Origin of the sequence: Nakamurella antarctica (genome assembly GCF_003860405.1) — a bacterium.
GTDB classification, from domain to species: domain Bacteria; phylum Actinomycetota; class Actinomycetes; order Mycobacteriales; family Nakamurellaceae; genus Nakamurella; species Nakamurella antarctica.
In genome coordinates, this window is sequence record NZ_CP034170.1 from 1,322,973 (window position 1) to 1,438,315 (window position 115,343).

At 61.4% G+C, this 115,343-nt stretch carries 110 protein-coding genes, 1 other RNA gene and 2 riboswitches (2 of these 113 cut by a window edge); of the genes, 81 read left to right on the forward strand and 30 right to left on the reverse strand.

Going from position 1 to position 115,343, the window contains the following annotated elements:
* Together hisS and EH165_RS05830 are read left to right on the forward strand one after the other, a co-directional pair.
* Positions 1-213, forward strand: partial view of a histidine--tRNA ligase gene (hisS, locus tag EH165_RS05825; protein ID WP_124798431.1) — the final stretch only. It extends 1,053 nt beyond the left edge of the window; 213 of the gene's 1,266 nt are visible here — the last part of the coding sequence; its start codon lies beyond the left edge, outside the window; its stop codon occupies positions 211-213.
* Between the two features lie 259 nt (positions 214-472).
* Positions 473-1,243 (forward strand): putative glycolipid-binding domain-containing protein, encoded by a 771-nt coding sequence (locus tag EH165_RS05830; protein ID WP_124798433.1) that lies wholly within the window; start codon positions 473-475, stop codon positions 1,241-1,243.
* 27 nt (positions 1,244-1,270) lie between these two features.
* Here EH165_RS05830 and EH165_RS05835 read toward each other — a convergent pair whose 3' ends face one another.
* Both EH165_RS05835 and EH165_RS05840 read right to left on the reverse strand, forming a co-directional pair.
* On the reverse strand, positions 1,271-1,990 hold the full coding sequence (locus EH165_RS05835; protein ID WP_124798435.1) for a hypothetical protein: 720 nt from the start codon (positions 1,988-1,990) through the stop codon (positions 1,271-1,273).
* A gap of 135 nt (positions 1,991-2,125) precedes the next feature.
* Entirely contained in the window at positions 2,126-4,267 is a 2,142-nt protein-coding gene (locus tag EH165_RS05840; RefSeq protein WP_124798437.1) for a DEAD/DEAH box helicase, read from the reverse strand.
* A 299-nt stretch (positions 4,268-4,566) separates the two neighbouring features.
* Between EH165_RS05840 and aspS the strand changes: the two genes are divergently transcribed.
* The 3 genes from aspS (at position 4,567) to EH165_RS05855 (ending at position 9,009) form a co-directional block, all read left to right on the forward strand.
* Positions 4,567-6,357, forward strand: a complete 1,791-nt coding sequence (gene aspS / locus EH165_RS05845; protein WP_124798439.1) for an aspartate--tRNA ligase — start codon at positions 4,567-4,569, stop codon at positions 6,355-6,357.
* A 117-nt stretch (positions 6,358-6,474) separates the two neighbouring features.
* On the forward strand, positions 6,475-7,368 hold the full coding sequence (gene mmsB, locus EH165_RS05850) for a 3-hydroxyisobutyrate dehydrogenase (protein ID WP_124798441.1): 894 nt from the start codon (positions 6,475-6,477) through the stop codon (positions 7,366-7,368).
* A gap of 147 nt (positions 7,369-7,515) precedes the next feature.
* A complete protein-coding gene (locus EH165_RS05855; protein ID WP_124798443.1) occupies positions 7,516-9,009 on the forward strand; it encodes an aldehyde dehydrogenase family protein in 1,494 nt (497 codons plus the stop codon).
* A 97-nt stretch (positions 9,010-9,106) separates the two neighbouring features.
* Here the strand turns inward: EH165_RS05855 and EH165_RS05860 are convergent, their stop codons facing one another.
* The 3 genes from EH165_RS05860 to EH165_RS05870 form a co-directional block, all read right to left on the reverse strand.
* Complete coding sequence (locus EH165_RS05860; protein WP_124798444.1) at positions 9,107-10,081, reverse strand: hypothetical protein; 975 nt, start codon at positions 10,079-10,081, stop codon at positions 9,107-9,109.
* Complete coding sequence (locus EH165_RS05865; RefSeq protein ID WP_124798446.1) at positions 10,075-10,788, reverse strand: hypothetical protein; 714 nt, start codon at positions 10,786-10,788, stop codon at positions 10,075-10,077. Before EH165_RS05865 ends, EH165_RS05860 begins: the two co-directional genes overlap by 7 nt.
* Before the next feature lie 295 nt (positions 10,789-11,083).
* The gene (locus tag EH165_RS05870; RefSeq protein WP_124798448.1) at positions 11,084-12,046 is read right to left on the reverse strand and encodes a hypothetical protein; all 963 of its coding nucleotides are present in this window, start codon (positions 12,044-12,046) and stop codon (positions 11,084-11,086) included.
* A 347-nt stretch (positions 12,047-12,393) separates the two neighbouring features.
* Between EH165_RS05870 and EH165_RS05875 the strand changes: the two genes are divergently transcribed.
* The 4 genes from EH165_RS05875 (at position 12,394) to EH165_RS05890 (ending at position 16,337) form a co-directional block, all read left to right on the forward strand.
* Positions 12,394-12,696: a hypothetical protein gene (locus EH165_RS05875; protein WP_124798450.1), complete on the forward strand. Its 303-nt coding sequence runs from the start codon at positions 12,394-12,396 to the stop codon at positions 12,694-12,696.
* Positions 12,697-13,147: 451 nt separating this feature from the next.
* A complete protein-coding gene (locus EH165_RS05880; protein ID WP_124798452.1) occupies positions 13,148-13,903 on the forward strand; it encodes a hypothetical protein in 756 nt (251 codons plus the stop codon).
* Positions 13,900-14,802: a hypothetical protein gene (locus tag EH165_RS05885; protein ID WP_124798453.1), complete on the forward strand. Its 903-nt coding sequence runs from the start codon at positions 13,900-13,902 to the stop codon at positions 14,800-14,802. The genes EH165_RS05880 and EH165_RS05885 overlap by 4 nt, the downstream gene beginning before the upstream one ends.
* 185 nt (positions 14,803-14,987) lie before the next feature.
* A complete protein-coding gene (locus EH165_RS05890; protein ID WP_124800336.1) occupies positions 14,988-16,337 on the forward strand; it encodes a replication-associated recombination protein A in 1,350 nt (449 codons plus the stop codon).
* Between the two features lie 186 nt (positions 16,338-16,523).
* Here EH165_RS05890 and EH165_RS05895 read toward each other — a convergent pair whose 3' ends face one another.
* Entirely contained in the window at positions 16,524-18,332 is a 1,809-nt protein-coding gene (locus EH165_RS05895; protein ID WP_124798455.1) for a glycoside hydrolase family 13 protein, read from the reverse strand.
* Positions 18,333-18,453: 121 nt separating this feature from the next.
* Here EH165_RS05895 and EH165_RS05900 point away from each other — a divergent pair, with 121 nt between their 5' ends.
* From EH165_RS05900 to EH165_RS05935, 8 genes are all read left to right on the forward strand, one after another.
* Complete coding sequence (locus tag EH165_RS05900; protein WP_124798457.1) at positions 18,454-19,014, forward strand: GNAT family N-acetyltransferase; 561 nt, start codon at positions 18,454-18,456, stop codon at positions 19,012-19,014.
* 100 nt (positions 19,015-19,114) lie between these two features.
* Entirely contained in the window at positions 19,115-19,513 is a 399-nt protein-coding gene (locus EH165_RS05905; protein WP_124798459.1) for a DUF948 domain-containing protein, read from the forward strand.
* Positions 19,510-19,836: a hypothetical protein gene (locus EH165_RS05910; protein WP_124798460.1), complete on the forward strand. Its 327-nt coding sequence runs from the start codon at positions 19,510-19,512 to the stop codon at positions 19,834-19,836. Before EH165_RS05905 ends, EH165_RS05910 begins: the two co-directional genes overlap by 4 nt.
* A gap of 62 nt (positions 19,837-19,898) precedes the next feature.
* On the forward strand, positions 19,899-22,571 hold the full coding sequence (gene alaS / locus EH165_RS05915) for an alanine--tRNA ligase (RefSeq protein WP_124798462.1): 2,673 nt from the start codon (positions 19,899-19,901) through the stop codon (positions 22,569-22,571).
* 50 nt (positions 22,572-22,621) lie between these two features.
* The gene (gene ruvX, locus EH165_RS05920; RefSeq protein WP_124800337.1) at positions 22,622-23,092 is read left to right on the forward strand and encodes a Holliday junction resolvase RuvX; all 471 of its coding nucleotides are present in this window, start codon (positions 22,622-22,624) and stop codon (positions 23,090-23,092) included.
* On the forward strand, positions 23,089-24,432 hold the full coding sequence (gene mltG, locus EH165_RS05925) for an endolytic transglycosylase MltG (RefSeq protein ID WP_164479133.1): 1,344 nt from the start codon (positions 23,089-23,091) through the stop codon (positions 24,430-24,432). The genes ruvX and mltG overlap by 4 nt, the downstream gene beginning before the upstream one ends.
* Positions 24,377-25,264, forward strand: a complete 888-nt coding sequence (locus tag EH165_RS05930; RefSeq protein ID WP_124798466.1) for a shikimate dehydrogenase — start codon at positions 24,377-24,379, stop codon at positions 25,262-25,264. Before mltG ends, EH165_RS05930 begins: the two co-directional genes overlap by 56 nt.
* An 8-nt stretch (positions 25,265-25,272) precedes the next feature.
* Positions 25,273-25,962 carry a prepilin peptidase gene (locus tag EH165_RS05935; protein WP_124798468.1) on the forward strand — a complete coding sequence of 230 codons (690 nt, stop codon included), beginning with the start codon at positions 25,273-25,275 and terminating at the stop codon, positions 25,960-25,962.
* On the opposite strand, the gene EH165_RS05940 is transcribed toward EH165_RS05935, so the two are convergent.
* Positions 25,959-26,663, reverse strand: a complete 705-nt coding sequence (locus EH165_RS05940; protein WP_124798470.1) for an HAD family hydrolase — start codon at positions 26,661-26,663, stop codon at positions 25,959-25,961. The two genes, EH165_RS05935 and EH165_RS05940, sit on opposite strands and share 4 nt — an antisense overlap.
* 72 nt (positions 26,664-26,735) lie before the next feature.
* Between EH165_RS05940 and EH165_RS05945 the strand changes: the two genes are divergently transcribed.
* Positions 26,736-27,341, forward strand: a complete 606-nt coding sequence (locus EH165_RS05945; protein ID WP_124798472.1) for a hypothetical protein — start codon at positions 26,736-26,738, stop codon at positions 27,339-27,341.
* 7 nt (positions 27,342-27,348) lie between these two features.
* Here the strand turns inward: EH165_RS05945 and EH165_RS05950 are convergent, their stop codons facing one another.
* From EH165_RS05950 to EH165_RS05965, 4 genes are read right to left on the reverse strand one after another with little or no spacing between them, the layout of a single operon-like run.
* Entirely contained in the window at positions 27,349-28,260 is a 912-nt protein-coding gene (locus tag EH165_RS05950) for an LLM class flavin-dependent oxidoreductase (RefSeq protein ID WP_124798474.1), read from the reverse strand.
* Complete coding sequence (gene def / locus EH165_RS05955; protein WP_422392118.1) at positions 28,260-28,883, reverse strand: peptide deformylase; 624 nt, start codon at positions 28,881-28,883, stop codon at positions 28,260-28,262. The genes EH165_RS05950 and def overlap by 1 nt, the downstream gene beginning before the upstream one ends.
* A gap of 46 nt (positions 28,884-28,929) precedes the next feature.
* The gene (locus EH165_RS05960; protein WP_124798475.1) at positions 28,930-29,874 is read right to left on the reverse strand and encodes an SURF1 family cytochrome oxidase biogenesis protein; all 945 of its coding nucleotides are present in this window, start codon (positions 29,872-29,874) and stop codon (positions 28,930-28,932) included.
* Positions 29,871-30,407: a low molecular weight protein-tyrosine-phosphatase gene (locus EH165_RS05965; RefSeq protein ID WP_124800339.1), complete on the reverse strand. Its 537-nt coding sequence runs from the start codon at positions 30,405-30,407 to the stop codon at positions 29,871-29,873. The genes EH165_RS05960 and EH165_RS05965 overlap by 4 nt, the downstream gene beginning before the upstream one ends.
* Before the next feature lie 160 nt (positions 30,408-30,567).
* Between EH165_RS05965 and EH165_RS05970 the strand changes: the two genes are divergently transcribed.
* The 4 genes from EH165_RS05970 (at position 30,568) to rnpB (ending at position 33,376) form a co-directional block, all read left to right on the forward strand.
* Positions 30,568-31,410 carry a Nif3-like dinuclear metal center hexameric protein gene (locus tag EH165_RS05970; protein WP_124798476.1) on the forward strand — a complete coding sequence of 281 codons (843 nt, stop codon included), beginning with the start codon at positions 30,568-30,570 and terminating at the stop codon, positions 31,408-31,410.
* 110 nt (positions 31,411-31,520) lie between these two features.
* Entirely contained in the window at positions 31,521-32,252 is a 732-nt protein-coding gene (locus EH165_RS05975; RefSeq protein WP_124798477.1) for a zinc ribbon domain-containing protein, read from the forward strand.
* Positions 32,225-32,896, forward strand: coding sequence for a histidine phosphatase family protein (locus EH165_RS05980; protein ID WP_124798478.1), 672 nt, complete (start codon positions 32,225-32,227; stop codon positions 32,894-32,896). Before EH165_RS05975 ends, EH165_RS05980 begins: the two co-directional genes overlap by 28 nt.
* 70 nt (positions 32,897-32,966) lie before the next feature.
* Positions 32,967-33,376, forward strand: an RNA gene (gene rnpB / locus EH165_RS05985) — RNase P RNA component class A.
* A 24-nt stretch (positions 33,377-33,400) separates the two neighbouring features.
* Here the strand turns inward: rnpB and EH165_RS15375 are convergent.
* Positions 33,401-33,565 (reverse strand): hypothetical protein, encoded by a 165-nt coding sequence (locus EH165_RS15375; RefSeq protein ID WP_164479134.1) that lies wholly within the window; start codon positions 33,563-33,565, stop codon positions 33,401-33,403.
* 186 nt (positions 33,566-33,751) lie between these two features.
* Between EH165_RS15375 and EH165_RS05990 the strand changes: the two genes are divergently transcribed.
* The 4 genes from EH165_RS05990 (at position 33,752) to EH165_RS06005 (ending at position 37,707) form a co-directional block, all read left to right on the forward strand.
* Positions 33,752-34,132 carry a hypothetical protein gene (locus tag EH165_RS05990; protein ID WP_124798479.1) on the forward strand — a complete coding sequence of 127 codons (381 nt, stop codon included), beginning with the start codon at positions 33,752-33,754 and terminating at the stop codon, positions 34,130-34,132.
* Between the two features lie 61 nt (positions 34,133-34,193).
* Complete coding sequence (locus EH165_RS05995; protein ID WP_124798480.1) at positions 34,194-35,621, forward strand: RNB domain-containing ribonuclease; 1,428 nt, start codon at positions 34,194-34,196, stop codon at positions 35,619-35,621.
* 51 nt (positions 35,622-35,672) lie between these two features.
* Positions 35,673-35,870: a hypothetical protein gene (locus EH165_RS06000; RefSeq protein WP_124798482.1), complete on the forward strand. Its 198-nt coding sequence runs from the start codon at positions 35,673-35,675 to the stop codon at positions 35,868-35,870.
* Positions 35,871-35,928: 58 nt separating this feature from the next.
* A complete protein-coding gene (locus EH165_RS06005) occupies positions 35,929-37,707 on the forward strand; it encodes an alpha/beta hydrolase (protein ID WP_206426131.1) in 1,779 nt (592 codons plus the stop codon).
* A gap of 18 nt (positions 37,708-37,725) precedes the next feature.
* On the opposite strand, the gene EH165_RS06010 is transcribed toward EH165_RS06005, so the two are convergent.
* The 3 genes from EH165_RS06010 to EH165_RS06020 form a co-directional block, all read right to left on the reverse strand.
* Positions 37,726-38,970 carry an ATP-grasp domain-containing protein gene (locus EH165_RS06010; protein ID WP_124798484.1) on the reverse strand — a complete coding sequence of 415 codons (1,245 nt, stop codon included), beginning with the start codon at positions 38,968-38,970 and terminating at the stop codon, positions 37,726-37,728.
* An 80-nt stretch (positions 38,971-39,050) separates the two neighbouring features.
* Positions 39,051-39,797 carry an alpha/beta hydrolase-fold protein gene (locus EH165_RS06015; RefSeq protein ID WP_124798486.1) on the reverse strand — a complete coding sequence of 249 codons (747 nt, stop codon included), beginning with the start codon at positions 39,795-39,797 and terminating at the stop codon, positions 39,051-39,053.
* Positions 39,790-40,875 carry an alpha/beta hydrolase gene (locus EH165_RS06020; protein WP_124798488.1) on the reverse strand — a complete coding sequence of 362 codons (1,086 nt, stop codon included), beginning with the start codon at positions 40,873-40,875 and terminating at the stop codon, positions 39,790-39,792. The genes EH165_RS06015 and EH165_RS06020 overlap by 8 nt, the downstream gene beginning before the upstream one ends.
* Positions 40,876-40,955: 80 nt before the next feature.
* Between EH165_RS06020 and glnA the strand changes: the two genes are divergently transcribed.
* Entirely contained in the window at positions 40,956-42,296 is a 1,341-nt protein-coding gene (gene glnA / locus EH165_RS06025; protein WP_124798490.1) for a type I glutamate--ammonia ligase, read from the forward strand.
* Positions 42,297-42,313: 17 nt separating this feature from the next.
* Here the strand turns inward: glnA and EH165_RS06030 are convergent, their stop codons facing one another.
* Entirely contained in the window at positions 42,314-42,976 is a 663-nt protein-coding gene (locus EH165_RS06030; RefSeq protein WP_124798491.1) for a DUF3043 domain-containing protein, read from the reverse strand.
* Between the two features lie 182 nt (positions 42,977-43,158).
* Between EH165_RS06030 and EH165_RS06035 the strand changes: the two genes are divergently transcribed.
* Entirely contained in the window at positions 43,159-43,548 is a 390-nt protein-coding gene (locus tag EH165_RS06035; protein ID WP_241864234.1) for a HesB/IscA family protein, read from the forward strand.
* Positions 43,549-43,766: 218 nt separating this feature from the next.
* Positions 43,767-44,723, forward strand: a complete 957-nt coding sequence (locus tag EH165_RS06040; protein WP_124800342.1) for a carbohydrate kinase family protein — start codon at positions 43,767-43,769, stop codon at positions 44,721-44,723.
* Positions 44,724-44,769: 46 nt separating this feature from the next.
* Here EH165_RS06040 and asnB read toward each other — a convergent pair whose 3' ends face one another.
* On the reverse strand, positions 44,770-46,698 hold the full coding sequence (asnB, locus tag EH165_RS06045; RefSeq protein WP_124798493.1) for an asparagine synthase (glutamine-hydrolyzing): 1,929 nt from the start codon (positions 46,696-46,698) through the stop codon (positions 44,770-44,772).
* 294 nt (positions 46,699-46,992) lie between these two features.
* Between asnB and ctaC the strand changes: the two genes are divergently transcribed.
* Both ctaC and EH165_RS06055 read left to right on the forward strand, forming a co-directional pair.
* Complete coding sequence (gene ctaC, locus EH165_RS06050; protein ID WP_124798495.1) at positions 46,993-47,928, forward strand: aa3-type cytochrome oxidase subunit II; 936 nt, start codon at positions 46,993-46,995, stop codon at positions 47,926-47,928.
* A complete protein-coding gene (locus EH165_RS06055; protein WP_124798496.1) occupies positions 47,928-48,332 on the forward strand; it encodes a cytochrome c oxidase subunit 4 in 405 nt (134 codons plus the stop codon). The genes ctaC and EH165_RS06055 overlap by 1 nt, the downstream gene beginning before the upstream one ends.
* Positions 48,333-48,972: 640 nt before the next feature.
* Here EH165_RS06055 and EH165_RS06060 read toward each other — a convergent pair.
* On the reverse strand, positions 48,973-49,245 hold the full coding sequence (locus EH165_RS06060) for a Mu transposase domain-containing protein (RefSeq protein ID WP_124798498.1): 273 nt from the start codon (positions 49,243-49,245) through the stop codon (positions 48,973-48,975).
* 34 nt (positions 49,246-49,279) lie between these two features.
* Here EH165_RS06060 and EH165_RS06065 point away from each other — a divergent pair, with 34 nt between their 5' ends.
* Positions 49,280-49,459 carry a hypothetical protein gene (locus EH165_RS06065; protein ID WP_124798500.1) on the forward strand — a complete coding sequence of 60 codons (180 nt, stop codon included), beginning with the start codon at positions 49,280-49,282 and terminating at the stop codon, positions 49,457-49,459.
* 1 nt (position 49,460) lies between these two features.
* Here EH165_RS06065 and EH165_RS06070 read toward each other — a convergent pair whose 3' ends face one another.
* From EH165_RS06070 to ctaE, 5 genes are all read right to left on the reverse strand, one after another.
* Positions 49,461-49,814: a hypothetical protein gene (locus EH165_RS06070; protein WP_124798502.1), complete on the reverse strand. Its 354-nt coding sequence runs from the start codon at positions 49,812-49,814 to the stop codon at positions 49,461-49,463.
* 646 nt (positions 49,815-50,460) lie between these two features.
* The gene (gene qcrB / locus EH165_RS06075; protein ID WP_124798504.1) at positions 50,461-52,089 is read right to left on the reverse strand and encodes a cytochrome bc1 complex cytochrome b subunit; all 1,629 of its coding nucleotides are present in this window, start codon (positions 52,087-52,089) and stop codon (positions 50,461-50,463) included.
* Entirely contained in the window at positions 52,086-53,174 is a 1,089-nt protein-coding gene (gene qcrA, locus EH165_RS06080; protein WP_124798506.1) for a cytochrome bc1 complex Rieske iron-sulfur subunit, read from the reverse strand. The genes qcrB and qcrA overlap by 4 nt, the downstream gene beginning before the upstream one ends.
* Complete coding sequence (qcrC, locus tag EH165_RS06085) at positions 53,171-53,995, reverse strand: cytochrome bc1 complex diheme cytochrome c subunit (protein WP_124798507.1); 825 nt, start codon at positions 53,993-53,995, stop codon at positions 53,171-53,173. The genes qcrA and qcrC overlap by 4 nt, the downstream gene beginning before the upstream one ends.
* A gap of 130 nt (positions 53,996-54,125) precedes the next feature.
* Positions 54,126-54,725, reverse strand: coding sequence for an aa3-type cytochrome oxidase subunit III (gene ctaE, locus EH165_RS06090; protein ID WP_422392137.1), 600 nt, complete (start codon positions 54,723-54,725; stop codon positions 54,126-54,128).
* A gap of 159 nt (positions 54,726-54,884) precedes the next feature.
* On the opposite strand from ctaE, the gene EH165_RS06095 reads away from it, so the two are divergent.
* Together EH165_RS06095 and trpD are read left to right on the forward strand one after the other, a co-directional pair.
* Positions 54,885-55,349: a response regulator gene (locus EH165_RS06095; protein WP_206426134.1), complete on the forward strand. Its 465-nt coding sequence runs from the start codon at positions 54,885-54,887 to the stop codon at positions 55,347-55,349.
* Positions 55,346-56,401, forward strand: coding sequence for an anthranilate phosphoribosyltransferase (gene trpD / locus EH165_RS06100; RefSeq protein ID WP_124798510.1), 1,056 nt, complete (start codon positions 55,346-55,348; stop codon positions 56,399-56,401). Before EH165_RS06095 ends, trpD begins: the two co-directional genes overlap by 4 nt.
* A gap of 22 nt (positions 56,402-56,423) precedes the next feature.
* Here trpD and EH165_RS06105 read toward each other — a convergent pair whose 3' ends face one another.
* The gene (locus EH165_RS06105) at positions 56,424-56,708 is read right to left on the reverse strand and encodes an Lrp/AsnC family transcriptional regulator (RefSeq protein ID WP_124798512.1); all 285 of its coding nucleotides are present in this window, start codon (positions 56,706-56,708) and stop codon (positions 56,424-56,426) included.
* 65 nt (positions 56,709-56,773) lie between these two features.
* Complete coding sequence (locus tag EH165_RS06110) at positions 56,774-58,519, reverse strand: DEDD exonuclease domain-containing protein (protein WP_239020733.1); 1,746 nt, start codon at positions 58,517-58,519, stop codon at positions 56,774-56,776.
* Between the two features lie 49 nt (positions 58,520-58,568).
* Between EH165_RS06110 and EH165_RS06115 the strand changes: the two genes are divergently transcribed.
* The 9 genes from EH165_RS06115 to EH165_RS06155 all read left to right on the forward strand — a co-directional run bounded on the left by EH165_RS06115 (position 58,569) and on the right by EH165_RS06155 (position 68,437).
* Positions 58,569-59,891 (forward strand): NYN domain-containing protein, encoded by a 1,323-nt coding sequence (locus EH165_RS06115; RefSeq protein WP_124798515.1) that lies wholly within the window; start codon positions 58,569-58,571, stop codon positions 59,889-59,891.
* Between the two features lie 221 nt (positions 59,892-60,112).
* Positions 60,113-60,290: riboswitch (cyclic di-AMP (ydaO/yuaA leader) on the forward strand.
* The gene (locus EH165_RS06120; RefSeq protein ID WP_124798517.1) at positions 60,284-61,573 is read left to right on the forward strand and encodes a C40 family peptidase; all 1,290 of its coding nucleotides are present in this window, start codon (positions 60,284-60,286) and stop codon (positions 61,571-61,573) included. (Overlaps the previous riboswitch by 7 nt.)
* A gap of 171 nt (positions 61,574-61,744) precedes the next feature.
* Positions 61,745-62,869, forward strand: a complete 1,125-nt coding sequence (locus EH165_RS06125) for a glycosyltransferase family 4 protein (protein WP_124798519.1) — start codon at positions 61,745-61,747, stop codon at positions 62,867-62,869.
* 87 nt (positions 62,870-62,956) lie between these two features.
* Positions 62,957-63,129: riboswitch (cyclic di-AMP (ydaO/yuaA leader) on the forward strand.
* A gap of 101 nt (positions 63,130-63,230) precedes the next feature.
* Positions 63,231-64,436: a C40 family peptidase gene (locus tag EH165_RS06130; protein ID WP_124798521.1), complete on the forward strand. Its 1,206-nt coding sequence runs from the start codon at positions 63,231-63,233 to the stop codon at positions 64,434-64,436.
* Positions 64,437-64,577: 141 nt separating this feature from the next.
* Positions 64,578-65,378, forward strand: a complete 801-nt coding sequence (locus tag EH165_RS06135) for a metallophosphoesterase family protein (protein WP_124798523.1) — start codon at positions 64,578-64,580, stop codon at positions 65,376-65,378.
* A gap of 18 nt (positions 65,379-65,396) precedes the next feature.
* Positions 65,397-65,834 (forward strand): SRPBCC family protein, encoded by a 438-nt coding sequence (locus tag EH165_RS06140; protein WP_124798525.1) that lies wholly within the window; start codon positions 65,397-65,399, stop codon positions 65,832-65,834.
* Positions 65,831-67,072, forward strand: a complete 1,242-nt coding sequence (locus tag EH165_RS06145; protein ID WP_124798527.1) for an ArsA family ATPase — start codon at positions 65,831-65,833, stop codon at positions 67,070-67,072. The genes EH165_RS06140 and EH165_RS06145 overlap by 4 nt, the downstream gene beginning before the upstream one ends.
* A complete protein-coding gene (locus EH165_RS06150; RefSeq protein ID WP_124798528.1) occupies positions 67,069-67,464 on the forward strand; it encodes a hypothetical protein in 396 nt (131 codons plus the stop codon). The genes EH165_RS06145 and EH165_RS06150 overlap by 4 nt, the downstream gene beginning before the upstream one ends.
* A 31-nt stretch (positions 67,465-67,495) precedes the next feature.
* On the forward strand, positions 67,496-68,437 hold the full coding sequence (locus tag EH165_RS06155; RefSeq protein WP_124800343.1) for an ROK family protein: 942 nt from the start codon (positions 67,496-67,498) through the stop codon (positions 68,435-68,437).
* A gap of 23 nt (positions 68,438-68,460) precedes the next feature.
* Here the strand turns inward: EH165_RS06155 and EH165_RS06160 are convergent, their stop codons facing one another.
* Both EH165_RS06160 and EH165_RS06165 read right to left on the reverse strand, forming a co-directional pair.
* Positions 68,461-69,000, reverse strand: a complete 540-nt coding sequence (locus EH165_RS06160; protein WP_124798530.1) for a DUF308 domain-containing protein — start codon at positions 68,998-69,000, stop codon at positions 68,461-68,463.
* On the reverse strand, positions 68,997-69,209 hold the full coding sequence (locus EH165_RS06165; protein ID WP_124798532.1) for a hypothetical protein: 213 nt from the start codon (positions 69,207-69,209) through the stop codon (positions 68,997-68,999). The genes EH165_RS06160 and EH165_RS06165 overlap by 4 nt, the downstream gene beginning before the upstream one ends.
* Positions 69,210-69,569: 360 nt before the next feature.
* On the opposite strand from EH165_RS06165, the gene EH165_RS06170 reads away from it, so the two are divergent.
* Genes EH165_RS06170 through EH165_RS06180 form a run of 3 tightly spaced genes read left to right on the forward strand, consistent with a single transcriptional unit; the run spans position 69,570 to position 72,254 of the window.
* Positions 69,570-70,325, forward strand: a complete 756-nt coding sequence (locus EH165_RS06170; RefSeq protein WP_124798534.1) for a lysophospholipid acyltransferase family protein — start codon at positions 69,570-69,572, stop codon at positions 70,323-70,325.
* Entirely contained in the window at positions 70,325-70,855 is a 531-nt protein-coding gene (locus EH165_RS06175; protein WP_124798535.1) for a polyadenylate-specific 3'-exoribonuclease AS, read from the forward strand. Before EH165_RS06170 ends, EH165_RS06175 begins: the two co-directional genes overlap by 1 nt.
* A gap of 10 nt (positions 70,856-70,865) precedes the next feature.
* Positions 70,866-72,254, forward strand: coding sequence for a class II 3-deoxy-7-phosphoheptulonate synthase (locus tag EH165_RS06180; protein WP_124798537.1), 1,389 nt, complete (start codon positions 70,866-70,868; stop codon positions 72,252-72,254).
* Between the two features lie 38 nt (positions 72,255-72,292).
* Here EH165_RS06180 and pknB read toward each other — a convergent pair whose 3' ends face one another.
* Entirely contained in the window at positions 72,293-74,461 is a 2,169-nt protein-coding gene (gene pknB, locus EH165_RS06185) for a Stk1 family PASTA domain-containing Ser/Thr kinase (protein WP_124798539.1), read from the reverse strand.
* A gap of 51 nt (positions 74,462-74,512) precedes the next feature.
* Between pknB and EH165_RS06190 the strand changes: the two genes are divergently transcribed.
* Complete coding sequence (locus tag EH165_RS06190) at positions 74,513-74,884, forward strand: Rv2175c family DNA-binding protein (protein ID WP_124798540.1); 372 nt, start codon at positions 74,513-74,515, stop codon at positions 74,882-74,884.
* Here the strand turns inward: EH165_RS06190 and EH165_RS06195 are convergent, their stop codons facing one another.
* On the reverse strand, positions 74,885-75,973 hold the full coding sequence (locus EH165_RS06195) for a polyprenyl synthetase family protein (protein WP_124798542.1): 1,089 nt from the start codon (positions 75,971-75,973) through the stop codon (positions 74,885-74,887).
* 24 nt (positions 75,974-75,997) lie between these two features.
* Between EH165_RS06195 and metF the strand changes: the two genes are divergently transcribed.
* From metF to EH165_RS06360, 34 genes are all read left to right on the forward strand, one after another.
* The gene (metF, locus tag EH165_RS06200; protein ID WP_124798543.1) at positions 75,998-76,900 is read left to right on the forward strand and encodes a methylenetetrahydrofolate reductase [NAD(P)H]; all 903 of its coding nucleotides are present in this window, start codon (positions 75,998-76,000) and stop codon (positions 76,898-76,900) included.
* Positions 76,901-76,929: 29 nt separating this feature from the next.
* A complete protein-coding gene (locus EH165_RS06205) occupies positions 76,930-78,441 on the forward strand; it encodes a potassium/proton antiporter (protein ID WP_124800344.1) in 1,512 nt (503 codons plus the stop codon).
* A gap of 40 nt (positions 78,442-78,481) precedes the next feature.
* The gene (gene lspA, locus EH165_RS06210) at positions 78,482-79,081 is read left to right on the forward strand and encodes a signal peptidase II (protein ID WP_239020736.1); all 600 of its coding nucleotides are present in this window, start codon (positions 78,482-78,484) and stop codon (positions 79,079-79,081) included.
* Positions 79,074-80,000 (forward strand): RluA family pseudouridine synthase, encoded by a 927-nt coding sequence (locus tag EH165_RS06215; protein ID WP_124798545.1) that lies wholly within the window; start codon positions 79,074-79,076, stop codon positions 79,998-80,000. Before lspA ends, EH165_RS06215 begins: the two co-directional genes overlap by 8 nt.
* 33 nt (positions 80,001-80,033) lie before the next feature.
* Entirely contained in the window at positions 80,034-83,558 is a 3,525-nt protein-coding gene (dnaE, locus tag EH165_RS06220; RefSeq protein ID WP_124798546.1) for a DNA polymerase III subunit alpha, read from the forward strand.
* The gene (locus EH165_RS06225) at positions 83,555-84,079 is read left to right on the forward strand and encodes a DUF2567 domain-containing protein (protein WP_124798548.1); all 525 of its coding nucleotides are present in this window, start codon (positions 83,555-83,557) and stop codon (positions 84,077-84,079) included. The genes dnaE and EH165_RS06225 overlap by 4 nt, the downstream gene beginning before the upstream one ends.
* Before the next feature lie 292 nt (positions 84,080-84,371).
* A complete protein-coding gene (hisD, locus tag EH165_RS06230; RefSeq protein WP_124798550.1) occupies positions 84,372-85,679 on the forward strand; it encodes a histidinol dehydrogenase in 1,308 nt (435 codons plus the stop codon).
* Positions 85,676-86,788 (forward strand): histidinol-phosphate transaminase, encoded by a 1,113-nt coding sequence (locus EH165_RS06235; RefSeq protein ID WP_124798552.1) that lies wholly within the window; start codon positions 85,676-85,678, stop codon positions 86,786-86,788. Before hisD ends, EH165_RS06235 begins: the two co-directional genes overlap by 4 nt.
* A gap of 2 nt (positions 86,789-86,790) precedes the next feature.
* Positions 86,791-87,390: an imidazoleglycerol-phosphate dehydratase HisB gene (hisB, locus tag EH165_RS06240; RefSeq protein ID WP_124798554.1), complete on the forward strand. Its 600-nt coding sequence runs from the start codon at positions 86,791-86,793 to the stop codon at positions 87,388-87,390.
* Positions 87,387-87,539 carry a hypothetical protein gene (locus EH165_RS15380; protein WP_164479137.1) on the forward strand — a complete coding sequence of 51 codons (153 nt, stop codon included), beginning with the start codon at positions 87,387-87,389 and terminating at the stop codon, positions 87,537-87,539. Before hisB ends, EH165_RS15380 begins: the two co-directional genes overlap by 4 nt.
* A complete protein-coding gene (gene hisH / locus EH165_RS06245) occupies positions 87,536-88,168 on the forward strand; it encodes an imidazole glycerol phosphate synthase subunit HisH (RefSeq protein WP_124800346.1) in 633 nt (210 codons plus the stop codon). Before EH165_RS15380 ends, hisH begins: the two co-directional genes overlap by 4 nt.
* 10 nt (positions 88,169-88,178) lie before the next feature.
* On the forward strand, positions 88,179-88,931 hold the full coding sequence (locus EH165_RS06250; RefSeq protein WP_124798555.1) for a hypothetical protein: 753 nt from the start codon (positions 88,179-88,181) through the stop codon (positions 88,929-88,931).
* A 663-nt stretch (positions 88,932-89,594) separates the two neighbouring features.
* Complete coding sequence (locus tag EH165_RS06255) at positions 89,595-91,103, forward strand: HNH endonuclease signature motif containing protein (protein WP_124798557.1); 1,509 nt, start codon at positions 89,595-89,597, stop codon at positions 91,101-91,103.
* Positions 91,103-92,716, forward strand: coding sequence for a DNA polymerase Y family protein (locus tag EH165_RS06260; protein ID WP_124798559.1), 1,614 nt, complete (start codon positions 91,103-91,105; stop codon positions 92,714-92,716). Before EH165_RS06255 ends, EH165_RS06260 begins: the two co-directional genes overlap by 1 nt.
* Positions 92,716-96,081, forward strand: coding sequence for an error-prone DNA polymerase (locus EH165_RS06265; RefSeq protein ID WP_124798561.1), 3,366 nt, complete (start codon positions 92,716-92,718; stop codon positions 96,079-96,081). The genes EH165_RS06260 and EH165_RS06265 overlap by 1 nt, the downstream gene beginning before the upstream one ends.
* Positions 96,082-96,101: 20 nt before the next feature.
* Complete coding sequence (locus EH165_RS06270) at positions 96,102-96,608, forward strand: hypothetical protein (protein WP_124798563.1); 507 nt, start codon at positions 96,102-96,104, stop codon at positions 96,606-96,608.
* Between the two features lie 8 nt (positions 96,609-96,616).
* Positions 96,617-97,405 (forward strand): exodeoxyribonuclease III, encoded by a 789-nt coding sequence (locus EH165_RS06275; RefSeq protein WP_124798565.1) that lies wholly within the window; start codon positions 96,617-96,619, stop codon positions 97,403-97,405.
* Positions 97,402-98,181, forward strand: coding sequence for a type 1 glutamine amidotransferase (locus EH165_RS06280; protein WP_124798567.1), 780 nt, complete (start codon positions 97,402-97,404; stop codon positions 98,179-98,181). Before EH165_RS06275 ends, EH165_RS06280 begins: the two co-directional genes overlap by 4 nt.
* Positions 98,182-98,191: 10 nt before the next feature.
* Positions 98,192-101,245 carry a bifunctional [glutamine synthetase] adenylyltransferase/[glutamine synthetase]-adenylyl-L-tyrosine phosphorylase gene (locus EH165_RS06285; RefSeq protein ID WP_124798569.1) on the forward strand — a complete coding sequence of 1,018 codons (3,054 nt, stop codon included), beginning with the start codon at positions 98,192-98,194 and terminating at the stop codon, positions 101,243-101,245.
* A 57-nt stretch (positions 101,246-101,302) separates the two neighbouring features.
* The gene (gene ftsY / locus EH165_RS06290) at positions 101,303-102,739 is read left to right on the forward strand and encodes a signal recognition particle-docking protein FtsY (RefSeq protein ID WP_124798571.1); all 1,437 of its coding nucleotides are present in this window, start codon (positions 101,303-101,305) and stop codon (positions 102,737-102,739) included.
* 208 nt (positions 102,740-102,947) lie between these two features.
* On the forward strand, positions 102,948-104,366 hold the full coding sequence (locus EH165_RS06295; RefSeq protein WP_124798573.1) for an ammonium transporter: 1,419 nt from the start codon (positions 102,948-102,950) through the stop codon (positions 104,364-104,366).
* Positions 104,363-104,701, forward strand: a complete 339-nt coding sequence (locus EH165_RS06300; protein WP_124798575.1) for a P-II family nitrogen regulator — start codon at positions 104,363-104,365, stop codon at positions 104,699-104,701. Before EH165_RS06295 ends, EH165_RS06300 begins: the two co-directional genes overlap by 4 nt.
* 4 nt (positions 104,702-104,705) lie before the next feature.
* Positions 104,706-107,096 (forward strand): [protein-PII] uridylyltransferase, encoded by a 2,391-nt coding sequence (locus EH165_RS06305; protein ID WP_124798576.1) that lies wholly within the window; start codon positions 104,706-104,708, stop codon positions 107,094-107,096.
* A gap of 10 nt (positions 107,097-107,106) precedes the next feature.
* Positions 107,107-108,657 (forward strand): signal recognition particle protein, encoded by a 1,551-nt coding sequence (gene ffh / locus EH165_RS06310; protein WP_124798578.1) that lies wholly within the window; start codon positions 107,107-107,109, stop codon positions 108,655-108,657.
* Positions 108,654-109,721 carry an amidohydrolase family protein gene (locus EH165_RS06315; RefSeq protein ID WP_124798580.1) on the forward strand — a complete coding sequence of 356 codons (1,068 nt, stop codon included), beginning with the start codon at positions 108,654-108,656 and terminating at the stop codon, positions 109,719-109,721. Before ffh ends, EH165_RS06315 begins: the two co-directional genes overlap by 4 nt.
* 136 nt (positions 109,722-109,857) lie before the next feature.
* On the forward strand, positions 109,858-110,304 hold the full coding sequence (gene rpsP / locus EH165_RS06320; protein WP_124798582.1) for a 30S ribosomal protein S16: 447 nt from the start codon (positions 109,858-109,860) through the stop codon (positions 110,302-110,304).
* Positions 110,305-110,306: 2 nt separating this feature from the next.
* Positions 110,307-110,540 (forward strand): RNA-binding protein, encoded by a 234-nt coding sequence (locus EH165_RS06325; RefSeq protein WP_124798584.1) that lies wholly within the window; start codon positions 110,307-110,309, stop codon positions 110,538-110,540.
* Positions 110,541-110,562: 22 nt separating this feature from the next.
* Positions 110,563-111,093, forward strand: a complete 531-nt coding sequence (rimM, locus tag EH165_RS06330) for a ribosome maturation factor RimM (RefSeq protein WP_124798586.1) — start codon at positions 110,563-110,565, stop codon at positions 111,091-111,093.
* A gap of 10 nt (positions 111,094-111,103) precedes the next feature.
* Positions 111,104-111,802, forward strand: a complete 699-nt coding sequence (trmD, locus tag EH165_RS06335) for a tRNA (guanosine(37)-N1)-methyltransferase TrmD (protein WP_124798588.1) — start codon at positions 111,104-111,106, stop codon at positions 111,800-111,802.
* A 109-nt stretch (positions 111,803-111,911) separates the two neighbouring features.
* Entirely contained in the window at positions 111,912-112,265 is a 354-nt protein-coding gene (gene rplS / locus EH165_RS06340; RefSeq protein WP_124798590.1) for a 50S ribosomal protein L19, read from the forward strand.
* Positions 112,266-112,362: 97 nt separating this feature from the next.
* Positions 112,363-113,382: a signal peptidase I gene (gene lepB, locus EH165_RS06345; protein ID WP_239020738.1), complete on the forward strand. Its 1,020-nt coding sequence runs from the start codon at positions 112,363-112,365 to the stop codon at positions 113,380-113,382.
* A complete protein-coding gene (locus tag EH165_RS06350; RefSeq protein ID WP_124798592.1) occupies positions 113,366-114,109 on the forward strand; it encodes a ribonuclease HII in 744 nt (247 codons plus the stop codon). Before lepB ends, EH165_RS06350 begins: the two co-directional genes overlap by 17 nt.
* Before the next feature lie 31 nt (positions 114,110-114,140).
* Entirely contained in the window at positions 114,141-114,458 is a 318-nt protein-coding gene (locus tag EH165_RS06355; RefSeq protein WP_124798594.1) for a DUF2469 domain-containing protein, read from the forward strand.
* Between the two features lie 86 nt (positions 114,459-114,544).
* Entirely contained in the window at positions 114,545-114,907 is a 363-nt protein-coding gene (locus tag EH165_RS06360) for a YraN family protein (RefSeq protein WP_124798596.1), read from the forward strand.
* A gap of 13 nt (positions 114,908-114,920) precedes the next feature.
* On the opposite strand, the gene EH165_RS06365 is transcribed toward EH165_RS06360, so the two are convergent.
* Positions 114,921-115,343, reverse strand: the 3' end of a protein-coding gene (locus tag EH165_RS06365) for a hypothetical protein (protein WP_124798597.1). 951 nt of this gene lie beyond the right edge of the window; the window shows 423 of its 1,374 coding nt (coding positions 952-1,374); its start codon lies off the right edge, out of view — the gene reads right to left on this strand; it ends in the stop codon at positions 114,921-114,923.

Sequence of the window (115,343 nt, forward strand, 5' to 3'; positions counted from 1 at the left end):
GGAATCCGAGTCGATTCGGCGTATGGCGGCAAGGGCGTGAAGGCTTCGATGAAGGCAGCCAACGCTTCGGGTGCCGCGTTCACCTTGGTACTCGGCGAGCGTGAGCTGGCTGAGGGCACGGTGGTGGTGCGGGAGATGGAATCTGGCAATCAAGAGGCCATTTTGCTCACTGACGTGGTCGCCTCCCTGAAGCTGGCGCTCAGCCAGCGTTAATCCTGTCCGTCTCATTTTCTCCCCCTCTTGACTTAAGACCGTACACCTGTTCGAATACAGATGGTTCGAAGTTGACCGATCCGCAGTTGATTCGAGGTCGTCCGGTGCTTGCACTGTGCACGCTGGCTGACGCGATAGACCGGTGTCGACAATTGCTACGTGAGTGGCAGGCGAGGGTCGGCTTCGTTCCGCCAAACCGAGGAGGAGTTTCGTGGGCATCGACAGTGACATACATAAAGACAGCTGCAGTGAAACCAGGATGGATACGAAAACCCTGTACTGGCAGTCTGTTGGCGTCGAGAGACGCTGGGAGTGTGCGACGGTGAAACGGGGCGTTTCGGGCGGTCTTCACGGCGTCGATGCGAGGCATGCAAGTGTCGCTGGCTTCAGCGCGTATGGGGAGAGCTCGACAAAAGAGTACGAACTGACCTGGCACCTCAACGCGAGCACGAGTTGGGTGATAGAAAGTTTAGAGGTTCGCATCATTGGACTCGAATCGAACAGGCGTTCGCTCAACCGGTCACTTTTCCTATGCCGATCCCATGATGGCTCCTGGTCGAGTGAAACTGTCGCCAGTGAGTCCGCTAGCGGAGCAGCCCCGTTACCGCCCCCAGGGATGGCCAATGCGGCGGTGTTGAATGGCGTCGCCGATTGCGACCTGGATTTTAACCCGATGACGCCTGCGCTGCCGCTGCGCCGGATCAGCATGGGTGCAGGTGAGCCAGGCGCGAGCGCAAACTTCGGATTGGATCGGGGGCTCCACGTGATGGTTGCTCGGGTAGAGCTGCCCACACTCCGAGTTTTTGCTGTAAGCCGCACCTACACGTCTGAAATGATTTCGACTTCTGGAGGACCGGTCGGGATGGTCGGCGGTGTCAACTCGGTAGGGACTGACGGGGTGGAAGCCGCTCGCAGAGTGCGATATTCCGGCGACGATTTTGTCAGCGTCCTGCAGCTGGACTCGGATGGATACATTCTCGACTATTCCGGGGTGGCGCGGCGTGTTCAGGACTTGGCGGCAAGCGCCTAACCCAGCAGGCTCCTGTGGGGCTTGGGGTCAGAGCAGGCGGAGTACGAGACCTATCAGGACGAGCCCGGCCAACGCAGCCGTGATGGCCCCAGCCGCGAGACAGGCGAGCGCAAGCATCCAGGTGCCACGTAACCGGATAGGTGTGAACGGGCGAACCAGGTCCAATCCTTCAAAGTGACCGGTGGCCTCAGCGGCAATCGCAGTCAGTGCTCGCCACCCGCGAAGAAATGTCATTGCTGCGCGGGGGCCCGATCGCTGGTCGGCTCTATTTGAGCCAAAGGCTAGGGAGGAAAGCTTGTCTTGAACTCTGCTCCACGCAGACGTGACTGAGAACGCCTGCATCAGTTCATCTCTCAGCGCTTCCCTGTCCTGAACTGCAGCCATCATGGCGAGTCGGCGTCGGCGAAACGCGAGCATCAGAAGTACGACGAGAGCGGCGAAAACGAGAAGGATCCACTTTGCTGGGGCATCGCAAAATAGGGCTACAAGGCCTAGAAAACCGGCGGGAACAAGAGCCGCCATCATCACCAGCCAGCTGGGAAAGCGAAGGAGCCGCACTGCTTTTTCGAGGCCGCCGGCAGCATGCCCGAGGCTAGCCATCCTGACATCATCGGCGCGTGCAGCCACGAGTCTTACCCGAGACGCCGGCGGCGCAGCAACCGGCGGCCCAGGCTTTGCAAGCGACACGGAATCGACTTGCTGAGCAGGGTCACCGACAGGCTCGTTGTTTGTGTAAGGCTGTTCCACCGCTGATTGTCTCCTCTGAACGCTGAGCCAGTGTTCCTGAAGCTCCCTGTTTTTTGCAGTACCCCCGAGGGGCCAAAACACACAAGAGGCGGTGCACACCAGATGGTGTGCACCGCCTCCTGAATAAGGCTTAGGTCAGTTGGAGCGAACCGGCCGACGAGTGGTCGACCACTTGGAGCCGCTAGCCGGCGCCTGCGCCCGGGAATAGCCTTCGCTGCGATCGTCGCGGCGGTAGCCACCTTCACTGCGAGCACCACTATCGCTGCGAGCCGGGCAATCGTAGCTGTCGCGGCGGGGTGCCGAGCGAGGAGCCTCGGTCGACGGTGCGCCATTGTCAGCCTGGATCCGCAGTTCGCGGCCGCTGACCTTGGCCGAGGAGATGCGGGAGAACGCATCCGGGCTCAAATCCGCGGAGATTTCCACGATGCTGTGGTTGTCGTAGATGTCGATCTTGCCCAGGTCGCGGCCATTGACGCCACCCTCACCGGTGATCGCACCGACAATGCCAGCGGGGCGAACGCCGTCGTTGTGACCAACTGCGACGCGGTAGCGCTTACCTGCCGGTCGGCTGGTGCGACGATCAGCGCCTGGACGATCGAAGGACGGACGATCAGCGCCTGGACGATCGAAGGACGGACGATCAGACCGGGGCCGATCAAACGATGGACGTTCCGGGCGATCGCCATAACTGCGCTCGCCATGGCTACGGTCAGCGAACGGGCGGTCTGCGTAGGAGCGCTCGCGCGGCGCGCGGTCGCGGTCGAAGCTGCGCCCACCTTGTCCACGATCCGATTTCTCGCGGGTCAGGGTGTGCGGTGCCGAGATTCTGACCTCGGGGGCCTTCCCGTCGTCTCCGGCTGCAAGAGCTGCCAACGTGGCTGCCAAGTCGCCGGCCGTCATCGGGCTGTTCGCCAGGAAGGTCTCCACGGCGGTGCGATAGGTCTCCAACCGACCGACCTCGGCGCGAGCCGCGGCCTTGGTCAAAATCTTGGACGCACGCTGAACGGCAACGTCGGCGGGGGAGGGAAGCTTGATTTCTTCCAACTTGACCCTGGTGGCGCGCTCAATAGCCTTCAGCCGCGAAGTCTCCCGCGGGGTGAAGAAGGTGAGCGCTTCGCCGGTGCGCCCTGCACGGCCGGTGCGGCCGATGCGGTGCACGTACGCCTCGGGCTCACCCGGTGCGTCGAAGTTAACGACGAGGTCGATGCGGTCGACGTCAAGGCCGCGAGCCGCGACGTCGGTAGCGACAAGCACGTCCAGGCGACCGTTGCGCAAACGCTCAACGATGCGCTCGCGTTCGCGCTGGGCGACATCGCCGCTGATGGTGGCCGCGGAGATGCCCTTGGCAATCAGCTCGGAGCCGACAGTTTCAGCGGCGTCCTTGGTGCGGGTGAAAACGATGGTGGCATCAGCGTCGGAAACTTCGAGGATGCGGGCCAGTGCTTCGACCTTGTCCCGGAAAGGCACCACGGCGTAGGTCTGGCGGACGTTGGCCACCGTCGAAGACTGCCGGGATACGGCGATATCGATGGGGTTCGTCATGTGGCGCTCGGCAACCCGGCGGATGGGAGGCGGCATTGTTGCGGAGAACAACGCTGTCTGACGGTCCTTGGGAGCATCGGTCAGAATGCGATCAACGTCCTCGGCGAAGCCCATGCGAAGCATTTCATCCGCTTCGTCCAAGACCAGGTAACGCAGGCCTGTGAGGTTGAGGGTCTTACGTTCCAAGTGGTCAATGATGCGGCCGGGGGTACCGACAACTACCTGGACACCCTGGGACAGCGCACGCTGCTGCGGGGTGAAAGCTGATCCGCCGTAGACGGCGAGGACGCGGACGCCGGGCAAGTGTGCGGCCATCGAAGCGATAGCGTCACTGACCTGCATGGCAAGTTCGCGGGTCGGGGTCAGGACAAGGGCCTGAACGCCGCGCACAGACGTATCGATTGCCGCGAGCAACGGCAAACCGAATGCTGCGGTCTTGCCGGTGCCGGTTTGCGCAACGCCGGTGATGTCGCTACCTGCGAGCAATGCCGGGATGGCGGCAGCCTGAATGTCGGAGGGGATGGTGTAACCGAGGTCCTTGACTGCTCGCAGCAGTGCTGCGGGAAGGCCCAAGTTTTCGAAACCGACAGTGTCGTCGTCTTCGGTATCGACCATGTCGACGACATCATCGAGGTTCTCAACTTCATCAGCAGAGAGGTTTTCGCTGAGCAAATCAGCTTCGTTGTAGGAGTGGGACGGGTCGGACAGGACAGCAGGGGTCGCCATTTGCGCCATTTCTCATGGGCCCATTTTCAGGGCTGGAGTTTCTCTGGCGCGAATGCCGTCTACCTGGCTATGCACCGTGCCGCTGTGTTGTCGCGACGAACTCCGTGAACGATTCAGAGTAACCCGGATGTGCACCCAAAGTCGAGGGTTTACGGGACCGAATCGTTACCAAAAAGTGTGATCTGTGTCTTGTATCGGACGATCATCATGGGCTCGCAACGCTCGAGGCGACAACAGCCCAGTGTTTCGGGGACACTACGATAACGCCCATCGAGCTTGTCGAGCACACTCACCACCTAAGGACTTTCGTGATCCGCACCCACGCCGCAGGAACCCTCCGTCCCGAACATGACGGGCAGAGCGTCACACTGACTGGTTGGGTGGCTCGGCGCCGGGATCATGGCGGCGTCATATTCGTTGATCTCCGCGACGCGTCGGGATCTGCGCAGGTGGTTTTCCGCGAAGGTGAAATGGCCGAACAGGCGCATAAGCTGCGCAACGAGTTCTGCGTGAAGGTTGTCGGGGCAGTCGCGATCAGGCCCGCAGGCAATGAGAACGCAGACCTCCCAACGGGAGCCATTGAGGTACTTGTCGACGAGATTGAAGTCCTCAACGAGGCCGGACCGTTGCCGTTCCAGATCGACGATCACGTCGAGGTCGGCGAAGAGACTCGATTGAAATACCGCTACCTGGACCTGCGCAGGAGTGGACCAGCCGCGGCGCTACGACTGCGGTCGCAGGTCAACAAGGCAGCACGTCGGGTACTGGACGAACAGGACTTTGTCGAGATCGAGACCCCCACGCTGACCCGCTCCACCCCCGAGGGTGCCCGCGATTTTGTGGTGCCGGCGCGACTGCGTCCGGGTTCCTGGTACGCGTTGCCGCAGTCGCCGCAGCTGTTCAAGCAACTGCTGATGGTGGCGGGCATGGAGCGGTACTACCAGATTGCACGCTGCTACCGCGACGAGGATTTCCGCGCGGACCGGCAACCAGAATTTACTCAACTCGACATCGAGATGTCTTTCGTCACCGAGGATGACGTGATTGCTCTCGGCGAGAGCATTATCTCGGCGTTGTGGAAGTTGATTGGGCATGAGATCACTATTCCCATCCCAAGAATCACCTACCACGACGCCATGAACAGGTACGGCAGCGACAAGCCCGACCTGCGCTTCGACCTCGAGATCCAAGAGCTGACAAGCTATTTCGCGAATACGGAGTTTCGGGTCTTTCAGAACCCCTTCGTGGGAGCAGTTGTCCAGACAGGCGGCGCCGCAACCCCGCGCCGCGGCTTCGATGCGTGGCAGGAGTGGGCAAAGCAGCGAGGCGCTCGCGGACTCGCCTACGTCACCATTGCCGAGGACGGCACGCTCGGTGGCCCGGTAGCCAAGAACATCTCAGACGCCGAACGCGAAGGGCTGGCCGCCGCGACGGGCGCGAAGCCGGGAGATGCGATTTTCTTTGCGGCCGGCACCCGCAGACAGAGCCAGGAACTGCTCGGGGCTGCACGGCTAGAAATCGGCAAACGCGGCGGTCTAATCGACGAAAACGCGTGGTCATTCGTGTGGGTCGTCGATGCACCATTGTTCGAGCCAGCGGGCGAAAACGGCGACGTGGCAGTGGGCAGCGGCGCGTGGACCGCAGTCCACCACGCGTTCACCTCGCCCAAGCCCGAAAGCATGGAGAGTTTCGACACCGATCCCGGTGCGGCGCTGGCCTACGCGTACGACATCGTCTGCAACGGCAACGAAATTGGCGGCGGCTCCATTCGCATCCACCGCCGCGACGTGCAGGAGCGGGTCTTTGCCGTCATGGGGCTGTCGGAAGAGGATTCGCAGGAGAAATTCGGATTCTTGCTTGACGCCTTTGCATTCGGCGCCCCGCCACACGGTGGAATTGCCTTTGGTTGGGACCGGATCGTCATGTTGATGGCGGGTGCAGAATCCATTCGCGACGTCATTGCGTTCCCGAAATCCGGTGGCGGATACGACCCGTTGACGGCTGCCCCAGCCCCCATCACACCGCAGCAGCGCAAGGAGGCAGGAGTTGACTACGTTGCTCCCGTCAAGCCCGCGGAGCCGCAACCAGTCGCTGAGTGAGAGCTGGTCAACTCACTCCAAAAGGAACACACTGAGTTCAGTGCCGGGGCCGACCTTCTAGTTGTGGGTAATGGCGCCCGGCACAGTGGGAATCGACGAGGCAAAGGAGCCTGCGAAATGTCCATCGCCTGGATCGGTTTGGGAAATATGGGCGGCCCGATGGCTGCCAACCTGGTGCGCGCAGGTCATCACGTCACGGGTTTTGACCTCAACCCGGCGGCACTCGAGGCCGCCGCAGCAGCGGGAATCGAGGTTGCCGCCTCGGTGGCTGAAGCGGTGCTGTCTGCGGAGATTGTCTTCACCATGCTTCCCAAAGGTGAGCATGTGCGCTCGGTTCTTCAGGGTCCGGAGGGAATCTTGGCTTCGGTTGCGCCAGGAACTCTGATTGTTGATAGCTCGACCATTGACATTGACAGCGCGCGCCAGTTCCACGAGCAGGTATCTGCCGCCGGGTTTAGATTTTTGGATGCGCCGGTTTCTGGCGGCGTCTTCGGGGCTGTCGCAGGGACGTTGACGTTCATGATCGGCGGCGCTGATGACGACCTTGCGCAAGCGCGCCCGTTCCTTGATGTGATGGCCGGTCGCGTTTTCCATACCGGCGGCGCTGGCAATGGACAAGCCGCGAAGATCGTCAACAACATGATGCTCGGGATCACCCTTGCAGCAACATGCGAAGGGGCCGTGCTGGCCGAGAGGCTCGGGCTCGACGCAGCGACATTCCGCACTCTGGCGAGCTCGTCATCTGGCGATTCCTGGCCCTTGCGAACGTGGTATCCGGTGCCGGGAGTGGTTGAAACTGCCGCCGTCAACAGGGATTTCGAGGGTGGGTTCGCCACGGTGTTGATGCACAAGGACCTATCGCTGGCATTGGCGGCCGGCGAAAGCACACATACGCCACTGGATTTCGCTATCGCGGCACATGGCCGGATGGCGGCGCTGATCGAGGCCGGCTACGGGGACAAGGATTGTTCGATCCTCGTGCGGCAGGTCGACGGCACTATTCAGATCTGACAGATCAGCAAGCGGGAACTTCCGCTGCAGAGTCTTCGCTGCCAGGGCACCTTGTCGCCCGGCAGCTTGTCTCCGATACCCTGCAAAGCAGTGCAGTGCGACGCTTGGCGGTGCACTGAATCCTCACGACCTAAAAGGACGAGAATCATGTCTGTATCTGGAGTTACCGTGGCAAAGCCCTTTGACGGCACCGCCCCCGACCGGCCCATGTTGATTGGTGGCCAATGGGTGGAAGCGGTTGCAGGGGAATGGATTGATGTGGTGAGCCCCGGTCACCGTGGACTGAAACTGGCCCGGGTTCCGCGCGCCCGCGAAGAGGATGCAGACCGCGCTGTCGCAGCCGCTCGCAAGGCTTGGCCGGCTTGGCGCGACCTGCATTTCAAGGAACGACAAAAGGCGCTGCTACAGATCGCTGACGCGTTGGAGAAGGCAGCTGAGGATCTAGCGCAGCTGACGGCTTGGGATACTGGCAATGCGCTGCGTCCGCAAGCTCGCCCCGAGTCGCAGACGTTGGTCAATCTTTTCCGTTATTTCGGCGGAATCGCCGGTGAGTTCAAGGGGACGGTGCTGCCAGCGGGGAGTGATCAGCTCCAATACACGCGCCGCGAATCGCTCGGGGTGGTTGCAGGCATTCTGCCGTGGAACTCGCCGTTGATGATTGCCGGAATGAAGGTCCCCGCTGCGCTCGCGGCAGGAAACACTATCGTTCTCAAAGCAGCCGAAGACGCGCCTCTGACGATTTTGCTGATGGCCGAGATCGCTTCCAAGTTCCTGCCTGACGGAGTTCTCAACGTGCTCACCGGGTTTGGCACGGAGGTTGGCGAAGCGCTGGTGCAGCACAAAGGCGTCGATAAGGTTTCGTTCACCGGATCTAGCCGGGTCGGACACCACGTCGCCGAGGCCGCTGGTTCCCGGCTTGCGCACGTCTCGCTAGAACTCGGTGGCAAGAGCCCGAGCATCGTGTTCCCGGATGCTGCGACCGACGCCACCGTCGACGGCCTTTTGACGGCCATGCGGTTTACGCGCCAGGGCCAGAGCTGCACCGCTGGGTCCAGACTCTTTGTGCACGAGGACGTTTTCGACGACGTGGTTGGCCGGTTGGTGGAGAAGGTGAAGCTGCTCAAGGTCGGCGACCCGCTGGATGAGGCGACCGATATGGGCGCCATCATCAACCAAAAGCAGTTTGACCAGATCAAGAACTACATCGAAGACGGTCGCTCGCAGTCCGGTGTGCGCGTGGCGCTTGACGGCGAAGGCAAAGTGCCGGACGGGCTTGACGGTTTCTACCAAGCGCCCACCATTTTCGCCAATGTCGACAACTCATGGCGGATTGCGCAGGAGGAAATCTTCGGGCCGGTGCTCGTTGCCATCCCATGGAGGACGCGTGATGAAGTGATCCGGATGGCTAACGATTCGACCTACGGGCTTGCTGCGTACGTGTGGTCGAACAAGCTCGACGAGGCGATCGACACGGCCAACCGGATAGAGTCCGGCTGGGTCCAGGTCAATCAAGGCGGCGGGCAGAACATAGGCCAGTCTTATGGTGGCTATAAGAGCAGCGGAATTGGCCGGGAATTCTCTCTCGAAGGTGCGATGGAGTCTTTCACACAGATTAAGCAGATCAACGTGAAGATCGGCTAGCCGAGGTCTAATTTGGCGGAGGCGGCGTTTGGGATATCTATTCCAGACGCCGCCTTTAGCTTTAATCTGGAGAGCAGGCGACCCGGCCTGCTTGTTTTTATTGGCCGGGTATTGCTGGGGTGTTTGGTATTAGGACTGTTCGCCATTCTCCGACGTAGAGGTTGGTGTTTGATACGCGTGTTGGGGCTTGGATGTTGCCGGACTCGCCGGTGTTTGCGGTCCAGGTGATGGTCCAAGATGCGGCGGCGGTGACTGGCCATGTGCGGGCATCGTTGGTTCGTTCTGGGGTGGATTTGGTGCGGTATTTGTAGGCGCATGCTCCGGGTATCGGATTTTTGGCGGCGATGTCTACGTCGGGTCCGGGGTTGATTCCGCCTCCTGCGCAGGTGATGGGTGGTGCTGGTTCTGTGAAGTGGGTGGCTGAGACGGGTTCGCCCATTGTCCAGACGACTTTTGACAATGTGGCGGTTGCTGTGACGGTGACCGTGCCGGCGGTCGCGCTGGCGGTGAGTGGGGCCGTGTCGCCGGCCCACAGGTAGACCCAGTAGTTGACCGCTACCTGGTTGGCGTTGGGCCCGAAGTTGATTTGTGGGTTCGGGATTTTTAGTGCTTGGTAGGCCTGTTGAGCTAGGACGGCTGGATCTACCGGTGGGGGAGCGGCGGGGGCGGCGGGATCTGCGTTGGGGCGAAAGCGCGGCGTTGAATCTTCAGCCCACAGACCGGCAGGACACACCCATCTGACCACTAGGCCCTCAGTCGCATTCTGACCAGACCACCAGGGGCTTCCAGCAGTCGGCTGAGGCGACAGTGGTACCTCTTCGCAGGTTGGCGACACTTCGACGTGAGTCGGCACCTCTCCAGTTTTAGTGCCACCGTTCTGAACCCCCGCAGTCTCAACTGCAACGTTCTCTTTGCCCACCGTGGGACTGCCACCGGAGGTGCCAGGGTCAAATGCACTGAGTCCGCATCTATCTTTAATACATCCCACAGGGACGTCCGCGATTGCACTTTTAGCTGTACTCAAGAACGTGAGCGCTGCGATGAGAGCGACCGTCGCCGTCCGAGTCAGCATGAGGTCGTGTAGTCACTCGTGGTGCTAGTGACTAGCCAGACGCCAGGTTCATACTTGGCCACTTGCACCTTCGAAGGATGCCGAAAATAGGAGCCAGCGGCGTCGGGTGCCTTAATTGACGCTCCGTCTTTGTCGTAGAACCCGGCTGAGGTCGAGTCCACGCAGACCGCCATATCAACAAGTCCTGTCTGCACCTGCGTGACTCTCGGATAGATAGCGATTGCCCCGTCCCCGTACTGGCCGAGCGCGGCAGTGCCCGCAAGGCTTCGGAGAAGATCCGACTTCTCCGGGTCTGCAGCCCATTTCGCAGCTTCAGCTGACCAGTCATCGCCAGGAGTTGCAAATGCCTGGTCGACAAATCTGTTGTAGCCCACGTAGGCGTCTATTGCTGCTTGGGCGTCGAGGGCTTGCTCGGGTGTGAGGTTTGCTGGGAGTGGGCTGTTGGGGGATGGTTCGATCGATTCGGGGCTGTTGGCGGTTGTTTCAGAGCGCGGGCTGTTGTCAGCGGTAGGGGCCGTAGTGATAGCCGTTGCTTGGGTGGGAGCCGATGTGACTACCGGAGTTGCCGTTGACGTGGTTGTGGCTGACGTGATCGTCGGTGCCGTGGTTGCGAGCGATGAGGTAAGCGAAATGGGTTTGGTGTCTGACGACTGAGCAGTGCAGGCAGTGAGGGCCCCCAATAATGCGATCATCCAAATGCGTCTCATGGAAAGTCTCCCCCTTTGCCTACGAGCAGTTACATCATTGCAGGTTTTGCCGCCTGCGGGGTGGGCAGTTAACAATTTGCATCAAATGTCAGATGTGCAGTTTGACCGAAATACACCTTTCCTTCAGGTTCGGGGATGTGGGATTTGTCTGGGCTGATACTGCGGATTATTCAGTGAACTAGGCGAAATAGATTCGTATGTCGGGAGCAGCGGGCTATGGCGAGTTCGGATGTCCGGCAGTCTAAAGCGCTATTCGCTGACATCCTGGGCACTGGGCGCTAGGGCCTGCTTGTTTTTATTGGCCGGGTATTGCTGGGGTGTTTGGTATTAGGACTGTTCGCCATTCTCCGACGTAGAGGTTGGTGTTTGATACGCGTGTTGGGGCATCAATTTCGCCGGACTCGCCTGTGTTTGCGGTCCAGGTGATGGTCCAAGATGCGGCGGCGGTGACTGGCCATGTGCGGGCATCGTTGGTTCGTTCTGGGGTGGATTTGGTGCGGTATTTGTAGGCGCATGCTCCGGGTATCGGATTTTTGGCGGCGATGTCTACGTCGGGTCCGGGGTTGATTCCGCCTCCTGCGCAGGTGATGGGTGGTGCTGGTTCTGTGAAGTGGGTGGCTGAGACGGGTTCGCCCATTGTCCAGACGACTTTTGACAATGTGGCGGTTGCTGTGACGGTGACCGTGCCGGCGGTCGCGCTGGCGGTGAGTGGGGCCGTGTCGCCGGCCCACAGGTAGACCCAGTAGTTGACCGCTACCTGGTTGGCGTTGGGCCCGAAGTTGATTTGTGGGTTCGGGATTTTTAGTGCTTGGTAGGCCTGTTGCGCTAGGACGGCTGGATCTACCGGTGGGGGAGCGGCGGGGGCGGCGGGATCTGCGTTGGGGCGAAAGTAGGGGGTGATGCTGGACATCAGTACCCCGTTGCAATTCCACATCATGAGCTGGCCATCTCCAGGGGTATGGCCGGACCACCAAGGGTTGGTTGCAGAGGGCTGCGGATTCAAGGCAGTTTCTACACACTGGGGTGCCGGATCAATGATCACGGCGCCAGCGGTCACGTCCCTGGCTACCGCCGGTTTACCGTCGACGGAACCTGCCGGGCCGGCGTTGCTGCCCGGGTCGTACGCATTAACGCCGCAGCCCCCATACGTGCAACCTGAACCGGTCAAAGGAAGCGGAGCTTCGTCGGCGATAGCAACAGTCGGAAGCCAAGGCATCGATATCGCAGCTATTGCCAAGAACCTTCTGATATTCAACATGAATTTGAGTAATCTTCTTGAATCAACGTCACTAGCCATTGTCCTGTGTCGTATTGAGCAACCTGGACTTGAGAGATATTTCTCCAATAGGTACCTGCAACATTCGGTGATTTAATCGATTTCCCATTGGCGTTGAAAATATCACTTTCGGAGGAGTCCACACACACCGTCATTTTTACTAGGGCTGGCTCGGCTGAATCAACGACAGGAAAAACCTGGGTAAATCCAGACCTGTACTGACCCCTGAGTGCTGTTTGTTCTAGGGCAGTGAGCAGTCCCTGTTTGGCCGGCCCGGTTGCATACTGAGCTACCTGCGAGGTCCAGTCTCTTCCGGGATCTGCAAATCCTTGATCAACAGTCTGGAAGAAGCCCACGTAGGCGTCTATTGCTGCTTGGGCGTCGAGGGCTTGCTCGGGTGTGAGGTTTGCGGGGAGTGGGCTGCTGGGGATGGTTCGATCGATTCAGGGCTGTTGGCGGTTGTTTCAGAGCGCGGGCTGTTATCAGCGGTAGGGGCCGTAGTGATAGCCGTTGCTTGGGTGGGAGCCGATGTGACTACCGGAGTTGCCGTTGACGTGGTTGTGGCTGACGTGATCGGTGCCGTGGTTGCGAGCGATGAGGTAATCGAAATGGGTTTGGTGTCTGACGACTGAGCAGTGCAGGCCGTGAGGGCCCCCAATAATGCGATCATCCAAATGCGTCTCATGCAAGTCTCCCCCTTTGCCTACGAGCAGTTACATCATTGCAGGTTTTGCCGCCTGCGGGGTGGGCAGTTAACAATTTGCATCAAATGTCAGATGTGCAGTTTGACCGAAATACACCATTCCTTCAGGTTCGGGGATGTGGGAATTGTCCGAGCTGATACTGCGGATTATTCAGTGAACTAAGCGAAATAGATTCGTACGTCGGGAGCAGCGGGCTATGGCGAGCTCGGATGTCCGGGCAGCCCCTTCAAATATCTGGGCGTTACGGAGCCTTTGTCCTACGACGCCCCTATTGTCTTATCGTTCTTCCACACAGGTTTTGTGAGGGCTTTCACTGGCCATGACGGTGTGGTTTGCTTGGCCGGTAGGTGCGGGGCAAGGTTGGAGGTCTGGGGGGCGAATGAACAAAATTTTAAGGGGAGCGATACTCGCTGTGCTGCTGACAAGCTGCTCAGCTGATCCAGCGCAGGTTCTTGGTGACGTGGAAACTTTGCCAGCCCAGTCTTCCGCTGTGGAGCCCGAGCTCCCCGCTACCGAAACGACCTCTATTTCAGCGGCAACCACTGATGCATCAACAACCTCGGTGGTGCTGACCCTGCCGGCAGGGCCCGAGCTTTCGGCGACTGAGCCTTCGGAGACGACATCGATCGCCATCGAGAGTGTTACACCTTCGACCACAAGCGTCGATCCAGTTCCTGGCAGTGCTGCGATTGATCCGAGTCTGAGCCTGAGCGCCGAGGAGCTAGCCGACCGGACAGAGATCGAGCGCGTCTGGCGCGAGTTCTGGGTCTTGTATGCGCGGATTAATAGGGTCGAACCTCTTGATCGCGCGGCGCTGCTGGGCATGCTCGTAATGGACCCCGCGCTGACTGCCATCTTGGCTGAGGCGACCGATTTTGACGCGAGAGGTCTCGACAGTTACGGGACCGTTGAGCTGCACCCCTATTGGGAATATCCGGTCGCTGGCTTTGCGACTGCCCAAATCAGTGACTGTCGGGACGCAAGTCAATTTGGTTCGCTGTACGCGTCCAGCGGAGAAAAACGCTCGGTCGGTGTAGCCGCCAGCAATACTGTGGGTGCATTCGCTCGGTTGGACGGCGTTTGGCGGCTCTATGAGATTAGCTACCGGCCGGATCTCCCATGCCAAGTTTCATGAGAACTCTGGTGGGGCTCGTGGTGATTTTATTGACGACTTTGTTATTCACACTTACCGCCGCAGCCGACGAAATTATCACCAGCACTGGGTCTGGCAAAGAGGGCACCTACAACGTATCCGTGGGCAAGACGGCTGGCAAAGTTGCCACTCCAGACGCGGCGACCGCGGCCCAGAGTCCCGAAGAAGCAAACTCTCTTGGGGGGATCATCGACAATCTTCACTTGGCGTGCGTGGTCAATGCTGCCGGCGGGACCCAGTCTGAAGCTTGCGCGGCAGCGCAGATCGCGTTTGATTGCACCTATGACGGTGGTTTCCCGGATTTAGTAGGTACGGCTGCGGATCCGTGTGCTGCTGTACCGGTAGTGCCGACCGTGACTGCGGAGCAGTTGGCTGAGCAGGCGTTTGGGCAGTTGAAGTTGCCGTCGCCGCGATTGAACTTTGGTCCCGATCCAGCGAAAATCGCGGTGAAGTACACGACGTGGTTATGGATGGATAACGCGCAGCAGCGCACCGTTTCGGTAAGTGCGGGCGGGATAACAGTTACTGCTACGGCGTCTGTCTCGACTACTTCATGGGATATGGGGGAGCCGGTTGACCCTGCGGTGCCGAGTGTTAAGGCGGATCCGGTGGTGTGTGCTGGGCCGGGTGTGGCACCCCCGCTTTCAGTGAATGAACTGTCGTCGGCGCCCTGTGGCTACACCTATGCGTGGCGTTCAACTGCTGAGCGGACAAACGGTCAACGGGCATGGCCAGTGACCGTCACTGCCGCCTGGGATGTCCGATGGGAGTCGAACACGGGGCTTTCGGGGAGCACGACGTTGACGACGCAGAACACGGCGAGCACCTATGTGGGTCAGTGGAATGTGGAACTCGTTCCCCCACCAATCGCTGTTCGCTGACACCACTGGGCACCGGGCGCTAAGTCCAGGCAGGTACAGGTAGCGTCACACGCGTGGATGAACTGGATCTTTTCGGCACAGGCACAGGCACAAGCCCCGGCACTACCCGTGCTGCCGATCAGCATCCCGACCCCCGCCCGCTCGATCCGAAAGCGTTCAATCCCAACGCGCCGCTGGCAGTTCGGATGCGGCCCCAGACGCTCGACGAAGTTCTTGGCCAGCAACACCTCCTCGGCCCGGGCGCTCCGCTGCGCCGGCTGGTGCAGGGCGGTGCACCGTCATCGATGCTGCTTTACGGACCACCGGGTACCGGGAAGACGACCCTCGCGACTCTTGTCGCCGGGGCAACCGGCCGGAGATTCGCTCAACTCTCCGCTGTTTCGGCAGGCGTGAAGGAGGTCCGTGCTGTCATCACAGACGCCGCCGCGAGCCTTCGGCGCATCGGTGAGCAGACCGTCCTTTTCATCGACGAAGTGCATCGCTTTTCCAAGACCCAGCAAGATTCGCTGCTCGGCGCGGTCGAGGACCGCACCGTCATCCTGATTGCCGCGACCACCGAAAATCCCTTCTTCTCAGTGGTTTCGCCGTTGCTGTCACGATCGCTAATACTTCAATTACAGCCGCTGGGAGATAACGACATCACCGAATTATTGCAACGGGCGATCATAGATCCCCGCGGATTTGGTGGTCGAGTTCGTGTGACAGACGATGCGCTCGCACACTTGGTGTCACTGGCAGGTGGAGATGCCCGACGCTCCCTCACCGCACTGGAGGCTGCCGCAGACTCCGTCCTCGATGACTCCGCCGAAGCATTTATAGCGGTCGTACCGAGTGATGTTTCCGCAAAATCAAGCCCGAAAATACCTGCGACAGAGGTTGATTCGCTTCAGGCGGTAGTCGATCTCGCTGCCGTGGAGCGCGCCGTGAACAGGGCCGCGGTGCGCTACGACAAATCCGGTGATCAGCACTACGACGTCACAAGCGCCTTCATTAAATCGATTCGCGGATCCGACGTCGACGCAGCTTTGCACTACTTGGCCAGAATGTTGGAGGCGGGTGAGGATCCCCGATTTATTTCACGGCGGCTGATGATTCACGCCTCCGAAGATATTGGGCTGGCAGACCCGACGGCGTTGCTCGCCGCTGTCGCAGCCGCCCAGATCGTACAGTTGGTCGGGATGCCGGAAGCGCGAATTGCGCTGGCGCAGGCCACGATTCATCTAGCAACGGCGCCGAAATCGAACGCGGTGATCGTTGCCATCGATGACGCTATGGCGGATGTGCGTGCCGGAAAGACAGGATCGGTCCCACCTCATCTGCGCGACGGCCACTACCCCGGGGCCAAGAAACTGGGCAATGCCAAAACCTATGTGTATCCACACTCGCTTGCCGAAGGCATTGCGCAGCAACAGTATTCACCAGACGACCTGATAGGTAGGGACTACTATCAACCCACTGCCCGGGGCGCTGAGAGGGCGATCGCAGAGCGGCTTGGAAAGCTCCGGCGTTTGATTAGGGGCGGACGCGAAGGGTAAAAAGCGCAGGGGAGCGCGCGCGGGGTAGGCCCACCCGCGCACGCGGTGCCTGAACTGCGAGTGGGCCGAATATTTCACCCACCTGCGCAGCTCAGGCCGCTGAACACCTCGCCGCACGCCGGGCTTGCGGAAACCTCTGCCGATTCCGTAGTCCCACGACGCGAAACCACATCAACCACCGCCAGCTCAGATCAGCCAGACCGACGCATTGGGCGGCAGCATTCGAGCATCCAGTTCGGCCTCGGTGAAGGCGCCGGAGGCGAGAAGCACTGTGCCCAGTGGCATTTCGACGCTGGCAGCGCCCATATTGCACATCACCGTGAGGGGGCCATTGCGGAAAGCGACGACGTCATCGGAACTGGGGCTGAGCCAGCTCAGCTGACCGGAGCCAACCCCGTATTCCCGGCGCAGCCGAAGTGCGCTGCGGTAGAGCTCCAGGGTGGACCCGGGGTCGCCAACCTGTCGGTCTCTGGCCAACATCGCGAAAGATTCAGGCTGGGGCAACCAGGTCTGGTCGGAAGGGCCGAAACCGTAAGCGGGCTCCGCAGACTCCCACGGCAGCGGTACCCGGCAGCCGTCGCGCCCCAGTTCCACGCCGTGGGTGCGGAAAAATGTGGGATCCTGGCGCACCACATCGGGCATAAAGGTGTGCTCCGGTAGGCCGAGCTCCTCTCCTTGGAACAGATAGGCCGAGCCCGGCAGCGCAAGCATCACCATGGTTGCAGCGCGTGCCCGAGCAAGGCCCAGCTCGGCGTCCGGTTGGACGTCGTTAGCGCCGATGCCGTTGGGACGTTTGCCTTGGTTCGGGAGACCGAATCGCGAAGGGTGCCGTACAACGTCATGATTGGAAAGTACCCACGTGGTGGGTGCTCCGACTGCCGCGTTTGCTGCAGTGGTGGCGGTGATGACAGAACGCAGCGCTGTTCCACTCCAGGGTGTTTCGAGGTAATCGAAGTTGAATGCCTGATGCATTTCGTCTGGCCGAACGTACATCGCGAGGCGTTCTGCGGGCTGAACCCATGCTTCTGCGACCAGAATTCGTGCCGGCTGGTAGGTGTTGAGTAAGGCGCGCCATTCGCGATAGATCGGGTGCACCTCGTCTTGGTCCCACATGGGCGATCGCGCTTCGGTGACCAGGGTGTGCGGGATCGCATCCGGTGCAGTGTCTGGCTGAAGCCCACTGAGCACCCCCAACTCGCCGGGTACCGAGTCGGGTAGCCCTGGAGCCTTCATCAAAGAGTTGGCCACGTCCACCCGGAATCCGTCGACACCGCGGTCGAGCCAGAATCTCAGGACGGAGAGGAACTCCTCGCGTACCAACGGATTGTTCCAGTTGAAATCGGGCTGACGAACGTCGAAGAAGTGCAGATACCACTGGCCCGGCGTGCCATCCGGATTGGTGGTGCGCTCCCATGCGCCGCCGCCGAATACGGACTTCCAATTGTTGGGCGGTTCGTCGCCGTTCGGCCCCCTGCCATCAACGAAGTGGTAGAGGTCCCGCTCTGGGCTACCCGCGGGTGCGGCCAGCGCGGCTTGGAACCATACATGGTCGTCGGAAGAGTGATTAGGAACTAGGTCGACGATGACCTTCAGGCCCAGGTCGTGCGCCGTGGCCAGTAGTCGATCAAAATCCTCGAGGTCGCCAAAGATCGGGTCGACCGCTCGGAAGTCTGCAACGTCGTAGCCTGCATCGGCCTGGGGGGATGTGTAAAACGGCGAGAGCCAAATTGCGTCGACGCCCAGATCAGCAATGGCCGCCAGACGGGAGGTAATTCCAGGAAGGTCGCCAATACCGTCGCCGTTGGAATCTGCAAAGGAGCGCGGATAAATCTGGTACACCACGGCTTCTCGCCGCCAATCGCCCCATTCGGCGGGGGTGACATCAGCCGGATCCAGCGGTGTCAGCACGTCCACGCTCGCTTCGATCGCATCGGCCTGGTCAATGGTTGCATCTTCGTTGGGCTCTTCTGCAACGTCAACGGTGGGGACTGTCATCGGTGATGGCTCCTGTCATCAGGGGGCCGGAACAGCCCATGGACGGCGCATTGATACAAGTTCACTGCCGGTGCTTATCGTACGGGGGAGTCTTCGACCGCTTCTGGCACCATCGCAGATTATGGACGAATCAGTAATGCTGCGGCTTATGCCGCTTTCCGAGGCCACGTGGCTGTTAGCGGGTGGCCGGCCACAGGACGGAAGCTGGCACCCCGAATATCCGCTGGACGGCGACCAACGAGCATGCGGCGGGTATGTAGACCGTGCCACCAAAGACCGTGCCACCAAAGACCGTGCCACCAAAGACCGTGCCACCGAAGACCCCTCCGCTGCGCACCCCTTCGGCTACTACCAAGTGCTCAGGAACGGCGTGGTGATCGGGGGCGCTGGCTTCCACAGCCCGCCCGCTTCGGGAGTCGTGGAGATTGGCTACGGCATCGTTCCTGCTGAACGCGGCCGGGGTAGTGCAACCGCCGCGCTCCGGATGCTGCTGGCAATCGCGACCGAGGCCAACGCTGACCCCCACGCTGTGGCCGGAGTCGAGTTGGTAATCGGGTCTGCAGACCACGGAAACGAGGCATCCCAGCGGGTAATGCTGGCGGCAGGCATGCGCTGCGACGGTCCGGGTACCGATGAGATGGGTGAAGCTATTGTCCGGTTTTCCTGGGACGTGCCGGTCTAGCCTGGCGAAAGCCATCACCGAACACCAAAGCGTGGCGCAGAGCCGGGTAACCTAAGCCGGGGCGGATTTCCCGCTCGTCTGTCGGAGGTATGAAAAAAAAATGACTGTGGCCGAGATCATTCTTGCCGTAGCAGCAGCGGCATTCTTGGTGTTGGTGTTGTTTGCCGTCATCACGCTGAGCAAACTCGGCAGGACCTTGGACGTTGCTCGCACCACGATGGAATCCACCCAGCACGATGCGAGCCCCGTCATCCGGAAAGCGGATACGACGCTGGCACTTCTCAACACGAACCTGTCCAACATTGCCGGCGTCACGGGCGCTGCTCGCTCCGTAACGACCAACGTGTCCGGGCTTGTTAGCGTGGCTGCTGCCACGCTGGGCGGGCCCGTAGTGAAGACCGCAGCATTCACCTACGGAGTGCGGAAAGCTTTGGCAGCTCGCGGAGCCGCAAAGTCGGCGACTAATGCGCGGAGCCGTTCGAAGGGACGCAACAGATGAGAAGGTCCTTCTACATCGCAGTGGGGGCCGCCCTCGGCGTCGCAGCAACCAGGCGCACTCAGCGTGCGAAACACCAACTGCAGGCTGCTTTGACGCCGCGCTCCGTGGCGGGGGAAATCGCCGACGCGATCGCGGAGTTCGGTAATGCCGTGGGGGGCTTTGCGGCCGACGTCCGAGCCGGAATGCACGAGCGAGAAGCGCAGTTCGTGGCCGTCGTCGATGATTTCAGCGGGGCTGTGGTGATGTCGCCGCCAGAGCTTGCCGCACCCGACATACGGTCACTCCCCGCCGGGCAGGCCAGCACGGATCGCAGGCGCATGTAGCGAGGGGGTCCGATACTCGCCCACGCCAACACCTCTCAGGTTCTCTCACGTCAAGGAATTTCATGAAGACAGTCGAAATCCGCCAGCGGTTCTTGGATTACTTTGCTCGCACCGGGCACACGGTGGTGCCGTCAGCTTCGCTCATTAGCCAAGACCCGACCGTCTTGTTCACGATCGCCGGCATGGCCCCGTTCAAGCCTTACTTCTTGGGACAACAGACACCGCCTTACACGCGCGCCACGAGCGTCCAAAAGTGTGTTCGGACATCGGATATCGACAATGTCGGTATCACTACGCGGCACAACACCTTCTTCCAGATGGCGGGTAATTTCTCGTTCGGCGACTACTTCAAAGAGGGCGCCATCACGCATGCGTGGGCGCTGCTCACATCGTCGATCGAGGACGGTGGTTTTGCGCTGGACAAGGATCGTCTCTGGGTGACTGTCTATGAGACAGATGACGAAGCCATCGAACTGTGGCACCGGATTGCCGGGCTGCCACTGGAGCGCATCCAGAAGATGGGGATGGCGGACAACTTCTGGTCCATGGGCGTCCCCGGGCCTTGCGGTCCGTGTTCAGAGATCTATTACGACCGCGGCCCCGCTTTCGGTAAAGAAGGCGGCCCGGTTGCTGACGAGAATCGCTACCTCGAGGTGTGGAACCTCGTTTTTATGCAGGATATTCGTGGCGAGGGCGGCGACAAGGGGGCGTTCCCGATCCTGGGGCCGCTACCGCAGCAAAACATCGATACCGGGTTGGGCGTGGAGCGGCTCGCGTTCCTGCTGCAAGAAGTCGAGAACGTCTACGAAACCGACCTACTTCGCCCGCTTATCAGCACCGCGGAAGCATTGTCCGGCAAGGTCTATGGCGCTGAGGGCGGCAAGACCGACGATGTTCGCTTTCGCGTAATTGCCGACCACATTCGCTCCGGCACACTGCTCATCGCCGACGGCGTTGGCCCGGGTAACGAGGGGCGCGGGTACGTGCTTCGTCGGCTGCTCCGACGCACAATCCGCTCGGCACGACTGCTGGGCGTGACCGAGCCCGTGATGCCCGCCCTCGTCGCTCAAGTGCGAGACCTTATGACGCCGCTCTACCCGGAGCTGACCTCGGATTTTGCCAGGATCGAACGGGTCGCCGTCGCCGAAGAGGTGGCCTTCCTCAAGACGTTGGAGACTGGGTCGAAGCTGTTCGGCACGGCGGCGTCAGACACTAGAGATTCGGGCAGCACGGTAGTGCCCGGCGACACGGCGTTTGCGCTGCACGACACCTATGGATTCCCGATCGACCTCACACTTGAGATGGCCGAGGAATCAGGACTTACCGTGGATACGGCCGGCTTCATCCGCCTGATGGACGAGCAAAAGCAGCGGGCCCGCGCCGATGCCAAGGCACGCAAGGGCGGTTTCGCCGACCAATCCGTCTACCGCGAACTGCTCGAGGCGGGAGCAACGGAGTTCACCGGCTATGACGAGCTCAACTCTGAAGCGGCCGTGCGCGGCGTCATTAGCCAGGGTCAGCGCATCCCCGTGGCGCGCGTCGGCGACATCGTAGAAGTGGTTCTGGACCGCACCAGCCTGTACGCCGAAGCCGGCGGGCAGGATTCGGACTCGGGGTCAATCCTGGGAGCCGGCATGTCAGCGGAAGTGCTTGATGTGCAGAAGATCTCCCGGAAACTCTGGGTACACCAGGTGCGCATTACCGAGGGCGAGTTAGCAGAAGGCGACGCTGTCCTGACCCAGGTCGACCCCGCGGCAAGGGCCAGGTCCAACCAGGCCCATACCGGTACCCATTTAGTCAACGCCGCTCTGCGCGAGTTGCTTGGTCCGGACGCTTTGCAGGCTGGCTCCTACAACAAGCCCGGTTATCTGCGTCTGGACTTCTCGTGGTCGGGGTCGCTTTCTGCGGGCGCAGCCTCCGAGATCGAGGAAGTGGCCAACAGAGCGATCCGTTCTGACCTGGCGGTCTCGACAAGCCTGTCCACCGTGGCTCAGGCCAAGGCTCGCGGGGCGGTGGCACTCTTCGGGGAGGTGTACGGCGACGAGGTGCGGGTGGTGGAGATCGGCGGTCCGTGGTCGCTCGAACTGTGCGGTGGCACCCACGTGCAGCATTCGTCGCAAATCGGCACACTCGTCCTGCTCGGCGAATCCAGCGTCGGGTCGGGGGTGCGGCGCATCGAGTCCTACGTCGGCTACGAAGCATTCCAGCACCTGGCTACCGAGCGGGCGCTGGTGGAAAACCTCTCAGGGATGCTGAAGGTCCCCTCCAAGGAACTGCCTGGCCGCGTTTCCGGCCTCGTCGAACGTCTGCGCTTGGCGGAGAAGGAACTCGCGGGCTTGAAGTCGGCCGCGGTGCTTTCCTCCGCCCAAGGACTCATTGACGGAGCGGAGCAGGTAGGTGACACCGCCGTCATTTCGGAGCTGCTGCCAGCCGGCATCAGCGCTGCGGATTTGCGCACACTCGCAACCGATATCCGTAGCCGCCTCGGCAGCCGGGTGGGTGTGGTTGCACTGTTCGCCATCGTCGATGACGCGGTCTCGTTCGTGGTCGCCTTAACCCCCGCCGCAGTGAGCGCGGGTAAAAACGCCGGCGCCTTGGTCACGTCGTTCCTCCCCTCGATCCAGGGTCGCGGCGGTGGCAAGGCCGAAATGGCGCAGGGCGGCGGGACCAATCCGGCGGGCGTGACCGACGCCCGCGCAGCCCTCCGCTCGGCCATCAGCGGGGCGGCTGGGTGACGTCCACTCCTGCTGAACCCCAGCACGCCCCTACCGACCACTCGCGCGCGGTGAGTTCGGCCGCAACGAACACGGCTGCGGTCGGTGTGCGTCTTGGCGTTGACGTCGGCACCGTTCGGGTGGGGGTTGCGATCAGTGACCCGCACTCAATTCTGGCTACCCCCTTGCAAACGCTCGCAAGAGATGCCAAGTCGGGCAAGGACCAGCTCCTATTGGTGGAGCTGATCGCCGAACACCGCGTCGTGGAGGTAGTGGTGGGGCTGCCACGATCGCTGTCCGGGCGCGAAGGCCCAGCAGCAGAAGCGGCGCGGGCTTACGGGAGTGCACTCGGTAAGCGGATCGCTCCCATTCCGGTGCGGTACGTCGATGAGCGATTAACGTCGGTGACGGCCGAGAGGATGCTGCGCGAGAGCGGCGTCAAATCTCGATCACGACGTGCGGTGGTAGACCAAGTGGCCGCAGTGCAGATCTTGCAGACCTATTTGGACACGGCAGCGCGAGAGCGTGGGGTGTCCCCTTGAACGACAATCTCAATATCTTCGGGTCCCGAGATGACGGCTCGGAGGAAGTGGACGTCGACGAGCTCCGCCGCAGATTAAAAGAGAACCCGACCGCCAGTCACGTGCTGCCCGGCAATCGAGCCCAGCGCAGCCGCGTGCAGCGGCAGGGTCGGGACGCGGCGAAGAAGCGTCGTCGACGTCGCCTGCGCGCTTCGTTGGTGGCATTAGTGGTTCTCGGACTCATCGGCGCTGGCGCCGCGCTGCTCGTGCGCAGCTTGTCCAGCAAGACTGAAGTGGCGCCGAATTATGCCGGTAGCGGCACCACCGAGACGATCATCAGAGTGCGTCAAGGCGACGGCGCTGGCGACATCGCCAAGACGCTCGTGGACGCTGGCGTCATCAAATCGGCTGCCGCTTATGTAAGCGCCGCCGATGGCAATACCGACCTGACGCGGATCCAGGGTGGCTATTACAAACTGAAGCAGCAGTCTGGTGTTGACGAAACCATTGCGGCTCTGCTGAATCCCGACAGCCGCGTGGGCCAGGTTGACTTGACCCCGGGTGTGGCGCTGGCCGACTTTGAGGTACCTGCCAACACGACCACCGGCGCAGCGGCAACTGTGATTCCTGGTTACATCAGCCAACTCACCAAGGCCGCGTGCGTGCCGCTCAACGGCGATTCCCAGTGTTTCACCGCCGACCAATTGTGGGAGGTGGCCAAAACTGCTGATCTGGGGCCCAAAGGTTTAGGTTTGGTCGATTGGGCTGTGGCGGATGTGACCGCGGCCCCGGATCAGAAAAGGCGTTTGGAGGGCATGATCTTGCCCGGTACTTACAACGTTCCACCGGGTACCGACGCGCTGGCAGTGCTGCGGTCCGTCATTACAGAATCAGCTGTGGAGTGGTCGACTACGAATATCAAGGCGAAAGCTGTCCAGCAGGGCCACACCACCTACGAAATGGCCATCATTGCCTCCATTGTAGAAAAGGAGGCGAAAGCTTCTCAGATGCCCAAGGTTGCGAGCGTCATCGATAACAGGCTGTCGCAGACGCCCCCGATGAAGCTCCAGATGGACTCCACCGTGAACTACTGGCTGAGTCGAGCAAAAATCAGCACCACCAGCGGCTCCCGTCTGGACCCCACGAACCTGTACAGCACCTACGCGATCGACGGTTTACCCCCGACCCCCATTAGCGCGCCGGGGCCGGACGCTATCGCGGCGACGCTCTCGCCCGCTGCGGGTAGCTGGCTGTTCTTCGTCGCAGTCGACCTCCAGGGCAATTCTTGCTTCAGCGTGACGCTTGATGAACAGAACGAGTGCATCAAAAAAGCCAGGGCTGCTGGTGTTTTCGACGGCTGACCCGCTATCTGCTCGACGGGCCGGAGTTCTGGGGTTGCCCATTGCGCATTCACTCTCCCCTGTGATGCACCGAGCCGGCTACGCCGCTCTTGGCCTGAATTGGCGGTATGACGCCATCGAGTGCGACGCCGCGGCTCTCCCGGCGTTGGTGCAAGGCTGGGGCGCGGAATGGGCCGGGGTCAGTGTGACGATGCCGGGTAAGGCGGCCGCGGCGCAGATGGCGGACCAGAAAAGCGCGCGCGTGCAGCTGCTGGGGGTGGCGAACACCCTGGTCCGCACGGACCACGGATGGCTGGCCGAGAACACCGATGTGGACGGCGTTGTCGGCGCATTGCGGGCCGCTGGCGTGACGGCGCCGCATCGCGTACTGCTGATCGGTGGCGGTGGGACTGCCCTAGCAGCGGTCGCCGGACTGCACGAGCTCGGAGTAGCTGAACTCCTGGTGGCCGGCCGCCGGGTCGAAAGCACCCAACAGGCACTGGCTTTGGCCGCATCCCTGGGAATGAACGCTGAACACGTGCCGTGGGAGGGGGTGGGCGCGCATGCGCAGGGGCTGGACGTGGTGATGTCCACTGTTCCCGCGGGTGCTGCAGACCAGTTTGCTGCCGACCTCGCCGCGGTTCCCGCGCTGTTCGATGCTATTTATCATCCGTGGCCCACCCCGTTGGCCGCTGCCGGAGTCTCGGACAGGATCACGGTCACTGGTCTGGACATGTTGTTGCATCAGGCTTTTGCCCAGTTTCGATTGATGACGGGACAGGCAGCCCCCCGCCAGCAGATGCGCGAGGCGCTTAAGAGCGCGGCCGGAGTGCACATTCCGCTTCCGATCTAGGGGTCCACTTGCCGCTGATTGGCCCCGGGTGGCACGCTGGCGTCGTGATGGGGGAGAACTGGCTAGTGGCGGGCATCGTGGCTGCGGCGGCGATACCCGCAGGGGTCGGCATTCGCGAGCTACTGCGCCGACTGCGGCGGGGGGCAGTGTTCACTGCCGGGCCCATCGAAGCAGCGTGCGCGCTGGTCTGCGGAGGCGCGGCGCTGATCCTGGGCCCATCAGCGTTGTTGCCAGTGACACTGTGGGCGGGTTTGCTCGCCGTTGCCCTGTCCGCAGTCGATCTCACCCATCACCGCCTGCCGGATGCCATCACGCTGTCCGCATTTCCGATCACCGCGGTGATTCTCGTGGCTACCACCCTCGTGACCCCGGGGGCTGGTGATCTGGCACGCGCCGGTATCGCTAGCGCGGTAGTGGGTGGTGCCTTTTGTGCGCTGGCGTACGGCTTGCCCGTGGCTATGGGGCGAGGCGATGCCAAGCTTGCCTTCACCCTCGGCCTGCTACTCGGATATCAGTCCTGGTTGGCTGTAATTTTCGCGATTATGCTCGCGTTTTTGCTAGGCGCAGTGGTGGGGCTGGCGGGGATGGCTGCCGGCCGGATGACGGCTAAATCCGCATTGCCGTTCGGGCCATTTTTGCTTCTCGGCACTCTCGTAGCGATGGTGGCCCCGAGCTGGATCCAGACGCTGTTGAGTTAGGGGGATGGGACAAAATCCGCCCAAGCGCACAGCTCTGGGAGCAGTTCCGCCAGCGATTGCGCTCGCCAGGTGGGAGTTCCGTCACCGCGCTGATAGCGATCGATGTAGGCCGTCGCACCGCCCGCGTGGTGGGTATCGGACAAGTCAGCCTCCCACCTGTCGCCGACTGCCAGCAGCTGATCGGGGCGCGCATTCGGTCCCAGTTGCATCAGCATTTTGGCAATCAGCCCGGGCATCGCCGCTGGCTTGTTCGCGCTCACCAGAACTTCGTCCACCAAGGCGCGAAGTCCGATAGCTTCAAGCACTTCGTGGACGCCAGCCGCGGGTGCATTCGTGAGCACCACGATCCGTGAACGGGGTTTGATCTCGGCAAGGAACTCCGCCATCCCGGCGACCGGTTCGAGAGCAAAAGCGCTGCGCGCCAAATCATGTCGGCTCAGTTGGTAGGCATCCTGGCGGATCGTTTCGTCCAGCCCGGCGTCCCTAGCCAACAGATGCACAGCGCTGTAGCCGTCATCTGCCTCCGCAATCACCGGCGGTATTTCGCCCGCTCCCTCAAGGAAGGCCCGCATGCCCGCAATAACCCGTTGACCCGCATCGGGTTCGAGAGCACCCGCCACCCGACGGGCATAGGCTTGGATGGGCAAATCGCCGGTATAGAGGGTTCCGTCAAAATCCAGCAGCAGCCCCAACATCGTCATAAAAATACCCTCGCCCCTGTATTCGCCGGTCCTGAAATTCAAAGCCCGGTACGGTCGTCGTAGCAATTCGGTGTGGCGAGGTATCTCCCTCCCGCCGCAACGACAGTTTCAGCGAAGAAAGACGCCACCTTGCCAGCTCCGATACGCCCTCACATCACCCTACGCATTGCGCTGGCCGCCTCGGTGGTCGTCGGTGTTGGGCTCGTGGTGGTGGGTGGGTTTGTGACCTGGCTCAGGGTGGACGCCGGCGACCTGGCTGGTCTGACGGTATCCGGTTGGGGTCTGATTGGTGGCACCAGTGACTTGGCCGGCTCCAACATCAACGACCTGCTGGCGGACGTGAGCGGTTCTTACCGGCAAGCGGTGTTGCCTGTGATTTTTGCCGGTCTCGCCGCCATCGCGGCGATCCGGCTCGGCTGGGGCCCGTCGAAGATTGGCGCCGCCACCCTGGTGGCCTGCGGCCTCTGCGTCGCTGGCTGGGGGCTATACCGGGGGCTCAACCCTGGGAATCTGGTGAACATTCTTGACAGCGGGGAATCACGTGCGGGCGTCGGACCGTGGCTGGTGTTTGCCGGCGGTGTGGAAATGATCGCCGTGGGGGCAGGGCTGCTCGCTGGGGTGGCGAAAGCCCCGGCAGCCCCACACTTTCGCCGCGCACGCGGGATTTCTCCGCGCTGAATGCTGTTTAGAAACCTACGATGCCGCCGTCGCCCAACAGGCTCGCAGCATGCTCCAATACTGCTGGATCACCCGCGTATTCGCCTTCGGGGCGCGGCCAGTGCGTCACCACATCGGTAAATCCCAATGCCGCTGCTCTGCCGCAAGCATCGGTGAAAGCATCGATGCTGGCGAGCGAAAACACCGGCGCCCCATCAAGACTGAGATATCGGAGGCTAGCTTCGGGAGGTTCCGCCGCGTTATAACCGTCGACGAGTCGCGCCACCCCTGCCCACCATTGGTCCATGGTCAGAGTTTCGCGGTCCTCCCACTTCTGCAGTGGGGCGCCGGTTGTCGCCCACGCGCCGAAGCTTGCTGCGAGGCGCATGGTGCGCTTGCCGTTTGCGGCAATGACCAGTGGAAGCCGGGGTTGTTGGATGCAGCCGGGAATCATCCGCGCCCGCACGGCATCGAAATAGTTGCCGCTGAAGGAGGTCTCGCTCTGGCGCAGGAGCAGGTCGAGGAGCGTGACGAACTCGACAAGCCGATCGGCCCGCTCTCGGGGAGTGATGTCGTCCTGGCCGAGCACCGCGCTGTCCCAGCCCTCACCGCCAGCGCCGATTCCGGCGATCATGCGGCCGTCGGAGATGTCGTCCAGGGTCATCAGATCTTTGGCCAGCGTTACCGGGTGTCGGTAGTTGGGCGAAGTCACCCACGTCCCTATTTTCATCGTCGTGGTCGCCAGAGCAGCCACCGCCAAAGTAGGGATGGTGGCGTGCCACGGTTCGTCGGCCAAGCTACGCCACGCGAGGTGGTCGTAGGTCCAGCCGTGGGCAAAGCCCATCTCCTGCACTGCTTTCCATCGTGTGGCAGTTTCCCGGTGGCCGAACTGCGGCAGGATGACCACTCCAGCTCGGATTCCCGCTTCGGATGTCGTCATCAGAATCCCAACATGTCGCGGGCGGCCTCAATGCCGGGGCGCGCCCAGTATTTTACGTAGTGTTCGTTGTCGCTGAGGGACCTCATCACTGCTCGGTCGAGGTACAGAACGCCGCGTAGGTGGTCTGTTTCGTGTTGGACAATGCGCGCTGCCCAGCCAGCGACCTCTTCGTCGACCGCAGCTCCATTCTCGTCTCGACATTGCAACCGCACCGCCGCGCCGCGCGCCACCACAGCCTGATAGCCCGGCACGGACAGGCATCCCTCGTAAAACACCGCCGGCTCTGCAGAGGTCACTTCGTAAACCGGATTGATGATGACCCGAAACGGAAGCGGCTGGCGGTTGCGAGCATCTGCTACCTCCGCCGACACCTGGGCGCTATCTTCCAGCACGGCAAGCTGCAGCCCGACGCCGACTTGCGGCGCCGCAAGCCCGACGCCGGGAGCTGCGTGCATCGTTTCGCGCATGGCCTCGATGAGGTCGGCGAGCACCTCGTCGTCGAGCTGCCCGTCCACAGGGGCCGCTGGGATCCGAAGCACTGGATGGCCAGCGGTGAGGATAGGCAGTGGCCGTGGCTGGGCCAGAATACTTTCGACATGCTGCGCCAGGGTCAGATTCACCACCCAAGTTTAGGGCAGCCGCACAGCTCGGGCGCAGGCGGCGAATCGCTTAGTCGTAGAGGTCGGACTTTCGGAACCGCTGTGGGGGAGCGGTGTGTGGGGCGTTGGCGGCCGGCGCGGTGGGTGTCTGAGCAGAAACCGGCAGGGGGGAGGGGATCGACTGCAGGACGGCTGGATCTGGGAAATCCTTCTCGGTGCCGCCGACATCTTCGGTCCCGCCCTCGTGGAACTCCCGGTAGCCGAAGAAGCCGATTGCGATCAGGGCAATGAGGCCAAAAGTAATCCACTGCAACGCATACGAGAGGTACGGACCGCTTTCGATCTGCGGCATGCCCACGGCAATCATGGCGCCGGGGGATGCTGCGGTCAGTTGAATGAAACCCTGCAGGGCTGGCGTTTTGCCTGCCAGAATGACGGCAGAATCGATGCCATAGACCTCGACCCGGTTCCCATTGCGCACGGCTTCCCGGTTTGCCGGGTACGGCTGGTCCGCCTGGACTCGGCCGGTGATGGTGACGGGTCCGGATGGCAGCGCTGGCGGCGTTTCGCCGTCGACAATTTGTTTGTTGGTGAGGTAGCCCCTATCCACCAAAAGCCACTGACCAGAGGTAAGCCGGAAGGGGACGATCACTTCGTTGGCATTGTTGCCTTCGTATTGGCGCAGCCGCGACTGCACCTGCCCCGACTCGTCGAACACCCCGGTGGCAGTAACGGGGAGCCAGGTGGCATCCGATGACGGTTGCGACGAAGTGCTGAACTTGTCCAAGACCGGTACCGGTGGCGCGTCGACAGCGGCCGAAATCTGGTTGTTTCGCAGCTCTCGTTCGCTGTTGCGGCCAAACTGCCACGGAGCGAGAATCCAGAAACAAGCGCCGGCAAATATGAGCGCGATGACAACAACGGCTATCCAGTTCGGATTGAGCAGCCCTCGCCAGCCTGGACGCTTCGGTGTGGATTCGCCCAATTCGGCTGCTGGGCGGGTGTCGGTGCTCATGGTGTCGGCTCAAAAGGAGCATCGGCGGGCGAGCTCGAACGCGACTGGAGCCGGCGGCTGATTTCGGCAACCACCCCGGGCACTGCGGCTTCGATCATCTTCAGCACCCGGACGAATTCGGCTTCGTCGCGGCCGTAGGGATCTGGGACATCGCTCGCGCCATCGCTGGTGGGGTCGAAGCTGCGCAGCAACATCACGCGCTCCCCGGTTGGGTCTGGGCGTAGTTGCAGTAAATCGTGCAGATGCCCGCGATCAGCTGCCAGGGCGAGGTCGATGCGATCCAGTTTTTCGGCGGTAATCTGCTGCGCCACGTGGTCGTGGGGATAACCGTGGTCGGCGAGAACCTTGGCAGCGGGCGGGTTGGCTCCTTGGCCGACGTGCCATGACCCGGTGCCCGCACTGCTGACCCGCACCTGCTCAGACAGGCCAGCCTCGGCGATTGCCGCGCGCAAGACGTGTTCGCCGATGGGCGAGCGACAGATGTTGCCCGTGCAGATAATGCTCACGTGGAGGCGTGAGTCGGAGGTCTGCATCGTCGGGGAGGGGCCTGGCACCAGTTCATTGTCCCCTACGTTGATGTGGACCCTGGTGTGAGCCTTGCGGCGCTTTCGTGGGGGATCGAGGCGCATCCGCGTGGCACCGCGGCGGGGCGGCGGCGGGACTGGGGTGTAGGCACTGGCAGACTCACCGGGCATGACTAGCCCACCCGTCCTCCTCGCCGACATCATCGATGTGCTGCAGCAGGCCTATCCGCCGGCTTTGGCGCAGTCTTGGGACACCGCCATCGGGTTGACCTGTGGCGATCCGAGCGTGGCTGTGACCAAGGTCTTGCTGGCCGTCGATGTCGATAGCGCCACAGTGGGCGAGGCTATCGACTCCGGAGCCGGGCTGCTGCTGACGCACCATCCTCTTCTCTTTGCGCCGGTGCAGTCGGTGGCAGCCGACACCGAAAAGGGTGCGCTGATCCATCAGCTGATCAGGGCGGGGGTGGCGCACTTTGCGGCCCACACCAATGCCGATAGCGCTGCGGGCGGGGTCAATGACGCCTTGGCGCAGGCGCTCGGATTGCGGGAGATCTGTCCGCTGCAACCCTCCCCAGATCTGGAAGACCTGAGCGTCCGGGACACCGTCGGTATGGGTAGAACCGGTTTCCTGGCAACGCCGGTGACGATGCAGCAGCTGGTCGAGGTGGTTGCCCGGGTGCTGCCAGCTTGCGCTGGCGGAGTCAACGGCACCGGCGATCCCGCGCGGTTAGTGCACAAAGTCGCAGTGTGCGGTGGATCCGGTAGTTCCCTGCTGGGCCGGGCAGCAGAAGTCGATGCCGACGTGTTTTTGACATCTGATGTCAGCCATCATCTGTCGGCGGAATATGTCGCAGTGCCCGGTAACCCGGCTCTGATCACGGTGGCGCATTGGGCGGGGGAATGGCCGTGGTTGCCGCTGGCTTCCCGCGTTCTGACCGAAGCATTTCCTGGCCGGCTGGAGGTCTGTGTGTCAACACTGCGCACCGACGCCTGGACTATCCATCAGGCCTGATCCAGGTCTTGGATGCTGCGTCGGAACGCTGAGCGGGATAGGTTCACGCGAGGTACGTTTGCCGCAGCGCCTGCGGCGACGCAGCAGCACTCTCGGTGGAGGTTAGAAACGTGGCTGGACTCAAGCTTGACCCTTTCATTCAGCGTCGGTTGTTGGACTTGGCCGCAGCTGATCAAGTGATCGGGGCCGCTGAGCATCGCCGCAGGACCCTGCCGGAGCTGGCTGTGATTGCCGAAAGAGGTGACAAGGCAACGGAACTGGCGCGAGACGTGGTGGTCGCCGACACGGAAGTGGGCGACCTTCGTCGTGCGATGAACAAACTGGAGATGGAAATAGATCAAGTTCGTGGACGCGCCCAACGGGATGCCGATCGGGTTGCCTCGGGCTCTGCCAGTGCCAAAGAGCTGGAGAACCTGCAGCATGAAATTGAATCGCTGAAGCGCCGGCAGGGTGTGTTGGAGGACGCCGAGCTAGAACTGATGGAACAGCGCGAGGTTGCCGAGTCGGTGCTTGCCGATGCAAGGACTGCCCTAGAAGAAGTGAACGGAGCCCTGGGCAACGCCACCACAGCCAGGGATGCCGCTTTTGCAGAGATTGATGCGCTCCTGGGGGTTCAGCAGGCCGATCGGTCTGAGATCAGCGCGAGCCTTCCGGCCGATGTGTTGGCTTTGTACACCAGGATTCTGGGCAGTGGCCAGGTTGCCGCGGCGCAGCTCGCTGGCGCAAGGTGCGGCGCTTGCCGAATCGAAATTGACCGCACCGCGCTGTCTGAAATCCGCAGCGCCCCGGTTGACGAAGTCGTTCGCTGCAGCGAATGCGGCGCCATCTTGATTCGCTCGTGAAATCGGCCCGTGTCGCTCGGGCAGCCGACGTGACGTCGTTGTTGATCGTGCGACATGGGCAGACGACGTGGGGCGCACAAGGCCGGTTTGTGGGCCGCACCGATATCGAGCTCACCGGGCGAGGGATCCGACAGGCGAAGGCCGTGGGCCATCGGCTGCTACCGATGCGGCCTGATCTGGTGGTGAGTTCGCCCCTCCTGCGGTGCCGCGTCACGGCCGATGCCATCGTCTCGGCAGCGGGGGTGGCGCACCCGGTGCTCGTTCACGATGGTCTGATCGACGGTGAGTTGGGGGAATGGACCGGGATGTCGGCTGACGATATCGAGCAGCGCTACCCGGAGCAGTTCGCGGCGTGGCGCTCCGATGCCGACGCCGCCCCGCCCGGGGGCGAGTCTTTTGCTGACATCCGGAGACGCATCACCGCAACGGTCTGCCAATTGGTGGAAGAAAATAGGGGCAAGGTGCTCGTGCTGACGACCCACGCGGCCCCGAGCAAAATGGTGGTGATGTGGGGCTTGGGCGCTCCGACGGAAGTCGCGTATCGCATTCGCGTCGATAACGCATCCGTCACCGGCATTGACGTCGACGCGGAGAACGTGAGGACCGTGTGGACGGTCAACGACACCGGACACTTGATGGGCTGATCCAGAAGGTTTGCGAGCGCAGGCGCACAATTGGGATGGTTCCCCAACGATGCGTACCATCACTGACGGACGAGTTGGCTGGGCAGCCGCGTCACTGGTCGAGGGATCGGTGTCGAGGAAAGTCCGGGCTCCACAGGGCAGGGTGGTTGTTAACGGCAACCCGGGGCGACCCGCGGGACAGTGCCACAGAAAATAGACCGCCAGCGAGGGCTTTCGAGCCCACGCCGGTAAGGGTGAAACGGTGGTGTAAGAGACCACCAGCGTGCCGGGCGACCGGTGCGGCTAGGTAAACCCCACCCGGAGCAAGGTCAGGATCCGCGGCTTAGGCTGCGGTGCGCAAGTGTTTGAGGGCGGCTCGCCCGAGCTTGCGGGTAGACCGCTAGAGCGTGCTGGCAACGGCATGCCGAGATGGATGGTTGCCGAACGGGATTGCCGCGAGGCACCCGGGAACAGGACCCGGCTTATAGGCCAACTCGTCCCTTTAAGCGCTGAGCGCAGAGTCGGCTACGCCTTCGTCAGCGTGATGATCAAGAAAGTGAGCGCGGCCAGAATGGCCACGACACCGATGAGGACCAAGGCTTTCGGCCGGAGGAAGCCGAGCGGCTGTTGGCTATCCAGGCTCTCCTCTACCTTGATCAACGATGGCTTCTTATCGGGCGAATCTGTCATATTGGTCTCCTCGGAACTATCGTGCCGGTATCTGAGGTGGACAAGCTGCCGCTGATACCCACGTGACTGGGCCTGCTCAGAACGTAAAACCCCACCAAGTTATTCGTAGCGCGGGGCCGACGGGATTGCCCGGCCGCGGCCGCACACCTTCGCCCTTACCCCACTGACCCACACTGAGGAGCCTGCGTGCGAGATCAAGATTCGGCATCGGACCTGGTAGCCGTTCTTCATGAGCTACAACAAACGGAGATGACGACCGAGCAACGGCAACGGCTACTGCGGGAGGTCGTGCCCGCGGTGGTCGCGATAGTTCAAGAGAGCCTTCGTCCAGAGCCTGGGCCGCAGTCTGAATTGCAGCAAGAAGTGCGGCATCGGACCAGCGCCGACCTGGTGTGGGTCGAGTGGCTCCGCACCGCGCTCCTCACGCCGACGGAGGAAGCGACTTCAGGGGCCCGCGCGAGTGCGATCCGATCCGGAATGGCTGCCGGAGTGCCTGGTTCTGCCTACGTAGCCCCCACCGGTTTGACGCTTGCACGGATCTACCAAATTCGCGACGGCCGACGGTAGTAGGCGCCACGACGTTACCCCTGCGCGCCTGTGCCCAAAGGCGGCGAAGTACGCTGCCGGAGTGCTCCAGCGCCGGATTTACTTCGCTCCTGCCCCGATCGACTTTGCGGCGATCCGCCGCAGCTTGAGCATTCCCGAGCAGTATCCCGCGGAAGCTGTCGATGACGCGGTCCGTAGTTGTGCGGCCGGCCCTTGGATCGCGCCCGAGCGACGGGATGCCACAGATCTACCCTTGGTGACTCTGGATCCCGCTGGTTCGATGGATCTGGACCAAGCGGTGCTCATTGAAGTTGCACCGTCTGGTTACCGCGTCCGGTACGCCATCGCCGACGTTGCCGCGTATGTCCATCCCGGGGGCGCCCTCGAAGAGGAGTCGTTCGCTCGCGGGCAAACGCTGTATAGCCCGGACCTCGCGACCCCGCTGCACCCCGTTCAGCTTTCCGAAAGTGCGGTGAGCCTGCTACCCGCCCAGCGGAGGGCTGCGGTGCTGTGGACAATCGATCTTGATTCGTCCGGCGCCAGCACGGGTGTGGACGTCGAGCGGGTATGGGTGCGATCGATAGCCCGGCTCGATTACGTCTCGGCGCAGCGCGACATCGAAATGGGCACCCTGCACCCGTCGATAGCCTTGTTGCCCGAAGTGGGAAAGCTGCGACAGGATCTCGCCCGGCAACGGCACGCGATCAGCTTGGACCTCCCGGATACCAATGTGCTTGCAACGCCCGGTGGCCAGTGGACCCTTGAGCTGCGAGCGATCACCCCGATTGAGCAGTACAACGCCGAAATTAGTCTGCTCACCGGGATGTGCGCGGCTGAAATAATGATTCGGGGAAATGTCGGCATTCTGCGTACACTGCCTGTTCCCGACCAGAAACAGGTCGAAGAGTTGCGCTCCTCGTTCGTAGCACTGGGAGTGGCGTGGCCCGAAGGGGCCCCCGCGGGCAGCATCGTGGCAGCACTGGATTCCAGCAACCCAAAACACGCTGCTTTGTTGGAACAAGCCGTCAAATTGCTGCGGGGGGCCGGGTACACCGTTTTTGACGGTGCGCCACCCACCGCAATTGCTCACGCCGGTGTCGGTGCCCCCTACGCACACGTGACCGCGCCGCTGCGACGTCTGGTCGATCGGTTCGGCACAGAAGTGGTGTTGGCGTTGCACTCCCGCGCGCCAGTGCCCAGCTGGGTCACCGATCGGTTGAAGTCGCTGCCGGAGGTGATGGGAACTTCGGATCGCCTGGCGAACACCCTCGAAAAGGCCTGCGTCGGGGCAACCGGAACATTCTTGCTGTGCGACAGGATCGGCGAGTATTTCTCTGCCACCGTCTTGCATGTTGACAGCGAGAAAAATCGGGCATCGGTGATTCTTTCCGACCCCCCGGTTCGGGCGAAGTGCGAGTCCGCCGGATTGTCGGTGGGGGCGGTGATCAAGGTTGTGCTTCTCGCGGCTGATGTCGCCGCTAACACCTACACGGTCCAAGCGCTCACCTGAGAGCCAAGAAACTGCCACCAAGCCACCACCGCGAAGAGGGACGTGAAAATTATGGGTGATGAAATAGGCCGCAAGACTCAGTATTTTTTTAACATCAAGACACACCAAGTGGAACAAGAAGGCCAGAGCAGGGCCGCTGACCTGCTCGGTCCCTTCCCGGACGCGGCATCCGCGGCTAACGCGCTCGCCACGATTCACGAACGGGAGGACCGCAAGGAAGCGGAGGACCGTCGGTGGAGAGAAAGCTGACCCTCGTGTCGCTCGCGTTTTCGCCCTGCCGGCCGAAAGTGCTGGCAGGATCGGCGAGGTGAAGAAAACACTGAGTGCTCGGGCTCGAATCCTTGGCGTCGTGGCCGTAGCCTCTCTGCTCGCGTCGTGTAGTTCGAGCATTTCTGGGCTGGCTGCGCCTGCCACATCGCTCACCGCTTCGACGAGCGCGGGTGCCGAGCCTGCAGCTCCGCCTCAATCCGACCAACCTGCTCCTTCTACGCCTAGCCCGGCCGATACGACGCCAAGTCAGACTGCGGCCGCTCCCACAGCACCTGCCACGGACGGTGCCGCAGCGGGCCCACCGCAGGCCGAGATCGGTCGCCCTCTGAGCGGTGGCAAGGGAGCGGGGGTCATCCCCGCCGGACTCGAGGAATTTTATAATCAGTCTTTGCAATGGGGTAGCTGCAGTCCCTACGCTCCGGACGCCGCCTCCGCTGCGTCCTATGCCAGCAAGGATTTTGACTGCGCCAATTTGATTGTCCCGCTCGATTACGGCGATCCTGCTGGAAAGACTGTCTCCGTGGGTGTTCTGCGCTCGGTCGCGAGCGGTCCCAACCGGGTGGGAACACTTCAGGTCAACCCCGGGGGGCCAGGCGGATCCGGGATGGCTTCCGTCGCGAGTCTTGCGACTGACCCCAGCACCGCCGCTTTGAAGAAAAGCTTCGATCTGATCGGTTTTGACCCTCGTGGCATCGGTGGATCGCGGCCGCTCATCGCGTGTAAAACTGACGCCGAGAAAGATGCGAGCAGGGCTGAGAACAACCGCTTGCTGACCCCCGAGCAGGTCGCTGCCGCCGCCCAGGAATTGAAGGATGAGGCTGCACTGTGCGCTCAGCGCTCAGGCGCGGCGGCTGGCATTAATGGCGCAGCGTTTTTGGGCAGCGTGGGCACCAGCACGGTCGTAAAGGACATGGACGTGCTGCGCTCAGTCCTCGGCGACGACAAGTTGTCCTATCTCGGATACTCCTACGGCACCAGGCTTGGTTACGTCTATGGCGGCCAATTTCCGGCCAATGTCCGCGCCATGGTCCTTGATGGGGCAGTGAACCCGGACGACAACAGCAGTGATTCGATTTTGGGGCAGGCCAAGGGGTTTCAGTCAACATTCGACGCGTTCGCAGCGGCCTGCACCGCAAAGCAGGGTTGCATCCTCGGCCAAGATCCAGGAAAAGCTACCGCAGTATTCCAAGCCCTCACGCGGCCACTGTTGGAAAAGCCGCTCAAGATCTCAGACGGCCGACTGCTCACCTACAATGACGTGATTACTGCGACGGTGTTCACAATGTACTCCGAAACCTATTGGCAGTACTTGGAAACCGGCCTGACGAACCTCACCCAGCAAAATGGTGACCTGCTCATGTTGCTCGCTGACAGCTACGAAGGCCGGGACGAAACCGGTCACTACTCCGAACTGACCGACGCACTGACCGCGGTTCGCTGCGTCGATGATCCTGTCGATACCACGCCTAGCATGGGCGCCGCATACAACGCGGCAGCGCCCTTCCAGGACAGTGGCGACCCCGTCGTAGAGCTCCCAAGCGTGTGCGAATCTTGGTCCGCACCAGTAAGTTTGACCCCTGGAATACCCGCAACGCCTGGGCTGGCACCGGTCGTGGTGATTTCCACGACCGGTGATCCGGCTACCCCGTACGAGTCGGGGGTGCAGCTGGCCAAGCAACTGGGTGGTTCGTTAATAACGGTGGAAGGAGATCGGCACACCGCTTTCCTTAGCGCTGGCATTAGCTGTGTCGACGACGCTGGCACCGCCTACTTGGTCGACTTAGCGCTTCCAGCAACTGGTTTGACCTGCAAGTAAGTCGACGGGCCGACCAGCTCACCGCTGGTCGGCCACGTACATGGCCATGAGTCCGCGAAAGTGCCCCAGGAACCGGTCGTGTTCGCTCGCCGGATACGTGGTGGTGACTGTTCGAACAAGAAGGTCATCAAATGCGGGGGAGTCCACCCAGTCCAGCACGATGGCGGGCAGGCTGGCCAAGGATGTAGCGCAGAACTCCTCGTAGGCTTGGGTCTGGAAGTACTCATCGGCCAAACCTGCATAACCAGCGAGCTTGTCGTTCCAGCTGAAGTCCGGGTTATCTGCAATGTCGAACCACTCGCGGCTCGATGTATCTATCTTGGTCTTGCGGCCAGTCACCGCGCAGAAGATCGACCAGCTGATCAGCTGCGTGATGGCCCATGGAAAGTAGTAATGCAGGCTGGTAATGGAAATGTCGGGGCAAGCATTGGCGTAATCGATGGGTTGCACCCGCGTGCCGGTCACCAACGCCTCGCACGAGTTAAATTCCCAGCGAAAGAAAGCGTTGATTGTTCTTGACAGGGTTTCGATCTCGGCGCCCGCGCTCGGTGGGAGGAAGTCATGTGCGACCTCATACCTATCGTGCATCGGTAGCTCGGGCCGGAACTTCATCACCTGGGTGCGAGGGCCGATAGTGAGGGACCTCGCGAACGAATCGAAATTGTCGACTGCGGCCTGTAGATGCATCAACATTTCGCCAGACTCGTTGTATGCCTTATGCAATGCGTCCGGGTCGTCAATTTTGCTGACACCGCGCCAGGCGCCGCCGTCGAATGGCTTCATGAACATCGGATAGCCCACGCGACCGGCCACCTCGTCCAAATCGAATGGCAGGTTGTAAGTGCCGGCCGTATACGCCCACTTCTCATGGTCGATGGGATTTTTGTACGGCACGAGCACCGTCGTTGGGATGTCGAACCCCAACCGAATCATGGCGCAGTAAGCGGAGTGCTTCTCCATTGCCTGAAAGGTGAAAGGGTTGTTCAGCAAATAGGTGTCGTTGATCAACGCAGCCTTCTTCAGCCACTCCCGCGGGTGGTAGTACCACCATGCGAGTCGATCGATGACGACGTCATGCCGCACGGGATCGCGCAGATCGAACGGTTCGATGGTGACCCGCTCCGTGGTGATCGGATACTGCCGGCCGGCGTGGGGGACCGGGCCCAGTTTGCCCACGAGCGACTCAAACGCGGTGGGCCAATCGCTTTCGGTACCCAGAAGCAGGCCGATTAATCGGGACGTGTCATCGCGCGCTGTTGTCATACAGCGATCATGTCGGTATCACCACTATCCGGCAATGGGGAAACGCTGAATTCAGTGCATCAATTCAGCGGCGCAGCGGATCACCCCAGACTCGGTAAGTAGAGGGCAGCTTGCGCGTGCCAGCTCGGCCAATCATGCGGCCACTCCTGGCCCCACACCAAGGTGGATGCGTGAAACTGTTTGCTGGCCAGCAAGTATCCAAGTTCTTGGGTGGATGCCAGCGCCCCTGTGGAGTCCTCCCACATCCCTGACCCGACCACCAGGGTCAGTTCCAATCGCGATCGCAGGTGGTCCAAATGTGCGCCGTGTAATCCCGACACGAATTGAATCGGGTTGAGATCGTAAGTCTCGGCGCTTTCCTCGCCCCAGGCGCGCCAGGAGCACGGGTTGTAGTTCCCCGAAAGTCCTACAGCGGCGTTAAAAATATGCGCGTGCCGCAGTGCGAACAACACAGCGTGATAGGCGCCCATCGACGGGCCAAACGTAGCGATATCTGCGCGTCCGCCGCAGTGATCCCAGATAAACGGGACAACCTGCCAGATGACCCAATCTTCGAATCGCCGATGCGCCCTGCCTCGTTCCAGCAAAGAGAGGTCCAAGCGTGACCAGGAATCGCCATCGTAGGACGGCACACAGAAGATTTTGATCCGGCCGGCGTCAACGCTGGGACGAACAGCGTCCAGTAATCCTTGGCTGGCGAACTCGTGAGCGCTCCCGTTCTCCGACGGAAAAACGAGGATGGGACGGCCATAGTGACCGTGCACCACGATTTCTCGGGTACCGCCGATGCTGGGAGAGTCGATCCGGTGATACTCGGTGTTAGTCACGTTTTCCCCCTAGGCCTGCGCCAGAGAGGGTGCGCGAGGCTGCGATGAGCAACTCCTCGAGGTCAGGAGACCAGCAGTCCCGCCACCCAATCATGGTGTGAGCGTCGGCTACTTCCCGCATGCGAAGTTCGTAACCTTGTCCGGCCAACGCCGCCGCCATGGCGAGGTTGTTGGCGAAGTTTTCTTCGACCACGCCGCAGGTGATCAGCACGGGAACCGGCCTGACTTGGCTGTGGCTCCGTTCTGCAATAGCAGTAACGGCGCTGCAGATCTGTGCGAAATGATAGAAATCGCTTTCCTGCGCATCGAGATCGGCTGTGAAGTAGGAGCCGGACTGGACGGCGAGAGCGGACACGGCCGCCGGGTGCCGCGCCTGCAAAGCCACCATCGCGAGCCCGCCGAGACTGGCTCCCAGACCGACCACGGCGCCCACTCGCACCTTGCGGCGGATCGCGGGGAGCACGCTCCGTACGATCTCATCGGCATAAGCAGGGTTTGCCGCGTACCACTCGTCTCGCAGACCGTGAGGCGGGTCCAGCAACGCCACGCGAAACGGTCCGGCTGCTTGAGCAGCGGTAGCCCAGCCGAGAAGGCTGCCGCGGTCGGCCATGTCGCTTCCATCGTTGGCGATCAGCAGTGGAGTCATCTGGCGGGGATCGAGTCCCTCCGGAGACCACAATGTGACGGGAACAGCCTGGGACAGGAATCTCGGTCGGGTTTTAATCGACAGACTTGACCCAGCCGCGACAGAGTCGAGCCAGTGCGGCTCTTCGTAATCGGGGAATCGCACTTCGGACTTCGCGCCGAAGGGATTCGGCACGCTGGCGGGATTGGCCGGATCGATAGTCCACTCGTAGTCCTGCCCCCGACGCAGTGTGAACTGATACTCGAAGCGGCCCACAGCTGGTCGGGGCAGAACCAACTGCCAGCCGCCGTCGACTGCGGAGAAGTCCAGATCTGCTGGCGCGACGGAGAAGTCAAGCTCCAATCGGACGCCGTCGTATTCGCTATGCGGATCTGGCATCAAGAATGTGACGTCGGTCTGGGTGACGATGGGCACGCCGTCAGGGAGCTGCATTTGGCCACCGTACGGCAGGTGTGCAGCGAGTCGCGCATCCTGACAACAAGATGTTGACGCGAGGGCCATAAGCTTGAGCCATGGATCGACAGCGGCAGTTTGTCTTGCGCACCCTTGAAGAGCGCGATATCCGGTTCGTCCGGCTGTGGTTCACGGACGTGCTGGGGTATCTGAAATCCGTAGCGGTTGCACCCGCCGAGCTAGAAGGTGCCTTCAACGAAGGCATCGGCTTCGACGGCTCGGCCGTCGAGGGCTACGCCCGAGTCTTCGAGTCCGATATGGTCGCCAAACCAGATCCCTCGACCTTCCAGGTTTTACCGTGGGAAACGGACAATGGTCGCGTCTATTCCGCGCGGATGTTCTGTGATATCTCGATGCCGGACGGGTCCCCGTCGTGGGCCGACCCGCGGCACGTCCTGCGGCGTGTGATGGCCGATGCCGCTGCCATGGGCTTTAGCTGCTACGTCCACCCGGAGATAGAGTTCTTCCTTTTAAAAGACCTGCCCCAAGATGGCACGGCGCCCATTCCGGCCGACAACGGCGGTTTCTTCGACCAAGCGTCACACGACACGGCGCCACACTTTCGGCGGCGCGCCATCGAATCGCTGGAGGCGATGGGAATCTCAGTCGAGTTTTCGCACCACGAAGGCGCCCCGGGGCAGCAGGAAATTGACCTGCGCTACGCCGACGCAATGACGATGGCCGACAACATCATGTCCTTCCGCTACGTCATCAAAGAAGTAGCTATGACGCAGGGCGTGCGGGCCAGCTTTATGCCCAAGCCCTTCCCGAAACAGCCGGGATCGGCCATGCACACTCACTTCTCGCTTTTCGAGGGAGAGACCAACGCCTTCTACGACGCGGATGATCCCTACCAAATGTCGACTACGGGTAAGCAGTTTTTAGCCGGGGTCCTTAAACATGCTCCCGAGTTGACGGCTGTCACCTGCCAGTGGGTCAACTCGTACAAGCGGCTGGTGTTAGGCGGCGAAGCTCCCACCACGGTGTGTTGGGGCCAGGCCAACCGGTCTGCGCTGGTCCGGGTACCCAACTATTCACCGGGGAAGTCGGCGAGCCAGCGGATCGAAGTTCGGTCGCCGGATTCCTCCTGCAACCCCTACTTGATGTTTGCCGTCATCATCGCGGCTGGCCTGAAGGGGATCAAGGAAGGCTACGAGTTGGCAGCCCCCGCAGAGGACGACGTCTGGTCGTTGACGGATGCCGAACGGCGCGCCATGGGATACGCAGACCTGCCCAATTCGCTCGGACACGCGCTCGAACTCATGGAGCGATCGGAGTTGGTGGCCGAAACCCTTGGCGAGCATGTCTTCGACTTCTTCCTACGAAACAAGAAGGCCGAATGGGAGGCCTACCGCAGGCAGGTCACACCTTTCGAACTGAAGCGATACCTGTCGCTGTAGGGCGGTCGGCCAACGAGTCAGTCGACGATATCGCCGGGCCGCTTGCTCGGACGCGGTGCTCGCCAGCGGCGGATCAACATAGCGCGCTGAAAACCGTAGTACCCCAGCGAGCGGCCCTTGGTGGACATGCCCGTGGGGTCTCCCTTGGGAAATTTTGCGGCGACCTTGCGAGTGATCTGACGACCGGAAATGATGCCATCGGCAACGGCAGCCAACATGAAGATCATCAGCACGAGCGGTGCATAGACCTGGAGTACGGGGCTTGGAACGAGAAGCGTGAGGAACGACAGCAGCGCAATGGGCAACAGGAGGCCACCCAGGTTGCGCCGAGCGTCAACCAGATCACGCACGTATTTGCGAACAGGACCTCGGTCCCGGGGGAGCACGGCACTGTCGTCGCCGCGCATCATCGCTTCGCGGCGAACCCGACCGGCTAATTTCCGCTCTTCTTTGGTGAGGGCTGTGGTGGGGGTTGATCGTGAGCGCTTAATCGCTTCGCGCTGGGTCCGCGGAGGAGGCGCCACCGGGCCACGACGCGGTGCCTTTTCCCGCTGCTTCGGAGTGGGAACCCCTTTGCGAAGGTTGACCTCGCCGTCCTGGGGCACAGTCCTGTCAACAGCGACGTCGGGCGCACCCGTTCCGGCGGATTTTTGGGGGCTCTTACGGTTCAAGAAATTCACCACCTCAGACTAGATGACCCGCCGCCAACCGGAGGACCGCACCGGGTGCCTCGGAGTGGAATAGGTGCGCACCCTTTTTGGTTACTTCAAGTAGTGCCTCCCGCTGTCAGGATTACTGCAGTTCATGGCATCATCGAGGGACAACCTATATATGAGCATGAGCAAGGAATGGGGTATCGGCCGTGACCACCGCTGAGACTGATGAGATGCACACAACGAGCACGCCCACGGAACAGGCAGCTCCCGCGCACGGGGCCAAGCTTTCGGATGCGGCGGCGGCCAAGGCAAAAGCGTTGCTGGAACGCGATGGCACACCCAATATGGTCCTCCGTATCGCTGTCCAGCCGGGTGGATGCTCGGGTCTGCGCTACGAACTTTTCTTTGACGACCGCACCTTGGACGGCGACGCCCTCGTCACGTTCGACGAAGTCGGCCTCGCCATCGACAGGATGTCCAAGCCCTACTTGGACGGCGCAGTCATCGACTTCGTTGACACCATCGAGAAGCAAGGCTTCACCATCGACAACCCGAACGCGGGTAACTCGTGCGCCTGTGGGGACTCATTCCACTAGCTAGGTGATGGTGGTGAGAACTTCGGCGTACTGAAGGTGCGCACGGCCGCTTCGATGCAGAATCTGCAGCGAAGCGGCTTTTCTCATGCGGGGGTGCGCTCGGCTAGTCTGATCTGCGTCGGGTCGCTATTAGGCGCGGCACACTCCGCCAGTACAGCATCCGAAGGGTTTTGCCTGTGAGTATTGCAGTGTCCGGATCTATCGCGACCGATCATTTAATGCACTACCCGGGCAAGTTCACCGATTCGATCCTCCCGGACCAACTTTCCCGGATCTCGCTGTCGTTCTTGGTAGACGATCTAGTAATTCGCCGCGGCGGCGTGGCCCCGAACATTTGCTTCGCTATGGGTCTGTTGGGGGTACGGCCAATTCTCATCGGCGCCGTCGGCGCGGACTGGGCCGACTACGAGAGCTGGCTTGAACGTCATGGCGTCGACGTGTCGCACGTCAAAATCTGCCATGACGTGCAAACCGCGCGATTCGTCTGCACCACGGATGACGATATGAACCAGATCGCCACTTTCTACGCAGGAGCAATGGCTCGGGCGCGCGAGATCGAACTGGGTCCGGTGGCTGCGACGGCCGCGGGTGGCTTGGAGTTTGTCATGATCAGCGCTGACGACCCCGACGCCATGGTTCGCCATGCCGAAGAGTGCAGGTTCCGCGGGATTAAATTTGCCGCTGACCCCTCCCAGCAGCTCGCAAGGATGGACGGTGCGGCGTCGATCGCGTTAGTGACGGGCGCTGAGTTGCTGTTCAGCAACGACTACGAGCTCGGAATGCTGAAGGCTAAAACCGGCTGGGATGACGCGGATATCTTGGATCACGTCGGCTATCGGGTCACCACACTCGGCGCTGCAGGCATTGAAATCGTGGCTTCCCCGGCCCGCGGCGGCGAACGGATTCACGTCTTAGCGCTGCCTGAGACTGGCAAAGTCGATCCGACGGGTGTCGGCGACGGGTTCCGAGGAGGATTTCTCGCTGGTCGCGCCCGTGGGCTGAGTCTGGAACGGTCTGCGCAGCTGGGGGCGCTGTTAGCAACGCTCGTGTTGGAGACAGTGGGAACACAGGAGTACCAGCTGGACTGGAAAACTGCGCTTCCGCGCCTGCGCTCGGCATATGGCGACGACGTTGCCGGAGAGATTTTGACAGCCCTGGGTGTCGCTGCCGGTTAAGACCACTGGAGGTAGGCGTTGGTTTTCCCAGACCTTCGCCTACCAGCTACAGGGTGACCGGATACACCGTGTCAGGAATCTGGGGCGTAATCGCACCAGTGACGAAGATGCCGTGCCACAAAAGGAAAACTAGAATTGCCCAGATCCGCCGTGAATGGTCTGCCTCGCCGGCGCGATGCGCGTTCAGCAACGCCAACGCCGCAGCTTTGTCCAGGAACTCGTCGGCAGCTGACCCAGTGATGATCTCGTGGGCCCAGTCGTATGCCTCGGCCGCCAGATAATGCCTGATGGGCACGGGAAAGCCGAGTTTTCGCCGGTTTAAGACGTGGGCCGGAACGATATCGCGAAGAGCTTGACGCAGCGCGTATTTGCTCGTCTCTTTGGTGATCTTCTCTGACGAAGGTACTTTTCGGGCGACCTCAAAGACGCGCGAGTCCAGAAAAGGGACACGCAATTCGAGGGCGTTTGCCATAGTCATTTTATCGGCTTTCACCAGGATGTCGCCGCGTAGCCAGGTGAACAAGTCGACGTGCTGCATTCGCGAAATAGGGTCCCAGCCCGCACTTTCGGCGTACACAGCATCAGTGGCGTCCCGGAAAGAGACCTCGGGGGAGTAAGTCTTCAGCAAACCGCTGAGCTGGTCCTCCCGGAAAATGCGGGCGTTACCGTAGTAGCGATCGGGAAGATCCAAAGCACCTCGACGGAGCATGTCCTTGCCACGGAAACCCTCCGGCAGCGCGCGCCCCATAGAGGCCAGACCTTTCCTTAATCCTCGCGGTAGCCCGGTGATCGGTCCGAGACTTTGTGGTTCGCGGTAGATGTTGTACCCACCGAACAATTCGTCCGCGCCCTCGCCGGACAGCACCACTTTGACGTGTTTGCGGGCCTCGCGAGCCACAAAGTACAGCGGCACCAATGCCGGATCCGCTACCGGATCATCCAGATACCAGATGATCAACGGCAACGTCTGCATCAACTCCGCAGCCGATACGGTTTTCACCACATGGCGGACACCGATCGCCGCAGCAGTTTCCGCGGCTACATCCACCTCGGAGAACCCCTTGTATTCAAAGCCGGTGGTGAAGGTGATCAAATTGGGATTGGATCGCTTGGCCAAGGCTGCAATCGCAGTTGAATCGATGCCCCCAGAAAGGAATGCGCCCACCGTGACGTCGGCGCGCATATGTTTTGCCACCGAGTCGGTGAGAACATCGGCGATCTCTTCGTAGAGTGCGCTTTTCTGCGCCGCGCTTGTTAGCGTCATGGGGGTGAAGACCGGGTGGAAATACCGCCGGTAAGAAACTGTCAGAGGCGCCGTACTGTCGTCGAGATCGATGGTGAAACACGTTCCAGATTCCACCTTCGAGATCCCAGGGTCCATCGTCGCTGGTTCCGGTACGTATTGCAGTACCAAATAGTGTTGCAGCGCAACAGGATCCACGCCAGCTGGTCCGGTGAGCTCACGCAGGCCTTTTGCCTCGGATGAGAATGCGACACCGTCGTCGGTGGTGGCAGTGAAAAGTGGCTTGATGCCGAATGGGTCGCGGGCACCGAAAACTCTGCGCTTAGTGGTGTCCCAGATGATGAAAGCGAACATGCCGCGCAATTTCGCGACCGCGTCTTCGCCCCAATAGTGGTAGCTGGCGACGATGGCTTCTCCGTCACCCGAGGTGGTGAATTCGGCGCCGAACTCGGCTGCTAACTCCTCCCGCAGTTCCAGGTAGTTGTAAATCTCGCCATTGAAAATTAGGGCATACCGATCAGGGTCATCCGCTGGGCCCCAGCGCAGAGGCTGATGCGACTTCTCGATGTCAATGATGGACAGCCTGTTGAAGCCGAAAGCCACGTCCGCGTCGTGCCAGGTGCCGGGGTCGTCCGGGCCGCGGTGGCGGGCGCACAACATTCCTGCCGCAAGAGCGTCGACCTTGGATGCTGCGTTGCCGTTATTGGAGACATATCCCATCAACCCACACACTCGCTCAGGTCACCACTTTCTGTATCGCGTGTTGCACTATCGTCGGCGAACGGCTTTTGGCAGGCCGTTGAGGCGATCTGTTAGAACTGCAGCACTCAGTATCCCCGTTCCGTGCCACAGATGTGCCGGAACTGACACCGTCCTACGACCGAATCGCCGCGCCCGGTCCAGCGGGAGCCCGCGCGGTGACGTAATCTGAAGGAGTTGGAAAAATAGACGGTGCTTGTCGCAATCTCTGGGCACCGATTTGTACAGCACTGGCCGATCACAGGTCAGTGGAAGAAAGGCGTGAACGTGGCTTCCTCCCGTGCAGTACGTCGGTTCACCCTGGTGGGTGGGCTGACCGCCGCTTCGCTGTTGCTCAGCGGCTGTTCCCTCGCCGATCTGCCGCGGTACGGCTTCCCTGAGAGTCATTCCATTCAGGGAGAACGGATGCAACACTTCTGGTCCGCCATGTTCAGTGCTTCGTTGGTAGTTGGCGTACTGGTGTGGGGGCTGATGTTCTGGGCTTTCGCCGTGTATCGGAAGAAGAAGGGCTCGCCCCTCTACCCGAAGCAGACCAAGGAGAACCTTCCCTTGGAGCTTGTCTACACGGCCGTCCCGCTGGTGATGGTCGCCGTACTGTTCTACTTCACGGTCGTTACTGAAAACTTCGTATTAAAGAAGGTCGAAAATCCTGACGTTACTGTCAATGTCACCGCGTTTAAGTGGGGCTGGGATTTCTCCATCGATGGAACTCAAAACCCTGACGTCCCAGGTGATCTGGTGCACACCATCAGTTCCTCTGACGAAATCGCAGTTCTGGTCGTGCCGACCAACAAGGTGATCGAATACCGCCTGGAGTCGAAAGACGTTATCCACTCCTTCTGGGTGCCGGACTTTATCTTCAAGCGCGACGTCTTCCCGTCGCCTGCGGAGAACCAGGTCGACGCTGGCAACACATTCCAGAACACGATCACTGTTGAAGGTGCCATGGTGGGCCGATGCGCCGAGCTCTGCGGCCAGTACCACTCGATGATGAACTTCGAGGTCCGCGCTCTGCCCGACAATCTCTACCAGGAATACACGGCTCTGCGAAACCAAATGAACCCCGAAACCAACCGCGGGTACACAGTAGCCGAGGCTTTCACCAAGATGAATTGCGGTGAATTGTGCTCGCCTTACGCCACCGCTACACATCCGTTTAACACGAGCCGGACTGCGGATAACATCGCATCAGGAGGCAATTGATGAAAATTGAATATAAACTTTTCGTCGGCCTCGCGGCATTCTTTGTTGTTCTCGCGGTGGTGTACGGCTTCTGGGCTGGCGCTGACGAACCTGTGGGGACCGTGGCATTCGGCTTGACCGGTGGTTTAGCGCTGGTTGTGGGTTCGTTCCTGTGGTTCTCGGGGCGTCGGCTCGAGCAAGAGCGCCCAGAAGACAACACGGACGCCGAAATCTCCGACGGCGCTGGTGAGCTCGGATTTTTCTCCCCCGGGTCCTACTGGCCGATCTGCATCGCCGGATCTGCAGCGGTCTTAGCAATTGCGACCGCGTTCTTACTGGTCTGGCTGATGATCCTCACCCTTGTGTTCCTGATCCTGAGCATTTGCGGATTGCTGTTCGAATACCAGCGGTCGTACTCGCACTGACGTTCTAGCACCGCAATTATTTTCACCGCCGAGAGCCGGATCAGCGACACTGATCCGGCTCTCGGCGTGTGTGGCGCAGGCATGATCCCGCGATCGCCTTCGGGGGGATTGTCACATGGTCGCTTTCGCCGGCGATTTTCTGCGGTGTTCCAGACGCAGGAGGGCTTCGTCCGTCATTTGCCGGACGTCCGTTGTCCTGCATGGGCGCAGACGGTCTCTAGTGGGGCATGGGGGCACAGTGCGTCACCGACGTAGCCGCAACTTCGCTAACGCCCCGCCGTCCCAGCAGGCAGTAACGGGGACTCGTGGCTGCTGAGAGAGGTCTTGCGGCTCCACAGGTGTCAACGCCAGCCGAAATCTGACCCTTTGGTGCCGGTTGAATTTTGACCCCGTGTCGTGTGGTTTTACCTGATTTCTGCTGTGGTGTTGCGGTGTTTTCGGGTTCTGCAGGAATCTCGGTCCAGGGCGATGACCAGGACGCGATGACCGGGGCCTTGGGGTCGCGGGCCAGGATCGTCACATCACCGGTCATATCCTGGTGCGCCACGGTGCTGCTCACGATGCCTCCGACACGACGTGATCATCGACGTGACTGCCCGCATCCCGGTCGCTGCGGTGCAGGTTGAACAGGGCGTCACAGTTAGTTCAAGGCCGCACTGTCACGATATTTTCCGCACCTGCGAGCCGCCCACTCATCTAAGCGGTGCGTTGCCCCGAACTTCTCTCGCATCAACGCTGCCTTCGCGACGTGAGTTGCGTCGGTGATCGTCTGCCAACGATCCCAAGATCGTTGATGGGAACCCACCTCCATCCCTACGCAGGTCACCACGACTCGGTCGAGCCCAGCGTGAACGTCAACGAACCTGCCGATCACTGCCGGGTCGACTGAGTAACCTTTCACAGCGACCCGCACGTAAGAGTCCCGGCCAAGGCGGATCCGGCTGGATGTGCCGACCGTCGGCGGCACCGGGCGGCACCGGCGGCAACTGCCCCATCCCGGCAACATCAATCAGGATCCGCGCCGGCGGGTCAGCCAACAACCCTTCACGGACCGGAACGACCCGGCCAGGAAACCACAAATTGCACGCAACGATTTCCCCGGCGTGATAATCCATGCGATCGGCTGAATCAGCAGCGGAATACAGCGGCCGCAGCAACGCCAGCCGAGCCCGCGACGACGACGCCGAATGCCCCCCACTCCACCCGCTCAGCTATCACCGACGCCGAATGCCCCCACCCCACCCGCTCAGCGATCACCGACGCTGGCATCGTCGGAAATTCCTTCAACAGCAACCTGATTCGCGGCTCAAACTCATCCAACCGCGAACCAGCCCGCTTCCGCTCCACTCGCGGCGGAACATCAGCAATCAACGCTGCACGCCGCGCATTACGCGCCAATCCCAACCTGCGGGCAATCGGCTCAAACCCCACACCTCCGAACGGCTCAACCGACGGATCCCAGCCCAATCGTCGAGTGTTCACTTTTCAAGCGTCAAAACTGACCAGTTTTCGAGCGGCACCGACAATCTTCCAATTTGATCACTCCCTCACTCTGACGCGGCAGGGGGTCAAAATTCGACTAGCGCCAAGGGGTTGGTACCCATCCGGCGTTGACAGCTCCTTGGCATCCTTACGGGAGGGTCTCCAGCCGCAGCAATCCCGTCGCTATAACGTGCAATCGTGCATTGCCGGGCTCCGGAGCTGCGCTGGACGCGCGGCTCTGGTCCTTGCCTCAAGAGAAGGTGCCTTGCCGACGCGGCTAGAGCGTTGGTAGCGAGGCCGATCGTCTGCACGCCGCCGCTGGGGGCTGAAGAAAAGGATGGTTCAGATTTCGCTGGCTCCCTTCACGGGTCCGAGGAGGCGGGGGTGTGGCCCACGTAGTCGGAGCTTGGGTCTCTGGCGATCTGCGCAGAACTCGCCATCAGAGGAACGCTCTATCAATGACACGGTTTTGTCGGCGGACTGGCAGTGCCGTCCCGCCCGTGTCTGCGGTCATGCTCGGCAGAACGCAGGTGAATTCCACTAGGTTTCACTACTCGATGCACCCATCAATCGCGCGGTCGAGTAGCGCAACAGCAAAAGGCCCCATCGGAGGTTTCCGATGGGGCCATTTGCTGGGACGACTACATTAGCGCTCGAGCGTCTTGACAGATGTCGACTGATCGCTGCCGCCGATGTCGTCACTAGCGTGCTGCTTGAGCACACCGCTCTCGTCCTTCGGTCGCAGCACGCCACGGACTGAGTGTCCGCCGGAGCCAAGCTGATTCATCCGCTTCGGAACCGATGCACCTTGGTACTCCAAGGGGATCGGGTGGCCGTGACCATCAACCGGTCCAAGGCTCTGGTGAACCTCGATGAACTCACCGTGCGGCAAGCGCTTGATGATCCCGGTCTCGATACCGTGCTCCAAAACGTCGCGGTCCGCATGTTGGAGGCCGAGGCAAATTTGGTAGACCACGATGTACACAATGATCGGAATGACAAACGATCCAATCCGGCCCACCCAAGTCATGACGTTGAGTGAGATATCCAGCTTGAGGGCAAAGATATCGTTTCCACCGTTGATCAAGTTCAAGATGTAGAAGGCAATAAACGCAGAACCCAACGAAGTACGCACAGGAACGTCGCGCGGGCGCTGCAGGATGTTGTGCATCGCGTTGTCTTTTGTGAACTTCTTCTCGATCCACGGATACAAAATCACCAGTGTCACCAACACCGTCGCACCGACGATTGCAGGGAAGAACACCGCCGGGATCATGTAACCACCGAAGAGATTATGAATCTCCCAAGCTGGCCATATTCGGACCAAGCCGTCGAGGAATCCCATGTAGAAGTCGGGTTGCACACCCGCAGAGACTTGCGATGGGTTGTACGGCCCCAGCGCCCAGACCGGGTTGATCTGAAGTAAGCCTGCCATCAGCACGGTCACGCCGAAGACGATTGCGAAGAAGCCACCGGCCTTGGCCGCGAACACGGGCATGACGCGGACGCCGACAACGTTGTTTTCGGTGGCGCGAGGGCCGGCGAACTGGGTGTGCTTCTGGAACCAGACGAGGCCCACGTGCACTGCAATCAGAGCCAGAATGATCCCCGGAATGAGGAGGATATGCAGGCTGTAGAAGCGGCCGATGATGATCTCACCGGGGTAGTCCGAACCGAAGACTGCCCAGTGGGTCCACGTTCCGATGACCGGGATGGAGAACAGGAAAGCACTCACTGCGCGAAGACCGGTACCTGAGAGCAAATCGTCCGGTAGCGAGTAGCCAAGGAATCCTTCAGCCATACCCAAGACCAGCAGAAGCACACCGATAACCCAGTTGGCTTCGCGCGGCTTGCGGAACGCGCCGGTGAAGAAGATACGCATCATGTGCAGCATCATCGAGGCCAGGAACAGCAGAGCTGCCCAGTGATGGATTTGCCTGATGAGTAGGCCACCACGCACCTCGAATGAAATATCGAGCGATGAGGCGTAAGCGAGGGACATCGGGATGCCGCGGAGCTTGTCGTAGACACCCTGGTACACCGTCTCGCCCATCGAGGCATCGAAGAACAGCGTGAGGTAGACACCCGACAGCAGCAGGATGATAAAGCTGTACATCGCGACTTCACCGAGCATGAAGGACCAGTGAGTCGGGAAAACTTTGTTGAGCGCCGTCCGCACGGGGCGGGCTCCGTGGTAGCGAATATCAGCACCATCTGCTGCTTTCGCCACCAAGCTTGGTGCGACCGGTTTGGTCGCGGTGGTCAGCCTACTCATTCGTGTTTCCCACTGTTCTCCCAGAAACCGGGTCCAACCGGTTCGATAAAGTCGCTCATCGCGACAAAGTGACCGTCCTTGTCAACTCCCAGGGGGAGTTGGGGCAGCGCTCGTGCAGCGGGTCCGAATACCGGCTTGGCACCGTCGTTGATGTCAAACTGCGACTGGTGGCAGGGGCAAAGCACCCGTCCCGTCTGCTGTTCGTACAACGATACGGGGCAACCCACATGGGTGCAGATCTTCGAGTACGCGTAGAAGTCGCCGTACCTGAAGGTCTCGTATTTTGGTGCGCGGAATTTGATGGGATCATTCGCGCGCAAGCGGAATAGCATTACTGCGGCATCCGACGCCTTGGCGCCACCCGGAACCGCGGGGAAAACGGTTGTCATGGAGCCGGCTGCGAGATCTTCCGGGCGCACGAGTGTGCCGTCTTGGTAGGCCATGCGAACAAGCGAGCCATCAGCAAGTGGTGCCCACGGCGTTACCCAAAGATCAGACTTATCACCCTTGTCCCAGGGGTTTTTGATGAACCCACCGAGTACCGGAACGACTGCTGCGACCCCGAGGCCAGCTCCTGCTAAAGCCAGCGAACCCTTCAGCACGCCGCGCCGCTTAAGCCCCATTTTGATGCCAGTGTCTGCCAGTTCGGCAACCATCGTGCGCCTGTCGACTTCGTCGGACATGCCCACGTGACGCTGTTGAATGGCAACTTCGTGCGGTGCGATTTTCTTTGCCATCGCGATAACGCCGATTCCCAGAGCAAAAATCGTCAGCCCGAGGAGTAATCCGATCAGGGGGTTGTACAACGCGTAAACCCACTGCTTATCGGAGTAGGCCGTCTCGTACTGCCACGGCCACGCGATGAAGACGACGACAAAGGCGACAGCGGAGACTGCTGCTAGCAAAAACCACCGGGCAACACTTCGCTCGGCGCGCTTGTCAGCCGGGCTTCCTGGCTCGTACCTCTCGCCGTACTCAACTAATTCAACGCCGTCCAGACGAGCGCCCAAGCGGGCCAAGTCTTCGCGGGACATCGCGTTCATCTCCTCGGCCGAGGGGATGACCACGTCCTGTCCGCCGCTCATGCTCGCGCTCCCATCCACAGTGTGACGCTCACGATCAAACCCATCCCTATCAGGAATGCGAAGAACCCCTCGGAGACCGGCCCGAAGCCACCGAGTCCGTACCCGCCAGCGTCCATGGTGGTTTTGGCGTTTTGGACGTAGGTGATGATGGCCACCTTCTCGTCCGGAGTCAGCTGCGCGTCAGAGAATTTTGGCATGTTCTGGGGGCCGGAGATCATGGCGGCCCAGATTTCTTTATCGGTGGCCTTACCCAGGTCGGGGGCGTACTTGCCTTGCGAGAGAGCGCCGCCCTTTCCAGTGAAGTTGTGGCAGGAGGCGCAGTTGAGACGGTAGAGCTCTGCACCCTTGGCTACGTCCGCCGTATTTTGCAGGCTCATGTTGGGTATCACCGGTCCGCCACCCGTGGCCTGAATGTAGGCGCCTAGCGCTTCTGTTTCGGCTTCGGTGTAGCTCGGCTGCTTGCGTGGGACCTGGGCACCATTGTCAGCGACGGGCATCCGGCCGGTTGCGACTTGGAAGTAGGTGGCTGCTTGACCAACGCCGATCAAGGAGGGGCCGCGGTCGACAACACCCTGAAGGTTCGCACCGTGGCACGTGATGCAGGAGGTGTCGTAGAGCTTTTGGCCCTGCGCGATGAGCACTGGGTCGATTGCGTTGGCTTCTGCCGCAGTCGGGTTGGGCGTGAACGCAGAGTAGACGAATCCGACTGTGGTCAGGGCAAAGAGAAGCGCCAAGCCGCCGGATACACGACGGAACAATCGCGATTTTCCGCGCTTCACTGTGCGGCGTCGGCCTGTGGTGGGAACCTGCGGGGTTGTCATGCTGAACACCTCGTACTCATGGAGCGGCGGGGAAGTGCGGGCAAACCTTGAAATCTCGCTGCGTAGTGCATTTTCGCCTATCTGCGGTGCAATGGGTACTACTGGCTAGAACGGTGTATCGGACGCATTTTTAACGGACGAAGTAGATCGTTGCGAATAGTGCGATCCAGACCACATCGACAAAGTGCCAGTAGTACGAAACAACGATGGCTGACGTCGCCTGAGCTGGGGTGAACTTGCCCAGTTTGGTACGAGCGATAAGAAGTACGAAGGCGATCAGGCCGCCGATGACGTGAAGTCCGTGGAAGCCTGTAGTCAGGTAAAACACTGTGCCGTAGGAATCGGAGGACAAAGTCATGCCCTCTGACACCAGATGGAAATATTCATACGCCTGACCGCCCACAAAGATGGCGCCCATTAACAGCGTAATGACGTACCAGAACCGGAGTTTGACTACGTCGCCGGCCTCTGCGGCGAAAACGCCGAGTTGGCACGTCACCGAGCTCAGAATGAGGATCACCGTGAATACCAGAGAGAGTTTCACGTTGAGCTCATGCATCGGCCACTCGCCTGGGGCAGTCGCGCGCGCGGTGAAATAAATACCGAACAGTCCGGCAAAGAACATCAGTTCGCTGGCGAGCCAGACCACTGTGCCCACGCTGACCATGTTCGGCCGGTTCAGCGTGTGGATGCGGGAGCTGATGTTGGGGGGCCCTGACGGGGTAGTCACAGTTGTCACCACTCGATTATGGACTCTCCTGGCGACTCTTGCGTCCCGGGGTACCCGTTCGGCGGGTCGCAACCGGTACAGATAACATCATGACTTGCTGCGATAAGCGGCATGAGCTGCCCGGATCCACTTGTCATGGCTAAAAGTGAGGCAATTTCCATGAGCATTCCCACAATTCTTGTCTACAGCCATCTGCGCGAGGTGCGCGAGGAAATCATGTTCGCGATCGGTCGGCGCCCCGCTGCTGACCTCGGCAAGGTGGACTTCTTGGAATGCTCATCGGTAGCCGAGGTACTGATGGCAGTGGATGGAAACAAGGCCGACATCGCGATTCTTGACGCCGAAGCGCAGCCAATGGGCGGGATGGGAATCAGCCGCCAGATCCACAACGAGGCTGCACACCCGCCCGTAGTGATTTTGGCCATTGCTAGGGCAGCGGACCGGTGGCTCGCCACATGGTCCAAGGCGGAGGAGGTTTTGGTGCACCCTCTGGATGCTGTGACGGCGGCCGAAACGGTTGCCAGAGTTTTGCGCCGACTCCCCGGCGTGGTAGCCCTCGGGGCAGGCCCTACGCGTTCTGCGCTCCCGGTTGCGGGAGCCGCCGCATCCGGAAAAACTGTATGACAGTGCCGACCTGGCCACATTTGTTACAGCAGTTGCTCGGCGGTGTCGATCTGTCATCGGCAGACACTGCTTGGGTAATGGACCGTGTGATGACGGGTGAGGCAACGCCCGCGCAAGTCGCGGGATTCGCGGTGGCTCTTCGCGCGAAGGGAGAATCCGCGGAGGAAGTTGCTGGTCTTGCCGACGGCATGCTCGCCCACGCCCTGCGTTTCGAGGTACCGCAGCGCACGGTAGACATCGTGGGAACCGGCGGCGACCAATCCAATTCGGTCAATATTTCAACGATGGCCGCTGTCGTGGTTGCCGCGGCCGGAGCCACGGTCGTCAAACATGGCAACCGATCGGCGTCCAGCACCACCGGATCTGCCGACGTGCTGGAGAACCTCGGCATCGCGTTGACCCTCTCGCCGCGAGGTGTGGCCGAATGCGTGCAGGAGGTCGGCATCGGATTTTGTTTTGCTGCTGCGTTCCATCCGTCGATGCGATACGCCGCAGCTCCCCGGCGGGAACTGGGCATCCCCACGTTTTTCAACATCCTGGGTCCTCTGACGAATCCGGCGCAGCCGCAGGCCTCGGCTATCGGGTGTGGCAACAGCCGTCTCGCGCCCGTGATGGCCGGCGTCTTTGCTAAACGAGGGTCGGACGCACTCGTGTTTCGTGGCAACGATGGTCTCGACGAGCTCACAACCACCACTACATCCGTGATCTGGTCAGTACTTGACGGCGCCGTCACTGAGTCTGTCTTTGATCCGCTAGCGCTGGAAATACCCCGAGCTCGACCAGGTGACCTCGTTGGATCCGATGTTGAGTTCAACGCCTCTGTTGCTCGAACCATCTTTGCTGGCAAATCCGGACCCGTGCGTGACGCTGTCGTATTGAACGCAGCAGCGGCACTGGCCGTGCACGCGGGCCTTTCCGGCAACTTGGAAGCAGATTTGCGGGCTGGTGCCGCAAGAGCTTGCGTCGCCCTCGACACAGGTGCCGCGCAGAAATTATTAGCAGACTGGGCCGCGGCGTCGCAACGCATCTTTGCCGTTGAAAGGCCCCGCTAGCGTCAATGCTGGCGGCCAAGAGCTAGGCGCCTTCGAGGCCGATGGAGAATGCGTCCTCTCCGTCGCGCTTGGCGAAGGATCGGAATGCGATATGTGTAACGGTTCGTTTGACGCCGGGGACCCGGCTAATGTGGCCGGGTACCAACTCTGCCAGTTCGGCATGATCGCGCAACTGACTGACCACAATGAGGTCGACATCCCCCGCGCATGAGTAGACCTGGTCAACGCCGGGCAGGTCTGCAATCCGTTGTGCTGCGTCGTTAATCGACTCCGCATCAACTTCGACCATCACAATTGCGGTGATCATGGCAATCTCCCTCTCAGCTCAGGTGTGCTCAGGTGTGCTGAGCACCATCGCTCTCGACGCGAATCCTACCCAGCATCGCTCTGGCCCACGTCGCGCAGGTCCTGCAGGTCTTGTAGACGCTGCCACCGTCCGGCTCCGAACAACGGCGACGACCACTCGTTGCTGATCTGTACCAATCGAGTACCTGTCTCTATCCATCGCAATATCGTCGAGGTTTCTTCGGCGCTCGCTGCTGGCAATGGGCCAGCTACCGGGATGACAGTTTCTGCAGCGGCGATCAGCATCTCGATCAGGGGCAAGGGGTCCACCCCTTGACGCGCCCTCGCCGCGGCCGCAAGTCTGCCGTGCCGGATCACCACCAGTTCCCAGCCGCCGTGGCCATCCGCGCGAGCCACCACCATCTCGGCCACTTCGGCGAAGGCGCCGATGCGCTGTCTACGGTGTAACGCCCCCACCAACGCCTTCAATCGATCACGATGCATCGCCGCCTCCGCGAAGCGTTCTTGACTGCTCAGGTTTTCCATTTTTGCGTAGAGCTTTTGCAAAACTAGTGGGTCACTGCCGTCTACGGTCGTGCGGAATAAGGCGCCGTGCCTCTCATAGGTTTCGACACTCTCCAGTCCAGCGCAGGGTGCTCCGCAGTGGCCGAGTTCGGCCAGCGCGCAGGGGGATCCGTCGGGATTGTTGCGTCGAATTCGAATCGTGCACCTGCGCAGTTTCAACACCGACGAGAGGCCGTCAAGGGCCTCCTGAGCTTGGCGGCGAGACCGGAAGGGGCCGAGGTAGCTCACTCCGGGTTTGCGAGCGGTGTTCACGATGCTCAGCCGCGGGTAGGCCTCTTGGGTCAGGGTTATCCAGACCACTTTGTTCGGTGTTTTTGATGCTCGATTGTAGGGAGGTCTGTGGGCTGCGATAAGACGCAGCTCGCGGATGTTGGCCTCGAGGGGGTGGGCACACACGACGTGGTCCACCCGAACCGCTAAGCCAACCATTTGCTTGATCCGCGCTCTCGATTCGGCCGCCGAGAAGTAGCTGCGGACGCGCCTTCGAAGGTCTGTTGCAGTCCCGACGTACAGCACCTGATCCTCTGGGCCGCGAAACAGGTAGACACCGGGTGCCTGCGGCAACCTGTCAGCAAGGTGGCGTTTGCGGCGGCGTGCTGGGCTCAAGTCCTTCACCACCTCGGTGAGTTCGGACAGGCTCTGGACGCCCAGCGGCCCCACCCGCTCTAGAAGAGCGTGTAGCACATCAACCGTCGCACGGGCATCTGTCAGCGCGCGGTGGTCGGGAGCAACCCGCGCACCGAGTAACGGGGCGAGTAGCCCGAGGCGGACACTGGGAGCCTCCTCGCGGGTGAGGACGCGACGTGCGAGCCGGACCGTGTCGACGATCGGTGGCGCTGGCCAGCGCATCTCATGTTTGATGCACGCAGCCTTGAGGAAGCCGACGTCAAAAGGGGCGTTGTGCGCCACCAGCACACACCCGCGGATGAACTCTAAAAAACCAGGCAGCACCTCATTAATCCGCGGTGCGTCAAACACCATCGAATCGGAAATGCCGGTCAACATGGTGATTTGAGGTGGGATGGATCTGCCAGGGTCCACCAGTGTGGCGAACTCACCGAGTAATTCGCCGCCGCGCACCTTGACGGCGCCGATTTCGGTGATCTCCTCGGTCTTCGAGGAACCGCCCGTGGTTTCGAGATCGACGACCACGAAAGTAACCTCACGGAGCGGGTCCTCTAACTCGTCAAAGGCGCGCTGCCCGCTGCTGCGTCCCGCGGAGACCGGCGGTGTCAAGAGAGTGCTCACGGTGCTCAAACTAGGTGGGAGCACCGACAGTGAGAAAAAGGATGCTGTAATGCCTCCTATGACGGATCTGCCCGTACTGAGTCTCAACTCACCTGTGCGCGACCTCCCGGAGGCAGTGACGCGGCGCGTCATAACGTGGGCTGCTGACTATGTAGGATCTGTTCCCGCAGCGCAGCTACCTGCTGCTTTGCAACGCGTATCGCGCTTTGCACCCAAAAAAAGAGCCCATGCTGGATCCGGCCTGATAGTCAGCGCGTTGGATCAGGATGCCGCCTTCCGCAGCGCCGTCGCGCAGTGGGTGCACTCCCACAGGGACAGCACTGGCGGGGACAGCACTGGCAGGGACAGCAAGCCGGACCCGGTCTACGAAGCAGCGGCCGCCTATTTGCTGAAATTGCCGGTCTGGGTTGATTGGGCATGGCAGGTGGTGGCTTTCGAGAACACCGCGCTCCGGGCAGAGATAGAGCAGTTGCGGGCCGAATCTGCCAAATTGAAAACCGATTCCGTCCATCGAGAGAAGCCGCTGAGCCAGGCATCGCCGAGCGAGGACCAGCTGGCAGAGCACCAAAAACTCCGCACACGATTGCGCGAGCAAGGCGTGGCGCTGAAATCGCTCCGGGATCAGGTGCACCACCTGCAGGAACAGAAAGCAAACTCAACTAACGGCCTACAGTCCGAGCTGACCTCGTCGCAACAACAGGTGTTCGCCCTGCAGGAAAAATTAAAAGCGGTCCAGTTACGGGCTGAGCGGTTGCAGGCACACTCCGATCAGCAGGCGGCGGTCCAGACCGCCGGACTCGGCGCAGCGCATCGACGTATCGAGCTTCTCTTGGACTCGATAGCCGAAGCTGCCACAGGCCTTCGTCGAGAGCTCAACATCAGTGCGGGCGGGCTAGATCCCGCGGACCACGTTGCTTCCGCTCTGCCAGTGACGCTTCGCCCCAGTGCTCGCACAGTGGACGCCTCGGTGCTCGCTAGTTGGCTCACGCTGCCGCAAGCGCATTTGATCGTTGACGGGTACAACGTGAGTAAAACCGGCTACCCAACGATGACCCTGGAAGGGCAGCGGGATCGAGTGGTGCGCGAACTTGCGGCCCTGGCCGCGCGGACCCGAGCCGAAATGACAGTGGTCTTCGACGGTGCGGCCGTCGTAGCTCCCCAGACACGGGGGAGGGGGGTGCGCGTGCTTTTTTCACCAGCCGGAGTCACAGCCGACGAGATAATCAGCAGACTGGTGGCCGCCGAGCCGCAAGGGCGTGTCGTAGTGGTGGCAACGGCGGACAAAGAAATACTCGGGGCTGTCAGCGCCAAGGGGGCCAGGACTTCGCCCCCACTGGCGCTGCTAGCGCTGATGGGGTCGCAGCCTCGATAATCTTTTCGTGGCCCTGCGAGTGGTGCGGGTCTTGAGCTGCAGCATCGAGTGCACCGTGATGTGACATCTATCACTATCAAGCTGTTTTGCCAGTTGGTGGTACCCGATCTGCGCCTGCGATATGAATCTGAGACCAAATCGTGTCCGGGGCTGGTGTCTTAGCGACTCGTGTCGTAACCTAATCGAGACTTGCGGTTTCCGCCTCCCGACCTAGGAGGCAGCGCAGGTCGCCGCCGAATTAACGTGTCGGGACGTTGAGCCGGGGAACCAATTGTTATCTGGGGTGAATCCCTATCTGAGGTTGCTGCGTCTTTGAGGCGTCGGTATCCCGAGGTGGGGTAGGGCTACTTCCTGGCCCGAATCCGTCAGCTAACTCGGTAGGCGGTCCGAGGATGAGAGGCACGCCAGTCTTGGCACAGCACGTTTACGCCCGGCTTCGCCGCGGCATCATTGTTGCTTCAACAATTGCGTTAGTGGTGGGCTTATCGCCGGCCATCGTGGCGTCGGCGGAGCCGGTCACACCCAGCACCCCCACTACTTCGGCAGATGCCAAGGAGTTGTGGATTGCCGCTGCCAATAAGGCCGCGGCGCTAAACGAGCAAGTCTTGCAAGCAGACGAAGATGTCTCTACGGCTGCTGCAAATATTGTGACCGCGGATACTGCCGTTGCCGCTGCGGGAGATGCGGTCACTGCCGCTGAAGCCGTGAGCGCCCAAGCCACCGTCAAGGTCGGCAGCTACACCGATCGGTTGAACACCTTCGCCAATGCGAGCTTCCGAGGCGCGCGCCTAAGCCAATTCTCATCCCTGCTCACAGCGGACTCGGCGGAATCTTTTCTGGATGAAGTTTCCTCGCTCGACCGGGTAGCTGGCAGTACATCCAAAATGCTCGCCGAAGCTGCAGCGGCCAAGAACGCGGCCGCGTCAGCGGCAACCGCAGTCGCGGCAAAGAAGGTAGAAGCCGAGGCTGCAAAGACCGCCGCGACCGCAGCAAGCGAAGCTGCAGTGAAGGCCCAAACCGATTTGGCGGCAAGCAAAGCAAGCCTCGATGCAGAGGCGGCCACGTACGAAACTCTGTACAACCAACTCACCGAAGCTGAGCGGCAAGCCGCGATCAAGGCAGAAGAAGAGCGGCTTGAGCGGGAGGCAGCAGCAGCTGCTGCCGCAGCAGCTCAGGCAGCGGCGGCGCAGGCAGCAGCAGCCTCTCGCGCAGCTCAGCAGGCGGCGGCTCAGGCTCCGGCGGCTCAGGCTCAGGCTCAGGTTGCGGTAGCGGGCGAGGCAGCCCAAGCGCTCGCGCCAGCTGAAGCCCCCGCCGTGAGCCAGTCCGCTCCGAATTCCGCTGCAGCTGCGGCGGTAGCAGCGGCGCTATCAAAGGTGGGCTCCCGATACATATTTGGGGCTGCCGGGCCCAGTAGCTTCGACTGCTCGGGACTCACGTCCTGGGCCTGGGCGCAGGCGGGGGTATCTATTCCCCGTACGAGCCGAGATCAGTCGGGCCTTCGATCGATTCCGATGGATCAACTGCAGCCAGGCGATCTGATCACGTATTACTCGCCTGTCTCCCACGTGGCGATGTACATCGGTGACGGGCAGATCGTCCAAGCCTCCACCGAGACCAAGCCGGTCTATGTGACTTCGATTGCCCGAGGTGGCCCCAATGCTTCAGGCCACCGCCCCGGGTGATCCAGATTTCTGGCTAGCTACACGCGAGTACAGCCGCGTTCGGTCGCCGTGCTTGCTGAATGTTGCTCTGCATCGATTCCACTTCTCAGGCCCTTCGTGCAGTTCTGGCGAAGGGCCTGAGTCGATTTAGCGATGTTTTCAGGGGTTGGACTGCGTCGATACGATGAGCAGGTGCGACGAACCCTGCTGATCACCAATGATTTTCCACCGCGGGCGGGGGGCATCCAGTCGTACGTGCATTCGTTGGCGGAACATCTGCCACCATCAGAACTGGTGGTGTACGCCCCTGCGTGGGAGGGGGCTGAGGCTTTTGATGCAGATCAAGACTTCGAGGTGGTGCGTCATTCCACCAGCCTCATGGTGCCGTCGCCCACCGTCGCGCGCCGCGCCCGCGAACTAATTCATACGCGCCGAATAAGCGCGCTGTGGTACGGAGCTGCTGCACCCCTGGCATTGCTCACGCCCTCCCTGCGTACTCACGGGATCGTCCGGGCGGTTGCCAGTACCCACGGCCACGAGGTGGGCTGGTCCATGCTTCCGGGCTCGCGTCAGGCGTTACGCAGAATTGGCGCCACGAATGATGTCATCACCTACATCAGCCGGTATTCCAGGCGTCGAATCTCTGCAGCTTTGGGAGCCGGCGCCGCACTTGAGTACCTCCCGGCTGGCGTCGATACCTCACTGTTCGCCCCGGACCCGTTGGCGCGAGCGGAGATCCGTCGGCGGTATGGGTTCGGCGATAAGCCGGTCGTCGCCTGTATTTCGCGATTGGTCTCTCGCAAAGGGCAGGACTCACTGATCCGCGCAATGCCAATGATTCTGGATCTAGTGCCAGATGCGCAGCTGCTGATCGTCGGCGATGGGCCCTACCGAAGCTATCTTGAGGCCTTGGTCGAGGCTAGCCCCGCTGCCGCAAATATCACCCTGACTGGATCCGTCCCCTGGCGCGACATTCCCCGCCACCACGCCGCCGCTGACGTTTTTGCGATGCCCTGCCGCACGCGCGGGGGTGGATTGGACGTCGAAGGGTTGGGCATTGTGTTCCTCGAGGCCTCCGCGTCTGGGGTACCGGTGATCGCAGGCGATTCCGGCGGCGCACCCGAGGCGGTGCTACCCGGTGTTACAGGCGAGGTCGTCTCCGGCACTGATGTGGCGGCACTGGCGCATGAGTTGGTGAAACTGTTGCGAGACAAGCCTTCTGCGGATGCAATGGGAATCGCAGGACGAGGTTGGGTGGGCCAGAGGTGGAACTGGGAGCGGTCGGCACATCGACTCGCGGATCTCCTGTCGCGATAAGTGTCATTTTGTCGCTGTTGCACCGTCTCGTGTCCATCCCGTAACCTCATTGAGATATTCGGTTTCAAGTCCCGTCACCAGGGACGCCGAGTATCTCTGCCGAATTGACGTGTCGGGACGTCAAGCCGGGGAACCATGTTTTCTGGGGTGAATTCCCTTGGTCCAGTCGCGTCCGCACGGGCGCTCGCTGCGCCAAGGGGTAGGGCTACTTCCGGCCCGAATCCGTCAGCTAACTCGGTAGGCAGTAGAAGAGGGAAGAAAGGTAACGCCAGCGTTGGCGCCGTACAGCATTTTGAGAAACTCTCACCTCCCCTCTTCACGCTCTCCCAGAGCACGAAAGTCGTTGCGTGTCGTGGCGCTGGTGCTAACACTGACGACGCTCACGTTTGGCGCCACCATGCCTGCCTCCGCTGAACCAGCGGCCCCGGTCCCGACGTCGCCAACTGCCGTCTCTCCCACGGGATCGACCTTGGCGCCAGCAGCCCCGGCTACCGCGGAAGAGGCGAAGACCGCCTGGATTGCCGCAGCTCAGGCGGCGGAGCAGTTGAATCAGGCTGTCCTGACTGCACAAGAGACGGTGAAGTCCTCCGAAGCCGCCGTAGGTCTGGCCCACAATCGGATTGCTCCTGCGCAGGCCGCCGTAGCCCAAGCCGACGCCACGGTAAGAACTGCAGCAGCGGAAGTTTCGGTGTATCAGGCCAAGCTTGACGCGTTCGCGAGCGCTAGCCTGCGTGGGGCCAGGATGAGCCAGATCTCCTCCCTGCTGACGGCAAACTCGCCGGAAGAATATTTGGACGAAGTGACCGCCTTGAATCGCGTTGCTAGCGATGCAAAGACGACGATGGCCAAAGCGGCAGTCGCCAAGATCGAGGCGCAAGCGGCGAAAACTGCAGCGGACTCTGCGCGCGATGCTGCAACGGTGGCCGTCGCAGACGCCCAAGCTGCCAAAGATGCGGCAGTGACAGCAGCGGCCGACCTGGCGGCTCAGCAGGTCGCGATGTCGGAGCAAGTAAAAACATTCGAGAAGCTCTATAGCTCTCTGACATTGCAAGAACGCGTTGCCGCCGTTTCGGCCGCTGAAAACGCGATCAACCTCTCCACCGACTCTGCCCAACGACAGCGGTCGCAAGCGGCAGCGCGAGCGGCGGCCGGGATCAGTGATGACACCGACCAAACGACGACCCTGAATACGCTGGCAACGGAATTAGCGCCCGATACGGCTGCGGCGGTAGCAGTAGCGGCAGCCCTCACGAGGCAAGGCATGCCCTATGTCTGGGCCGCTGTGGGCCCCGACAGTTTCGATTGTTCTGGGCTGATGCTCTGGGCGTGGCAACAAGCTGGGATTACCATCCCGCGCACCAGCGCAGAGCAATATCGGCTGCCCGAGGTGCCGCTGTCCGAACTGAAGCCAGGTGACCTCATCACGTACTACTCGCCGGTGACCCACGTGGGCATGTACGTGGGTATGGGTTTGGTGTTGCACGCGTCGATGCCTGGTGTCCCGATCAAGGTGGTCGACTTGTACCGGGCGGGCCCCAACCCGACCGGGCACCGCGTTCCGCGGTAGCAACCGGGCGTTCAGCGGTAGCAACCAGGCGTTCAGCTCCGGCCGCGGAGCAGATGTAGCTTCCTCGAACATCTCCAGCGGTGGCGGAGGGCACTTTTTGCGGTAACTTTCCCGACGCGGGCGAAGGATACGCTGGAAGATGTGCGTATTCACGTGGTGGCCGATGTCCATGGCAACTATGAAGCTCTTGCGCGGGCGGCTGAGGGCGCAGACCAACTCATCGTTTTGGGCGACCTCATCGATTACGTCGACTATCACGACCCGGGTGCTGGCATTCTCGGTGCTGTATTCGGCGCAGATCGGGTGAAGCCCTTCGTGGAAATGCGTACCGTCGGTAACTTTCGTGGACTACACGCCTATCACCAGTCGCTCTGGGCGACGGTTGACGATCCCGCTGCCGTCATCGAAGGCATCGTGGCAGATCGCTACCAGCAAGTGGTTGCGCTGATTCCGGAAAACACTCTGCTCACGCTGGGAAATGTTGACGTTGAACATATCTGGGCGGCGGTAGCGCCACCTGCATTACGGTATCTGGACGCCGAGGTTCGCACGCTCGGTGGCGTGCGCTTCGGCTTTGTTGCGGGAGGATCTGGCCGACCGGGATCTGTGGTCGGACCGGCCCGCGGACCCTGGAAACCTTTCGTCCGAGACGCGCGGGATTACCAGGCTGCCGTTGACTCGCTGTTCCAGGCAGACAAGGTCGACGTTCTGTGTACGCATATTCCTTTGCGGCTCGCCGGAATGCGGTATGACCGTATTCCGGGACGGCTGGAGATGTATGGCCCGGGCCTTCTCGAAGCGATCGATGTACACCAACCGCGACTGGCACTGTCTGGTCACGTTCATCAGCCCCTGACTCAGCGGGTCCGGAGGGGACACACCGAATGCGTCAACGTGGGCCACTTTCAGCGCGCGGCCAAGCCGTATGTGTTGCAGCTATGACACGGTAACCTTCGGTACATGGCTGACTCCTCGTCGCAAACTCTGACCATCAAGGCACCTGCGAAGGTGATCATGGACGTGATTGCTGACTTCGCCGCCTACCCGGCATGGACCGGCGCGGTGAAGCAGGTGGAGATCACGAAGACTGGGAGGGCTGGCCGCGCTGACCAAGTGAAGTTCGTGATGGACGCGGGCATGATCAAAGACACCTACGAGCTGCGCTACGACTGGGCGGCAGACGGAACATCGGTTACCTGGGATCTGGTCTCAGGATCGCTGCAAAAGGCCCAGCACGGCTCCTATGTGTTAGTGGAGACGGGGGGCGAAACCTCTGTGACGTATACGCTTTCGGTCGAATTGACCATTCCGATGATCGGGTTGCTTCGCCGCAAAGCGGAGAAGGTCATTTTGGACACCGCGTTGAAGGAGCTGCGTAAACGGGTCGAAAACGCGTGAGCTATCCGCAGGTCCGCACGGCACTTTTTACCGGCAAAGGTGGCGTCGGTAAGACGACGCTGGCAGCCGCTGCAGCAGTGAGGTACTCCTGCGACGGTTTTCGCACGCTGATTATTTCAACCGATCTCGCGCATTCCCTCGGCGATGTTTTGGGGATGAGACTGGGCGCCGAACCACAACAGATACCTGAAATTGCTAGCGGGTCGCTGTACGCTACCGAGGTCGATACTCAGCGCCGCTTCGAGGATGCCTGGGCAGGAATTCGGGACTATCTGGTCTCGGTGCTGGCAGCGGGTGGTCTGTCTGAAGTCGCCGCCGAAGAATTGGTTGCCTTGCCCGGTGCTGCGGAAATTATCGCGTTGCTAGAAGTCGAAAAGCATGCACGTAGCGGTGACTTCGACGTCATCGTGGTGGATTGTGCGCCCACGGGAGAGACACTCGCCCTTCTCGCCCTTCCAGAAACGTTGGCGTTCTACTCCGAGCGGTTGTTCAGTGCGCCACAGCGGTTGCTCCGCTCGTTGGCGGCAGGATTCGCAGGGCGCGGCAACGCGAGGAACCTCACTTCCGGGGAGCAGGTTCGGGACGCACTGGGAGAGGTGTTGCGCCGACTCGCTGAAGCTCGCCTCGTGCTGACCCAGCCGCGAAGCGGAGTTGTCCTGGTGTCCACCGCCGAACGCGTAGTGATCGCGGAGTCGCGGCGCGCCTTGACAGCGCTTTCGTTGCAAGGGTTTCGGGTGTCTTCGGTGGTGCTCAACCGGTTGGTGCCGGCGGCGGCTGATGGAGAATGGGCTGCACGAATGTTGCAAATCCAGGAGAGCCGGGTCGAAGAGGCTGGGCAGTCATTTTCGCATTTAGCGATGTTCCGCGCCGATCTCAGGGCGCACGAACCCGTTGGCGTCCCAGCTTTGGTGGAGTTGGCCGCTTCGACGTTTGCAGGGGTGGATCCACTGGGGGAATCCACCGAAGTGGCACCAACTCACGAGTTCGAGGTTGCAGGTGTTGGCGGCGTTTACACCTTGACGGTGAATGTGCCGCTAGCCGATCGGGGAGCCATTGGGTTGCTGCGGTCCGGCGACGACATTGTGGTGTCCGTCGGCAGCCACAAGCGACGGATTGCACTGCCGTCGCTGCTTCAACGTTGCAAGACCACCAGGGCTACGGTGAATCAGGGGCAATTGACCATCGAATTCGTGCCCGACCCAGATCGCTGGCCAGCCGCGCTGAAAGCAAGTCTGTGAACTCGAACGGGAGGAATGAGCGGCCACAAAACTCGCTCCTGGTAGAGGCCGGCCTTGTGCTTCAGATCATCGCCGAAAAGCTTGAACCCGTGCTGCTAGCGGCGCAGGAGCGGGTCCAGCAGGCAGCTGCGCCATCCGGCCACGCTGCCGAACAGACACATCAGGCAGGCTGCACGTCGTGCCCGGTCTGCGCACTGCTGACCTACGCCAAATCCGACAATGGCGAATTACATCAACACCTGACGCAGGGAGCGTTGCTGATCGTGAACTCGTTGCTTTCGATCCTCACGCCGGCGGGGGGAGCGGAGGAAGCTGGCAGCGACCGTGCCCAGCCCGAATCCACCCCATCGGCCTCGCCGGCCACAGCGGTGCAGCGCGTTGACATCCAGTGATCCGGCCCGTCGGGCCACCAGCACCATAGGCATCGATATCGGCGGCACCACGATGAAAGCCGGGGTCGTCAGTGCGGGAGGTGTGGTGCTGGCAGCGCGTAGCGTTCCCACGCCGCACACCCCCGAGGCCTCCGATGACGCACTCGTGGCTTTGGTGACTTCGCTGCGCGCTGAACACGAGGTGTGCGGAGTGGGGTTGGCTGTTGCTGGGCTCATCTGCGCCGATCGGACCACAGTGATGTTTGCACCGCACCTGGCGTGGCGAGACAGCGCAGTGCCGGACCGCTTGCGCTCAAAGATCGGCCTACCGGTCGTCATGGATCACGATGTCAACGCCGCTGCGTGGGCGGAGTACAGCGCGGGCGCTGCTCGCGGCGCGAAAGTCGCGCTACTGATCGCGCTGGGCACGGGGATTGGTGCGGGGCTAGTAATCGACGGATCCCTTTTTAGAGGCAGCTACGGGGCAGCGCCCGAGCTTGGGCATGTGCGGGTCGTCCCTGACGGAAGGGAATGTCCCTGCGGCAAACGCGGATGTTGGGAGCGTTATTGCTCGGGAACAGCTTTGGCCGCTACCGCTATCGAGCTGGCGACGGCAATCACACCCGGGCGCACCTGGGGGAGTCGAACGCGTCAACTGGCCCCCGACTCGGCACCCGTGACGGGGGCCTCGGTCGGACACGCCGCGCGCGCGGGCGATGAGGTGGCGCTCGCAGCCGTTGCTGACCTCGCACTGTGGCTGGGCCGTGGCCTCAGCCTGGCCATCGATGTCTTCGACCCCGACACGATCGTTATCGGTGGTGGCGTGAGCAAAATCGCCGATTTGTTCTTGCCGGCCGCGATTGCGCTGGCCTTCGGGCCGGACGGGATGACGGGTGCGGGACATCGGCCTGTGCCGTCCGTGGTTGCCGCTCATTTTGCTGACAGTGCTGGAGTTGTCGGCGCGGCGTTACTCGCCCGCTGCGAACAGGAATAGCGGGAGGCTGTACCGGTAGCTGGCTAGAGAACTGCGCCGTTGTCTGAGTCGTCGGGTGGTCCGGTGCGCATATTGGCTACCAACCAGCCGAGTCCACCCATGATCATCAGTAAACCCACGACCATGGTGAGGTCCTGCGCGATGACCAACAACGTGGGAAAGGCCAGCAGCGCGATGCCTGCCACGATCAGGAGCAGCGATGAGATGGTGGCGCGTCGCAGTGTGGGTAGTGGTGGCGGCTTGGGTGGCACAAAATGGTCGTCGTCGGAGTTGTATTCAGCTTCGAGCTCGGCCTTCTCCGCGGTGTATTGGGCGAGTTCGGCGGCTCGTTCTGCTCGGCGACGATCGCGTTGTTCCGCGCGCTTGCGTACCGCTTCGGCTTCTGCCCGCGCCGACTCGTTCGCCACGCGCTCAGCTTCGAGTGCCTCTGTGAGGTTGAGGTCGCCCGATTCCCAGTTCATCTCGTTGGCAAATGATGACGTGATGGCGGCAAACATTGCGTCGATGTCAGCCCGGTCGTCGCCAGATCCTTCGCCGGGTGCGGGGGGCACAGCAGCAGTCACCGCGGGCCTCCCGTGATTGTTCCGATAAATAGTGTGGCCTGCTCAAAAATCAGCTCGGCGTCGTTGTCCAGAGTAGCGACGTGGAGGGAATTTTCCAGCACGACCTGGGTGAGGTCGACGCAGCTAAGTCCGTTCAGGACGGTATCGGAGTCCAGTGGCTCCACCACGTGCTCCACCGTGGGGAGCGATTGGAGGACCGGCATCGTCACTTCTGGCCGGTCCCTGCGCACATCAACCCATGCTCGGTGCAGTGAATCAAAGGCCCGCATCGGTGCTCTGCCCTAGCCCGTCTCGATGACGGCCAGCTGTGTGATGATCGAGGCAGGCAAACCTCTCATCGCAGGTGGTGCGGTTGGCGGTTTGCCAGGTGCCGCCGTGCCCGGCTGACGACGGCGCGCGCATGGTGCAGCTGGCGTCAATCAGGTGATGAGACCAAGGCCGTTCAGCGTCCCCCTTTCGGGCTCAAGGGGTGAAGCGATCTCGTCGATCGTGACACGTCGCGTGTTCACCCACGGGCGAGGGCGGTACTGTGACTACGGCCACGACCTCCAGGCAAAGGAGCTGCACCGGTGTTCTATTGGTTAGCCAAGTACGTTCTTGTCGGGCCTTTCCTCAGGCTCTTTTTTCCGACGAAAATTACTGGTACCGCGCACATTCCGGAGACTGGCGGTGCGATTTTGGTCGCCAACCACGTTGCGGTCGCAGATTCCTTCTTCCTCCCGCTGCATATCAAGCGCAGACTTTCCTTCCTGGCCAAGGCCGAGTACTTCACCGAGAAGGGGATCAAGGGCCGAATGAAAAAGGCCTTCTTCAGTGGCATGGGGCAGATTCCGGTTGACCGCACGGGTGCCAACGCCGCCCAGGACGCTCTGAATACGGGGGTCCGGTTATTGACCAAGGGCCACCTGCTCGGGATCTACCCCGAGGGCACGAGATCGCCGGACGGACGTCTCTACAAGGGCAAGACCGGTGTGGCCCGAATGGCGCTCGAAGCCGGCGTTGTCGTCATTCCCGTTGCCACATTCAACACCGAGAAAGTCAATCCGATCGGCTCCAAAATGTGGCGCCCAGCTCGAGTCCGAATTGAAATCGGCCGTCCGCTGGATTTCTCCCGCTACGAAGGCATGGCGGGGGACCGGTTCGTGGAGCGATCGATGACGGACGAGATCATGTATCGGCTGATGGAAATGACGGGCCAGGAGTACGTCGACGTGTACGCCGCGAAGGTGAAGGCAGATTTGGACAAAGCCGCAGCAGCGGCCATTGCCGCCGAGGGCAAGGGACCGGGAACGGTGACCCGGTTGCCACCGGCCAAGGCCAGCTGATGGTCGCGATCCCGCCACAGGGACCGATTACGCGATATTTCTACGACACCGAATTTATCGAAGACGGGTCCACCATTGATTTAATTTCGATCGGGGTGGTCTGTGAGGACGGCCGCGAGTACTACGCGATATCTAGTGAGTTCAACCCGGACCGCGCAGTGCCCTGGGTTCGCCGCAACGTACTGGATAAATTGCCTGGACCGGCCGACAAGGCTTGGCGTAGCCGCAGAACCATCCGGGACGAGCTCGCCGAATTCTTCGCCGCCGGCGTTGGCGCCCCCGATCTGTGGGCCTGGTACGCGGCCTATGACCACGTGGTTCTGGCCCAGCTGTGGGGCGCGATGCCGGCGCTGCCGCGGAATATCCCGCGGTTCACCAAGGAGCTTCGCCAGCTATGGGAGGACGCCGGATATCCGACGATCCCCGACGCTGGACCCGAGGCACATAACGCACTTGCGGACGCCCGTGTGGGGTTTGCTCGGTGGCAGGCGATCACCGCCGTTTACCGCTCGGAGTCCTCGGGCGCATAGTCTGGTCGGCGTGAACTGGACAGTCGACATCCCGGCCGAAATACTGCCGACCTTGCCCCCGCTACCCCTAGACCTGCGCACCCGGCTTGATGCTGCGCTAGCCTTGCCAGCCCAGCAACAGCCGCACTGGGAAAACCCGGAACAGGTGCACGCGGTGCGCGCAATGCTGGAGGCGGTGCCACCGGTGACAGTGCCTGCGGAGATCGACCGGCTGCAGCGCAAGCTTGCCGATGTTGCGGGCGGGAAGGCGTTCCTGTTGCAGGGCGGCGATTGCGCCGAAACGTTCGCGGACAACACCGAGCCGCACATCAAAGCCAACATCCAAACCCTGCTACAGATGGCGGTGGTGTTGACATACGGTGCGTCGATGCCGGTGGTGAAGGTCGCCCGCATTGCCGGGCAGTATGCGAAACCGCGTTCCTCGGAACTGGACTCGTTGGGCCTTCCGTCCTACCGCGGCGACATCATCAACTCGTTGTCTACGAAGCCGCAGGATCGTCTGCACGATCCGTCAAGAATGATTCGGGCCTACGCCAACTCCTCAGCCGCGATGAACCTCGTACGGGCACTCACCGGCGCAGGGATGGGTGATCTTGCCACCGTGCACGAGTGGAACCAGGATTTCGTCCTGACCTCCCGCGCGGGGGAGCGCTACGAGCGGGTGGCCGCGGAGATCGACCGAGCGATGCGTTTCATGTCAGCGTGCGGTGTCGAATCCCACTCACTGCACGAAGTTGAGATTTTCGCCTCCCATGAGGCGCTGCTTTTGGACTACGAACGCGCGATGTTGCGGTTGGTGAATACCACCCAGGGACCGCGGCTCTACGACCTGTCCAGCCATTTCTTGTGGATCGGTGAGCGGACCCGCCAACTCGACGGCGCACACATTGCCTTTGCCGAGCTGTTAGCAAACCCCATCGGCCTGAAAATCGGCCCCGGCACCACCCCGGAGCAGGCGGTGGAGTACGTCCTGCGCTTGGATCCCCGCAACGAGCCTGGTCGATTGACGCTGATCTCGCGGATGGGCAATGGGAATGTGCGCAGCGTGCTACCGGCAATCGTGAAAGCCGTGGAGGCCACGGGTCACAAGGTGATCTGGCAGTGCGATCCTATGCACGGCAACACCCACGAGGCCTCAACGGGTTACAAGACACGGCATTTCGACCGAATCGTTGACGAGGTTCAGGGATTCTTCGAGGTGCACGGCGACCTCGGCACGCACCCGGGCGGCATCCACGTCGAACTCACGGGCGAGGATGTCACCGAATGCCTGGGCGGCGCTCAGCAGATCTCCGATCAAGATCTTGCTGGACGCTACGAAACCGCCTGCGATCCGCGGCTCAACACTCAGCAATCGTTGGAACTGGCGTTCCTCGTCTCGGAGATGCTGCGAAGTTAAGCCCCCGCTGTCAAACCCCCGCTGTCAAAATGCTCCACCTAAGGAACAGTGGAGATGGAGACGGTGGAACCCGGGGGTACCCGGGTTCCACCGGAGGGCTCTTGATTGCGCACATTGTCGCCGAAACCCCAAAATGACGACGTCAGCACCCGGACGCCGAGATTATCGAGGCGCTTGGCCGATTCATCAAGATTCTTACCGGTGACATCAGGGAGCGTGATGGCATTGGAGAACACCACTGTCACGTTGGGGGTAGCCGGATTAACCAGTGTGTCGGTGGCTGGCGAGCTGGAGATCGCAAGGCCACCGTCAACATTGGCATCGAATGTGGCTGTGCCCACGGTGAGTTTTAGTCCAAGGCCGGCGAGAAGGGCTTCGACTTGATCCGCTGTTTTATTGGCCAGATCCGGCACCTTGATGGCATTGGACACCACCAGGGAGATCGGTGTGCCCTTGGGCACCGTGGCAGCGAAAGCGGGGACAGTCGCCAAAACGACGCCCGCCGGTTGCCCCGCGTCAAACCGCTTGATGGGGTCGCCAATGCTGAAACCTGCTACCTTCAGGGCATTTTCGGCGTCCTGCACCCCTTTGTGAAAGACCTGGGGGACGATAGCCGGCTGTGGCCCTTTGGAAATCAGCACCGTCACCGTGCTGCCAATGTCGACGCTGCTGCCGGCGGCCGGTTCGGTGGCGACAACCTGTCCGGCTGCTACCGCGTCATCGAAGGCGCCGCGTGACTCATCGACGAGAGCCACGAGTGCTGCGGCCTTGATCGCCGCCGTCGCATCGGCGGGGCTGCTCCCTGGTTCGACCGAGGGCACCTTCGGTTTGCCGCTCGACACGGTGATAACTATCTGAGAGCCGCGCAACTGTCGATCACCGACGGGTGGGTCTACAGACACCACACGCCCCGCGGCTACAGAGTTGTTGTACGCCGATGTCACGCTTACCACGAGGTTTGCGTCAGCGGCCTGCTGTTGCGCGGTGTCCTGGCTGGCGCCTACCAGGGCCGGGACAGCGGTCCAGCGGCCCGACCCGAGCCACCATCCGCCAGCTGCGGCGCCGAGGCCGAGGAGGACCACGATGATGACGACGATGATCATCCGTCGTCGGCGCCGCTTTCGACCGGGAGAGCGCGCGGGCGGGAGTGGAACCATCTCTGTGACGGGTTCGGAGCGAACTTGTGCGACATGCGCTTCCGCGGCGATATCGGTAGCAGTGCGCACCGTCGCGGTGGGACGGACGGCCCGGGTTGCCGAAGGCCCTGTAGAACGGATGGGCCTCGTGCCGGACCGGGTGGGCCCGTGGGCACTGGGTCGAGCAACAGGCACTGCGGGAACAGGTACCGGTACCCGGCGAAGGCTCAGCGCCGTGCGAATATCAATCAGTTCGGCAAGGAAGGCGCCCGCGTCGGCCGGGCGGTCCGCTGAGTCCCTGCTGGTGGCATCAAGGAGCAAATCATCCAGTGCCGCCGGAACTCCGGGTGCCTGTTCGGAAACCGCGGGTATGTCTGAGTGAACGTGTTGGTAGGCAACACTAATCGCGTTATCTCCGGAGTACGGCGGGTTGCCGGTTAGCATTTCGTAGGCCAAGACTCCGGCGGCGTAGACATCCGACCTCGCGTCGGCGTATCCGGTGGAGACCTGTTCCGGGGAGAGATAGGCGACGGTGCCGAGAATGACGTCGCCTGTCATCATGGTCGCCGACGAGATCGCTCGAACCAAGCCGAAGTCGGCTACTTTCACCTCTCCCTTGCTGGAGATCAACACGTTTTCGGGCTTGACGTCCCGGTGAATAAGACCCGACTCGTGGGCCGCCGACAAGGCCGACAACACCGGCTCCAAAATGGAGAGCGCCACGGGCACCGACAACGCGCCCTGCTGCTTCAGGAGATCTCGCAGAGTGCCGCCATCCACCAGCTCCATGACCAGGAAAACCACGTCGCCGTCGCGGCCGTGGTCATAGACCGACACCACGCCGGGGTGGCCCAGGCCGGCAGCGGATCGCGCTTCCCGTTCGAATCGGGCCAGGAAAGTGTGATCGGCGGCGAATTCTGATTTCATGATCTTGATCGCCACAGGGCGGCCAAGCCTTTGATCCACACCTCGATAGACGGTGGACATACCGCCGCGCGCGACTAAGGAACCGACCCGGTACCGGCCATCCAGTACGGTGCCGGCGAGCCCAGAAGCGCCTTGCCTGTCCACAACAGATGATCCTATTTCAGTCGATGCTCAGACGAAGGCTTGTGGGGTGAAATGGCATTGCGGCGCGTCGAGTGGCACCCTTGTGACGTGCCAACAACTCCCACTTTTGTCCCGGTTCCGGATATCGCCGAGGCCCTGGACGTTCTGGTGACTAAAGTCCACCAGTTGATCAACGAGCGCCAACTCCTCGCCGTGCGCAAGGACGGTGTGCTGCGGGTTCCCGCGGAATTCGTCACCGACGGGGAGATCACCAAGCATCTTCCCTCGGTGATCACGCTGCTGACCGACGCCGGCTACACCGATGAGGAAATACTGGACTGGCTCTACGAGTCGGATGATTCGCTGCCGGGCACGCCGATGGATGCGCTGGTAGAAAATAGAGGCACCGAAATCAAACGCAGAGCGCAGGCCAGCGGCTTTTAGTTAAAACGTTCGGGTGGTCGCTGCTGCCGCGAGCAGGGTGAGCGCCGTCGCCGCTGCCCTGTCCACCGACGGATCGGCCAGCGCGGCGACGCCGGAGGTGTGGAGCTCCGCGATGCAGGACTCGATCTGTTGAACGGCGGTAGTGCCCGCGATGATCGAGGTGAGGCGTCCTACTCGTTGCGCGTCGGCTACGGCGCCGATTCCGGCGTCGAGTTCGGCTAACTCCGGCATCCCTTCCAGGTCGGCTCGGGCCCGCGCAAGCAGCAGCGTGCGTTTGCCTTCGACGAGGTCGTCCCCCGCGGGTTTGCCCGTGATGGAGGGCTCCCCGAAGACGCCGAGCTGGTCGTCCCTGAGCTGAAACGCGATCCCAATATCCTCGCCGTAACTGCGCAGCGCGGCGATGACGGCTTCCGAGCCGCCGGCAAGTGTGGCCCCGAGGTGCAGTGGCCGCTCTACCGTGTAGGCCGCCGTTTTGTAGCGGTTCACCGCCATAGCGTCGGCGGCTTGAAGCGCGGGGTCGCTGTGATTTGCTGCCGCTGTGGCGACATCGAGCATTTGCCCGGCGAGGACTTCGGTGCGCATCGCGCGCCAGACGGGCATTGCTTCCTTGGCTCGGCCCAGCGCCAGCGCCGCTTCGGTGAACATGTCGTCGGCCCACGCGAGTGCCAGGTCTCCCAGCAAGAGCGCAAGTGAGGTACCGAAGTGGTCGCCATCGCCAGATAGGCCTTGTCCCGCATGGCCTTTCGTCACCGCTCGATGTGTGCTGGGCTCCCCTCTCCTGGTCTCGGACCTGTCGATGATGTCGTCGTGCATCAACGCGCAGGTTTGGATTAACTCCAATGACGCGGCGGCCCGCAGCAAAGCCGGCTGCAGTTCTTCCGAGTCGGGCCTTACCGCGCGCCAGCCCCAGATCAAAAATTGCGGTCGCAGTCGCTTCCCGCCCTGCAGGGTGAAGGTGATCAGGTGGTCAACCAGCTCGCCAAGGCGTGGGTCGATGTTGCTCACGTCAGCTCTGCGGCTGGCCAGTTCCGCAGCTAAAAGCGTGGTCACCGAGCGTGGAACGTCAAGGATGTTGGCAGGACTGTGCACCGCTTCACAGTAGGCTCTCCTGCTATGGAGACTGTCATCGACCGACTGTCCGCCGGTGGTGCCCAGTTCTCAGTCGAGTTCTTTCCTCCCAAGGACGATGCGGGGGAAATTCAACTGTGGCGAACAATTCGCGAGCTCGAGCCCCTTCGCCCCGCTTTCGTCTCGGTGACCTACGGTGCAGGCGGTTCCAGCCGCGATCGCACCATCCGCATTACGGGCCGGATTGCCACCGAAACCACCCTCGTCCCGATTGCGCACCTCACCGCGGTGAACCACACCGTCGCTGAGCTGCGCCACGTCATTGGGTCCTACGCCTCCGTGGGGGTGCGCAACATCCTTGCCCTTCGTGGAGATATGCCCGGGGATGTGACAGCCAAGTACCAAGCCGCCGAGGGTGGGCTGAAATACGCATCGGATTTGGTGCGCCTGGCCAAGTCGCTCGGAGATTTCACCGTGGGAGTTGCGGCGTTTCCCGAGATGCACCCCGAATCGGTGGATCAAGAATCCGATATGCGGTACCTGGTCGAAAAGCTCAACGCGGGCGCCGACTTCGCCACCACCCAAATGCTCTTTTCGGCGACCGATTACCTGCGGCTCCGGGATCGCCTTCGCGCCGCGGGAGTCAACAAGCCGTTGGTCCCAGGCATCATGCCCATCGCTTCCTGGAAGGGCATCGCCCGCCAGGCATTGATGGCTGGACAACAGGTGCCGCAGGCCGTCATCGACCGATTCTCGCCCATTGCCGACGATCCAGAGGCCACCAGGGCCGAAGGCGTTCAATTCGCCATCGAGATGTGCCGGCAACTGCTGGCTGAAGGCGTCCCAACGTTGCACTTTTACACCATGAACAAATCCCGAGCCACCCTGGAAATCTTGGAAGCGCTCGGTATCACCCGGGCGCGTTCCTTCGCCGCTGCAACGCCTTAGACCCGACAAGGAGCCCTGACGCCGTGACGATGGAATCGCTCGAGCAGGTTCTGGGTATCAGCGCGGTCGTTCTCCTTCTAGCCCTGCTTGCTATCAGGTTTGCGCGCAAAATCGGCATGCCATCACTGCTGTTGTACCTGGGCATCGGTGTTCTTCTTGGCAATGCGGGGTTCGGCATCGAATTTGGAACCACCCAACAAAACACCCTGCTGACCGAACAAATAGGCTTTGGCGCCCTGGTGTTCATCCTGGCCGAAGGCGGCCTGTCCACGCGGTGGAGTCGCGTGCGACCGGCCCTCGGCCTGGGTATCGCACTTTCCACGGTGTCAGTGGTGGTGTCGGTGGCGGTGGTAGGCGTTGGGGTGCACGTGCTGATGGGCTTCGATTGGCGTACCTCGTTTCTCTGGGGCGCGGTGCTCTCGTCCACTGACGCTGCCGCAGTTTTTTCCGTGCTCCGCGGAGTCGGCGTGAAGCGCAGACTTGCGGCAGCATTGGAACTTGAATCTGGTTTCAACGACGCCCCAGTCGTTATCGCTGTTTTGCTATTGGCTTCAAACACCGCGATTTCCTGGACGGCACCGTTTTTAGTGCTGTACGAACTGCTCGCTGGCGCCGCGATTGGTGCCGTGCTGGGTTACGTGGGGGCTTGGTGGTTGCGACGGGGCGCACTGCCCAGTGCTGGGCTCTACCCCCTCGCGACGGTGGCGCTGATCTGTGGGTCCTACGCGGTCGGCCAGTTCGCACACTCGTCGGGCTTCATGGCCACTTACGTCACGGCTCTGTGGCTCGGCAACGCCCAGCTGCCGCACCGGGTTTCCACCGCGTCCTTTGCCGAGGCGCTGGGATGGATTGCCCAAATTGGGCTCTTCGTCATGCTGGGTCTGTACGTCGACCCCACCCGACTTCCGGCGGCTCTGGGGATCGGTGTTGTCCTAGGGCTCTTTGTGCTGTTGGTAGCCAGACCGTTGTCCGTCATCGCTGCGGCCACCCCGTTCCGAGTGCCCTGGCGGGAGCAGGCGATGCTTTCCTGGTCAGGGTTGCGGGGAGCGGTACCCATCGTGCTGGCGATGATCCCGCTCTTCCTGCGTGGCGGGCGGGACGAGAACTCTCGCCTTCTCATCGACGTCGTCATCATTATCGTCATCATCTACACCCTCATCCAGGGAACCAGCCTGCCCTGGGTAGCGCGAAAGCTGGGGGCAGTGGACGCGTCCGAACCCACCGAGGTCGAGGTCGACGCCGCGCCGCTGGAGGAGATGAAGGCCCAACTCCTGCAGATCAAGATCCCGGAAGGGTCCAGGCTGCACGGCGTCTACGTCAACGAGCTTCGACTGCCCAAGCAAGCGACGGTGTCCCTGGTGCTGCGCGCCGGGGTCTCGATCCCCGTAACCAACGACACCAGGCTCCAGAGCGGTGATCAGATGCTGGTGGTGGTGCCCGAAAAGGTGCTGGGTATCACCGAGCGCAGGCTTCGCGCGGTAGGGCGCGGGGGAGCGTTGGCCTCGTGGTTCGGCGAGGACGGCAGGCGCACGGATACATGAGCGGATAAACGAATGGCCGAATGAGTGGGACACTGAGGAGGTGACGGAACAGATCCCAATAAGGCCGGAAATTTCGAGCGAGCGGCCAGTGCCATCGCGCAAATTAGCGTTGCTTGCGGGCCTCACCCTGGCGATAGTAGTGGCGGACCTGATCACCAAGCTGATCGCGGTGGCAACCCTGAGCGAAACCACCCCGGCTGCTGACCAACCACGCATCCTCGGCGGCGCAGTGTACTTCTCTCTCATTCGGAATCCGGGAGCCGCCTTCTCGCTGGCGACGGGGATGACGTGGGTGTTGTCCACCATCATGCTGGCCGTGATCATCGGAATCATTTACATGGCCCCTCGTTTGCGATCCACCGCGTGGACCGTTTCACTCGGCCTGATCCTCGGCGGCGCTATCGGGAACTTTGGCGATCGCGTGTTCCGCTCTCCTGGGTTTTTTCAGGGCCACGTGGTCGACTTTGTATCGGTCTTTGGCCCTAACGCCGAACACTTCCCGATCTTCAACGTTGCCGACTCCGGCATCACCATCGGTGGCATCCTGCTTGTCCTCACCGCACTGAGCGGCGTCGACTACGACGGGACCCGCTCCAAGGACAAGAAACGCCAGCAGAAAGAGGCAACACCCAGTGAGTGAACTCCGGTCCCTACCGGTTCCTGATGGACTGGCCGGAGAACGGGTGGATGCGGGCTTAGCGCGTCTGCTCGGAATGAGCAGGACTGCCGTAGCCGCCATTATTGACGGCGGCGGCGTGCAGATCGACGGCGCAGTGGTACCTCGATCGGAGCGGCTCCTGCCGGGGAGCTGGCTGGAGATCACGCTGCCGGAACTCGAGCGGCGTCCCCCAGTGGTGGTTGCTGATGTCACCGGGTTGGGGCTTTTGTACGAGGACGAGGACATCGTCGTCGTGGACAAACCCGTAGGCGTGGCGGCGCATTCAAGTCCAGGGTGGGACGGACCAACCGTGACCGGCGTGCTCGCTGCCCGCGGTGTGGCCGTCGCGAGGGTCGGCGCGCAGGAGCGGCAAGGCATTGTGCACCGGCTCGATGTTGGCACTACGGGCGCGATGGTGGTGGCTAAAAGCCACCGGGCCTACACCGCGCTGAAGACCGCGTTCAAGGAGCGCACGGTGGAAAAGATCTACCATGCCATCGCGCAGGGGCACCCCGACCCGTCATCGGGCACGATCGACGCCCCTATTGGCCGGCACCCCAAGTCGGATTGGAAATTCGCTGTAGTGGCGGAAGGGCGTGACTCGATCACGCACTACGACACCCTCGAAATGTTCCCGGCGGCGACGTTGGTCGAGGTCCGGTTGGAGACCGGCCGTACCCATCAAATTCGGGTGCATTTCTCGGCTCTCCATCACGTTCTGGTCGGCGACATCACCTATGGCGCCGACCCGAAGCTGGCAGCTACCGTGGGCTTGAAAAGGCAGTGGCTGCATGCACACTCGCTGGCGTTTAAGCATCCTGGAACGGGAGAACACGTCCAGTTCTCCAGCCCGTATCCGCAGGACCTGAATGATGCGCTGACCATTCTTCGCAACAGCTGAGCTGCCGCGTTTGACGAAAGTAGGATGACGAGCATGTCGTTGAAGGATTCCTTCGTCCACCTGCACGTGCACACCGAGTACTCAATGCTCGATGGCGCAGCACGTTTGGGTCAGCTTTTTGAGCGAACCAACGAGATGGGCATGCCAGCGCTCGCGATGACCGACCACGGAAACGTATTCGGCGCCTACGACTTTTACCGGCAAGCCACGGCAGCGGGGATCAAGCCCATCATCGGGATGGAGGCCTACCTCACGCCCGGTACTTCGCGGTTTGAGAAGAAGCCGGTGCGGTGGGCAAGCGGCGGCGAAGACGATATCTCCGGTTCCGGCGCGTATACCCACATGACGTTGCTGTCGACCTCGCGCGAAGGGATGCATAATCTCTTTCGGCTTTCCTCCAGATCATCGTTGGAGGGCTTCTACCGGAAGCCGCGTGCGGATAGAGAGTTGTTGGCCGAGTATTCGAAAGGCTTGATCGGGAGTACGGGGTGTGCATCCGGCGAGATCCAAACCCTGCTGCGCATCGGCGATTTCGAGCGGGCGAAAGCCTCTGCGGCAGAATTTGCGGATATTTTCGGTGACGGTAATTTTTACGTCGAGCTGATGGATCACGGGCTGGGTATCGAACTGCGGGTGATCACGGACCTGCTGCGGCTGGCCAAGGAGCTGAACCTGCCGCTGGTGGCCACCAACGATTTGCACTACACCAACCCGGAGGACGCAGACACCCACGAGGCACTGTTGTGCGTGCAATCGGGCAAAACCTTGGATGACCCGAACCGATTCAAGTTTGACGCCCGCGACTTTTACCTCAAGTCGCCGGCCGAGATGCGCGCGCTCTGGGAAGGCAAGTATCAGCTTCGCGAAGCCTGCGACAACACGCTGCTGATCGCCGAACGCTGCGAGACCACCTTCGACACCAGCTCTTCGTATATGCCGAAGTACCCACTGCCGAGCGGTGAGACCGAGAAGTCGTGGTTCACCAAAGAAGTTCAGCGGGGTTTGGTGTCTCGGTATCCGAACGGCATCAGCGAACAGGTGCAATCGAGGGCGGACTTCGAGGTTGACGTCATCCTCGGAATGAATTTCCCCGGGTATTTCCTGGTGGTGGCCGACTTCATCAACTGGGCGAAGACGCACGGAATCAGGGTCGGGCCGGGCCGCGGCTCCGGCGCGGGCTCGATGGTCGCCTACGCCATGCGGATCACCGACTTGGATCCCATCAGGCATGGCTTGCTGTTCGAGCGCTTCCTCAACCCCGACCGCGTCTCGATGCCCGACTTCGACATCGACTTCGACGAACGCCGCCGCGGCGACGTCATCCGTTACGTGACAGACAAGTACGGTGACGACCGCGTCGCGCAGATCGTCACTTACGGCACTATCAAGGCGAAACAGGCGGTCAAGGATGCCGCTCGCGTGCTGGGCATGCCATTCTCCGTCGGCGACCGCATCACCAAGGTGATGCCCGCGCCCGTGATGGGTAAAGATGTCCCGCTGTCGAAGATTTTTGATCCGTCCGACCCCCGCTTCTCCGAGGGGGCAGAGTTCCGCGCGCTGGTGGAGTCTGACGCTGAGGTGGCCCGCGTCATTGGAACGGCCAAGGGGCTTGAGGGCCTCAAGCGACAGTGGGGCGTGCACGCCGCTGGGGTCATCATGTCCTCGGACCCGCTGCTGGACTTGATTCCGATCATGAAGCGAGAGCTGGACGGGGCGATCATCACCCAGTTCGACTACCCGACGTGCGAAACTCTCGGCCTGATCAAGATGGACTTTTTGGGGTTGCGCAACCTCACGGTCCTTGACGATGCGTTGATCAATATCAAAGCCAACCGCGGCGAGACGGTGGTGCTGGAAGATTTGGAACTCGACGATCCCAACACCTTCGCGTTGCTGGCCCGCGGGGACACCCTGGGTGTCTTCCAGCTCGACGGCGGACCGATGCGGGCGCTCCTGCGTTCGATGAAACCCGATAATTTCGAGGACATCTCGGCCGTCGGCGCCCTCTACCGGCCGGGGCCGATGGGCGCGAACTCGCATAACGAATATGCCGACCGTAAAAATGGTCGCAAGCCGGTGGTGGCTATTCATCCGGAGCTGGAGGGGCCGCTGGCTGAAACCCTTGGCGATACCTATGGTCTCATCGTCTATCAGGAGCAGGTGATGGCCATCGCCCAGGTAGTCGCTGGCTTCAGCCTCGGCCAAGCCGATCTGCTGCGCCGCGCCATGGGTAAGAAGAAGAAGTCCGAGCTGGACAAGCAGTTCGAGGGCTTTTCTGCTGGGATGCACGAGCGCGGATTCTCCGCTGCCGCGGTGAAGGCCCTGTGGGACATCCTGCTCCCGTTCTCCGACTACGCCTTCAACAAGGCGCACTCGGCCGCCTACGGACTGGTGTCGTACTGGACCGCATATCTCAAGGCCAACTACACCGCTGAATACATGGCCGCGTTGCTCACCTCTGTAGGGGATGACAAAGACAAGATGGCGATTTATCTCGCGGAATGTCGAGCCCGCGGGATCAAAGTCCTCGCGCCGGATGTCAACTCCTCTGAACGCGACTTCGCCCCGGTGGGAACCGATATCCGCTTCGGACTCTCGGCCATCCGCAACGTCGGTACCGGTGTGGTTGCCTCACTGACAAGTTCGCGGAAGGAAAAAGGAAAGTACACGGACTTCTCCGACTTCCTCTCGAAAGTTGATGCCGTTGCCTGCAACAAGAAGGTCATCGAATCGCTGATCAAAGCCGGTGCGTTTGATTCGTTGAACCACCCGCGCAAGGGCTTGCTGATGGTGCATATCGAGGCTGTTGACTCGGTGATGAACGTCAAGAAGGCTGAAGCTGCCGGGCAGTTCGATCTCTTCGGCGAGATGAGCGCGGAAGACACAGGCGGCGCGTTCGCGATCACCATTCCGGACACCGAATGGGATACCAAGCTGCGCTTGGGGTTTGAGCGCGAGATGCTGGGACTGTATGTGTCTGGTCACCCGCTTGCCGGCGTCGAGCACGTACTGGCAAAGCTGACGGACGCCACCATTCCGGACATTCTTGACGGCACCGTGCCAGACCGAGCCACCGTGACCGTCGGTGGCATCCTGGCCGGATTAGGTCGCCGCGTCACCAAAAAAGGAGATGCATGGGCATCGGCGACCCTGGAAGATTTGGTCGGCGGTGTCGAAGTCCTGTTCTTCCCGAAGGTGTACGCGGAGGCGTCGTTGCATCTGGCCGAAGACGCAATCGTTCTGATTAAGGGCCAAGTTTCGCGCAGCGATGAGCGACTGAGCCTGCGCGCAACATCAGTGATCGTGCCGGATTTAACCGACAACTCCCATCGAGGTCCCATGCAGGTATCAATGGCAGTCTCCCGGTGTACCCCGCCGGTGGTAGACAGGCTCAGAGATGTGCTGCGAGCACACCCCGGCACGACCCAGGTTCAGGTGCGACTCCTCAACGGACAGCGCGTGGTACTGCTGGGGTTGGAGGATCAGCTTCGGGTCACCATCACTTCAGCGCTGATGGGCGACCTCAAGGCCCTACTCGGCGCGGACTGCCTGGCATGAAAAATCCCTTGCTCACGGTGTATTTGCTCATCATTCTGGGCGCAATCGCGGTCGGTGCCGTCCACGGCTTGGTGTGGTCGTTCTTGGCCCCCGGTTCGAAATACAAGGTTTTCACCGACGGCACCTTTGCGATGCTGCCGACCGAGTCGCTCAACCGGTTTACCGACTTCGCCATCTTTGCGTTGCTCGGGCTGGCGGTAGGTGTGGTGGGCGCGGCTGCCCTCTGGCATCTGCGCCCCTATCGCGGCTACCCGATGCTGGTGGTTGTCACTGCATCGGCTGCGCTTGCTTCAGTGCAAGCAGGTTTGGTGGGCCAGTGGGCGGCATCTGGCACTGCGCCGAGCAGTATCGGCCCGTCAAAGACTGAATCGATCGTCACTGCGCCGCCCGTTCTCACTGGTTGGCCAATGTTGCTCGCTGGTCCCGCCGCCGCCGTTTTGGTCTACACCTTTCTGGTTGCGTGGAACGGGCTACCTGAACTTGGACGGCCCGCTGAGGCCGAAAGTCTTCCTGTGAGGTGAGCGCCACCGTGCTCCCAAGGCTTGGGATCGCTGTAGCTAGGCGGCGGCGCCGTGACGTAGATCGCGGCCACCAGCCGTGCGGCACGGTTCTACTGGTGGCGCACACCACGCTTTTACGCGTGCCGATGTGCCGGTGGCGAGAAATACCCGTTGGCAGCTCACACAAGTCGCTCCCACAGTAAGAAAACGGCATCATCGCCGCATCGGCGTGCCGGTGACACCGCCGGTCCGCTCTCGTTCAGCACGCCAGCGGCCGGAAAAATCCGCTGGCACCTTCTAATACTCTGGTGTCATGAAGTTGAATCGAATCGACCTGCGCGCTGGACTGGGCGACATCCGGGCGGCGCTGCCCCGTGGCACTTCGGATACGGCCGCGGCCGCTGCAACAGTGGCGACGCTGGTGGCCGATGTCCGCGAACGCGGCGCGAGTGCGGTGCTTGATGCAACCGAGAAGTTCGATGGCGTAAGGCCACCCACACTGCGGGTGCCCGCGTCGGTGATCGCGGAAGCTCTGCAATCCATGGATCCCGCTGTTCGCGCCGCGTTGACAGAATCGATCAGCCGGGCCCGCCTCGGACACCAAGCGCAGATGCCCGTGGAAACCGTCACCGAAATCGCCGTAGGCGCCGTGGTCGGCCAGCGCTGGGTTCCGGTACGGCGCGTGGGGCTGTACGTACCGGGTGGCCTCGCGCTCTACCCCTCAAGTGTGGTGATGAACGTGGTGCCGGCGCAGGTGGCGGGCGTTGATGGGATTGCCGTCACTTCGCCGCCGCAGCGCAGCACCGGTTGGCCGGACGGAAACGTTCTTGCCGCCTGCGCTTTGCTCGGGATCGATGAGGTTTACGCCGCCGGCGGCGCGCAGGCAATTGCGCTGTTGGGATACGGTGCGGTGGATACCGACGGCACCGTCATCGACGGGGTGGACGTCATCACGGGTCCGGGGAACGTGTACGTCACCGCCGCTAAACGACTGTTACGTGGAACTGTTGCTATCGACTCGGAGGCGGGTCCGACCGAGATCGCTGTCATCGCAGACGATTCGGCAAACCCCGTACATGTCGCTGCGGACCTGATCTCGCAGGCAGAACACGATCCGTTAGCCTCCTCGGTGCTGATCACCACCTCGGAAACCCTTGCCGCGCAGGTGGACGCAGAGCTAACTGTTCGCGTGCCCGCGACTAAACACGCCGCTCGGGTGGCCGAGGCGCTTTCTGGTCGGCAGTCGGCCACGGTGCTCGTTAGTTCAATTGATGACGCCGTTGCGGTCGCGGATGCCTATGCCGCCGAACACTTGGAGATCCAAACAGTTGATGCTGCAGCGGTTGCGGCCCGGATCCGCAATGCTGGCGCTATATTCGTCGGCTCTTACACACCCGTGTCGGTGGGCGATTACTGCGCGGGCTCCAACCATGTACTTCCCACCACCGGTTCGGCCCGGTTCTCGTCCGGGTTGAACGTCACTACCTTTCTGAAATCACTGCAAGTGGTCACCTACGATGCTGGCGCGCTGCGCGAAGTGGCCGACCATGTGCTGGTGTTGTCGAAAGCTGAGGATCTGCCCGCCCACGGTGAAGCGGTGAGTGCGAGATTTGAATCATGATGGGGGATCGAGTATTGCTGAGCGATCTTCCGCTGCGGTCGGACCTTGTGGGCCACAAGCCCTATGGCGCACCGCAATTGACCACACCGGTGCAGATCAACGTCAACGAGAATCCTTTTCCACCATCAGCCGAACTGATCGCGGATCTCACCGCGTCGGTGGCGGCTGCCGCTGCAGACCTGCACCGGTACCCCGATCGGGACGCTACCGAGCTGCGGGCCGAACTCGCCTGTTACTTGACGCGCGCCACCGGGATCGAAATGGGAGTCGACAACGTCTGGGCCGCTAATGGTTCCAACGAAATTCTTCAGCAAATTCTGCAGGCCTTCGGTGGGCCTGGCCGGACTGCGTTGGGGTTTGTGCCGTCTTACTCGATGCATCCCATTATTAGCTCCGGCACTCAGACGCAGTGGTTGCAGATGCCCAGGCTGGCGGATTTCAGCGTCGACATGGATGCGGCAGTCTCCCTCGTTGCTGCGCAAAAGCCCGATGTTCTCTTTGTCACGAGCCCGAACAACCCCACGGGCGCATCGCTGCCGATCGCCGACATTCGCCGTCTGGTACTTGCCAGCGAATCGATGGTAATCGTCGACGAGGCCTATGCGGAGTTTTCCGGCAGGCCCAGCGCTATCACCTTGATTGATGAATTCCCGGGTCGCTTGATGGTGGTGCGAACGATGTCGAAGGCATTCGCTTTCGCCGGCGGACGCCTGGGATATCTTGCCGCTGCACCGGCCGTCATTGACGCTTTACAGTTGGTGCGATTGCCCTATCACCTGTCGGCGCTGACTCAAGCGGCCGCGTTGGCAGCGCTGCGTCATGCCGAGTCGACCTTGGCGTCGGTAGCGGTGCTGATTTCAGAACGAAACCGAGTGGTGGCGGCTCTGCAGTTACTGGGTGTCACCGTCGTGGATTCCGATGCAAACTTCATCCTGTTCGGCATGTTTGCCGATGCAGCTGCGGCCTGGCAGGCGTATCTGGACGGCGGGGTGTTGATTCGCGATCTGCACATTCCCGGATACCTACGGGCCTCCATCGGTACGCCTGCGGATAACGACAGTTTTCTGAAAGTCACCGAAGACATTTACGCAAAAATGAAGGAGCAATAACAGTGAATCGGACCGCTCGGATTGAACGTGTGACCAGCGAATCGAGCGTTCTGGTTGAACTGAACCTGGATGGAAGTGGCCAAGTAGACATCTCCACCGGTGTCCGTTTCTACGACCACATGTTGACAGCTTTCGGGGTGCACGGCTCATTCGACCTGACTGTTAAATCTACCGGCGATACCGACATCGACGCCCACCACACGGTGGAAGATACTGCGATTGTGCTCGGGCAGGCACTTCGTCAAGCGCTGGGGGACAAGGCGGGTATCCGGCGCTTCGGCGACTCCTTCATTCCGATGGATGAGGCATTAGCGCACGCTGCGGTTGATCTTTCTGGGCGCCCGTATTGCGTGCACACGGGAGAGCCTGAATCCATCCTCGGCTTCACAGTGGGAAACAACTATCCAGTGGTTTTGAATCGGCACGTGTTTGACTCCTTAGCTTTTCACGCCCACATTGCGCTGCACGTCCGGGTATTGTCCGGCAGGGATCCGCATCACATTTGCGAGGCGCAATACAAAGCGGTGGCCAGGGCGTTGCGTGCGGCTGTCGAGCCCGATATCAGAGTGAGCGGCATTCCCTCTACCAAAGGCGTGCTGTGACCTGGGAACCCATCGTCCTGCTTGGCCTAGCAGGATTTTTAGCTGGTGGTTCCTTCTCACTGTGGAAAACTTCGCGGATTGCGTCGATCGTGCTGGGAGTGGTGACGGTAGCCGCCGCTGTCGGTGGCGTGTTGTGGGCGATCAGATGAAGAAGGTCGTGGTGTTTGACTACGGCTCCGGCAACCTCGCCTCCGCGGCGAAGGCGTTGCGGAGGGCTGGCGCAGATGTCGAGGTAACCAGCGACCTCGCGGCTGCCCAAGAGGCTGACGGGTTAGTAGTACCGGGAGTGGGCGCGTACGCCGCCTGCATGGCCGGTTTGCTCGCCGTGCGTGGGGAGCGGGTGATTGGCCGCCGGTTGGCAGGGGGCCGCCCAGTTTTAGGTATTTGCGTGGGGATGCAAATACTGTTCGAGCGCGGTGTGGAACATGGTGAGATAACGGACGGGGTCGGAGAGTGGCCTGGAACCGTAGAGCGGCTACAGGCGCCGATCGTGCCGCATATGGGCTGGAATACGGTTAAGTCCGGCAACGGCTCAGCTCTTTTCGCGGGGATGGATCCAGAGTCGAGGTTCTACTTTGTGCACTCCTACGGCGTTCGCGCGTGGGAGCTGGAAGTCAGTGACCCCTTCACCCCGCCGGTGGTGACCTGGGCAGAACACGGTGGCGACCGTTTCGTCGCCGCTGTGGAGAACGGCCCATTGTCGGCAACGCAGTTCCATCCAGAAAAGTCCGGAGATATGGGAGCTGAAGTCCTTTCGCGGTGGATCGCCCTGCTGTAATATCGAACAAATGTTCGACATCCCCACTCGCGAAGCCACACTGATCGAATTACGTCGGCGGCTGGCGGAGACGGCACCCGTGGTAGCCGTCGAACCTTCTGTGCTTCCAGTGCCGGATGCGCTAGCTGGGCTGCTGCCCGGCGGCGGCTTGCCCAAAGGCGGAATTATCAGTCTGGTTGTTGATGACGACGACCAAGCGGGGGCGGGGACTACTAGTTTGCTTTTTTCCTTGCTTGCTGGCCCCACAAAACCCTGGTCGGCATTGGTGGGTCTGCCCGATCTAGGGATGCAGGCAGCAGCTGAGCTCGGTGTTGACTTGGCCCGGGTAGTGCTGATCCCGAACCCGGGAGTTGATCTGCTGCAAGTCCTTTCGGTCCTTGCCGATGGCGTGGACCTGATAGCGGTGGCTTCTTATCACGGGCCTTTAGCCTCGCCTGCTCGACTGCGAGTACTTAGCGCGCGGTTAAAGCAACGAGGTACCGTCCTCGTTGCGATGGGGGACTGGGCTGGCGCCGACCTGACGCTATCCGTATCGGTAGCTGCCTGGGGTGGTTTGGGGACGGGTCACGGCAGGCTGCGGGATCGCGAGTTGGTTGTCAGGCTCCGCGGGCGGCGTGCGCAGGGCCAATTTCGCGAGGTCAGAATCCTGCTGCGCAGCGAAGGTGTGGAAGGGAACGGCCGCGTCCACATCACGTCAGCCGGTCTCGTGCCAGCGGTTGCGCAACTTCGAGGCGCTCCATATATTGCTTCCCGCACAGGCTGACTCGTTTCGCTTCGGATTGCTGAGAGTGCATATTCATCCACAGAGGTGTGGGTGATGGCGGCGCCAACTTCGAGTCGAATATGCACCCCAATTATTTATTTTGCTCATCGCGATGGTTCGGGGGTGATGGTTCGCGGATGACGCTTCCGCGGAAGCGCCCCGGTAGCTGCGTTGGCAACGCTGCGTTGGCAAGCTGCGTTGGCAAGCTGCGTTGGCAAGCTGCTCAGCGGGCTTCGTGGCAGCGTTTCCGCGGAAGCGCTGCCACAGAGCATTTCTCCCATGCGCAATGCGCAATGCGGTCAAGGAAACAACTCGACCGCGAATTAACCCCTAGTAGCCGCCAGCAGCCGGCTGCCGTCAGGCTGGCCAGCAGTCGGCTGCCGTCAGTGGCAGTCGGCGGCCAGCTGCCGACAGGTGTCATGGGCAAAGGGTTTTTCTATAGATTGCTCCGACTTTTTCACATGGTTCTTCTCGTGCACCGTGCATCGTCCGAATGCGGTCATAGCTAGCGTGACCCACTGCGGCTGAGAAGAAGATGCACGCGTGAGGCTGGAATAGAGGTGGCTCTCATTTCCTGTTTGCGACGCTGTTTTGGACGCTGATTGCGACTGTCGGACCCACGATCTACTATCGAACTAATGTTCGATTAGAGGGGTGGGGATAATGGCGGAACTGTTGGCGACAGGGTGGGGGCTGGGAGCTGCCGCAAGTTACGAGGAACACGATGAGGAGTTTCAGTCAGAGCGTTACGAGCAAGGCATCGCGGTTCTGAGCCGCTCTGTTGAAGATACGGAGAGCCTGACGGTTGACGAGTTAGAGAACCGAATTTGTTCTACCGCGGGGCGTATCGCGGTGGCTACATGCGCGCTACTCATGATGATCGAACGGTTCGACCGCCTGCAGGGGTGGAGTCAGTGGGGAATGAAATCGTGTGCCCACTGGCTGGCTTGGACCTGCAGCATGTCGCCAGCCACCGCGCGCGAATACGTCAGAGTCGCTCGGGCGGTCTCACAGTTACCGTTGATTCTTGATGAGTTCGCGCGAGGTGTCCTGTCCTACTCAAAGGTGCGATCTGTCACGCGGGTCGCTGGACGGGTTGACGAACAGACCTTATTGAATCTGGCTGTTGTGGAAACCGCTAGTCAACTCGAACGCACCGTACGCGGCTTTCGTAAAGCGGATGGTGCCGGGCTTGATCAACAGCGCCTTCGACGCGCAAGAGCCTACTGGGATGACGACGGGATGCTCGTGCTGTCTGCTCGTCTACCAGCTGAAGAAGGTGCACTAGTCATGGCGGCGATTGAGGCGGCAGGCCTTCAGGAATCACAAGGGCCGGGTGCGCAGCATGAGCTTGTGGCGGATTCCGACCGATTAGATCTCAACCACCAGACAATGAGTGTGGCGGATTCGTTCGTTTCTATGGCCAAATCAGCGTTGAGTGCTGGCCAGACAGAAACCTCAGGTGACGACCGGCAGCTAATAGTGCTACATGTCGGGCCGGAGGCGTTCTCCTCCCCTGTCGCGCCCCCGGTTGAGGGTTGTTCTACAGAGCGGTCCGCTGACAAGGGGATCTGTCACCTGGATGATGGGCCAGGTTTAGATACGCCGGCGATGGAGAGATTTGCCTGCGATACCGCAGTGCTGGTGATGATCAAAGGCGCGGCCAAGAACGTGCTGAATGTGGGGCGCAAGGCCAGAAAAATATCACCAGCGATGCGCAGAGCATTGCGCATTCGCGACGGCGGGTGTCGCTACCCTGGCTGCCATCGACGTACCCACTTGGAGGCTCATCATCTCATTCACTGGATGCACGGCGGCCACACGGATCAAGATAACCTGGCGCTGCTCTGCAGGTTTCATCACATGGCAGTTCATGAAGGTGGATTCCGGGTGGTGGGGAAGCCGACCAGTGGAGGCTGCCTGGGACTAACGTTTTGGCGGCCCGATGGGCAACGTGTGCCGCAGGCTCCCAAACTTTATCCCGGGAGTAATCCAGATTTGAATGTCTGCGATGTTTCTCCAGAAAGCCTTAGAGCGGGTGCATTGGGGGAGCCGTTCAGCCTCGTTGACGTAGTCGCGGCAATGACTGATTCCGTGCTGACCAGAACCGCCCGCCTCGCACATGCGACGGATCACGGCGTTATCGAGCACGTGTCTTTGTCGGTTACGTGATGAACGCCGAAATCTCCCGCACCCGCACCCTGGTGGTGTGGTGTCCGGATTGGCCTGTTGTCACCGCGTTAAAGCAGGCGGGTAAACACCCCAGTGCGGCCGCAGCAGTGTTCTTGGCCAACAGAGTGCGCGCTTGCACCGCTGCTGCCCGGTCGGAGGGTGTTTCGATCGGGCAACGTCGACGGGAGGCGCAGTCGCGGTGCCCAGAACTTGTGGTGCTGCATGCCGATGCTGATCGGGATGCGCGCGAGTTTGAGGCGGTGACTGTACTGGTGGAGTCACTTGCACCCGGAGTAGAGGTGTTGCGCCCCGGAATGATTGCTTGCCCGGCGCGAGGCCCGGCACGTTTTTTTGGTAGTGAACAAGGCGCCGCGGAAAACATTATCGATGCGGTCGAGTCTCTGGGAGTGGAATGCCGAATCGGGGTGGCCGACGCACTTTCACCAGCGGTCTTAGCCGCTCGACATTCCAGGATCATCCCGGTGGGGGAATCAGCCCGTTTTTGTGGTGACCTGCCTATTCGTGAATTAGCAGCCGAATCAGCTATTGCACCGCCAGAGCGTAAAGAACTAGTGAACCTGTTGCAACGCTTGGGGATCACCACGTTTGCAGCCTTTGCTGATCTACCCGAATCTAAAGTGGCCACAAGATTCGGCGCCGACGCTGTGGTGGCGCACAGGCTTGCCCAAGGCAAAGCGGAGCGCAGCGTCTCTCGGCGGCACATCCCAACCGACCTCACAATCGAGCAGGTCTGCGATCCACCGCTGGAGCGGGTCGATACGGCAGCTTTCGCCGCTCGCGCCTTAGCGGAGCGATTCCATCAGGGCTTGGCGTCAGCGGGGTTGGCCTGTACCCGGCTAACTATCAGTGCCACTACTGAACGGGGCCAGGAACTTTCGCGGACATGGCGGTGCGCGGCCCCGTTGACACCCGCGGCTACCGCCGACCGAGTGCGGTGGCAACTCGATGGATGGCTTACTGCATCACGCACCGTTGTATCGAATAGTGGTTCATCGGATTTGGGCGGCCCGGGAGCGATCACCATGCTCACGTTGCATCCGGTGGAAGCAGTGGCCGCCGGGCATATTCAGCACGGGTTGTGGGGTTCATCGGGGGAAGATGACCAACGAGCGGGATGGGCGTTGGCGCGGATCCAAGGACTGTTAGGGCCGGAATCAGTTTTAAGCCCGCTTGCTTCCGGGGGGCGAAACCTGAGCCAGAGGGTCGAACTCATCCCTTGGGGCCAAGAGCGTGTTCCCACCAAAGACCCTGCCGCACCCTGGCCGGGGCGGTTGTCTGCACCCTCGCCCACCAGAATCACGGTGTCGACACCCCCTCGAGACCAACAGATCTCACTGCTGGACACGCACGGCGACACAGTACGAGTCACGCCGCGCGGCATGCTGTCGGCGGAGCCGTCGTGGTGCTCAGCCGCGACTGGCAAGGTGTCTCGGATCATTGGGTGGGCTGGACCGTGGCTGTTGGATGAACGGTGGTGGGAGAAGAGGAAAGATCCAGTGCTCGCCAGGCTGCAAGTTTCGTTGGCGACCGGTCCCCCTCTGCTGCTGGCGTTGAGCCAAGTGGGCTGGATAGTAGAAGGAACATACGACTGATGGGCTGGCACAACCCACCGGTGCCGTGGACCGAACTTGAGCGGGCGCTCTCTGGTCGCGCCCCGAAACCTGATGCCGCTGCAGCCATCCATCGAGAGCCAGCGGCGCTGGTGGCGGTTCCAGCGCTGGTTGAAGATTCACGGCCAACGAAACCATCTTGGCCAGAGTCCCGAGTGCCGTATGCGGAGTTGCATTGTCACTCAGCCTTCAGCTTTTTAGACGGCTCCTCATCCCCGGAAAGCCTTATCGAAGAAGCGGTTCGGCTGGATCTGGACGCCATTGCCATCACCGACCACGACGGGTTCTACGGCGTTGTTCGCTTTGCACAGGCAGCGGCTGAAGCTGGCATGAAAGTGCTCTACGGGGCTGAACTTTCGTTGGGATTAACCGAACCGCAAATGGGGATTTCTGACCCGGTCGGTACCCATCTATTGATTTTGGCGCGAGGGCAGGAGGGGTATCGACGACTTTCTGAGCAGATCAGTAAAGGTCATATGGACGGCGGTGAAAAGGGCCGCCCTATTTACGATCTCGATATCCTTGCAGCCGCAGCCCAAGGGCATTGGTTGGTGCTCACGGGTTGTCGTAAGGGCGCCGTTCGACGAGCACTACGAACCGCGGGGACAGTCGCAGCTGGTAACGAAATCGATGCTCTTACAGCCCGTTTCGGCCACGACAATGTGATGGTTGAGTTGACGACCCACCAGTTGCCCACCGACGATGAAGACAACGACGCGTTGGCTGAGTTGGCTGCGGAGCGGGGACTACCGGTAGTGGCGACCACCGCAGCTCACTACGCCAACCCGTCTGGCAGCAGGCTCGCAGCGGCGATGGCGGCGGTGCGGGCGCGGAACAGCTTGGAAGAGGCCGATGGCTACCTTCCATCCGGCCCGACGGCGCATTTGCGCTCCGGCGCTGAGATGGCACATTTGTTCAGGCGTTATCCCACTGCGGTTGCCAACGCTGCACGGGTGGGCACGGAGTGCGCCTTCGACCTCACGCTAGTGGCGCCGCAGTTGCCCCCCTTCAAAGTTCCACCAGGCCATAACGAAAACAGCTGGCTACGGGAATTGACCATGATCGGTGCTGCTAGCCGATACGGATCGCCGGAGACCAATCCCAGAGCCTTTCAGCAGATCGAAAGGGAACTGCAGGTGATCGAAGGTCTCAACTTTCCCGGCTACTTTCTGATCGTCAACGACATGGTGCGGTACTGCAAGGAAAACGACATCCTCTGCCAGGGAAGAGGTTCAGCCGCGAACTCGGCGGTGTGTTACGCATTGGGAATCACCGCCGTCGACGCGGTGCGCTATGGGTTGCTTTTCGAGCGGTTCCTTGCGCCCGAACGAGACGGCCCCCCCGACATTGATATCGACATCGAGTCCGATCGCAGGGAGGAAGTGATCCAATACGTCTACAACACCTACGATCGCCAGCACGCCGCACAAGTGGCCAACGTCAACACCTATCGTCCGCGGATGGCTGTCCGGGACATGGCGAAAGCTCTGGGGTACTCGCCCGGCCAACAGGATGCGTACTCCAAACAGATCGACGGTTGGACGCCATTGCGACAGCAAAGGGGCCCCGAGGCGCAGATTGACATCCCCGTCGAGGTAATGGATCTGGCGATGCAGGTGCAGGACCTGCCTCGGCACCTGTCTATCCACTCTGGCGGAATGGTGATTTGCGACCGGCCCATTGCCCAAGTCTGCCCCGTGGAATGGGCCCGGATGAAGGACCGATCGGTGCTGCAATGGGATAAGGACGATTGCGCTGCCATCGGCCTCGTCAAATTCGACATGCTTGGTCTTGGAATGCTTTCCGCACTGCATTACGCGGTCGATCTCGTCAAAGAGTACGAGGGAGTTGAGGTCGACTTTGCGACTTTGGACCTCGAAGAACCGGCCGTGTACGAGATGCTGCAGCGCGCGGACTCGGTGGGAGTCTTTCAAGTTGAATCCCGGGCGCAGATGGCAACCCTGCCCCGACTGAAGCCGCGCCGATTTTACGACTTGGTGGTGGAGGTGGCGTTAATTCGGCCCGGGCCGATCCAGGGCAACGCGGTCCACCCCTATATCCGCAGGCGTAACAAACTTGAAGCTGTGACCTACGACCACCCAGTGATGGAGAAATCGTTAGAAAAGACCCTAGGAATCCCCATCTTTCAAGAACAACTGATGCAGCTTGCCGTCGATGTCGCCGGTTTCGATGCGGGGGAGGCCGATCAGCTGCGGCGGGCGATGGGATCCAAAAGGTCGACGGCCAAAATGGAGAAAATGCGAGCGAGGCTGTACGAGGGAATGGCATCGATGCATGGCATCACTGGCGATATCGCAGACCGCATTTACGAAAGGCTTTTGGCCTTCGCTAATTTCGGGTTTGCCGAATCCCATGCCTTGTCTTTCGCGGCGTTAGTCTTTTACTCATCGTGGCTGAAACTTCACCACCCCGCGGCGTTTTGTGCCGCGCTGCTACGCGCCCAGCCCATGGGTTTCTACTCGCCGCAGTCCCTAGTCGCCGATGCAAAGCGACACGGCGTCACGGTGCGCAGACCTGATATCAACGCATCGCTCGCCTACGCGCATCTGGAAATGGACGACGGCGCCCCAGCAGTCCGACTGGGCTTGAGTGAGGTCCGCACCATCAGCGCGGAGTTAGCAGCAAAAATTGTGGGAGCCCGTGGAAACGGTTACTCCACACTGGACGAGCTCACCAGAGCCGTCACCCTCACCAGCGTCCAAGCTGAAGCATTGGCAACCGCGGGCGCCCTCGACCCGCTGACAGCAACGACATCCACAGCAGGAGCAACAGCAACGGCAGGAGCAACAGCAACAGCAGGAGCGACAGCCGATCGGCGGGGAGCGTTGTGGGGAGCGGGGGCGGCGGCGGGGGACAGGGCAGGCACGCTGCCAGGGTCGTTGCTGGGCTTGGACGCCCCATCTCTCCCGGGGATGAGCGACCTGGAATTGACGGTGGCGGATTTATGGGCCACCGGTATTTCGCCCTCTAGCTATCCCACCGAATATTCCAGGCCCTATCTCGACGGGATCGGGGTTACCAACGCGGTCGACCTCGCAGCAAAAGAACATGGCACGCGAGTCCTGGTAGCTGGCATGGTCACGCATCGGCAACGCCCCGCTACGGCCTCGGGAGTCATCTTCATCAACCTCGAAGACGAAACGGGAATGCTCAACGTCATCGTCTCCGTGGGGTTATGGTCCCGATACCGACGCGTGGCCAGAGGGGCATCGGCGCTGGTAGTTCGTGGAATGGTAGAGCGAGACGGCGGAGCGATGTCGATCGTGGCTGACCGGATCGCCGCTCTGGATGTCATCGCAGCTACCCCGTCCCGGGATTTCCGATGACTTCTGGCACGATCAGAGTTATGAGCGAAGTCTACGAACGCACGTCCCTGTCCCTGATGATGGCCGACTACGCAGTTGCCGACCAGCTGGGAAAACTCCATGTGGTCGGCGGCAACCTCCAGGTTGTCAATCGCGACCACAACACGGGAAATACGCAAGCTTTTGCCCTCGTGGTGTCGTTGAGCTCCCCGGTCGAGTTGTTCCAGGAGCAGTATTCCTTTGAAGTGGTGCTCGAGGAGACCAACGGCACACTGGTGGAACTCGGTACGACGCAGCCGGGCGCTGCCCCCAACGTCGTGCGGTTTGGCCAGACCCTGACGGTAGAAGAACCGAATCTGGGACGGTCCGGCGCGCCCCGTCGAGCCTTACCGGCCAAGGCCCACATCGTGCTGTACTTCAACAATGGTCTCCCGATGCCCCCGGGTCGCGTCTTGGTATGGCGGGCCAAACTGGACGGGGAGTCGCGCGATGCTTGGACGCTGCCGTTCTTTGTACCGGCGGCACCCACCGGCCCGGTTTTGGGCTGACTGCCACTATGAAAATTGCAACGTGGAATGTGAACTCTGTCAGAGCACGCTTGGACAGAGTGGTGGCCTGGGTCGAGCGAAGCGACGTCGATGTGTTGGCCATTCAGGAAACCAAAGCCGCCGACGCCAAATTTCCCTATGACAAACTTCGTAGCCTTGGCTACGAAGTTGCCCACCATGGGATCTCCCAGTGGAATGGGGTGGCGCTGCTCTCCCGGGTGGGGATGACTGACATCCAGATCGGCTTTCCCGACGTGCCTGAATTCGGCGATCCGCCCGTCAAGGAAGCTCGCGCGATCGGAGCACTCTGCGGCGGCGTCACGGTCTGGAGCCTGTACGTGCCCAATGGGCGCGCCATCGATGATCCGCACTACTCCTACAAACTCCACTGGCTTGAGACATTGCGACAAAACGGGATCACCTGGTTAGAGAAGGATCCAGCCGCGCAAATTGCGCTCTGCGGAGACTTCAATATCGCGCCCACCGACGATGACGTCTGGGACGTAGAGGCGTTTGTGGGATCCACCCATGTGACCGCGCCAGAACGGCAAGCGTTCCAGAACTTCGTGGACGCTGGCTTCGCCGATGTGGTGCGCCCCCACACCCCCGGTCCGGGTGTGTACACCTACTGGGACTACCAGCAGCTCAGATTCCCTAAACGCCAGGGGATGCGAATCGATTTCGCCCTCTGTTCGCCAGCGCTGACGGAGCGAGTGGACACTGCCTGGATCGATCGAGACGAACGAAAAGGTGCTGGGGCATCCGACCATGCACCCGTGGTCGTGGAGCTGACGTGACAACCGACATAAAGACCGTCCTGGTCCTGGAACACGATGCGGGCGATCCTCTGCTGAAGATGGAGAGCTGGCTCAGCACAACGGATGTCGAGTTGGATGTGAGAAAGTTACACCAAGGTGACGCCGTGCCTGAATCAACAGCGGGTTTCGACGGCATTATTTCTCTGGGCGGCGATATGGGCGCTCATGACGACGAGATTGCGCCCTGGCTACCGGCGACCAAAGCGTTACTCGCGGCAGCGGTGCTCGATCGCACACCGACCTTGGGGATTTGCTTGGGTTCTCAACTCCTCGCGGTGGCGACCGGCGGCACTGTGGTGCGCGCCGCCGACGGGCCAGAGGTCGGCGCCTATCTCACCGCCAAACGTGATGCCGCCCAAGAGGATCCGCTCTTTGCCGACCTCCCGATGACGCCTGACGTGATGCACTACCACTACGACATTGTGGACAAATTACCGCCTGGGGCAGTGCTGTTGCTCTCGTCCACCGGCTATCAGAACCAGGCATGGCGGGTGGGCACAGCGGCGTGGGGACTGCAGTTCCACATCGAACCGTCTGCAGCTGACTTAAGGAAGTGGGCTGACAACGAGAATCGCGAGCACACCGCGCGTTTCGGCGAGATGCTCGACGCCGCAGAGGCTGAAATGGATCAAGTATGGCGAGCCTTTATTCATCGCTTTGTAGCGCTGATCCATGGTCGCGTCCATCCGGGTTTGCGGCTACCGCTGCTTGCCCCAGACTCTGACGAACTTGACCACATCGAATCAGCTTTCTAGGGGACGGCTGATGTCTCGTCCGCAATCAAAATCGTTACTGCGCTACGGGCTTGGCAACGACCCGAGGGTGCAGTCCAACCTGACGGCCACTCAGATGGTCGACGTGGACGGTATTGCCGCTGATTGCGAAGACGTGCTTGCGGCGCTTTCTCGGTCTGGCCGGCCAGAGTTGGCGCTGCACGGACTGGCTCGGCTTGCGGAGTCTTCGCACTGGTCGTCGATTTTGGAGAACCTGAAAATAAACGCGAGGTTTCGCGGACGACTTGTGGCAGTGCTCGGCGCTTCTACGGCGCTGTCGGATCACCTGGCCGCGCACCCGGGAGACTGGAAGCTGCTGCTCCCCGAGGCGACGGGCGCTGAGCTCATTGGACCGACCCGGCTGTACGAAGTGATGGCGGTCAGCGTGGGTATTGACCCCGCAGAGGCTCCGTGCACCGGTACCGAAGGGGCCAAGGCAAAGCTCACCGGGGGCCCAGCAGTCGTGGCTATGCGAAACGCCTATCGCTCCCAGCTGCTGATCATCGCGGCGCATGATCTCGCCCAATCGGTAGAACCGTCATTACCGCCGGTGGCGCTGCCCGCGGTATGTCACGCACTTTCCGATCTTGCCGACGCCACCTTGCAGGTGGGTCTGTCCGTCGCCTGCGCAGCCCTGTCAGCTACGGCCGCACCGGTAGCACTGAGCATTGTGGCCATGGGCAAGTGCGGGGCACGCGAGCTGAATTACATTTCCGATGTCGACGTCATCTTTGTCGCTGATCACCCACCTGCGATCTCGGTCGGAGTCGCACAAGATGACCACCACATGCTGATTTCCGGGGCAGCTTTGGCGTCGCAAACTATGCGCATCTGTGAACAAGTCGCGTGGGAAGTTGACGCTGGCCTGCGACCAGAAGGTGGCGCAGGAGCACTCGTCCGGACGCCTGCGAGTTTTGTCGCCTACTACCAGCGCTGGGCCCAAACCTGGGAATTTCAGGCACTTCTCAAAGCTCGGCCCGCGGCGGGGAGTATGGAGCTCGGGGCGCAATTTATGGCAGCCACCCAATCAGGGGTGTGGACGGCGGCTGGTCGCGAGTCCTTCGTCGACGACGTTCAAGCAATGCGGCGACGGGTCGAAGCCAACATCCCCGAAGGGTTGCGCGACAAGGAACTCAAACTTGGTCCCGGCGGGTTGCGCGATGTTGAGTTCAGTGTTCAGTTGCTTCAGCTCGTGCACGGCCGCTCTGATCCGGAATTGCGTATCCCCGGAACACTGACGGCGTTGCGGGCCTTAATTCGCGGCGGGTACGTAGGTCGCAGCGACGGCGCCGAACTGGCTGGAGCGTACACATTCCTGCGACGCGCCGAGCACAGGATTCAGTTGCAAAGGCTGCGAAGGACGCACATTCTGCCGGATGATCATGCGGACCTCGACTGGCTGGCAAGGACCGATGGATACACCGCGTTCGGAACCAGCGATGCCGCCGAAATCTTCACGTCCGAGCGGGCAAGGCACGCGGCGATCGTGCGGAAGCTGCACGAGAAACTTTTCTATCGACCCCTCCTGCATGCTGTGGCAGCAGTACCCGGGGAGGAAATGCAGCTCTCGTCCACGGCCGCGGCCGAGCGGTTGAAGGCGCTCGGTTTTCGATCGCCCGAAGCTGCCTTGCGTCACCTTGCGGCACTCACCACCGGGGTGAGTAGGCGAGCCGCGATTCAGCGCACCCTCTTGCCCGTCATGCTCGACACGTTCGCCGCGTCGCCAGACCCGGATGGTGGGCTGCTTTCGTATCGGCACGTGTCCGAAGCATTAGCTGATACCCCCTGGTACCTCAGGCTTTTGCGTGATGAAGGCCTGATTGCCCAGCGGTTGGCAGGGCTTCTTGGATCCTCCAAATTGGTCGGCGATCTTCTTGCCCGAGCGCCAGAAGTCTTGCGGCTGCTGGTTACGGACGCGGAGCTGCTGGCCCCGGAGCCGGTGCAAGTCGCCGCGTCACTGCTTGCCCGGGCCGCGCGCGGCACGACGGCGCAGGATTCCGTAGACGTGGCTCGGTCAGCGCGCCGGCACGAGTTGCTGCGACTGGCGTGCGCCGACATGCTGGGTCTCGTCAGCGTGCAGGACGTCGCCGTGGGGCTGAGCGCCGTAGCCGACGCGACCGTACAGGCCGCCTATGCAGCAGCCCATAAGCAGGTTGCGGCCGACAGGCCCGACCACGGGGTGCGGATGGCAGTGATCGGGATGGGCCGGTTCGGCGGCGCAGAACTGGGCTACTCCTCTGACGCGGATGTGATGTACGTGGCGGAGCCCCTACCCGGAGTTGACCAAGGGGAAGCGCTCAACACTGCGAGGCTGATCTCCGACCTGATGGCACGGCTACTTTCCCGGCCGAGTCCCGATCCCGCTCTGGAGGTGGATGCAGACCTGCGGCCCGAAGGCAAAAACGGTCCGATGGTGCGGACGCTGGAGTCATTCCAGGCGTATTGGAAGAAGTTTGCACTCCCGTGGGAGCGCCAGGCACTGCTGCGGGCGAGATACGTTGCTGGTGAATCTGAGTTGGGCTCGACATTCATCGCTGCTGCAGACGAATTCCGGTATCCATCCGCCGGTCTGGCTCAGCAAGATGTGATCGAGATCCGCAGAATCAAGGCGCGTGTCGACGTGGAGAGATTGCCGAGGGGAGCCGATCCCAGCACGCACACCAAGCTCGGTAGCGGCGGTCTTTCCGATGTCGAATGGACCGTCCAGCTACTGCAACTTCAACATGCCTTCGAAGTTCCGGGTTTGCGGACACCACAGACGAGGCCAGCGATCTCTGCCGCATGCGATGCGGGCCTGCTCTCCGCTGCTGATGCCAGTGCCCTCGACGAGGCGTGGCTGAAAGCTACCCATGTGCGCAACGTTCTGATGCAAGTACTGGGAAAGCCGGAGGATCAGATACCGCGGCAAGGGCGGCAACTTGCCGCGGTGGCGCGTGCCATGGGGTATCCGGCGGGCGGCGACCCGGGCGAATTCGTTGACGAATACCGCCGCACCAGTAGGCGGGCACGATGGGTGGTGGACCGGGTCTTCTCGGGAGGCGGTTAAGAGGTGGAGTGATGCCGGGTGGGAGTAACCGCTTCAGAGTTCTGGGAAGATGGGTTGGTGGAAACTTGGCTCTGGATTATCCTGATCATCGTCCTGCTCGCCGTGATCGTTGCTGGTGGTGTCGCCATCGGCCTCGCGCGTTCGAAGCGAAACAGAATCTCGCTGCGACAGACGCCAGTAGGCAAGCCCACCGCACCCGAAGGGGCCCCGCCCATCAAGGGCGGGTACCAGGCGGGTAGCTCGATATCGTTTTCCGCCGGACCCGGGACCGCGCTCGCAGAACCACCGGTACTACCCCCGCGCTCAGTTCCCGAGCCGCTGTTACTGCCGGAACGCACAGAAGTTGATGGTCAACCAGGGGTTGGTGATGACGCTTCGGTGCCGCGGGACTCAATTCGAGATGACGTTATCGACGTTGAGCTGCCCGAGCCCGTGGCTGCCGAACCCGCGATAGCAGAGCCTGGCACTGCTCTTCCAGTCCCAGCGATTCCCGTCTTTGCCCCTGTCGATCGTCCGCAGGTGCGCGAGGAACCTGTGATCCCTGACCTGCAGCCGGGCGAAGAAAATATTGAACCGGCCGAAGGTCGTCTCGAGAAACTACGGTCCCGGCTCTCGCGTTCGCAGACCGCATTCGGCAAGTCCCTCTTGGGGCTGCTCGGCGCGGCAACGCTGGACGACGATTCGTGGGCAGATATCGAAGACACCCTGTTAATGGCTGATCTTGGCGCCGGACCGGCGAGCGAAATTGCGGACCGGTTGCGCGCCGAAGTTGCCGCACACGGTATTTCATCCGCAGCAGATGCTCGTGCACTCTTGCGCACAGTGCTGGTGCAAGCACTCAGCCCGGAAATGGATCGCAGCATCAAGGCACTGCCGCATGACGGTAGGCCGTCGGTGGTGCTGGTCGTCGGAGTGAACGGAACCGGCAAGACAACCACGACAGGCAAACTCGCGCGAGTCCTCGTGGCGGGTGGTCGCACCGTGGTGCTGGGGGCAGCGGATACGTTCCGCGCGGCGGCAGCGGACCAGTTGCAAACCTGGGGTGAGCGAGTTGGCGCGACCGTGGTGCGGTCGAGTGCCGGCGCGGACCCCGCCGCAGTGGCCTTCGACGCCGTCAAGCGCGGCATCGAGGAGGGGGTGGACGCGGTGCTGATCGATACCGCCGGTCGGTTGCACACCAAAACGGGCCTGATGGACGAGCTTGGCAAAGTCAAGCGCGTCATCGAAAAGCAAGCCCAGGTGGATGAGGTGCTGCTCGTCCTGGACGCGACCACAGGCCAAAACGGCATGGTGCAGGCGAAGGTGTTCTCCGAGGTGGTGAATGTCACCGGCATCGTCTTGACCAAGCTCGACGGCACCGCCAAGGGCGGCATCGTCATTGCTGTGCAGCGCGCGCTGGGAGTTCCGGTGAAGCTGGTCGGATTAGGCGAGGGTCCCGACGATCTCGCTCCGTTCGAACCTGGTGCCTTCGTCGACGCGTTGTTGGGCGACTGAACAAAGAAGCACTCCGAACAAAGAAGCACTCTGAACATAGAAACACTCTGAACATAGAAACACAGTGGAAACGCAACTGCATCGACGTTCACCGATGAGAAACATTTGCGGACGGCAATCGCAACACAGCTGCAGGAACCTCAGGAAGTCACCGGCGGGAGCTCAGTAGAGACTCCTCCCGCCGCCCCTGAGTGAGCCTGGAGGCTTGATGGACGCATCATTTGCTGTCGACACCGGGAACACCGCCTTTATGATTCTGGCGGCTTCCCTTGTTTTATTGATGACACCGGGACTCGCGTTCTTCTATGGCGGTATGACCCGCTCGAAGTCTGTGCTGAACATGATGATGATGTCCTTCGGGGCGATGGGAATCGTCGGGCTCATCTACGTACTCTGGGGATACTCGATGTCCTTCGGAACCGACATTGGTGGCATCATCGCCAACCCGTTCGAATTCTTTGGTCTTGTGGGTCTGAGCGACGCCATTCCCACCACTCTGAGCGACGGCACCGCCGGCGTGATGTCGAACAGTCTGATGGCTTCGACGGGCGTTCCCGCCATGGTTGCGGTGGGTTTCCAGCTGACCTTCGCCGTCATCACCGTGGCGTTGATCTCAGGTTCGTTGGCCGATCGCGTTAAATTCGCCACCTGGATGGTGTTCGCCGGAATCTGGGTCACCATCGTGTACTTCCCGATTGCCCACATGGTGTGGGGTGGAGGCATTCTCAGTGGTTCCGGTTTCATCGCGAAGGCCCTGTCCACGCCGATCGATTTCGCCGGCGGCACCGTCGTCCACATCAACGCGGGAACCGCTGCGCTGGTCCTGGCTCTTGTTATCGGCAAGCGCAAGGGCTTCGGCAAGGACCCGATGAAGCCGCACAACTTGCCATTGGTAATGATCGGCGCGGCGCTACTCTGGTTCGGCTGGTTCGGCTTCAACGCGGGCAGCGAGTTCGGGGCGGACGGTACCGCGGGGCAGGCGTGGATCAACACCACCGTCGCGACTGCGGTAGCTATGCTCGGCTGGCTTATCGTGGAGAAACTGCGTGACGGCCACGCCACCAGCTTGGGTGGGGCCTCGGGTGTGGTGGCAGGTCTTGTAGCTATCACTCCGGCCGCAGCCGCGGTCGACACCATCGGCGCGATCTTTATCGGTCTGATCGCTGGCGCCGTGTGCGCCCTTGCCGTGGGATTGAAATACCGGTTCGGGTACGACGATTCACTCGACGTGGTCGGTGTCCACCTCGTCGGCGGTCTCCTGGGTACGGTGCTTATTGGGTTCTTTGCGCACCTGCCCCAAGAGGGCGACTCGGCGCCGCTATCCACCTTTGCCCCGGCAGGTGCCCAGAACGGCTTGTTCTATGGCGGCGGCGCTACCCAGCTTCTCACCCAAACCCTGGTGGCACTTGTCTCGGTGGTCGTTTCCGGCGTCCTGACCTACATCATCGCGATGGCACTGAAGGCAACGATGGGGTGGAGGATCTCCGATGACGACGAAGCGGAAGGCATCGACGTCACGATCCATGGTGAGCAGGGCTACGACCTGGATGCCGGCGGCGGGAGCGGCCACGGCGTTCTCACCTCCTCACTGACCAAGTCCGTCGCTACCCTGAAGGCGCAACTATGAAACTGATTACCGCTGTCATCAAGCCGTTTAAATTGGACGAAGTACGTGCGGCCCTCCTTGCTTTTGGGGTACAGGGCATGACGGTGTCGGAGTCCTCCGGCTATGGGCGCCAACGCGGCCACACGGAGGTTTATCGCGGCGCTGAATACACCGTGGAACTGCTGCCAAAGGTGCGGCTGGAGATCTTGGTCGACTCAGCCGACGCCCAAGACGTTATCGACGTGATCGTCCGCGCCGCCTACACCGGCAAGATCGGCGACGGGAAGGTGTGGGCGGTTGCGGTAGAGAATGTGGTGCGCGTCCGGACGGGTGAACGCGACCAGGAAGCGTTGTAAGGCAATGGATTTGGCCGTAGGAAGCGGCTATGCCGACCTACGGGCGCAGCTGCTGGGTCGGACCGGTGTGTCCGGTCCGGCCCGGCGGCGGGCATTAGCGCGGCTGACCGATTGCTGGCTGGCTGAAGTGGCTACCGCCGCCGGTGTCACCGTCGGCGGGGTGGCACTGGTTGCGGTGGGAGGCTACGGGCGCGGCGAGTTGAGCCCTTTCTCGGACCTGGATCTGGTGTTGCTGCATTCCACAGAAACCCCCGAGTCCTACGCTCATCTGCTGGCTGAACGCCTGTGGTACCCGATCTGGGATTCCCGGGTGAAACTCGACCATGCGGTGCGATCTGTGGGGGGAGCGCGGCAGATAGCGCAGACCGACCTTCCGGCGATGCTGGGGATGCTTGACATTCGGCATATTGCTGGCGACCCAGAACTGGCCTCTGCACTGCGCCGTCGCGTCCTGGCCGATTGGCGCGCGGAAGCCCGAAATCGACTTCCATTGCTAGAGAAGATGTGTCGCGATCGGTGGGAGAGAAGTGGCAACCTCGCGTTTGCCACCGAACCGAATCTCAAGGAATCCCGCGGTGGCTTGCGTGATCTTGTCGTCATGCGCGCTGTTGCCGCGTCCTGGCTCGCCGATTGCCCGCATCACGGCCTCGAGGAGGCTCGGTCGGATTTGCTCGACATACGAGACGCGTTGCATCTGTCGGCCCGCCGCGGCACCGACCGCCTCAGTAGTGAAGACCACGACGCGGTCGCAGCTGCACTGAATTACGGTGATCGTGACGCGCTGCGGACGCGAGTGGCGAGTATCGGTCGCAGCGTGGGTATTGCTGCAGATATGACCTGGCACCAAGTGCATCGGGTGATCACCAATCACGAAATGCCCGGCCAGGTGAGGGAAGTAGCGGGTCGCTTCGTCCGGAACATCCCGCGGTTGCCGCTCGCCGATGGTGTCGTTGACCAAGGCGGTGAGGCTGTTCTTGCCAAGAATGCCAATCCGGCCGGTGATAGCGGCCTCCCCTTGCGCGCCGCGGCGGCTGCCGCGCAGGCCGGAGTACCCATCGCGTCGGCGACCGTCTCCCGGCTGGCCAGGCTCTGCCCACCCTTGCCGACCCCTTGGCCGGCCCCCGCGCTGGCGGCATTCCTGTCGTTGCTGGGGTCCGGCGAATCGATGATCCCGGTCTGGGAATCGTTGGATCAAGCTGGCGTGATCTCGGCGTTGTTGCCCGGATGGGAGCGGCTGCGGTCCCAACCCCAATGGGATCCGATTCATCTTTTTACGGTTGATCGCCATCTGATGGAGACCGCTGTTCAGGCGTCAAAATTGGTCCGGAGAGTGAGCAGACCAGATTTATTGTTGCTGGCGGCCATCTTTCACGATATTGGTAAAGGGACGGGCGCTGACCACAGTATTTCCGGCGCCGAGATGGTGCCGGCGTGGCTGCAACGTCTGGGCCTCTCGCCGGCCGACACCGAAACTGTCCGGATCGTGGTGTTGCACCACCTCTTACTGTCGGCGACGGCCTCTCGGCGCGACCCTGCGGATCCGGCAACAGCGGCCGCGATCACTGCCGTGATCCCGGATCTGTCGACATTGGAATTACTGCACGCGCTGTCGGAAGCCGATGCACGAGCGGCCAATCCGAAGTTGTGGACGCGATGGAAGGCAGCGCAGATGGCGGCTGTGGTTGCTGCGACAGGGGCGGCCTTTCAGCATCCACCACCCCGTGGCTGGCGTGCAGTGGGTGCCGCCGCATCGGGTTGGTCGCCGCAGGATCTCACCGAGCAAGAGCGTTCGCTGCTTGACATCGCGCGGGGCGGCTCGCTCGGGGTGGGGGTGGAAGTCGAATCCGGTGGCCTGCAGGTGATGGTGACAGCGCGAGATCGCGCAGGGCTATTTGCGGCGACTGCGGGAGCGCTGACCCTGAACCGGCTATCCATTTCTTCAGCGAGCCTCCGGGTGATCGACGGTGTGGCACTGCTGGTCTGGCACGCACAGCCGCAGTTTGGCGATGCACCGATGGCCACCACGCTCCGATCGGATCTGATTAATGCGTTGGATGGCGGCATCGATGTGGCAGTCGCGTTGCGCAAGCGTGATCTGGCCGCGGCGCCGAGAGTCGCCGTAGCCGAGCCGGTGGTGATGGTGGTGCCCGAGGCATCGACGCGGGCAACGGTTCTCCAGCTACGCGCGCACGATATGCCGGGGCTGCTCTACCGGGTGACGGCGCTTCTCACCGGCTCTGGGGCAGTAATCACCTCGGCGCTTATCGATACTCATGGCAGCGAGGTGGTCGACGTGTTCTATCTCGTGGACGGCGAGGGCCGGGCACTGGCGCCCCATCAGGCGAACGCGCTGGCAGCGCTGGTGCACAGCGCGTTGACGGCCCCGAGGCGATAACCTCAACCCCATGTTCGAAACACTGTCCGACCGACTTTCAACTGTTTTCACTTCTCTGCGCGGCAAAGGCCGGCTCTCGCAGTCTGATATCGACGCTACCGCTCGCGAAATACGGGTCTCGCTGTTGGAAGCTGACGTTGCGTTGCCTGTGGTCAAGGCCTTTGTAGGCGCTGTGAAGGAACGGGCCAGCGCTGTCGAGGTTTCGCAGGCGCTCAACCCCGCGCAGCAGATCATCAAAATCGTCAACGAGGAATTGGTCAAGATCCTCGGCGGCGAAACCAGGCGGCTGGTGTTTGCCAAAAACCCGCCGACCGTCATCATGCTGGCCGGCCTGCAGGGTGCCGGAAAGACGACCCTGGCAGGAAAACTTGCCCGCTGGCTGCGCGAACAAGGTCACACCCCACTGTTGGTCGCCTGCGATCTACAACGTCCCAACGCTGTTACCCAGCTGCAGGTGGTGGGCGAACAGGCTGGGGTGAGCGTCTTCGCGCCAGAACCCGGCAACGGCGTCGGCGACCCGGTCGGTGTTGCCCGGGCCGGAATTGCCGAAGCGCGTGGCAAGCACTTTGACATCGTCATCGTCGATACCGCTGGCCGTCTGGGTGTCGATACGGAGATGATGGCGCAAGCCGCAGCTATTCGCGACGCCACTTCGCCGGACGAGGTCCTGTTTGTCCTTGACGCTATGGTCGGTCAGGACGCGGTCACCACCGCAGAGGCTTTCCGTGACGGCGTGGGTTTCACCGGCGTCGTTTTGACGAAACTCGACGGTGATGCGCGAGGCGGGGCCGCGCTCTCGGTGCGCCACGTCACCGGAGCGCCGATCATGTTCGCCTCGACCGGCGAAAAACTCAACGAATTCGATATCTTCCACCCCGATCGGATGGCTTCGCGCATCCTCGGGATGGGCGACATGATGACCCTGATCGAACAGGCCGAGCAGGTCTTCGAAGCAGACCAGGCCGAGGCGATGGCCGGCAAGATGGCGGGCGGTGACTTCACCCTCGAGGATTTCTTGGACCAGATGCTCTCGATTCGCAAAATGGGTCCCATTGCCGGAATCCTGGGGATGCTTCCAGGCGCTGGTCAGATGAAAGAACAATTGGCCAACGTCGACGACAGGGACATCGACCGCACGGCGGCCATCATTCGGTCAATGACGCCACAAGAGCGGCACGACCCCAAGATCATCAACGCGTCGCGGCGGCAGCGAATCGCCAAGGGATCGGGAAGTACTGTGGCCCAGGTCAACGCACTGGTTGATCGGTTTTTTGAGGCCCGCAAAATGATGGCAGCCATGGCCGGAAAATTTGGACTCGGAGCCTTGGCCCGTGGCAAGAGCAACGCGAAGAACCGCAAAGGCAAGAAGGGCAAGGTTTCCGGTCGAGGGCCGACCCCGCCGAAAATCCGCGGAGGCATGCCGGGCATGATGCCCGGAATGTTGCCGCCAGGGATGGGCGGTATGCCCGGCGGCGCTGGCGGCCCAGCGGGCGGCGGCATCCCCGGGCTCCCACCCGGATTCGACTTCGACCCGTCAAAGTTGAAGTTGCCGAAGCAGTGACCGCGCTGCGCGTTACTGGAGTCGACCCGACCACGGGCGAATCAGTAGCGCATTGGATCGCCGGCGGCGTGTACGTCGACTCTCCGGTACGTGGCGCGCGGGAAGTCGCGGGGTTTGTTCTTCCGGGATTTGCCGACGCCCACTGTCACATCGGCTACTGCATCGACGGCGTAACTGATCTCGCTGCCGCGGAGCAGCAAGCACGGCTCAATCTTGCGTCGGGGGTGACGGTGATCCGCGACTGTGGCTCGCCGCTGGACACCCGACCGCTCGTCGACCGGGCAGATCTGCCGGTACTGATCCGGGCGGGTCGCCATATCGCCAGACCCAAGCGCTACATCCGCGGGCTGGGCATCGACCTCGAAGACCCGACAGAGTTGGTAGCCGAGGTTGGCCGTCAGGCCGAGTACGGGGACGGCTGGGTAAAACTGGTGGGGGACTGGATCGACCGGGATCGCGGCGACCTTGCGCCGTTGTGGACGGACGCGGTGCTGGTGGATGCCATTGCACTTGCGCACGAAAAGGGAGCCAGGGTGACCGCGCATGTGTTCGGTGAGGATGCCATTCCCGCCTTACTGGCTGCTGGTATCGACTGCCTGGAACACGCCACCGGCTTGACGAGCGACACCATCGAGACGGTGCGGGCCAGCGGCGTGCACATCGTCCCCACATTGATCAATATCGAAAACTTCCCGTCCTTCGCTGCGGCTGCGGGTGAGAAGTATCCGACCTACGCCAAGCACATGCGCGACCTCTATTCCCGCGCTGATGCCACGATCGCGGCCGTGGTCGAAGCGGGGATCGCCGTCCACGCCGGCACCGACGCCGGCGGCTACATCGAACACGGCCGCATCGTCGACGAGGTGACGTCACTGCTTCGGGTCGGCATGACGCCTACCCAGGCGTTGAAGGCCGCAACCTGGGATGCGCGTCAGTGGTTGGGCGTCGCCGACCCCGAGCTGGGCGGTAGCGCCGACCTGGTGGTCTACGCCAGCGATCCCCGCATCGACTGGGACACGCTGCGCGAGCCGCTAGCGGTGATCCGTGCCGGCGTCATCAGTTAGACTCAGACGCGTATCGACAATCGATCGGACCCTCTCGCCGATGAAAGTCGTCCTTTGGTGCGTTCGCAGACCGGGCAATACCCCACACGGTCGGTGATCCACCGCCACATCCAGAATTGAAGGAGTACGTGCCACCGTGGCCGTCAAAATTAAACTTGCTCGCATCGGTAAAATCCGCGAGCCTTTCTACCGCATTGTTGTCGCCGATTCACGTACCCGCCGTAGCGGCCGCGCCATCGAGGCCATTGGCAAGTACCACCCGAAGCTTGAGCCATCCCTCATCGAGATCGATGCAGAGCGTGCGGCGTACTGGCTCAGCGTCGGTGCGCAACCGACCGAGACCGTCGAAGCGCTGCTGAAGGTCACCGGTGACTGGCAGAAGTTCAAGGGTCTGCCCGGAACCGAAGGCACCCTCAAGCCGCAGCCGATCCCGGTCGACAAGCGCGCACTGTACGAGGCCGCCATTGCTGCCATCGGCACCGAAGAGGTTGTCGCGGCCACCACGGCCAAGAAGAAGGCAACGAAGAAGACTGAAGAAGCACCTGAAGCTGACGCCGAAGTTGTTGCCGAGAGCGCCGAGTAGACATGTTAGAAGACGCCCTGGAGCACTTGGTACGCGGTATCGTCGACCATTGCGAAGATGTCGAAGTTACAGTCACCACCGGCCGGCAGGGTCGAACCCTGCAGGTCCGGGTGCACCCGGACGACCTGGGCAAAGTCATTGGTAGAGGCGGCCGCACCGCGACCGCACTGCGTACGGTGATGACCGCTGTCGGCGGGCGCGGTATTCGCGTTGACGTCGTCGACACCGATCGCTAATCAGGAAACGCACGAGAAAATTATGGAACTGGTTGTCGGCCGCATTGGTCGTCCCCACGGGCTTGCTGGTGGTGTGACTGTAGAAGTCCGCACCGACGACCCTGAAACCCGGTTTGCTGCTGGGTCGGTATTTCGTACCGATCCAGCAGCCACTGGTCCCCTTACGCTCAGCAGCCTCCGTCGGATCGGTGGGAACACGGTCCTTACCTTCGATGGGTTCGCAGATCGCAACGCAGCCGAGGCACTCCGCGGCACTTTGCTGATCGTGGACACAGAAGCGCTGCCAGAACTTGAAGACTCCGAAGAGTTCTACGATCACCAATTGGTCGGGCTCAACGTTTTGCTCATTGGCTCCGACGAGGTGATTGGCTGCATCGCGGACATGATGCATCTCCCATCCAACGATGTGCTGGTGGTGAAAACCCCCACGGGCGAAGTGTTAATCCCCTTTGTCTCTGCCATCGTCCCCACCGTTGATCTTGCGGGCGGGTTTGTCGTGGTTGATCCGCCGGACGGCCTGCTTGACGACGGGCTGTCAGAAGATCGCGTCTAGCAGGCCCGGTATGCGCATTGACGTGCTGACGATCTTCCCGGAATACCTTGCGCCGCTGCGTGAATCGTTGGTGGGCAAAGCAATCACCGACTCCCTCATCGGGGTGCGTGTTCACGATCTTCGGGACTTCACCACCGATCGACATCGCACGGTCGACGATTCGCCGTACGGCGGCGGTCCGGGCATGGTGATGAAAGCCGATGTCTGGGGCGCGGCCCTTGATTCCCTGGCAACCCCGGACACCATTTTGATTGTCCCAACTCCCGCGGGACGACCCTTCAGTCAACAGCTTGCTCAGCAGCTCAGTATCGCCCACCACTTAGTCTTTGCCTGCGGTCGTTATGAGGGCATCGACCAGCGCGTGGCTGACGAAGCAGCTACGCGGATGCCCGTGTTGGAGCTATCGATCGGGGATTACGTGCTCGCAGGCGGCGAGGTCGCCGTGTTGGTCATGGTGGAAGCAATTGCGCGCTTAATTCCTGGTGTGCTGGGCAATCCTGAGAGCGCTGTCCAAGACTCCTTCGGTGCAGCCTCGCCCGGTTTGCTGGAGCACCCCAGTTACACCAGGCCAGTGAACTACCGTGGCCATGAGGTGCCAGCTGTGCTTCTGTCTGGCAACCACGCCGAGATCGCCAGATGGCGACACTCGCAGTCAGTGGAGCGCACTCGTGAGCGCCGGCCAGACCTGCTCCCGGATACCGAGAATTAGCGCCAGCACTCGATGATCTGGCAGACTAGGCAGGTTGCCTTCCGGCAGCCACACGCGACTCGGTAGTGACACGAGTCCCCTCTTAGTGAAGATGAGCGAGGATACAACCATGAACACACTGGATGATCTGGATTCTGCGTCATTACGCAGCGATCTCCCCGATTTCCGCCCCGGCGATTTTGTCCGCGTTCACGTGAAGGTCATCGAAGGCACCCGCTCTCGTATTCAGGTCTTTGCTGGCCACGTCATCCGTCGTCATGGCGGCGGCGTCCGCGAAACCTTCACCGTTCGTAAGGTCAGTTTCGGCGTCGGCGTAGAGCGCACCTATCCGGTGCATTCCCCGAACCTCGACAAGATCGAGCTCGTCACCCGTGGCGACGTGCGCCGCGCAAAGCTTTACTACCTGCGCGAACTGCGCGGCAAGAAGGCCAAGATCAAGGAAAAGCGCGACCTGACCCGCTAGTCGGACCTGCAGTAGGTCATGAAAGAGCCGCTTTCACCGTCGCCGGTGGGAGCGGCTTTCTCGTGATTTCACAAGGAAGCACTTAGGGTGAGGACTGATGAACAGCAACAGCGACGCGGCATCTGAGGGTCCGCGGGATCCATCGATCGAGCCCGCAGCCAAGCCCACTGAATATCCCTACGGCTACGGTATGCAAGCGTTTCCGTCGCATTCCCCTGCCGCTCTGAGGTGGAAGTCGCTCATGGAACGGCGCAAGCCGGGGAAGAAGCCGCGCCCATTCTGGATTGAATTACCTATCCTGCTGGTCATCGCCTTCGCTATGACATTTTTAATTCAGACGTTTTTCGTGAAGGTGTACTACATTCCGTCGGGGTCGATGGAACAGACGCTGCACGGTGCGACCAGCGGCGGCGACAGGGTGCTGGTTAACAAGATCGTCTACGACTTCGCTGATCCATCGCCAGGTGAGGTCGTAGTCTTCAGCGGACCGCCGACGTGGGCGCCGGAGGCGGCTATCGGTGGTGCTACCACGTGGTTCGGCAAATTCTTTGAATCCCTGGGCAGCGTTGTGGGGTTAGCGCCGCCCAATGAGAAGGATTTCGTCAAACGGGTAATTGCCACCGCTGGGCAGACCGTTAGTTGTTGTGATCCCCAAGGCCACCTGATGGTCGACGGGAAACCCCTGGTAGAGCCATACATCTACGTAGATTTTGAATTCACACCCGGAGTGTTGGACTGCAATTCGGTGACGCGGTCCCGACGCTGCTTTGGACCGGTGACAGTTCCGCCGGATTCGCTGTGGGTGATGGGGGACCACCGGTCTAATTCGGCAGATTCGACGTTTGGCTGTCGAACCCCCGGAGGCGTCTGTCAAGGTCCGATACCGGTGGGTAACGTGATTGGGAAGGCTTTTGTGGTCGTCATGCCAATCTCGCGATGGCAGGGTATTCATTCCTACGATATCCAAGGTCAGGATCAGTCCTCCGCGCTATCGGGGCCGCCGCCGGTCCCAGGCAGCGTCGGGTCGCTGCCGCTGCTGGCTGGTCTTGCAGGTGCAGCGCTGATACGGCGGAAGCGCTTGTGGCCCAGCAGGAACAGTAGTGGCTTCCTCGACTAAGCCACCGGATTTGCGGGCAGAAAAGGGCTTGCTGCGAGCGGGTCATGCCCTGGTTGCCGCCTGTGACGAGGTGGGGCGCGGCGCAGTGGGCGGGCCAGTGTCGGTGGGGATGGTGCTCGTGGACGCGACGGTGAAACGACCGCTGGCAGGTGTGCGAGATAGTAAATTGCTTTCCCCTGCCGCTCGGATCGCGATGGTTCCCAAGATTCGGCGGTGGGTGGTTGGCTATGCGGTAGGCCACGCAACCGCTGCAGAAATAGACGAATTCGGCATTATGGCCGCACTTCGGATGGCGGGCATTCGCGCCATGCTGATGCTTCCCGCCCAGCCGGATATTGTGCTGCTAGATGGTAACTACGACTGGCTTTCTACTCCCGTGCAGCCAAGTCTTTTCGATGATCTTGCCGCGGCACAAGACGCTGTTTGCCCGAATCGCAGGTCTCTCAAAGTAACGACCATGATCAAGGCTGATATGAAGTGCTCATCTGTGGGGGCGGCCAGCATCTTGGCAAAAACCGAACGGGACGCCATGATGGTCGATCTGGCGATGGTCCACCCCGGGTACGGATGGGAAGTGAATAAGGGATATGCAACGGCTGCTCACATGGATGCGCTGCGTCACCTTGGCCCCAGCACACACCACCGCCAAAGCTGGCGGTTACCAGAGAGGATGCCTGCCGATGCTGCGGGCGATAGCCTGATTCCCGATACGGGCGACTACCTTTGAGACAACATGCGGTGGAAGGAGTTGAACCAAAGTGAGTGCAGAGGATCTCGAGCAGTACGAAACCGAGATGGAGCTGCAGCTCTACCGGGAGTACCGGGACATCGTCGGGCATTTTGCGTTTGTGGTGGAAACCGAGCGCAGGTTTTACCTGTGCAACTCGGTCGATGTTCAGGTACGCAATTCCGAGGGGGACATGTACTTCGAGGTGCGGATGTCGGATGCTTGGGTCTGGGACATGTATCGTCCAGCGAGGTTCGTCAAGAACGTTCGCGTCGTTACCTTCAAAGACGTCAACGTGGAGGAGCTGGAAAAACCTGATCTGCGATTGCCGGAGGACGGCGGCTTTTGAGCGTGGTTTTATCCACAAGCGGGGGGTTATCCACATTCTTGTCAGCACGGCTCCGCTGAAGTGGTGCAACTTGGCACGCTGATGTCATGTCAAAAAATATCGAGCTGGGTCGCACCGGCGAAGACCTTGCGGTCGAGCACTACGAAGCATTGGGCTTGACGATAATTTCGCGTAATTGGCGATGCCGCGAGGGCGAACTGGACATTGTCGCCACGGACCACCGCGACCTTCTTGTCATCTGTGAAGTCAAAACTCGGTCGGGGGTGGGATTCGGCTTGCCCGTCGAATCCATTACGAGCGGTAAGCGGCGCAGAATCCGGCGGTTGGCAGCTCTCTGGCTGGGTGAACACCGCACGCGGCCTGATATCCACATCCGTTTCGACGTCGTTGGTGTTCTCGCAGAGCCGGGCAAGAGTGTGGAGCTCACCCATATCGAGGGCGCGTTTTAGTGCCCCGGCGCCACTACGACGTGAGCACGGCGGATGCGGGGACCACAGTAGATCCGACGTCAAAGACCGCGAGGTAGACAACGGCTTTTGAGCAGGTCACAAATACGCCAGCCGGCCGCTTGCTACCCAGTTCCGCGGTGATGGTGGTGTCGGTGAGTTGCAAAGTGGCCCAGTCGTCGTCACAGCCGAACAGGAGGAACGCGAACCGGCGGGAACCGTCGGAAAGTGTTGGCAGCGGGGGGTTCTGGCCCCAAGCCCCGAGGCCAGCAGGGGCGGCCGTGAGTTCCATGGATCTGGGGCCGGTGATGCTCGCGATGTCCAACTGCTGGAACGCTGTGGCGGTGATGGCTCCGTCCGGTTGCTGGGCGGTCAGTGTTGCTGCTTTCCCGAGCTCGGTAGAGTTCACGTCAAAGATCGCCAGGTACTGCAGTGCGGC

Excerpts from the sequence above, each read along its gene's own strand:
- EH165_RS05830 (WP_124798433.1), top strand. The coding sequence starts at position 473 with ATGGATACGAAAACCCTGTACTGGCAGTCTGTTGGCGTCGAGAGACGC.
- EH165_RS05840 (WP_124798437.1), bottom strand. The coding sequence starts at position 4,267 with ATGGCGCAAATGGCGACCCCTGCTGTCCTGTCCGACCCGTCCCACTCC.
- mmsB (WP_124798441.1), top strand. The coding sequence starts at position 6,475 with ATGTCCATCGCCTGGATCGGTTTGGGAAATATGGGCGGCCCGATGGCT.
- EH165_RS05855 (WP_124798443.1), top strand. The coding sequence starts at position 7,516 with ATGTCTGTATCTGGAGTTACCGTGGCAAAGCCCTTTGACGGCACCGCC.
- EH165_RS05860 (WP_124798444.1), bottom strand. The coding sequence starts at position 10,081 with ATGCTGACTCGGACGGCGACGGTCGCTCTCATCGCAGCGCTCACGTTC.
- EH165_RS05865 (WP_124798446.1), bottom strand. The coding sequence starts at position 10,788 with ATGAGACGCATTTGGATGATCGCATTATTGGGGGCCCTCACTGCCTGC.
- EH165_RS05870 (WP_124798448.1), bottom strand. The coding sequence starts at position 12,046 with ATGTTGAATATCAGAAGGTTCTTGGCAATAGCTGCGATATCGATGCCT.
- EH165_RS05880 (WP_124798452.1), top strand. The coding sequence starts at position 13,148 with ATGAACAAAATTTTAAGGGGAGCGATACTCGCTGTGCTGCTGACAAGC.
- EH165_RS05885 (WP_124798453.1), top strand. The coding sequence starts at position 13,900 with ATGAGAACTCTGGTGGGGCTCGTGGTGATTTTATTGACGACTTTGTTA.
- EH165_RS05890 (WP_124800336.1), top strand. The coding sequence starts at position 14,988 with ATGCGGCCCCAGACGCTCGACGAAGTTCTTGGCCAGCAACACCTCCTC.
- EH165_RS05895 (WP_124798455.1), bottom strand. The coding sequence starts at position 18,332 with ATGACAGTCCCCACCGTTGACGTTGCAGAAGAGCCCAACGAAGATGCA.
- EH165_RS05900 (WP_124798457.1), top strand. The coding sequence starts at position 18,454 with ATGGACGAATCAGTAATGCTGCGGCTTATGCCGCTTTCCGAGGCCACG.
- EH165_RS05905 (WP_124798459.1), top strand. The coding sequence starts at position 19,115 with ATGACTGTGGCCGAGATCATTCTTGCCGTAGCAGCAGCGGCATTCTTG.
- EH165_RS05910 (WP_124798460.1), top strand. The coding sequence starts at position 19,510 with ATGAGAAGGTCCTTCTACATCGCAGTGGGGGCCGCCCTCGGCGTCGCA.
- alaS (WP_124798462.1), top strand. The coding sequence starts at position 19,899 with ATGAAGACAGTCGAAATCCGCCAGCGGTTCTTGGATTACTTTGCTCGC.
- EH165_RS05930 (WP_124798466.1), top strand. The coding sequence starts at position 24,377 with ATGAACAGAACGAGTGCATCAAAAAAGCCAGGGCTGCTGGTGTTTTCG.
- EH165_RS05940 (WP_124798470.1), bottom strand. The coding sequence starts at position 26,663 with ATGACGATGTTGGGGCTGCTGCTGGATTTTGACGGAACCCTCTATACC.
- EH165_RS05950 (WP_124798474.1), bottom strand. The coding sequence starts at position 28,260 with ATGACGACATCCGAAGCGGGAATCCGAGCTGGAGTGGTCATCCTGCCG.
- EH165_RS05960 (WP_124798475.1), bottom strand. The coding sequence starts at position 29,874 with ATGAGCACCGACACCCGCCCAGCAGCCGAATTGGGCGAATCCACACCG.
- EH165_RS05965 (WP_124800339.1), bottom strand. The coding sequence starts at position 30,407 with ATGCAGACCTCCGACTCACGCCTCCACGTGAGCATTATCTGCACGGGC.
- EH165_RS05970 (WP_124798476.1), top strand. The coding sequence starts at position 30,568 with ATGACTAGCCCACCCGTCCTCCTCGCCGACATCATCGATGTGCTGCAG.
- EH165_RS05980 (WP_124798478.1), top strand. The coding sequence starts at position 32,225 with ATGCGGCGCCATCTTGATTCGCTCGTGAAATCGGCCCGTGTCGCTCGG.
- EH165_RS15375 (WP_164479134.1), bottom strand. The coding sequence starts at position 33,565 with ATGACAGATTCGCCCGATAAGAAGCCATCGTTGATCAAGGTAGAGGAG.
- EH165_RS06000 (WP_124798482.1), top strand. The coding sequence starts at position 35,673 with ATGGGTGATGAAATAGGCCGCAAGACTCAGTATTTTTTTAACATCAAG.
- EH165_RS06010 (WP_124798484.1), bottom strand. The coding sequence starts at position 38,970 with ATGACAACAGCGCGCGATGACACGTCCCGATTAATCGGCCTGCTTCTG.
- EH165_RS06020 (WP_124798488.1), bottom strand. The coding sequence starts at position 40,875 with ATGCAGCTCCCTGACGGCGTGCCCATCGTCACCCAGACCGACGTCACA.
- glnA (WP_124798490.1), top strand. The coding sequence starts at position 40,956 with ATGGATCGACAGCGGCAGTTTGTCTTGCGCACCCTTGAAGAGCGCGAT.
- EH165_RS06040 (WP_124800342.1), top strand. The coding sequence starts at position 43,767 with ATGCACTACCCGGGCAAGTTCACCGATTCGATCCTCCCGGACCAACTT.
- EH165_RS06055 (WP_124798496.1), top strand. The coding sequence starts at position 47,928 with ATGAAAATTGAATATAAACTTTTCGTCGGCCTCGCGGCATTCTTTGTT.
- qcrB (WP_124798504.1), bottom strand. The coding sequence starts at position 52,089 with ATGAGTAGGCTGACCACCGCGACCAAACCGGTCGCACCAAGCTTGGTG.
- qcrA (WP_124798506.1), bottom strand. The coding sequence starts at position 53,174 with ATGAGCGGCGGACAGGACGTGGTCATCCCCTCGGCCGAGGAGATGAAC.
- qcrC (WP_124798507.1), bottom strand. The coding sequence starts at position 53,995 with ATGACAACCCCGCAGGTTCCCACCACAGGCCGACGCCGCACAGTGAAG.
- EH165_RS06095 (WP_206426134.1), top strand. The coding sequence starts at position 54,885 with ATGAGCATTCCCACAATTCTTGTCTACAGCCATCTGCGCGAGGTGCGC.
- trpD (WP_124798510.1), top strand. The coding sequence starts at position 55,346 with ATGACAGTGCCGACCTGGCCACATTTGTTACAGCAGTTGCTCGGCGGT.
- EH165_RS06105 (WP_124798512.1), bottom strand. The coding sequence starts at position 56,708 with ATGATCACCGCAATTGTGATGGTCGAAGTTGATGCGGAGTCGATTAAC.
- EH165_RS06115 (WP_124798515.1), top strand. The coding sequence starts at position 58,569 with ATGCCTCCTATGACGGATCTGCCCGTACTGAGTCTCAACTCACCTGTG.
- EH165_RS06120 (WP_124798517.1), top strand. The coding sequence starts at position 60,284 with ATGAGAGGCACGCCAGTCTTGGCACAGCACGTTTACGCCCGGCTTCGC.
- EH165_RS06140 (WP_124798525.1), top strand. The coding sequence starts at position 65,397 with ATGGCTGACTCCTCGTCGCAAACTCTGACCATCAAGGCACCTGCGAAG.
- EH165_RS06175 (WP_124798535.1), top strand. The coding sequence starts at position 70,325 with ATGGTCGCGATCCCGCCACAGGGACCGATTACGCGATATTTCTACGAC.
- EH165_RS06190 (WP_124798540.1), top strand. The coding sequence starts at position 74,513 with ATGGCATTGCGGCGCGTCGAGTGGCACCCTTGTGACGTGCCAACAACT.
- metF (WP_124798543.1), top strand. The coding sequence starts at position 75,998 with ATGGAGACTGTCATCGACCGACTGTCCGCCGGTGGTGCCCAGTTCTCA.
- EH165_RS06205 (WP_124800344.1), top strand. The coding sequence starts at position 76,930 with ATGGAATCGCTCGAGCAGGTTCTGGGTATCAGCGCGGTCGTTCTCCTT.
- dnaE (WP_124798546.1), top strand. The coding sequence starts at position 80,034 with ATGTCGTTGAAGGATTCCTTCGTCCACCTGCACGTGCACACCGAGTAC.
- EH165_RS06225 (WP_124798548.1), top strand. The coding sequence starts at position 83,555 with ATGAAAAATCCCTTGCTCACGGTGTATTTGCTCATCATTCTGGGCGCA.
- hisD (WP_124798550.1), top strand. The coding sequence starts at position 84,372 with ATGAAGTTGAATCGAATCGACCTGCGCGCTGGACTGGGCGACATCCGG.
- EH165_RS06235 (WP_124798552.1), top strand. The coding sequence starts at position 85,676 with ATGATGGGGGATCGAGTATTGCTGAGCGATCTTCCGCTGCGGTCGGAC.
- hisH (WP_124800346.1), top strand. The coding sequence starts at position 87,536 with ATGAAGAAGGTCGTGGTGTTTGACTACGGCTCCGGCAACCTCGCCTCC.
- EH165_RS06250 (WP_124798555.1), top strand. The coding sequence starts at position 88,179 with ATGTTCGACATCCCCACTCGCGAAGCCACACTGATCGAATTACGTCGG.
- EH165_RS06255 (WP_124798557.1), top strand. The coding sequence starts at position 89,595 with ATGGCGGAACTGTTGGCGACAGGGTGGGGGCTGGGAGCTGCCGCAAGT.
- EH165_RS06260 (WP_124798559.1), top strand. The coding sequence starts at position 91,103 with ATGAACGCCGAAATCTCCCGCACCCGCACCCTGGTGGTGTGGTGTCCG.
- EH165_RS06265 (WP_124798561.1), top strand. The coding sequence starts at position 92,716 with ATGGGCTGGCACAACCCACCGGTGCCGTGGACCGAACTTGAGCGGGCG.
- EH165_RS06270 (WP_124798563.1), top strand. The coding sequence starts at position 96,102 with ATGAGCGAAGTCTACGAACGCACGTCCCTGTCCCTGATGATGGCCGAC.
- EH165_RS06275 (WP_124798565.1), top strand. The coding sequence starts at position 96,617 with ATGAAAATTGCAACGTGGAATGTGAACTCTGTCAGAGCACGCTTGGAC.
- EH165_RS06285 (WP_124798569.1), top strand. The coding sequence starts at position 98,192 with ATGTCTCGTCCGCAATCAAAATCGTTACTGCGCTACGGGCTTGGCAAC.
- EH165_RS06295 (WP_124798573.1), top strand. The coding sequence starts at position 102,948 with ATGGACGCATCATTTGCTGTCGACACCGGGAACACCGCCTTTATGATT.
- EH165_RS06300 (WP_124798575.1), top strand. The coding sequence starts at position 104,363 with ATGAAACTGATTACCGCTGTCATCAAGCCGTTTAAATTGGACGAAGTA.
- EH165_RS06305 (WP_124798576.1), top strand. The coding sequence starts at position 104,706 with ATGGATTTGGCCGTAGGAAGCGGCTATGCCGACCTACGGGCGCAGCTG.
- ffh (WP_124798578.1), top strand. The coding sequence starts at position 107,107 with ATGTTCGAAACACTGTCCGACCGACTTTCAACTGTTTTCACTTCTCTG.
- EH165_RS06325 (WP_124798584.1), top strand. The coding sequence starts at position 110,307 with ATGTTAGAAGACGCCCTGGAGCACTTGGTACGCGGTATCGTCGACCAT.
- rimM (WP_124798586.1), top strand. The coding sequence starts at position 110,563 with ATGGAACTGGTTGTCGGCCGCATTGGTCGTCCCCACGGGCTTGCTGGT.
- trmD (WP_124798588.1), top strand. The coding sequence starts at position 111,104 with ATGCGCATTGACGTGCTGACGATCTTCCCGGAATACCTTGCGCCGCTG.
- rplS (WP_124798590.1), top strand. The coding sequence starts at position 111,912 with ATGAACACACTGGATGATCTGGATTCTGCGTCATTACGCAGCGATCTC.
- lepB (WP_239020738.1), top strand. The coding sequence starts at position 112,363 with ATGAACAGCAACAGCGACGCGGCATCTGAGGGTCCGCGGGATCCATCG.
- EH165_RS06360 (WP_124798596.1), top strand. The coding sequence starts at position 114,545 with ATGTCAAAAAATATCGAGCTGGGTCGCACCGGCGAAGACCTTGCGGTC.